Source organism: Thalassospira sp. MCCC 1A02491 (assembly GCF_001613785.1).
Taxonomy (GTDB): domain Bacteria; phylum Pseudomonadota; class Alphaproteobacteria; order Rhodospirillales; family Thalassospiraceae; genus Thalassospira; species Thalassospira povalilytica.
The window spans coordinates 1-115,343 of the sequence record NZ_LPVX01000005.1 but is presented as its reverse complement, the minus strand read 5'-3'; the positions used below and the strand labels follow the sequence as shown (position 1 = coordinate 115,343).

Here is a 115,343-nt window from a genome sequence, read left to right as displayed (position 1 = left end):
AAATCGCAAACAGCACCGCGATCACAAGGCTTCCGGTCTGAGCACCAATGCCAAACGCGCCGATGATGCTGAAAAGATACAGCGGATTGCGACATATCGAATAAGGGCCGGTTGTCACCAGCTCGGTCTTTTTGCGTCCACCAATATAAAGCGAACACCACCCCCGCCCGAAAATACAGATCGCAATGGCCGCAAGGCCGATGGCCTCGACCCCGTCATGGGCGGGACTGTCCACCGGAAGGACAGACCGGCTGAGCAACACAAGCAGCAAAAGCCCGCCAATCCCGACCCGGATCACTTTTTTGCGCCGGCGCTGAAGACGTTGCAAATCGGCGTCCCCGGCGGATCGGTTTGTCATTTCGCGGTGATGGGCATCGCAGCGGGCAATGGGTGGTAACGGCAATGGCGTTTGGCACGACAAGGCTTGTGCGCATGCGTCGGTTGTGACCGGGGAAAATGACGGCGGGTAAAATGATGCCGGGGACATTTGCGGGCTCCTGTAAATTTGTGACACAGAATCCCTATCCCCTGCCCGGTCCATCTGGCGTCCGGTGCTGCGTATCCGGTCGTTCGGATGCCGGTTCGGTCGCAGGCAATGGCGTTGACTGCGGATTTCCCCGCCAACATCACCGCCGCCTTTTTTGGGGCGGACAGCGTTATCCGGCGGTGTTGTTCAAAACGGCATCGCGCACCGCACTTGGCGTTTCGCCGGTAAATTTCCGGAATGCCAGATTAAAGGTCGATTTGGAATTGAACCCGACGCTCAGCGCGATATCAAGGATCGTTCTTTCCGGTTCCAGCACAAGCACTGCACGGGCTTCTTCGATCCGGGTCTGATTGACGAAATCAAAGAAATTCTGCCCCAGATGCCGGTTCAGAACATAGGAAAGCTGATTGGGTGACACCCCGACCGCACGGGCAAGCTTTGGCAAGGATACCAGCGGATCAAGCAACAATTCCCGCCGTGCCCGGATATCGGCCAGCTTGGCAAGTGCGCGTTCCACCCCGTCATCATCAAGCAGCGACCGTGCGGCGTCCAAAGGTGTCGGCCGGACGTCAGATGCCGTCGCACGTTCCGGTCCACCAGTCAGGCCACCATTCAGGCCACCATTCAGGCCACCATGCAGGCCAGCATCCGGGCTGTCACGCACCTCATCCCCGGCGTCATCGCCCTGATTATCATCCGGGTTTGGCGATGCGGCTTGTGCCCGGCCGGTGGTTGCGGGGATTGCTGGTGTGGTTGCGCGTGCAGATGCGGTTTTGCCTGCGTCACCATCGGGCCAGTCGGCCATGACAAACAGCGCCGGTCTGGTGGCAATCACATAGGTCATGGCAAACAGAACCAGCACAAAGGCAAGGCCGGTCCCGGTCATTGCCATGGGTTCAGGAATGTAAAACGCGATGATGCGGCTCAACAGGACGGTCACGAAAATCAGGCAAACACCGCCCAGAATGACGGCAATCCAGCGCCGCATGGCCCGGCGGTCTGCGCCAAGCTGTTGCTGGGTCTGACGGAAATAGGTTTCTGACAACCGCCACAGGCGATGGATATAAAACGCCGCCTGCACAAAAATCGCCAACCAGCACACCGCCTTGACCGTTTCAACAATCACCGACTGTTCGTTTGTCGCCGGAACCGCCCCGAAACCATCAATGGTGAACAGCCAGGCCAGCAGATTGAAAATCACCGCGGCCGGAACAAAATGCACCCACGCACGACGATCCGGCGTTCCGGACAGTTCCCGGAAATAAAGATAGATCGCCGGACCAATCACGAAATTGGATGGAAAGAAAAACAGAACAATCAGGTCCTGCACCTGATCGGATCCGAATGTGTCGCCAACATCGGCCAGAAGATTGAGCATCAGGCAACACAGAAACAGCATCATCCACCGGTTGGCGGCAAGTGCGCGCACGCCTTCGGATCTGAGCAAAAGGCACAAAAACCCGCCCTGCAACAGCCCGACCACGGCAATTGTCACATCAAGATAATCCAGCACCCCGTTGCTCATGATTTGCCAACTGCACCTTGTGCTGTGCCCCCGTTGCCAGGATTGGGGCCGGAACCGGGATTGGCAAGCACGGCCGCCTTTTGGGCCAGTGACGCGGCAATCTTGGTCGCGGCTGGCTGATCAGCCGGTTGATCGAGGGGCTGATCCGCGGGAGACGCAACAGCATTGTCGCGCCCGGCTTCGCGAAATGCACTTGGCGTTTCGCCGGTGATTTTCTTGAAGGCCAGATTAAAGGTCGATTTCGAATTGAACCCGACACTCAGCGCGATATCAAGAATGGTGCGATCCGGTTCGAGCAACAAAACAGACCGCGCTTCGGCGATGCGCGCCGCATTGACGAAATCAAAGAAGCTTTGCCCGATATGATGGTTCAGAACATAGGACAGCTGATTTGGGGTCACCCCGACCGCACGCGCAAGCTTTGGCAGGGAAACCAGCGGATCAAGCAATATGTCACCGCGATTTTGAATGTCCGTTAACTGGGCAATGGCGCGTGTCAGCCCCTCCTCATCAAGAAGCGGACGCACTGGGCTTGTGACCGGGTTGGTGACCGGGCCATCGGTTTTTCGGGCGGTCTGCCCCTGTTCCGATGCAGGTGCCGATGGCGATACCTGTGTCGATGCCAGAACCGGATTGGGATGGTTTGATCGCAAGAAGCGGTCCTGACGGATGATGACAGGTCCTTCATCGGCATCATCGATATCGGTATCGGATGGCCAGTCGGCCATCACAAACAGCGCCGGTCTTGTGGCGATTTCATATGTCATGGCAAACAGAACCGCGACAAAGGCCATTTCAGTGCCGAACATTTCGGTACTGCGCGGCAGATAAAGCCCCACAATCTTGCCAATCGCGACCGTGACAAAAACAAGCGTCAATCCGCCAAGAATAACCCCGATCCAGCGCCGCATCAGATCACGGTCAGCCCCGAGCTGTTCCTGGGTTTGCTGGAAATAGCGGCATGCGACACGCCACAGCAGCGCAATATAAAGTGATATCTGGACAAAAATCGCCGTCCAGCAGAACACGGCAATCAGTTGCCGCACCGTATAGCCACCATCAAGGGCAATGGTCCGCCCGCCATCATGGGTGATGATCCAGGCAATCAGGTTGAACACCACCATCGGCAAAATCGCATGGATCCATGGCCGCCGCGATGGCTTGCCCGAAATTTCGCGGAAATAAAGATAGATCGCCGGGGCGATGACAAAATTGATCGGACCGAAAAACAGTTCAAGCGCCCGATCCACATCGGGGGAGACAAAATGTTCGATAACGTCTTCGATCAGGTTGCAGGCAATCGCAAAGATGAAAATCATCATCCAGCGGTTCGCCCCGAAGGCACGCGCACCTTCCGAACGCAGAATAAGACACAGGAAAACTGCCTGTATCAATCCAACGACGGCCACGGTGATACTTATATATTCCGTCCAACCGGTCATTCCGGTGTGCTCCTGATCTTTACTGCGGTCTGCTGTTATTCGGGTTTGGCGCAAGCTTACCGCACAAACCGACTATATCGTTTCAATAGACACAATCGGACACAAAAGGCGTCCGACTATGCACAGACGGACGCATCGCACACCGCTTTGCGTCACATTCCCGAACAGACACCGACCCGATGCGGCTGGTTGATGCGCGATCCTGTTATGTAACAGATCGCCCGCACCAATCGTCCAGGTAGAGTCCGTGTCATAAAAATTTCTATCATATTCGATTGACTGTATCGAACTGATATATGATAGTCCGACATATATCGGACTGATATAACGATTTTGGCACCTTCCCCCGCCATGTCGTGATCAGTCCGGGGGAAGAAACAAGGACACAGAACAGAAGATGGACGTACGCACACTCTGTCTGGGCGCCCTGATGGGTGGCGAGGCAACGGGATATGAAATTCGCAAGATGTTCGAGGATGGCACTTTCAGCCATTTTCAAATCGCATCCCTTGGCTCGATCTATCCGGCCCTGACCAAACTGACGCAGGATGGCCTGGTTACGTTTGTCGAACATGAACAGGAAAACCGCCCGGACAAGAAGGTCTATCAACTGACCCAGGAAGGCCGACGGACATTCCTGCGCACCCTGTTGCAAACACGCCCGGCCGAGGATCGCTATCGTTCGGACATTCTGTTCATGCTGACCTTTGCCGAAGAAATGCCGATCGAATTGACCGAAGCCCTGATTGATGAATTTGCGGCCCGTCATGAATTGATGAGCCACCAGATCGATCCGGACAACGAAGACAAGCAAGGAAGCCCGTCAACTTATGGCCGTGATGAAAATGGCAATCCCAAGCCGGGATGCTGTTTTGTTGCCGGACTGGGACAGGCGATGTGCGACGCGACGTTGAAATTCATCCGGGAAAACAAACAGGGCCTGCTTGATGAATTGCGAAACTTCAAGGCGCGGAAACCCTGATCGCCATATGTGATCGGGAAACAGCCTGACCTGCTGCGAATTGACGCAAAAAGACGTGCCTGCCAAGTGCCAAGGACGCATTCCGTCACCGGAATATTTGAGGGAACAAGAACATGAACGCTTCACGCCTGATCGCAATTTTACTGGTCTTGGGGACCGTTATTTGGATCGGCAGCGCCTATCTCGGTGAAGATTCCGCAGAGGCCGCAAACCCGTCCGAACAACACGCGACCGAGGAAACCGCAAAACCGCGTGCCTCTGTCCGCACCATTACCAGCATGGCGGTCGATCATGTCGATTATCTGCGCATTTCCGGGCGGACCGAAGCGGTCATTTCCGTTGATATCCGCGCAGAAACCGAAGCCCGCGTGATCGAAATCGGCGCCACCAAAGGCCAGGCTGTCAAAAAGGGCGACCTGATTGCAAAACTTGCCGTTGATGACCGGCTGGCACGGGTCGAAAAGGCGCGCGCCCTTGTCGCCCAGCGCGAACTTGAACATTCGGCGGCCAAAAGTCTGGCCGAAAAGAACTATCGCTCCAAAACCGGTGTTGCCCAGACTTTGGCATTGCTTGAAGAAGCCAAGGCCGATCTGACCATTGCACGGACCGAGCTGAACAATACCGAAATCCGCGCGCCATTTGACGGTATCGTCGAAACGCGCCCGGCCGAGGTCGGCGATCTTTTGTCGATTGGCGATGCGGTTGCGACCCTGATCCAGACAGACCCGATGCTGGTGGTTGCACAGGTTCCCGAACATTCGATCGGTGCCATCGAACTGGGCCAGCTTGCCAGTGTGACGCTTTATGACGGCACCCGTCATGATGGCATTGTGCGCTATACCGCGCGGGTTTCTGACAACAATACCCGCACATTCCGGGTCGAAGTCGAAATCGACAATCGCGATCAGCATATCCCTGACGGCATGACGGCCGAACTGCAAATCCCGGTCGGCACCAAACGCGCCCATCAGGTTTTGCCATCGGTTCTGACCCTTAATGATGCCGGTGAACTTGGTGTGCGGGCCGTGACCGACGGCAACAAGGTCGTCTTCCTGCCCGCAGAATTGCAGGGCGGATCGCGTGACCGCGTCTGGATCGGCGGCCTGCCCCAGGAGTTCGAGCTGATCGTGGTTGGCCATGACTGGGTCAAGGAAGGTGCGATTGTCGATGTCGTGCATCTGGAAACCGATGAAAACGGTCTTCCGATTGCACCGGCACCGGCGGCGGCATCCGCGACCGGAAATGCCGATACCGCCACGACACTTTCGGAACGGACCGCGCAATAAGCGCGTGCATGAGGAGATAGAAAATGTCCCTGATTGATCACGCGTTAAACAGGTCGCGAACCGTCATCCTTGTTCTGATCCTGCTGCTGGCGGCGGGCTGGGTTGGCTATAACACCATCCCGAAAGAAGCCGATCCGGACGTCCAGATCCCGGTTCTTTATGTCACCATGCATCATGACGGCGTTTCGCCCGAAGATGCCGAACGGCTGTTGCTGCGCCCGATGGAGCAGGAATTGCGTTCGATCGAAGGTGTCAAGGAAATGAGTTCCCAGTCCTATCAGGACGGGGCATCGGTGACGCTTGAATTCTATTCCGATGTTGAAATCGACGAGGCATTGGCAGATGTCCGCGAACGGGTCGATATCGCCAAATCCGAACTGCCAGAAGATACCGACGATCCCGAAGTTCACGAAGTGAACCTGTCGCTGTTCCCGGTTCTAGTCGTGACCCTTTCGGGGGATGTGCCCGAACGTGCGCTTCTGCGCATAGCCCGTGACCTTAAGGATTCAATCGAAGGCATCCCGGCGGTTCTCGAAGCCAATCTTGCCGGTGACCGCGAAGAACTTGTCGAATTTGTCATCGACCCGATGAAGGTCGAGGCCTATCGCCTGAACGGCATCGATATCGTATCGCTGGTGCGCAATTCCAACGCGCTTGTTGCCGCCGGTGCGGTCGATACCGGCACCGGACGGTTCAACATCAAGGTGCCCGGCCTGTTTGAAAGCGTGTCCGACATTCTTGACATGCCGCTGATTGTTGACGGGGATTCCGTCATCCGGTTCCGCGATATCGGCGATGTGCGCCGGACCTTCAAGGATGCCGAAAGCTTTGCCCGTCTGAATGGCGAACCGGCAATCGCGATCGAGGTTTCCAAACGTGTCGGTGAAAACATCATCGAGGTCATCGATGCGATCAAGACCACCACAGCCGAGGCACAGCAAGCCTTTCCGCCCAACCTAACGGTCAGCTATTCACAGGACAAGTCATCTGACATCCGCACCATGCTGACCGATCTTCAGAACAGTGTGATCCTGGCGATCCTGCTGGTGATGGTGGTGGTGATCTGGTCGCTGGGCTGGCGGTCGGGACTTCTGGTCGGGCTGGCCATTCCGGGGTCATTCCTGACGGCGATCCTGATCCTTTGGGCGCTGGGCATGACGGTCAATATCGTCGTTCTGTTCAGCCTGATCCTTGCGGTCGGGATGCTGGTGGATGGCGCCATTGTTGTCACCGAATATGCCGATCGCAAAATGATTGACGGCCTGCATCGCAAGGAAGCCTATCCGCTTGCGGCAAAACGCATGGCATTGCCGATCATTGCATCGACCGCCACCACGCTTGCCGCCTTCCTGCCGCTGGCATTCTGGCCCGATATCGTTGGCGAATTCATGAAATTCCTGCCGATTACGGTTCTGTTTACCCTGTCGGCATCGCTTGTCATGGCGCTGATCTTTGTCCCGACGGTCGGGGCATGGTTTGGCAAACCGGGCAGTGAAAGCAATGAAAGCCTAGAAGCCATTGCTGCCGACCATGCCGATGACATTCACAAGGTCAAGGGCGGCACCGGGCTTTATGTCCGGATGCTCAGGACATCGCTTCGCTTCTATTGGCTGGTGGTGCCTGCGGCCTTTGTCATTCTGATCGTCGTCTGGGGTGCGTTTGGCGTGCTGGGCAAGGGTGTTGAATTCTTCCCGGCGGTTGAACCGGAAGTCGCCGTTGTCCAGGTCCGTGCGCGCGGCAACCTGTCCTATTATGAACAGGATGCGTTGCTCAAGGAAGTCGAGGACCGCATTCTTGACCTTGATGCCCGTCACGAAGGCGAACACTGGTTTGATACGGTCTATGCCCGGTCGGGCAAGAATGCCGGTGGTAATGAGGCGTCCGAAGATGTGATCGGTGTCGTGCAGCTTGAATATGCCGACTGGCAGAACCGCCCCAAGGCAACCGAGATCGAAAAACGCATTCTGGCCGAAACGGCCGATCTTGCCGGGATTCATGTCGAAGTCCGCGCCCAGGAAGCAGGTCCGCCCCAGGGCAAGGACATCCAGATACAGCTGCGTTCCTTCTATCCCGAACTTCTGGATGAAACCGCGACCATGCTGGTCAACGGTTTGCAGGAAATGGGCGGCATGTATAACTTCGAAGACGGCAAATCGCCCCCGGGCATTGACTGGGAATATACGGTTGACCGTGCCCAGGCGCTTAAATTCGGGGCCGATATCAACCAGATCGGCAATGTCGTCAAACTGGTGACCAACGGCATCAATTTCTCGACCTATCGTCCGGACGATTCAACCGAGGAAATCGATATTGTCGGGCGCTATCCCGCGCAGTACCGATCGCTTGATGAACTTGAAAACCTTCAGATCGTGACCGACAAGGGTTTGGTGCCGCTGTCGAACTTCATCACACGTACTCCCAAACCCAAAACCGGGACCCTGACCCGTGTGGACAGCCGCCGTGCATTGACCGTCAAGGCCGACGTTCAGGACGGGGTGCTGGTTGATACCAAACTGGGCGAGGTCAAGGAATGGATGAAGACGCTTGATATCGATCCGCGGATTTCGGTCGAATTCAAGGGACAGGACGAAGAACAGAAAAAGTCTGCGGACTTCCTGATGAATGCCTTTACGGTCGCGCTGTTCATCATGTTCATCATTCTGGTAACGCAGTTCAACAGCATCTCGAGCTCGCTTCTGATCATGATCGCGATCATCATGTCGACGGCGGGTGTGTTCCTGGGGCTTATGATCACCGGGCAGGCCTTCTCGATCGTGATGAACGGGATTGGCGTCGTCGCACTGGCCGGGATTGTTGTGAACAACAATATCGTTCTGATCGATACCTTTGACCGGCTTAAACACACCGCCGGAAGCATCGAGGCCGCCATCCTGCAAACCGGTGCACAGCGTTTGCGCCCGGTGATGCTGACCACGGTGACCACCATTCTTGGTCTGGTGCCGATGGTGCTTCAGATCAATATCGACTTTGCCGCCCGCGATGTTTCAATCGGCGCACCGTCAACCCAGTGGTGGGTACAGCTTTCGACCTCGATTGCATTCGGTCTGGCCTTTGCCACGGCCCTGACCCTGATCTTTACGCCCTGCGCATTGATGATGCGTCACAAGCTTGGCGGCAAGTTCCGCCATCTTGGCCCGTGGGTGAAATCGGTCAGTGCGACCTGGCTTGGTCGTGGTCCCAAAAATCAGTCCGGCCCGACGGCCTGATCAGCATAGCCGCGCGACTTTTTCCCCCGACCCCGCCGCGCGGTTACACCGGCCCCCTTCCCCGGGGGCCGGTGATTTATTTGGTGACTTATTTTGGTGATTTATTTTCCGGCCAAGAAAACAGGGACCCTAACCATTTGCCTTCAAGACAATATATCGAAATATACGTATAAACGAATTCACACGTGCAATCAGGGTTCTGCCTTCGACAAAAGGCGTAGACAGGCCGTTATTGCAATGCAATGCCGGGCAAAGCTAATACACACTTTGCTAAGGAAGTTGCGTGTATCGTTAAACAAAATACAAAAAAGAATTCGTAATCGGGAACAGGGGATTGCAATGGCGAGGGGTAAACTCGGCCCGACCAGCTTGTGCCTGCTGGCTGGAGCATGGCTGTGCATATTGCTGGCATCCGGTGATGTTCGGGCGCAAAACAGTCCGACATTCACATGGGCTGTGCCGCCCTTTGCCCCGGCCTTTATCACAGATCAGGACGAACTGACCGGATACGCCGCCGATACCCAGAACTGGTTTGCCCAGCGTCTTCCGCACTATCATCACGAAATCCTGCAAGTACCGCTTGCACGGTTGCTGGCCGAAATGAAAAGCGGCGATGGCGAATTGCGCTGTTCGGCGACCCTGATCCCCACCCCGGAACGCCGCGAATATATTACCTTTGCCAAGACGATCCTTTTGCATCTGCCGATTTCGGTTGTCATCCGGGTCGAAGACCAGGACCTGTTTGCGCCCTATCTTGATGATGCCGGCCATGTCGAACTGTCGCGTCTTGTATCGGATCAGCATCTTACGACGGCCATCCGCATCGGCCGGGCCTATGGCACCCAGGTCGACAAACAATTGATGGCCCATCGCAATGATGTCCATGTCATGCAGGTCGCCGATGACACCAAATTCCTGCGCATGCTCGAACTTCATCGCATTGATTGGACGCTGTATTTCCCGTCCGAGGCCGAATTTTACCGCCGCGACCAGACCCCGGACCTAAAAATCAAGGCGCTTCCGATTGCCGGCAGCACCACCTTGCTCGAAGCGACCATCGGCTGTGCCAACACCCCGGCCGGGCGCAAAGCCATTGCCGAAATCAACAGAATTATCGATGACCACCCGTCCATGCCCTGGACCGATTTCTATGCCGAATGGCTAAGCCCGCAGGACCGCGACTGGTTCAAGGCCGCACGCGACCAGTTCATCAATCCCAACCAGTTCGAAGCCCGGCTGCAATATCATCACCGGCCGGAAAAATAGAATTTTACCAATAAATATTTGCATTTAGCGCCCCGAATTCCCTTATAAGTAAGCAGTTGAATTTCCTGCTTGAACGGGGAGAAATGATAATGCGCCCCATCGGGAACCGTCATGTGCGCCGGGTTGCGCGATCCAGTTTTGCTGTGCTGTTTTTGGCAATCTGCCTGACCTTGGTCGGGGCGGGAATGACCGCTCATGCCCAGACCAAACAACCCGTCACCTGGGCGCTGACACCCCTGCCGCCCGCGATGCTTGAAAAGGACGGGGCGATTGTCGGTTACGGGGTGGACATTCTGGACTGGTTTGCTGCCCGCCTTCCCGACTATCAGCATCAAAAGGAAATCATTCCCCTGCCCCGGCTGGTCAAAACCATTACCGGGCCGGGCACCTATTGCAATATCGGTATGAACCCGACCGAAGAACGCAAAAAGTTCCTGCATTTCAGCGAAGCGGTACTGCCGCATCTTCCAGTCAGCCTGATCACAAACCCGCACCGCGAAGAACAGATCAAGCCGTTTCTCAATCCGGACGGGGAAATCGATCTTGAACGCATGATCACGTTTGGCAAGCTTAATGGTGCCTTGCGCTCGCAGCGTTCCTACGGGGCAACGATTGACGCGATCCTGCGGCGAAACATCAACAATCCGGGCCTAAGCTTTATTGGCAATGACGCCAATTTCTTGCAACTTATTGCGCTTGGCCGGCTGGACTGGACGCTGTATCTGCCCGCCGAAGCAGAATATTACCGCCGCACCAAACTGCCCGGTGAAATCTTTTCAAGCTGGCATATCGCGGGCAATGACCATCTGATGCCGGCATCGATTGCATGCAGCAAAACCGTGGTCGGTGATGCGATTGTTGCCGCGATCAATACCCTGGTCAAAGACAATCCCGACATGCCCTGGACCCGGTTTTATGCCTCGTCGCTGTCCGAACAGGACCAGATCCGCTATCAGCAGAAACTGCGCAACTATCAACGCGCACCCGGTTCAAGCCTGTCACAGGTGATTGATCAGTAAGGCGGATGACGCCTTTGCGTCCCGATACGTTTCCGCCTTCCCACAGTCAGCACAACCTTCCCAGCCGTCACAAACAAAAAAAGCCGACAAGACTGTCGGCTTTTTGCGGATCAATTCGGATCAGTTCTGATGGACGCGATTAAGCCCCTCGTCGGGATCGTCATCGGGTTCGCCATCGTCATCTTCTTCGTCCGGGGTATCCTGTTCCTGCTGATGTTCGACACCCATGCGGCGATAGGAACGATAGGATAGCGGGAAGGTGATGAAATAGATCGCGGCAATCGCCGAAAGCGTCAGCCACGGCGAGGACACCAGAAACGCCACCGACGCCCCGAAGGCCAGCATCAACGGCAATACCCATGCGCGCGGGACCTTGACCTTCTTGAAGCTGAAGGTCGGCAGGCGCGACACCATCAGACCGGCAATCAGAACACCATAAGGTGCAACGATATAGGGGCTGTCAAAGATGCCTTCGCCAAACTGGAAGGTCAGGACAATCGGCCACATGGCAAGGGCGGCTGCCGCCGGGGCCGGAACCCCGGTAAAGAAGCGATAAGCCCAGGTCGGCAGTTCCGGTTCACCCAGCATCTGGGTGTTAAACCGTGCCAGACGCAGCATCATGCAAACCGCAAACAGCAGCGACAAAGCCCAGCCGATGCCACCGAATTCATGGAGCGACCAGAAATACAGCATCATCGCCGGTGCAACGCCAAAGCAGACAAAGTCCGACAGGCTGTCGAGTTCGCCGCCAAAGCGGCTTGACGCGTTAAGCATCCGGGCCAGACGGCCATCAAGGCCGTCAATGATCCCGGCAATCAGAATGGCGGCAACCGCGGCTTCCCACCGATCCTGCATCGCAAAGCGGATCGAGGTCAAACCGGCACACATACCCATGATCGTCGCCACATTGGGCACCAGCCGCGTAAGCGACATCGCCTTGAAACGACGCGGACGACGGGTCGGTTCGATGCCGCCAGCCATTAGCGGATCTCCCCGACGGCGGCTTCCTTGCCCTTGACCGAAACATCGGCAAGAACAGTTTCACCGGCAATCGTGGTCTGACCGACAATCACGTTCGGCGACACACCTTCGGGCAGATAGACATCAACGCGCGAGCCAAAGCGGATCAGGCCGAAACGCTCGCCAGCCTTAAGCTGGGATCCGGTACCGACATCACACAGAATACGACGCGCGACCAGACCTGCGATCTGGACAACACCGAATTCGCGGCCTTCCTTGTCACGGACAAGCAGGATCTGGCGTTCGTTGTTTTCCGATGCCTTGTCGAGTTCGGCATTGACGAATTTGCCCGGAACATAGGCCTCGCCAACGACTTCGCCATTCACCGGGCAACGGTTCACATGGACATTGAAAACGTTCATGAAGATCGAAACGCGGGTGCGCGGGGTCTTGTCGTCAAGTTCCAGTTCCTTGGGCAACGGCGCCTGCGAAATCATGCAGACACGCCCGTCTGCCGGCGAAATCACCAGATTTTCGTCGGTCGGGGTGATGCGGTCCGGATCACGGAAGAAATAGGCACACCACAGCGTCAGGATCACGCCGATCCAGCCCAATGGTTCCGCAATCAGGAACAAGCCCACAGTAATTGCCGCGAAAATCGCAACGAATTTCCAGCCTTCAGGATTGATCGGTACAAGAACGGATTTCAAAGTCTTAATTCCCTGGTTGCCATGGATCGGGCATATCAAATCGATACCATCGGTATCATGCGGGCGCGTTCTTAGCATCTAGTGATGACAAAGGGCAACGCAACCCGACAAAACTGTTCGCCAAAAAATCGAAAGGCGCAAAACACACTTATCATGTGTTTTGCGCCTCGAAAAGAAAAGCGATGCTTACTGAGCTTTTTCTTCGTTGGGCAGGGCGAAAATCTGGCCCGGATAGATCAGGTCAGGATCGCGGATCTGCTTGCGGTTCTGGTGATAGATCACCCAGTATTTCAAACCGTCACCATAGGTGCGCCGTGCAATGCGCCACAGGCTGTTGCCCGGCTGAACGACATAGCGTGATCCCGGCTCAAGAATTTCATCAGGACGTGCACGTTCAAACGGAATTTCAACACGCGCGGTCACCTTGCCGGTATCATCAAGCTGATCGGCACGCATGGTGTAATTGCCCGGTTCGATCGGCTCGCCAATGGTCAGCGCCCAGTTACCGTTTTCATCGGCGGGGGCGGTCCCGACATGCTGGTTATCAAGATAGACCTGAACGCTGTGGTTTATGTCAGCCTTGCCCGACATGGCAACGCGGCCCTGTTCGTCATAATCGACAACATCAATCGACAGGCGCGGCATGCCCGGTTCGTCAGAGCCGACATCTTCGCTTTTGGCATCGACGGGTTCTTCAAGCTTGGCCGGACCCTGAAGTACGGTTGCGGCACCGTCGCCTTCGGATGGAACCTTAAGGGCGATGATCGGTGCGCTTTCTTCCTTGGTTTCCGCCGTTTCAGCGTTACCTTCCGATCCGCCGTCCGCCGTTGCGGCATCGGGTTTGGCATCGGGGATCAGCACCACGACCTTGTCGTCGGCCTTGGCAACCGTGCCGCTGGCATCTTCGGATTCAAGGGAAAGTTCGCGGTCGCCACTTGCCAGCGGCTTGCCCGGCAGAACGACCCATTCGCCACGCTCGTCAGCTGTTGCTTCGCCGATGACTTCTTCGCCTTCGCGGATGCGGACCTTGCTGTTGGGGGCGGCACGACCGGCGATCACGGCATTGCCATCCGGACCGATGCGCACAACATCAAAACTTGGATTGGTGATTTCCGGTGCCGAAGATTCCGGCGATGCTGCCGGTTCCGGAGCCTTGACCTCAGAGGTATCTGTGGTCGTAACCGCGGGCGCCTGTGTGACCGGCGCAGTGTCTTCATCTGCACTTTGGGTCAACATGTAATTCAGCGCAATCGCCGCAATGATCAGTACAACGCCGACAATGACGAGGATATAGGGTCGTTTCACCGGAAATATCCTTGAACGATGTTTATGTTATCAGGGTTTTACCCCCATGGTCGCGGCCAAATCGTTGGAATTGCTTGCCATATTCCCCTCAAACAACCCCTTTGGACGCGTTAATTAGAAACTTGTACTACTTTCAGATCACAGTTTCCATAACGTAACGAACAAACGATATCGCGCAACCGTTAGGTAAAGATGAATAGAATCAGTCTGTTTGCTTAAATAACAGAATGCTTAATCAGTCAAATCGCCACAGCAATCATCAATCGCCGGTCACGCGCCACCGCCCGGATCCGGATTACAGGCTGCTGGCCATCTGGGCTGCGACATAGGCAACCAGTGCCGTCATGATCAGGGGCAGAACCAGCACCCCGAACCGGATCACGCTGCGCACCAGCACGGCCTGTGCCGGATTGGCATCAGGCACCAGCGCGCCAAGCCGGGCTGCACCGCGCCCGGCCGACACCACCAGCAACAACACCGCAAAGGCAAAGCATGATGCCGGCATCAGGATCATCATCGCCGCCGCACTGGCCATCAGGGCCCCGACAACGCCCAGCCACACCGTCGCACGATATTGCGGGGCGGCCTTTTCCGACACCAGCGCAACCACCAGTGCGATCCACAAGGCGGCCTGAAACACCACATGCTGGCCAAGGCCGAATTCATGGGCAATGATCCCCTGCCCCAATGCCAGCGTCATAAGCATCGCAACCGGGCCGGGCTTGGCATCGCCCGCGGGATCCGCACCGGCATCCTGGGTCGATGATTTGGTATTTCGGGTTTTGGCCGTCTTGGATTTTTTGCCCTTTGCCGGTTTGTCGGAAGGGTCGTCATCCTGATCAAAGTCCGGGCGTGTCACCCACAGGAAACAGCCGCCAATTATCAGAAAGGCCAACCATGCCAGGATCTTGATCCCGCCCGGATGATAGGAAAGCCCGCTGATCGGGGCAGCAAGCACCAGCCATGCCCCCAACAACAGCAATACCGCCGAAACCACCAGACATACCCGTTCGGACAATCGCGAAAAATCAAGGATCGCGCCACAGACACCGCCCAGAACCAGCATCAGCAACGCCGCCCCGACACCCCCGCGCGCAGTATCGGGAAGCCCGATTGCGGCTGGCACGGCAACCGCAACCGCCGGAATAATCGCGCCCAGAACAAGACGGCGCGCCACCGCCCGTTCAAGGCCAAGCCACAGCGCAAGCATCAGAACCGCGGCAATAATGCCCGATACCAGAATGGCAAGTAATAAGGGATTGTCGACAAACACGGTGGGCGATCCTGCCTTCTTTTCGTTGGTTGGTTATCTGTTGCTTTTGCCGGGCACGATGATGTGCACAGCATTACCCATCCCACAATCAGGTTCATAACTTGTTAACTCTCGTGCGAATTCCGCACAGAACAAGCAGCGCGCGCGATCAGCTCGTTACGCTGGATGGTTTCGCCCGATCGCCGGGTCGTTTCACCAGATTGCCGGATGGCCGGGCCGTTGTGACAAACAAAAGCAACGGAAATACGGCGCAATAGCGTCATTGAAATTTAAATTGCTGTCATGCGGAAATTCCTGACCTCTTGGCGATTTGATCGGCTATGTTCAAATTCCGTACGGGGCGACAGCACCAAAATCGCCCCGCTACCTGCGAAACAAGAAACAAAAGGCAGGTCGCCATGACTAAAGTAAAATCAATCTGTGTATTCTGCGGCGCTTCGAACGGGAAAAATCCCCAGCATATGGAAAATGCCATCACCTTTGGCAAAATGATGGCTGAACGGGGCATCGCGCTGGTTTATGGCGGGGGCCGTATCGGCCTTATGGGGGCTGTTGCCGACGGCGTCATGAAAAATGGCGGCGAAGTGATCGGGATCATCCCCGAACATCTGCATGATATCGAAGTCGGTCATACCGGGCTTTCGGAACTGATTGTCTGCAAATCCATGCATCAGCGCAAAGTTGAAATGTTCCGTCGTTCCGATGCCTTCGTGACGCTGGCCGGTGGTCTTGGCAGCCTTGATGAAGCATTCGAAGCCATGACCCTGCGTCAGCTTGGCATTCATGACAAACCGATGGTGTTCCTGAATGCACTTGGGTATTGGGACAAGTGCTTTGACATGATTGACGGCATCATTGACGAAGGCTTTGCCCGCGAAAGCCACAAGAATCTTTATACCGTCGCCAACACGCTTGATGAAATCTTTGAACAGCTTTCGGCCGAACCGGCACCGAAATTCGACCCGCGCGAAAAGCTTTTCTGATCCGGTCATGCCAATGGGCCGGTTGCGGTCCATTGGCAATATCCGTGATATTACAAGAACAAGCCGTAAAATCTCGATTTAGTCAAATTTCAACTAACTTGTTGATATTAAATAATTTTCTGAATATTGATGTAAATCACCACACGCCGACGTAGAATTTGATCTTGTACTTTCTCCACCAATTGGGAGAGAGAACATGAGACCGCATCAATTTCTCGCGACGATCCTGATATCTGGCGGCACACTGGTTGGCATCAGCAATGCCGCATTTGCCGTTGATCCCGCCCAGCTCCGCGAAAGTGCCAAAGACTATTTCGAAGTCATTCCATCGATGGTTCCCGCCATCGCCGGAAATGCCGTGACCCGTGAAAAAGTCGATCTGGGCAAGAAGCTGTTTTTTGATCCGCGCCTGTCGGCCAGCGCAATCATTTCGTGCAATACCTGTCACAATCTTGGCATGGGCGGCGATGACAATCTTGAAACATCGATCGGGCATGGCTGGCAGAAAGGCCCGCGCAACGCCCCGACGGTTTACAACGCCGTCTTTAACGAAGCCCAGTTCTGGGACGGTCGTGCCGAAGACCTCAAAGCACAGGCCAAGGGCCCGGTTCAGGCCGGGGTCGAAATGGCCAGCACACCCGAGCGGGTTGTGACGGTTCTGAATTCGATGCCCGAATATGTCGCACAATTCAATGCCGCCTTCCCCGGACAGAACGACCCGGTCACCTTTGACAATATGGCAATGGCGATCGAAGCATTCGAGGCAACCCTGATCACCCCGGCATCACGGTTTGACCAGTTCCTTGAAGGCAATGACACCATAATGACCGAAACCGAACTGGCCGGGCTTGAACTGTTCATCGATACCGGCTGCGCATCCTGTCACAACGGGGTGAATGTCGGCGGCACCGGTTATTATCCGTTCGGCGTTGTCGAACAGCCCGGGGCCGAAATCCTGCCGCCCGATGACAAGGGACGGTTTGCAGTTACCCAGACGGCGACCGATGACTATGTCTTCCGGGCCGGGCCGCTGCGCAACATTGCCCTGACCGCCCCCTATTTCCATTCCGGCAAGGTCTGGAACCTTGAACAGGCGGTCGCAATCATGAGTTCGTCCCAGCTGGGCACGGAACTGAATGATGCCGAAGTTCAGGCCATTACCGCCTTCCTGCACACCCTGACCGGGGAAACGCCAAGCGTTGAATATCCGGTTTTGCCGGTCAGCAGCCCGACAACCCCGAAACCCGCAGCGATGATCGCGAACTGATCATCACGTCCCCCAGAGCCCGGATCGGTTGTCATCCGATCCGGCAACCTCAAGGCCGCCCGCAGCAAGGCGGCCTTTTTTTATGTTCACCCGCACAATCGGCGGGCGCATTCGCACAACAGGCATTAAAAATCCGCATAATTCCGCCAATTCAACGGGTTCTGGCAACATTCATATGAATGTCATGCTTCTGAAATCTTAGTGACAACGAAGCCGCGTATGATCGTTTTCATGTTCAAAGCAACAAATTGAACGATCAAATGAATATTTCTGCACGACAACGCGACATCATCGACATTCTGCGCCGTGACAGCTTTGCCTCGATCGACAAGCTGGCGGCCCACTTTGACGTCACGCCGCAAACGGTCCGCCGCGACGTCAATATGCTGAGCGATGCCAATCTGGTGCGCCGCCGCCATGGCGGTGTTGAATATGCCGGGGAACCGGGCATGAACCTGTCCTATGACAGTCGCCAGGTCACCAATATCGCCGCCAAGCACGCCATATCGCTTCATGTCGCCAATATGATCCCGGACGGGGCATCGATCCTGATCGGGATTGGCAGCACGCTGGAACTCGTCGCGCTGAACCTTGTTGAACATCGTCATCTGACGGTGATTACCAACAATCTCAATGCGGCCATGGCCCTTGGCAACAATACCGGCAACCGGATCGTCATTCCCGGCGGGACGCTGCGCCTGCCTGATCGTGACGTCATCAGCCCCGATGCCGAAACGATGTTCAACAATTACAAGGTCGATTACGGCCTGTTCGGGGTTGGCGGCATCGAACCCGATGGCACGCTGACCGACTTTGACCATCGCGAAGTGTCGTTGCGTCAGGCCATTGCCGGCAATTGCCGCAATTCCATCCTTGTTGCCGATCAATCGAAATTCGGCCGCCCGGCCCCGGCCAAGGGCGGACATATCACCGACCCGGACGTGATTGTTGTCGATGGCATTCCCGGCGGGGTGTTCGACCCGCTGTTCAACCGTCAGGACGTCCGCGCCCGTCTGCAAATTGCAAAAAGCGAAACTTCAAAATGACTGCCCAAACGCCTTTCATCCAGATCAGGTCCGTCTCGCGCGTTTTTAACGGCGGCAACGGGGTCCATGATCTGTCCATCGACATTCCGCGCGGCAGTTTTGTCGTGTTGCTGGGGCCGTCGGGCTGCGGCAAATCAACGACACTTCGTCTGATTGCCGGTCTTGAAACCGCAGATCACGGCACAATCGCCATTGATGGCAGGGATGTCACAAACGTTCCGCCGTCAAAACGCGGCCTGTCGATGGTGTTTCAATCCTATGCGCTGTTCCCGCATCTGAGCGTTGCCGAAAACATCATCTTTGGCCTTAAGGTGCGCAAAACCGGCAAGGACGAAATCAAGTCCCGCCTGACCGAGGCGCTTAATGTCACCGGGCTTGAAGGATATGAAGACCGCAAACCGGCCGAACTTTCCGGCGGCCAGCGCCAGCGCGTTGCCCTTGCACGCGCCATTGTTGCCGGGCATCCGCTGTGTCTGATGGATGAACCGTTATCAAACCTTGATGCCAAATTGCGCCATTCGGTGCGCAAGGATATCCGCGATCTGCAACAGCGCCTTGGCATTACGGTTGTCTATGTCACCCATGACCAGACCGAAGCCATGAGCATGGCCGATATCGTCATCCTGATGAAGGATGGCCGTATCGAACAGGCGGGCAATCCGGCCGATCTTTATCTGCAACCGGCCACGGCCTTTGCCGCCGGTTTTGTCGGAAGCCCGCCCATGGCGTTGCTTCCGGCCTCTGCACTTCCCGATGCGGTTATTCCGCCAAAAACCGATGCCGGGCGCCTGACATTTGGCATCCGCCCCGAAGACCTGGTTCTGAGCACAGACACCAGCACGAAGGCGTGGGGCATTTCCGCCACGGTGACCGGCAGTGAATTTCTGGGCGCAGAGACATTTGTCTATGTCGCGATCCCCGGAACATCCGGGGCCACCGCCCGCCTGCCCGGTCAGGTCCATATCGCACCGGGCACACAGGTTTCGCTCAGTTGGGCTGGCGCTGCGGCCCACTGGTTTGGCGAAGACGGTCAACGTCTTGCACCGACGGCGACCCGCGAAACAGCGCGCGAACCAAATACCTCCTTCGACACTGACACTGCAATTCCGAGTTTGTAACAGGGAAAACAAATCCATGCGGAACATCGTAACCAGTGCCGCCTTTGCGGCCGGACTGATGGCAACGGCGGTATCACCGGCCTTTGCCGCAACCGAACTGACCATGTATTACCCGATCGCGGTTGGCGGCCCGCTGACCGACGTCATTGACGGCATGATCGAAGGTTTTGAATCCGAAAACCCCGATGTCAAAGTCAATGCCATCTATGCCGGCAACTATGACGATACCCGTCTGCGCGCGGTTTCCGCCCTTAAAAGCGGCGATCCGGCACAGCTTTCGGTCATGTTCTCGATCGATGTCTATGACCTGATCGAACAGGACCTGATTGTACCGTTTGATGATGTTGTCAAAACCGCCGAAGACAAGGAATGGCTCAACTCGTTCTATCCGGCACTGATGGCCAATGGTGAAGTCGATGGCAAAACCTGGGGCATCCCGTTCCAGCGTTCAACCATTGTCATGTACTATAACAAGGACATGTTCCGCGAAGCCGGTCTTGATCCCGAACACGCACCGGCCACCTGGGAAGAACTGGTGTCGGCTGGCAAGGCCCTTTCAAAGGACGGCAAATGGGGCCTCATGGTGCCGTCGACCGGTTATCCGTACTGGATGTTCCAGTGCTTTGCCATCCAGAATGGCAAGGAACTGATGAGCAAGGATGGCACGGAAACCTATTTCGATGACCCGGCCGTGATCGAGGCGCTTGAATTCTGGCGTGGTCTTGCCACCAAAGAAAAGATCATGCCCGAAGGCACGATTGAATGGGGTACGCTTCGTCAGGCCTTTGTTCAGGGCCAGACCGCGATGATGTGGCATTCGACCGGCAACCTGTCGGCTGTCAAACGCGAAGCCAAATTTGATTTCGGCGTTGCGATGCTTCCGAAACACAAACAGCCGGGTTCTCCGACCGGTGGCGGTAACTTCTATCTGTTCAAAAACTCGACCGATGCACAGAAAGAAGCATCCCTTGCGCTGATCAAATACATGACCGCGCCGGAACGTGCGGCGGAATGGTCGATTGCCACGGGCTATGTCGGTGTCACGCCGGACGCCTATGAAACCGATGCCCTGAAATCCTATGCGGCCGAATTCCCGCAGGCCGTTGTTGCCCGTGATCAGCTTGAAGTCGCGATCCCGGAATTCTCGACCTATGACACGGCACGCGTCCGCGAAGGACTGAACAATGCCATTCAGGCGGCTCTGACCGGTGAAAAATCACCGAAAGAAGCCCTTGAAGGTGCACAGGCCGAAGCAAACCGTCTTCTTCGGGCGTTCCACTAACCCGATCTGCACGCCGAAGCGGGCCCCCAATGCCTGCTTCGGCACTTTTGTTTGTGATTTTGCTTAATCCATTTTGACGGACGTGCCGACCATGAATGACATGGCAAGACTTCAAAAACAAAGGCTTGCGCTTTATGGCTGGATGCTTGCGGCACCGGCGCTGGCATTGATGAGCCTGTTTGCCTTTTACCCGGCCATTGCAACATTCTGGCACAGCCTGTTTACCCGGGGCACGACGCGCCGCCCGTCGGTTTTTGCCGGGTTTGAAAACTATCAAGACCTGTTTGCCGATCCGACATTCGCGACCGTGGTGTGGAACAATCTGATCTATGCCGGGGTGACCATTCCGGTCTCGATCATTTTTGCGCTGATCATGGCGCTGTGGGCCAATGCCTATATTCCCGCCCGATCATTCGTGCGCAGTGCCTATTTCACCCCGACCATCCTGCCGATGATTGCGGCCGCCAATTTGTGGCTGTTTTTCTATACGCCCGATCTTGGGGTTATTGATCAGATCACCGGATTTTTCGGGGCGTCGCCGACCAACTGGCTGGGGCAGCCCGACACCGCCCTTGCCGCGGTGATTGTGGTGACGATCTGGAAAGAGGCCGGGTTTTTCATGATCTTTTACCTGGCAGCCCTTCAGACCATTCCGCCTGATTTGCGTGAAGCCGCCCGAATCGAAGGGGCTGGTCGCTGGACCTATACACGCCGTGTGCTTTTACCGCTTTTGATGCCGACCACGATCTTTGTGTTCGTCAATGCGATGATCAATTCGGTCAAACTGATCGACCATCTGTTCATCCTGACCAAGGGCGGGCCGAACAATGCGTCCAAACTGATCCTGTACTGGATCTGGGAAATGGCATTTGCCTATTTCGACAGCCCGCACGCGGCTGCCATGACCATCCTTGTTCTTCTGGCACTTGGCCTTGTTGCCGTTGCGCAGTTCCGACTGGTTGAAAAACGGACCCATTACCGATGAATACTGCATTTGCTTCGCATCCTGCCAAACGCGCCCTGCCCGATTTTGACAAGGTTCTTGATGCCCTTGGCGCCTGGGTTCTGGCGATTGTCTGGATTTCGCCGCTTCTGTTTGCGACATGGGCAGCCTTGCAGCCATCGGGCACCGCACTTGGTCTGGATTTTTCCAATCCGCTGACATTCGAGAACTTTACCTATGTCTGGAATGCGGTGCCGTGGATTGGCTATTTCACCAATACGGTCATTCTGGTCACTTTGATCCTTGCCGGGCAGCTGGTGCTTTGCACGCTGGCGGGATTTGCCTTTGCGCGCTTTGAATTCAAGGGCCGCGATACGATCTTTATCCTCATTCTGCTGCAACTTTTCATCCTGCCCGAAGTCCTGATTGTCGAAAACTATGCCATTGTTTCCAAGCTTGGCCTGTTTGACACCGCCCTTGGCATCGGGTTGCCTTATATGGCCAGTGCCTTTGGCATCTTCCTGTTACGTCAGGCCTTCAAATCCGTGCCGGTCGAACTTGAAGAAGCGGCAAGGATCGAAGGATGCAGCTGGATGGGGGTTTTGTGGAAGGTCTATGTCCCTGCGGCCAAGCCGGTCTATCTGGCCTATGCGCTGGTATCCATCGCCACACACTGGAACAATTTCCTGTGGCCGCTGATTGTCACCAATTCGCCAGATACCCGTCCACTGACCGTCGGCCTGTCGCTGTTTGGCGCACCGGAAACCGGGGTCGATATTTCGGTGATCAGTGCGGCGACCATCATGACCATCGCGCCGCTTTTGATCGCATTCCTGATTTTCCAGCGCCAGTTCATTCAGGCCTTCCTGCGTGCGGGCATCCGGTAAGGGGGCCAGTTCCCCGACCCCGTCAAACAAACAGGACACCACACCCCGTCGCGTCCCCAAGCCGCGGCGGGGTTTGCTTTGATCGCGGCATCGTTTTGCGCCACAGGATTCTGGCCGGACTTCTGCTCAGGCTTCTGGTCGGACTAAATTTCCGTCGTCAAAAACGTGCAATTCATGCATCATGATCCCCGCCATCATAATTTTTAAGAATTCTTCATATGCCTGTCCTGTTCCTGCTGTTTGGCACCACATTCATCTGGGCCATGCTTCTGGTATGCAACCGCATTGCGCTTACCAGTTTTGATATTGATCCCTATGCCATGACTTGCTGGCAGCTGGTGTTTGGCGGGATCGCGCTTGTGCTTCTGGCACCGGGGCGCAGCATCCCGTGGCGGCAATTCACCCTGCCGATCAACTGGGCATATGGATTTCTGCGTGTCATGACCGGGGTTACCTGGACGGCGTCGCTTTTATATATCAGCGCACCGGAAAGCGGCATTTTGTCCCAGACCGGCATGCCGTTGGCCGCCCTTGCCGCGACCTTTGTTCTGGGCCGGGCGCCCGGGCGATATGAATGGTTTGGTCATGCGATCCTGATTTGCGGGGCGCTTTGGCTGGCCTGGCATCTGCCGGGCGGGTTTGGCAATCCTGCGGTATTGCTGATGCTGGCATCCGAGATCACAGCGATTTCATCATCGGTTCTGGCCGAACTTCATCCCGACAACCAGATCAAGGATACCTGGGCGCATCTGCGTTTTACCGGGGTGCTGTTGCTGATTACTGCATCGATCTTTCTGATTGTGCCGCCCCTGATCGCCCTGATCAGTCCGGTGCCGATCCCCTATATTTCGACCAGCGGATTGTTTGGCACCGAAACGCTGATTGCCGGACTTCTGATCGGGATCCTGTTTCGCGGACCGGCGATGGTGCTGTCGCTGCGATCGATCAAAACCGCCGGCATTGAAAAATACATCCTGTCGACCAGCGTTCTGCCCTTTGTGCTGCTTGGTCTTGAAATGGTCGCGGCACAGTTCGGGCTTACCCCGATGCCGACCCATGACAGTGTGTTCTGGATCTCTTCCCTTTTGGTGATGATCGGGATTATTCAGATAACAGTATCGAAACATCGTCATGCGGCCAAACGCAGGGCACAGGACCGGATCGCAGCGACGGCCGCAACACCGGAAAATGCAGGCTAGCCCCAAAAGGCCGGGGCCCGATCCCTTTGCATTTTTGGCGCATTTTTTGGCACGGTTTTTGGCGCAGTTTTGACCTGTTGCTTTTTGTGTTGTTGATCCCTGCAAGATGCGTATCGCCTTGTCCCAGGGTGGCACCAAACGACTTCCCCGGTCGTTACGTGCCAATCGCATCTTGTCCCTTTCGGAGTCTCCCCCGAAAGGTCGAAACGCCCGGGTCCCCACCCGGGTGTTTCCATTTCCAGAACAAAAATGCCGGTCCCCGGGGGACGGGGACCGGCCAGGCCGCACTCGAGCGGGAAAAGCTCGCGGGGTCGGGGGAATGCTTGTGCGGCCTGATTTCGGCTTTTTGGATCCTTTGTGATCAGTGTGCGCCACCACCGCCACCCGCAGTTGCCCGCGGCGGACGGGCAAGAGGCAACAGCAAAAAGGCAATAAAGAAGGTAGCCGCCATCGCAAGATAGACATCGTTAAACGAAATGATCGATGCTTCGCGGGTCACCAGATTGACGATGAATTTCATTGCAGCGGCCTTGGGATCGGCGATGCCCATTTCCGAATAACGCGCCATCATGGTGGCCAGATATTCCTTGAAGGCGGTGCTGGCCGGATTGATATGTTCGGACAAGAGCGAGAAATGATAATCAATGCGCTTATCAAGCAGCGTATTGATCGCCGCCATCCCGATTGCCCCGCCAAGATTGCGCATCAGGTTATAAAGCCCGCTGGCATTTTTGATCTTTTCGGGCGGCAAGGTCCCAAGGGCCAGATTGGTCACCGGCAACATGCAGAACATCAAAGCAGCACCACGCACGATTTGCGGCAGGATCAGTTCGTTGAACGACACTTCGCTGTTATTGAAACCATGCATGGCAAGACCGGTGGCAAACAGACCAAGCCCGATGCCAAGAACCACCCGCGGCGGATATTTGGCCGTCATTTTCCCGGCGACCGGTGCCGACAGGAACTGCGCAATCCCGGTCACCGCCATGATCATGCCGATTTCAAGACTGTCATAACCGCGCACACGGCTTAACATCAGCGGCATGATATAGACACTGCCATAAAGCCCGACGCCGAGTGTAAAGCTGAACACGCAGCCCATGGTAAAATTGCGATCGGCAAAGGATTTCAGATCAACAATCGGCTTGTCATAGGTAAACATCCGCCAGAAGAAATAGATGCCGGCAATCACGCATACGATGGTGCCATAGATGATCGCGGTTTCATCAAACCAGTCATCTTTCGGGCCTTCATCCAGAACATATTCCAGACTGCCCAAAAACACCGCCATCGCCAGAAGCCCCCAAAGATCAAACCCCTTGAGAAGCGATGGGTCCCCCCGGTCAACGCGCAACGTCATCGCCACCACAGCGGCAATCGCAAGGCCCGGCAACACATTGATCAGAAACAGCCAGTGCCATGAAAGCGACTGGGTCAAAAACCCGCCAAGGGTCGGACCGATGGTCGGCGCCATGGTGGCAATCAGCCCGATCATCACCGATGCGGTGTTCCGCTTTTCAGGCGGGAAAATGATATAGGTCGTAGCAAACACGGTCGGGATCATCGCCCCGCCAAGGAACCCCTGGGCTGCGCGAAACCAGATCATGCTTTCAATCGACCAGGCAAAGGCCGAGGCCACCGACATCACCGTGAACCCGATGGCCGAAATCACAAACAGCCAGCGCGTCGACATCAGCCGCGACAAGAACCCCGAAAGCGGGATCATCACGACTTCGGCAATCAGATAGCTTGTCTGAACCCAGCCGATTTCATCGGGGCTTGCCGACAGGCCGGCCTGAATGTTTTCAAGCGAACTTGCCACGATCTGGATATCAAGGATCGCCAGAAACATACCGACAACCATTGCCACCCAGCCAATCAGCTTGGCCCGGTCGACATGACCGGTATGATCGCCCGCCTGGGGCATGGCCGACGGGTTACCGGTATTGGTGGCACTGCTCATCAGTTAAGCTCCGATACTTCCGTTGCCGGAAGCACATTCTGCGCAAGACCACTGCCCGCCACATGCTGCGACCCGTCAGGATCGCGGGTATCGACATCGACCACCACCGAAAGACCGGGGCGCAGGGCGGCCGCCCATTTGCTGTCATCAAGCGAAATACGGATCGGCACACGCTGGGTGATCTTGGTGAAGTTACCCGTGGCATTTTCCGGGGGCAGCAGGCTGAATTGCGCGCCGGTTGCCGGGGCAAAGCTTTCGACCGTGCCGGTGATATCGGCATTGGGGAAGGCATCAACCGATACCTTGACCTTCTGGCCATGGGCCATGTGTTCGATCTGGGTTTCCTTGAAATTGGCGACCACATAGACACCGGGCAGCGGCACCAGAACCAGAAGCTGTTCACCCGGCTGCACCAGCGCGCCGGTCTGAACCGACCGGTTGCCGACAACCCCGTTAAACGGTGCATAGATTTTGGTATCTTCAAGGGCCTGCATCGCGACATCGCGGGCGGCCTTGGCCTGGGTTACCGCGCGTTCGGCCTCGATCTTTTGTGCGCGCAGCACACCAAGCCGGCCTTTTTCAACCGACAGGGTCGCATTGGCAGCAGCAACCTGTGCCTGTGCCTTTTGGCGGTCGGCCTTGGCATAGTCGAATTTCTGACGGCTGGCGGCACCCTTTTGCACAAGATCCTTGTAGCGTTCGTAATCTTCTGTCGTGCGGTCGAGTTCGACCTGGGCAATGCGCAGATTGGCCTCGGCCTGCGAGATTGCGGCTTCCTGCAAGGCGATCTGTTCATCCATGGTCGTAACCGCGGACTGACGGGCTTCAAGCGTTGCGGTCGCCTGTGCAACTTCAAGCCGGTAATCTTCGTCCTTGATGGTCAGCAACAGGTCGCCCTTGCGCACCGGCTGGTTTTCGGCAACCGCCAACTCACCGACATAGCCCGATACTTTTGGGGAAATGGCGACTTCATCGGCCTGCAAATAGGCATTGTCGGTACCTTCGAAGTACTGACCCTCGGTCACCCAATAGAACCCGTAATATCCACCGCCACCGATAATCGCCGCTGCGATCAGGGGCAGAATGATTTTCTTCACACTCATCGTCTTGGTAAATCCTTTTGGTATTGATCAGTACCATTTGTGTCTTTATGGTACCAATCAGTACCAACCGTCAAGTGCCGAATTGGAACAAACGTTTGTCTGAAGCCAAAAAGATCGATCCCAGAACGCTCAAACGCCGCGAAGCCATGATCGAGGCCGCGCGGGAATTGTTTTGCGAACATGGGCTTGCGGGGACGACACTGGAAATGATCACGGCCGAGGCCGGCGGGTCTCGTCGCACGATCTATGAGCTGTTTGGCAACAAGGACGGTGTGTTTGAAGCGGTCATTCGCGATTGCACGGGGCGAGTCACATCGATCATGGCGGATCTGGAACTGTCGCAATTACCGCTTCGCCAGGCATTGATCCATTTTGGCGAAACATTGATGACGCTTCTGACCACGCCCGACACCATCCGGTATATGCGGCTGTTTTTATCGGAAGTTCCGCGTTTCCCGCATCTGGGCAAGGTGTTTTATGAAAGCGGCCTGATGACCGGTCGGCGGATCATCACATCCTTTTTCGAACGCCAGATGGCCGAAGGCAATTTTCCGAAAAACGATCCGAAACAGGCGGCTGTGTTCTTTACCAGTCTGCTCAAGGCGGATTACGATTTCCGGCAGATGACCTATGTCGGCTGGGAACCGCAGGCCAAGGATTTGCACGCCCATGTGATTGCCGCAGTTGACATGTTCCTGCGCGGTTACGGGCTTGATCCCCAAAAAATGGAATAACCCCAATTGCGGGTTTGACATTCGGGCCAAGACATCCGGCAACATGGCCCCCCGACCCTGTTTTGCCATCTGTTGTGTGCCCTTTTTATGATTGCGCCTGGCTGATTGTTCTTTGCTAGATGTCCGGCTCAGAACAAGGTCAGCAAGCGATAGGCAATCGGACCCAGCATGGTGATAACCCCAACCCACATCAGGGCAACGCCCCAATTCTGATTGCGGTTGTTAAAGCCGAACCCCAACAGACAAAAGCCGATCACACATACGACAAGAATGATGATGTTTTCGGTCGTCATGATCATGTCTATCCCCTTTTTTTCTGATGTGACGATATCGGAGTCTTGGTCTGTTTCCCGTCACGCCATCACTTTAGACCTGTTTAAAGGACAGCTTCCTTGATCCTGATCACAGGGGGCGTGAAAATGATTGCACGACACATTTTCAAATCCCCCGGACCGGTTTTTGAAAAAGAACCGCGTAAATCACGGACAAACTTACCCTTTTTCACACGTTCAAAGCGCGCAAAACCGGCGCTTCCGCACGCAGAAAGCGGCGATTTCATCAAAGAAAGTAATGATGTTGCGTCGCCCTCTTTGATTTTCTGGTGGCTTCCTGTATGTTGCGGGCTCCCGACGCGGCCAGGGCGCTCCCTCGCGCGCCGGAAGACAAAGATTAACCATCTTGAATGGCAGCCGCGCTGCAAGTCGGCAGCGGCCAGCAAGGGAGTATTCTATGAGCAAGATTCAAGTTAAGAATCCGATCGTCGAACTTGACGGCGATGAAATGACCCGGATCATCTGGGACTTCATTAAAAACAAACTGATTCTGCCTTATCTCGACGTTGACCTGAAATACTACGATCTTTCGGTTCAGAAACGTGACGAGACCGACGACCAGATCACCATTGATGCGGCAAACGCCATCAAGGAACACCGCGTTGGCGTCAAATGCGCAACCATCACCCCCGATGAGCAGCGCGTCGAAGAATTCAGCCTGAAGAAAATGTGGAAGTCGCCGAACGGCACCATCCGCAACATCATCGGCGGTACCGTTTTCCGTCAGCCGATCATCTGCAACAACGTTCCGCGTCTGGTTCCGGGTTGGACCCAGCCGATCGTTATTGGCCGTCACGCATTCGGTGACCAGTACCGTGCGACCGACTTCAAGGTTCCGGGCGCAGGTAAACTGACCATCAAGTTCCAGCCGGCAGACGGCGGCGAAGCCATCGAACACGAAGTCTTCGACTTCCCGTCTTCGGGCGTTGCGATGTCGATGTATAACCTTGACGATTCCATCAAGGGCTTTGCACGTGCTTGCATGAACTATGGTCTGTCGCTCGGTTGGCCGGTTTACCTGTCGACCAAGAACACCATCATGAAAGCCTATGACGGCCGCTTCAAGGACCTGTTCGAAGAAGTCTTCCAGACCGAATTCAAAGACAAGTTCGAAGCAGCAGGCATCACCTACGAACACCGCCTGATCGACGACATGGTTGCATGTGCGATGAAATGGAACGGTGGTTTCGTTTGGGCTTGTAAGAACTATGACGGCGACGTTCAGTCCGACACCGTCGCACAGGGCTTTGGCTCGCTCGGTCTGATGACCTCTGTTCTGATGACCCCGGATGGGCAGACCGTCGAAGCAGAAGCTGCACACGGCACCGTGACCCGTCACTACCGTCAGCACCAGCAGGGCAAAGAAACCTCGACCAACCCGATTGCGTCGATCTTTGCCTGGACCCAGGGTCTTAAGTACCGTGGCGAGTTCGATGGTACCCCGGAAGTTGTCAAGTTTGCCGAAACCCTTGAAAAAGTTTGCGTCGACACCGTCGAAGCCGGCTTCATGACCAAGGATCTGGCATTGCTGATCGGCCCGAACCAGAAATGGCTGACCACCACCCAGTTCCTCGACAAACTGGACGAAGGTCTGAAAGCTGCAATGGCCTGATCCATCTGATCAGACTGGCAGTTTGCCAAAATAAAGAAGCCCCTGCCGGGAAACCGACAGGGGCTTTTTTTTCGACGGTTTTCCTGATTGGCAATGATGTCTGTTTGGTCCGAACAAAAAGGACCCCGTCGGCCGGGGGACCTGACGGGGTTTCCAGTTTTGCGACCCGGATACAGGCCGCGGCGGTCAAAGCAGGATCAGCTGCCTTGAATGGGATTGTTATGCGGCAGTTTCGCCGGTATCTCCGGTGTCACCGGTATCGCCCGTGTCACTGGTATCGCCTGTATCGCCCGTGTCTCCCGTATCCCCCGTATCCCCAGTATCGCCGGTGTCACCCGTATCACCAGTGTCCGGTTCGCCATCGTCTGGCGTATCACCATCATCACCAGCGTCGGGACGGGTCAGTTCTTTCCAGCCATGGGTAATGATTTCCTGTTCGACATCAGGATCAACGTCAGGGCCTGCCGGTGCGCCAAAGACACGCTGGATACCGGGAGGAAGCGCACCCGCAAGACCCGGTGCGTTGGTAATGCCACGTGGCATCGATTTTCCATTAAGCTCGGCTTCCTCGCCTTCTTCACCTTCGTCGGTTGTCGCAGCACTACGACCTAAACCATTGGACTGAAGCCCCAGGCTCTTTGCATTGGACCGTGCAGCGGCACTGTTGCCCGGACCATCCGCGCTATTGCTATTTCCGTTACCACCGCCATTACCATTGCCACCAGCATTGCCGCTGTTACCCGGACCATCGGGGCCGCCAGAACCGCTGTCGCCATTCGCGCCACCGCCGTTGCCGCCACCATTACCATTTCCGTTGCCGCCGCCATTGCCACCGGAATTACCGTTGCCATTGCCGCCACCGTTTCCGTTTCCACCGCCATTACCGTTACCGCCGCCATTGCCATTACCTTGCGCAAAGGCTGCGTTATCGGTCAGATCCATTTTCGAGAGATCAAAAGAGACCGGCGCGGCAATCAACGCAAAAGCGCCAAAACCAAGAATTCCGGCCGTCACAATCTGGGTGCGAAGTGATTTTTTCATTTCGGTCGTCATCTTCAGGCTCCTGTCCATTGTCCGGGATTTCGCATTGTTTGCAGGGACAACGCACCGGCTGAACAATTTCTTCCGCCCCCCGGCAAATAATTTCCAAATATTTTTTTTCATCTGTGACGGAAGAAATAGCCACATGCGGGCGTTATCTAGACAACAGGACCACAAATTCGGAAATGGGACTTTTGGTTTGGAGACTGCACTTCGCTCAGAATTGACCGGCCTACTCCCGCGTGCCATGCGATTTGCAAGGTCTCTGACTCGCGATACGGTGGCAGCAGAGGATCTGGTGCAAACCGCTTATATCAAGGCCGTCGAACGTATTGATCAGTTTGAGCCTGGCACCCGGCTTGACAGTTGGCTGTATCGCATCATCCAGACAAGCTGGATCGATGAGAAACGTCGCGACCAAAGACGCGGCAATGTTGTTTCGTTTGAAGATGCGCGTGACACCGTCATGCCCATGCAAAAACATGTCGGAACCGACCGGATCTTTTTGCAATCTGCCATGGCATCACTGGTCGAAGATCAGCGTGCGGCCATGACACTGGTCTTGATTGAAGGGTACAGCTATCGCGAAGCAGCTGACATTCTGGGCGTGCCCGATGGAACCGTGATGAGCCGCGTTGCACGGGCCCGCAAGACACTTGCCGCCCTGCATGACGATGATAGCAATTTGACAAATAATGACGGCATCCAAAGAGGTTCGCCATGACCACTGAACTTATGGAACAGGACTACATTCTGTTGTCAGCCTATATCGACGGCGAACTTGCACCGGCCGAGTGCCAAAAGCTTGAAAATCGGATCGCCAATTGCCCGGAGCTGAGCCGCCAGTTCAATATCATGGCCGGACAGGCAGTTGTTCTGCGCAACCAGTCCAATCGACTTCTTGATGATCACGTCTATCCGGAGCTGAGCAAAAGCATCCAGGATATCCTTGATCAGAAGCCAGTTGAAAAACGCGGCACAATGCATGACGCAGGCAATGTGCATCCGGGACCACGTGCCGCGAACAACAATAATGCAATCTGGACCGGTATCGGTGCGGCCGCCGCCGTCCTGATCGCATTCGTTGGTGGTAACTGGTTTAACGAAAATCTTGTCAATGACCCGCAGGCAAGCGGATCACAAAACGCGGCACAAATGACGGCCTTTTCCCCGATCGGCAATCCGGTTCTTGATCAGGAAATCAGCCTGACTTTGGAAAAGACACTCAGCGGTGAAATTCGCCATGTAGCACTGGATAGCGACCAGAAAGGCGGTTCCGAAACTTTGATCGAGCCCCTTCGAACCTTCAGACAAGGAGGCCGTTTCTGCCGCGAATACCAGGTCAGCTTCGCCGGTGACCAGATAACGGGCAGTGAAACAGCTTTCTACGGGCGGGCATGTCGTACCGGCGAAGGTCAATGGGAAACGGTTTATCGCCTGATCCCGGGCGTTGATTTGCCTGATCTGGAACCGCCCGCACCAGATCATAAATTGTAATTGCCCGGTTGGGACGAAGGCCGGGCTTCGTCCTTGTCTGTCATGCTCAACGACACAACAAAACACGACGCAAATATCGACCAAAAAGAATAAGCAGGATCAGGACTATGAAGATGCCGACACTTTCGCGTCACTTCGGGGCGCTTTCATGCGTTTTGGGCCTTTCATCATTGGGGGCCTGTCAGACCCTTGATGATTTTGGTGCCAAGCTGAATGAACTGAATGACGGCATGGGGCAATATGCCGAGAAGACGGTAAATACCGGTCCCGAACTGGCGCCCGCCACCCTCCCCGATTTCGGAATTGGTGATGCCTTTGTCTTTGACAGTGGTCGTGCCATCTATGTCGAAAAAATAAACGGCGATAACTTTGTCTGGAATGGTGGTGGCGACTATCGCTTTGAAACCAGTGCCGATTTTACCGGCCCCAATCTGGAATGGTCATATACCGACAAGGAAGACCGCAAACGGTCGGGTACCACAACCATCAAGGAGGGCTCGCAATCCCTGTGGCCACTTGAATATGACAGGATGGTTCGGGTTTCGACCAAGTCCGAAAACATCGATCCCGACACCGGCAAGGTCAACAGCTATGACCAGTGGCTGACCTGCAAGGTGCCCGCAACCGAACGGATCGAAGTCCCTGCCGGCACCTTTGACACCTATGTCATCGAATGTTCGCGCTATTATAAGCAGTGGTGGATGCAAACCACCAAATGGTGGTACGCGCCCGAGATCGGCTTTTATGTCAAACGTGATCGTTCCTGGAATTCGGGAACCGATCATAGCGAGGAACTTCTGACCTATGGCCCCGCACCAACAAAAATAGTGAAAAACGCACAGGAGCAGTTGGCCAAAACCGTTCAAACCGCACTTGAGAACAATAACTCGGGCGACGCAGAAAAAACGCATGCCGGATCAATCGAGATTGTGGTCACCCCCATCAAAACCGTTCAAACCGACAAAGGCATCTGGTGCAGAACGTATCGTCAAGAATTGACCGCCCGCAAACGTACCAGCCAACAGGTCAAATCGGCGTGCCGTACGGAAACGGGTTGGGTGATTGAAGATCAGGTTGCTGAAGTGAAGGCAACAGAGATGTGAAATCGACCGGTGCCTTGAACTGGATGCAAACCGGATCCGGCGCATTTTCGACTGCCCTGCCCGTCAGTATTCCGCCGTGGCCAGGATACTGTCCAGTTCGCCGCTTTGACGTAGTTGCAACAAGCCAACATTGAAATCGGCGATGATTTTTGCCGCATCTGCATTGTTTTTGCCGACAATGAAATGCAGCGGCATATCCGACAGGCCTTCTTCGATATGGCCGAAATCGTCAAAGGGCAGTCCGGCGGCCTGGATTGCGCCCAGGGCTTCGGGGATCGGGCTGATGACGCTGTCAACGCGCCCGGCATCAAGCAGTTTGAAACAGGTTTTCATATCGGGTGGCGACACGCGTTTTGCCTGTCCATTGCCAAAAAGCCGCCCGGCATAGCCAAGTTCGGCATAGCCCAGCGGCAGGCACAGGCTTTTGCCAAGAAGATCGACCTTGTCATCAAAACGTACCCCGTTGCGCGAATACCAGCCATAGGCCTTAAGGCTTGTGATCGGGTCGGAAAACAGCACCGATTTGGCGCGGGTACGGGTAAAGGCATAGGGGAATGTGCCGTCGACATTTCCCTCGACCGTCAATTCATATCCCTTAAGCCATGAACGCCAGATGATGGTGACGGTTTCATATCCGGCGCGTTCGAACACCGTGCGTACGATCTCGGTAACAATGCCGCCACCGGCAATATCGCGGTCGGTAAAGGGGGGAAAGGCATCGCCGGTGACAAAGCGCAACTCCCTGGCCTGGGCGGAGACAGCAAGGATGCTCCCCCACAGGATCAAAACCCATTTCAATGCGCGCCAGTGCGACCTGTTCATGCGGATCGCTATCCTTTTGTTGCGTTCCTTTTACAGGTTAGACAGCAGAGGCACGGTTTCAAGGCAACAGCCCCGCACCCGATGCTATCCTTTAGCCGCATGCAAAACGCCCTGATCACGAAAATCAGGGCGTTTTGCGTTGAATTCATCGGGGAAATTTATTCGATCACCGCACCATCACGATGCCGCCTTGCGCACGAAAGTGCCGCGCTGATAATCGTCAAAGGCCTGCATGAGTTCCTGTTTGCTGCTCATGACGAACGGGCCATAGCGGACCACCTGTTCATTGATCGGACGGGCTGCAATCACCAGCATACGCCCGCCGTCCGAGCCGCCCTTAAGGGTCACGCCATCACCATCGTCAAGAATGGCCAGATGATGGGTCGGCACATCCTTTCCGCCAACCACCGCATCGCCGATAAAGACATAAACCACCGCAGTGTGTCCTTTGGGCAGGGGCACGGTGACTTCGGCCCCGGCATCAAGTTTGGCATCCACAAAGACCGGATCGGTCGAAATGCCGTTGATCGGCCCGGTTGCCCCATGCATCGATCCCGCAAGCAAGCGCAATTGCGCCCCCGCCACCGGTTCGATTTCCGGTAATTCATCGGGCTCCATATTCTGATAGCGCGGATCAATCATCTTGTCCTTGGCCGGCAGATTGATCCAAAGCTGGAAGCCCTGCAAAAGACCATTTTCCTGTTCGGGTGTCTCGGAATGGACGATGCCGCTGCCAGCTGTCATCCATTGTCCGCCGCCCGACCGCAGGATGCCTTCATTGCCCATGCTGTCCTTGTGGCGCATGGCCCCTTCGACCATGTAGGTCACGGTTTCAAAGCCGCGATGGGGATGTTCGGGAAAGCCCGCGATATATTCATCGGGATTGTCGGTCGACAGGGAATCAAGCATCAGAAACGGATCAAGCATATCAAGCTGCGGCGTTCCGATTGACCGTTTCAGCGACACCCCCGCACCATCAGATGTATCCATGGCGCGCAAAACCCGTTTGACGGCGCGTGCATTTGCCACTGTGTCAGACATGTCAAATCTCCTGTGCGTGCCGGTGCAGCCACCGGGTGAATTTCATATCCATCACTGTCGCACAAAACTGTCGCCAAACAAGACGTAATCAGGCATCTGATTGTTTACCAAGCGGCAACAAAAAAATGGCAGCACCGGAAACCGGCACTGCCATTTGATCGTGATAAAGCCGAAAAATCAGCCCGCCAGTTTGGCGGCGAGTTCGGCAACGTGTTTGCCCTGGAACTTGGCAATATCAAGTTCGTTTTCAGACGGCTGACGCGATCCGTCCGCCCCGGCAAGCGTTGTTGCGCCATAGGGCGAACCACCGGTAATTTCGTCCATATTGGTCAGCCCCGAACAGCTATAGGGCACCCCGACAATCACCATGCCATGATGCAAAAGCGTCGTATGGGTCGAGGTGATGGTGGTTTCCTGACCGCCATGCTGGGTGCCGGTCGATGCAAACACCGAACCGATTTTGCCGATCAATGCACCCTTGGCCCAAAGACCACCGGTCTGATCAAGGAAATTGCGCATCTGGGCGGACATGTTGCCAAAGCGGGTCGGCACGCCAAAGATGATGGCATCATATTCCGGAAGATCGGAAACGGATGCGACCGGTGCCACCTGATCAAGTTTCGCGCCGGCGGCCTTGGCCGCATCTTCGGGCATGATTTCAGGAACGCGTTTGACATCGACCTGCGTTCCGGCAACGCCACGTGCGCCCTCTGCCACGGCATTTGCCATGGTTTCGATGTGACCATACATCGAATAATAAAGAACCAGTACCTTTGCCATTTCTGCCTCCTTGGTTGAATTTCATGAACAGCAATGATGACTTGCCTGTGCCTGTCTGATAACGCTCAGATTGGAAACAGACTGCTTCGAAAATCGAAAATATCGTGCGAACCGGCGCGTCGACCGGTCAGGATGCCGGATTGCGCGCCAGGAACTGGACAACCTGATCAGGGAAATCGGTGAAAATGCCATTGATCCCGGCATCATCAAAAATCGCGGTCAGGGCAATGTTCATATCCCCGGCCCATTTCGGCAGCTGATCGGCACGCAGGGTATAGGGATGAACAAGCAGTTGCGCGCGCTGGGCGGCAATCAGGGTCGGGGTCATGGTGGGTTTGCCATGTTCACCAAGGCCTGAAATCACCTGTGGCAACCACGGACCGATACCGTCGACCACCTTGGCCATTTCAACAATGCCTTCGCCCGATTTCAGATAGTCATAATCGGTTCCCGCCGGTGCGCCCCAGCGGTTCTCGCCCAGAAGCTGCACCAGCTTGCCCTGGTAATGCAGTTCGTTGCGAATGCGCTGGGTCTCGGCCCAGTCAAAACATTGCACGAACGAATTCGAATTCGGGTTGTTGTATCCCCATTTTTCAAGAACCGAGATCACGGTTTTGGCAATATCCTGACCTTCGCCACGATGGAATGCCGGGTCCTTGATTTCCGGGTAAATGCCGACATCGCGGCCGGTGGAATGATTGAGACCCTGGATAAGTTTGATTTCTTCTTCAAGGGTCGGGATTTCAAACATGGCGAAATCACCGGGGAAGCGGTTTTCATAGACCTGCTTGCCGCTATCGGCCTTGAACCGTTCGGTCACCGTCAGGGATTTGAGCTCCGCCAAGGTGAAATCAATCACGTAATAGCGCCCGTCATCCCGCTTGCGATCAGGGAATTTGCGGGCAACGTCGGTGGTTGTATCAAGATGGATATCATGCAGGACCACAGGGACCCCGTCCTTGGACAGCACCACATCCTGTTCGATGTAATCAGCCCCCATGCCATAGGCCAGCGCCTTGGCCGGAAGTGTATGTTCGGGCAAATAGCCCGATGCGCCGCGATGGGCGATCACGACCTGCTCTGCCTGGATATCCTGCGCCTGGGCCAGGCTCACAGAACCAGCCATCAACAGCCCGACGGCCAGAACACTCGACTTGATCAAATTTTTCACCGGCATCCCAGATTTCCTTTTTATCACGGCCCCTTTTTCGGGGTTTCTGGACTATAGGCGCGGTTTCACGGCTCAGAAATCCCTGTCGGGCATCCCGAGGCAATCTTCATGAAACTGTTACTCTATCCGGGTAACGCGAGCCTAGCGGTTAAGTTCCCCGGTCATCCGATCCAATCCATCAAGCGTCAGCGGGAACATCCGGCCTTCCATCAGTTTGTGCATGATCTGGATCGACTGATGATGACGCCACCAGTTTTCCGGTTGCGGGTTGATCCAGGCCGCATGGGTGAAATGTTCAAGCAGTCGTTGCATCCAGACCGCACCGGCTTCCTCGTTCCAGTGTTCTACCGCCCCGCCGGGATAGGTGATTTCATAGGGGCTCATGGTTGCATCCCCGACAATCACCAGCTTGTAATCCGCGCCATAGGTATTGATCACATCCCATGTCGAAACCTGCTCGTTCCAGCGCCGGGCATTATCCTTCCACAACCCTTCATAGGGGCAATTGTGGAAGTAATAATATTCAAGATGCTTGAACTCGGTTTTGACCGCGGAAAACAGTTCTTCGCAGACCTTGATATGATCATCCATTGATCCGCCAACATCAAACAACATCAGCACCTTGACCGCGTTATGACGTTCCGGACGCATTTGCACATCAAGCCATCCCTGACGTGCGGTTGATGTGATGGTGCCGGGCAGATCAAGCTCGTCCGCCGCGCCGGTCCGCGCCCATTTGCGCAAACGACGCAGGGCGACCTTGATATTGCGCGTGCCGATTTCGACACTGTCATCAAGGTTCCTGAATTCGCGCTTGTCCCAAACCTTGACCGCGCGCCGATGCCGGGATTTGTCCTGTCCGATCCGCACCCCTTCGGGGTTATAGCCATAGGCACCAAACGGCGATGTTCCGGCCGTGCCGATCCATTTATTGCCGCCCTGATGACGGCCCTTTTGTTCCTCAAGACGCTGTTTAAGCGTCTCCATCAGCTTTTCCCAGCCGCCAAGGGCTTCGATTTCGGCCTTTTCCTCGTCAGTCAGGAATTTCTCGGCCAGCTTGCGCAGCCATTCTTCGGGGATTTCGCTTTGGGCGACCTCGTCCATGCCCGCAGCCAGATCGGCAATGCCCTTGAAATGTTCGGAAAACACCCGGTCGAACTTATCAAGATGACGTTCATCCTTCACCAGCGCCGCGCGCGCCAGATAATAGAAATCCTCGACCGAATAGCCCGCCAGTCCCTTTTCCACCGCCTCAAGCAGCGTCAGATATTCGCGCAGCGACACAGGAATACGGACATCCTTGAGCTTATAGAAGAAGCCGGTGAACATTACTTACACCCCGATCCAACAGAGGCAAAAGGCGCGACTGAAACTTTTGCGATACAAAACATCAATCCATGCAACCCACTTCTGGACAAGTCAGTCCCCATCGGGCACTTTGCGTCCGCACATACCGGGCGTGATTGCCGCGGCTTATCAAAAACAAACGCACGAGCATTCTTTTCATGACTGATTTTCTGTATGGCTTTGTCGCCATTGCCATCATTGCCCGATTGGTTTCCTTGGCCATTTCCAAACGAAACGAAGCGCGTTTGCGCGCGGCCGGTGCCACCGAATATGATGTTGCCACCACACGTATTCTGACCATCGCCCATGTCGGTTTTTATGTTGCCTGCATTATCGAAAGCGAATTCAAAGCAGCCCCGATCAGCACCATGACCTATGCCGGTATCGCAATCTGGACGGTTTCGATCATCATGCTTGCAGGCGTGATTGCCACGCTGCGTGACCTTTGGACGGTCAAGCTTTTCATCTCGCCCAATCACGAGATCCGCACCAGCATCCTTTATAAAATCTGCAAGCATCCCAATTACTTCCTGAATATCGCCCCTGAGCTGATCGGCTTTGGCCTGGCCCTTCAGGCATGGGGAACACTCATTGTCGGTTTGCCGGTATACGCCGCCATCCTGTGGCGTCGTATTCAGGCGGAAGAAGCGGCAATGAAGGCAACCTTCCCGGCCTATTAAGGTCGGGAACCACCGCGCATCTAACGTCCTTCGCGGCGCGCCATGAAGGCCAGCCGTTCAAACAGATGCACGTCCTGCTCGTTTTTAAGCAACGCCCCATGCAATGGCGGCACGGCTGTTTTGGCATCCTTGGCGCGCAGGGCCTCGGGCGGAAGGTCCTCGGCCATCAGAAGTTTCAACCAGTCCAGAAGCTCGGACGTTGACGGCTTTTTCTTGAGCCCCGATACCTCGCGGATGTCATAGAAAAGGTTAAGCGCCTCGGCGACCAGACGTTTCTGGATGCCGGGATAATGAACCTCGATAATCTCGGCCATGGTATCGGCATCGGGGAAGCGGATGTAATGGAAGAAGCAACGCCGAAGGAACGCGTCTGGCAATTCCTTTTCATTGTTTGACGTGATGATCACGATCGGGCGATTGGTCGCCTTGACCGTTTGCTGGGTCTCGTAAACAAAGAATTCCATGCGATCGAGTTCCTGCAACAGATCGTTGGGAAACTCGATATCGGCCTTGTCGATCTCGTCAATCAGCAGAACCGGCGCTTCACCCTCGGCCTCGAATGCTTCCCACAGCTTGCCCTTGACGATGTAATTGGCAATGTCATGAACGCGTTCATCGCCCAACTGGCTGTCGCGCAGGCGCGAAACCGCATCATATTCATAAAGCCCCTGCTGGGCGCGGGTGGTGGATTTGATCGACCAGGTGATCAGCTTTTTGCCCAGTGATTTGGCAATTTCTTCAGCCAGCACCGTCTTGCCGGTACCGGGTTCACCCTTGACCAAAAGCGGACGCTGCAACGTGATCGCGGCATTGACCGCCACCATCAGATCTTCGGTTGCGACGTAATTTTCCGTACCCTGAAACTTCATTTTTGCCCTGCAACATAAGTTGACGTTTACGTTAACCTAGGGGGTTAAAGCGACTTGAGCAAGAGGGCAAAGATATGCGGGAACCCCAGAACCACAATCACCCGCTGCTGCGGTTAAGCGCCTGAGCGGGGCTTTCGCCGTACCAGTCACGATAGGATCGTGAGAAATTGCTGACATGGTTAAACCCGACAGCGGCTGCGACCTGTTTGACGTTGCTATCACCAGCTGCCAGAAGCTTCTTGGCCCGCTCCATACGTTTGGAACGGACGAAATCAGCGCATGTCTTGCCGGTTTCCAACTTGAACAAGCTGTTCAACCGGCTTTCGGTCATGCCTGCGGCAATTGCAAGTTGCGCAACGGAAAGCGGAGCTGCCAGATCATTGGTGATCTTTGAAATTGCCTCTTCCGTAACAGTCTGCTCAAGAACACTTGGTTCCGGCGTCTTTTCACTGCCTGCGCACAGCAGGCAATAGGCATCAATCATCTCAGCCAGAAACAGGGTCGATAAACCTTCAAGCTTGAACTTGCGGCCCAAACCGGTCATTTGCGCCGAGAACATTGCACTGACGATACTTCTGATCTTGTTGTTCAGGGCAAGTGGTCTGACATCAATTACATCGTGACTATCAGAAAGAAACGGCGTTAGGGCATCTGGCATCCCGTCACCAAATCGGAGACGCAATGCATCAAGGTCAATGGTCACCCCGGCATGGCGGATCAATTGCCCACCGGGTAGGAAATATCGGGTGCCGGGCGGGTCTACCCGCATCATCAATCCGGTTTCGGGTGACATGGTATGTTTCTGGCCATCCGGACATTCAAAATCGTGACGCCCCAGAATGTTAACCGACCCCGCCAACCATCCGGGTGGCAAAGCATTTTGCACATCAAATCTGGAATCATCGCGGACATTGAGCTCCGCACGGTGCAAACAAATGCCATTGCTAAAATCAATGCGTTCAAGACGCCCGCTGACACCGGGCAATTCGAACAAATCCCCGTCGGCAAGCCTTAGCTCACCAATATCTGCATCCGGTTCATGGCCCGATACAAAGCCAAAACCGTCTCCGGCCTGTTCGTCCATCCGTCCCATCCCCAACCTGTCCTTACCAAAATTGTCGCCAGATTACATACGTGCCAAACGATCATCTTGTTGATGTTGTTATCATTCCCGGACAGGGTTACTTGTGACTACTGTCACGTCAAGCATCAGCGTTCCATGTTCCTCGGACGACAATACACCTGTCTTCACCCTGCCCGTTTGGACAGTTTTTTATTTCTTTTCATGGCATTAGTATCTGGCAAAACAGGATCAGGGGACAACAAACGATGCAAACGAAATTACTGGCGATCGGGCTTGCGATGCTGCTTTCAGCCTGCCTTGCCACAGTCGACAACCAGTTCCAGAACGATTTTCCAGTCGGGAAAGTGGTGCAGGACAAAGTAACCATGCCACAAGGAGATGTGGTACTGCCGCCCGGTGACTGGACTGTTCTTGCCAACGAACTTTACCGCAACAACAACTACCATCCGTTCGGGAACATGGTTTTGGGCCGGATTGACGATCAGAAGTTTTTGCGCGGTTTTATCACCATCTCCAGCCCGCTCAGCGTTCCGATCAGATATTCGTTCTATTCTTCGTCCTTCTGCAATCCAAATGTGACTTTGCTGTATCACCAGACCAATGCCAATGTCGATTTGGGCAATCAGAGCTGCTTTAGCGTCAAAAAGAAAACCATCAGTGCCTTTGCCAATTTCGATGATTTTGTGAAAGTCGGCACAAGCAATCTTTACGCGATGGATGTTGATCGCCCCTATGACATGATCAGCGCCGAATTCCGCATCACACGGCGCAATAAATTCCTGGTTGTCGAGTATGGCTTTGACTACCGGCAGGACGCCGCCGAAATGGCACCTGGCTATGAAACAGGCGAAGAAATCTCGCTACCGCGTGCATTCTCTCCCAAAGAGAAAACCGAAAATGCTGAAGCTGTTATTCGTTGGGCACGGGCCAATGCCGAACGGATCGAAACGGAATTTCTCGACTAGGGTCAGGGGATAAAAACGAAAGCCGCTGCCTGTATTCACGTAACGCTTTTAACCCTGATCAATCCAGGCCACCACCGCGTGAAACCGGCACCACAACCGGCGCATTCTGACGGGCGACTTCGGCCCCAAGGCCATGTATCGGATTGCCAGCGCCATCAATCAGATCAGGTTAACCTCGGAGATGTTTGCGCGCAGGTGTGTGGCCGCGCGATGTGTGCGCACTCAAAAGCCCCGGGCGCGTAATCATCTTGCGGACACCGGCAACGTGTTTCACGCCGCCGGTGTCAAAGATGCGTCTGTATCAAACATACCGGTTTGAGATGCCCCGTCCCTAGAATGCAAGAGTGATATTGATCTCTGCGACTGTTTCGCGAGACGAAACAGCACTGGTGTGGGTCAGGTTAACTTCGGTGCTAAATGCTTCATCTTCGGCGGTGAAGGTAAAACCGGTCCCGAATGTCTGACCGCTGTCGGGGGTGAAGTTGCTGCGAACATAGGGCGAAACGACACCAAGTGAAGCGCCCTCGCTGCCATTGACTCTAAATGCATACGCGATCAGGCCACCAATGGTGTATTCGCTATAATCATCGGTGCCCAGTTGCTGTTCACCTTCGATAGAACCGGAAAGCCCGGTTGCACCGGATATGATGCGAAGCCCCCCGCCCAGATTGAATGCCGTCTTGTCACCGTTTGTTTCATCAGTCATGTCATAGACGAAATCTGTTTTGGCGAATGGCTGCAAGATTGTCTCGGCGGCATCAAAGCTATAGGCAGCCTCGATCCCCGGTTTAAGGCGGCGGGTGTTGGACACGGTTTTGCCGACCTGGGTGCTGTCACTTTCGGTATAGGCATCAACGGTTTTGCGCGCCGCCATGAAGCTGACATTGACGGTCACATCCAGTGGCAACGTTTCAGACGGACGCATGGCATATGCCCCGCTGAGCGACCCGAACCACATATCTGACTCTGTATCACCTGTGACCGAACTATCGCGGCTAAGGTCAATATCGCCAAGGCTGTAGCCAATAATGCTCGAAAGCGTCACGCCTGCGGCCGGCTGATAGACAATATAGGGCGAAAGCGTCCAGTTGGTTTCATCGTAATAACCGGAATTGTAGGTCGTGGTCAGGGCCGTTTGCGAATATCCCATCGAGATACCGCCGACCAGTTCCGGGCGCAAACGCACATCAAACCCCAGATTATAGCCCCACACATCCCCGTCATAGCGGCTATCGCCCGCGGCATTGTTCCGGTCATTGTTAACCGACGTGTAAGACCCCTGTCCCCAGACCGTATAACCCTGCTGTGCCAGCAGACCCAGGCTTTGCTCGATCCCGCGCAGCGGATCATCGCCCGCGTTTGCATCACCGGCCGCTGACAGCGTGGTTTGCGAGCTGTCAAATGAGGCCTGCATGGCCAATTCACGCAGCGAGGTGCCACGCGACTTCATGACCATCGCTGGCTTGGCCAGGGTCGTCGAACCGGTATGGCCCGAGAAACTGCTGGACGAAGGTTGATCACCGGTCGTCGGAGCAGGCACACCACCCGTATTGGGTGCTGCGACACCACCCGTGGTGGGGGCCCGCGAAATGGCAAGAACGCGTGCTTCGATATTCTTGCCAACAACCGCCGCCTGAGACCGCGATACAGAAGCCTGCAATTCGTGGGATATAGATTCGTTCGATGACGATGACGATGACGATGATGATGATTCGTCATCAGGAAGCGAAACACTGGCAGAGGTAATATCAACGTCAGTCCCGACAACCGTGAAGTTTACCGTCATTGTGGCGACAACACCGGCGGAAACATTGGCCTTGAGAGTGTTTGCATAGGTTCCAGGGGCCACAGACCCGTCATTACATGTCCCCCCGGCCGTCACCGTACCCAAATCACCGATGGTACATCCGAGATGATCTGTAAGCTGCGGTATCCCATCTAAACTGCTATCGCCAAAGAATTGGGCGTTATTGACTCCGCCAGATGTCACAAACAGAATATCACCTGTGTTCTGGGTTTGCGTATTATTGGCAATGGTGCACGTCTTGCCCGCAGCAGAATAAAGAACAGATGTTACGGTTGACGGGTTATCGGCAGCGGCACCGGTGCAAGTAACGGTTGCGGCATGAACGCTGCTTGGTGCCATGCCGAGGCCGGCAACAAGACAAAATATTGTCAGAACAAACAAATTCCGGACGAAATCCCCACCGCGACCGGACATGCTTTGCATGCATGATGCCGCTTTCACGCGACGCACAACATGCTCTTTTACAACTGCCAAAAGAGACATTGCATAAGTACCCCCTTGAATAATATCTATTTTTTAGGGGCAACTATTTATATTAGCAAGATAATTCACGATTTCGCGCAAAACATGCAAAAGAAATTGGCTGTGCTCCGAAGGCCGGGATAACGAATTGGTTTAGCGAAAATTTTCCGGTCAGGCGCGGATAACACCGAAATCGGTATGGAAATCTGCGCCCATCCGCCAATGCGATGCATTGGAGAAGGCAGATGATTTACCGGACAAACTTAATGGCAGGTCAGTCCGCACCAACAGATATCAGCGATGCCACAGGCAAATTTTGCTTTGCCACGCTTGCCATCAGGCCATCAACATCCATGTCCTCGTCTTTGACAAACTCGATGAACATCATGTTCACATTGTTAAAGACAAGCTCGCCCAGTGCGGTGCAATCGACATCCTTGCGGACAATACCGCGATCCTGCAACGACCGAAAAAGGTCGCAGACCTGTTTGGAAAGCCGGTGGTCAAGCGCGGTATAGCGTTTGGAAAACGGGGTTTCGGGCTGGGCAATTGAAAGCGACATCGCCGTTCGCCACATTTCCTTGGACAGATAGGTCAGGGAATGGTCGTAATATTTACCGATCAGATCAAACAGGGCCGATGCGACCTGATCATGCTTTTTGGCAATGATCCCCTCGCCTGCTGCCAGCACTTCCTCGACCTCCATCGAGACGGTGGCCATCAGCATGTCGCCCTTGTTTTTGTAATAGTTATAAAACGTTCCGACCGATACCCCGGCCATTTCGGCAATGTCTTCGATGCGGGCACTGTCATAGCCGACCTTGCGAAACAGCGTTGTCGCCGCCTCGAGAATACGGCGGTTCTTATCGGCTTTCTTCTGGGCGCGCAGACCTGACATGGTCACTCCGGAAAACTGAACGGGTTCAAAAATTACATTGACTCAAAAAATGAACGCGTTCAATATTTTTTCAACGGTGCCAGAATGAGTGCCGAGTTACCCAATAAAAGGGAGGCCTCAATATGAAATCAGGGAGAGCCTATGTTTCGTCACGTTTCCACGGGGAAAACCCGCAATAAGCTTTTGGGCGGTGCTGCGACCTTCTTGCTTGGTGCCATTGCCGTTGCAAACAGCGCACAGGCCACAGAAGAACTCAACGCGCTTGTCTGGTGCGATCATACCGACCCGGCCTTGATCGAACCGTTCGAAAAGAAATACGACGTCAAAGTCAATCTGAAGGAATATGAAGGCACGGGTGCGGGCCTTTCGATCATCGACCAGTCCCGTCCGGGGGACTGGGACGTGTTTGTGATTGACGGCGTTGATGTCCATCGTGCGGTTGAAATGGATCTTCTGGCCGAAATTCCGGCCGATGCCCTTCCGACTTCCGATCTTTTCCCGGAAGTCGTGATGGCGGAAAACAATGTGGTTGATGGCAAAACCTATGCGGTTACCGAAAAGTTCGGCTACAACACCATTTCGTTCGACAAGACCAAGGTTGATCCCAAGGACATGGAAGACATGTCGGTGATCTGGTCGGACAAATATGCCGGACGCATCGCGATTTATGACTATTACCTGCCTGTTATCGGCCTTGTCGGGCTGGGACTTGGCATTGATACGGCCGATCTTGGGGCGGACGATATGGACGCCATCAAGGAAAAGTTGTTTGCGATGAAAAAGGTCTCCAAACAGGTTGGCGAAGTGGTTTCCTCCCAAACGGCTTTGGCCACGGGTGAGGTCGATATCCTTGTTGGCGGCGGTGAATGGATCACGGCGGTTCTGTCCGAAGACAAACCGAACCTTGATTGGGTCATCCCGAAACAAGGCGGCCTGCGCTGGGCCCAGTCGATTGGCGTGATGAAGGAATCTGCCAAGCCCGACCTTGCGCTGAAATTCGTGCAATACATCCTGAGCCCCGAAGGTCAGGCGCGTCTTGCGACATCGTCCTGTTACTGGGGCATGCCCGCCAATTCCAAGGCCGGGGAAAACCTGTCCGATGCGCAAAAAGCAGCCCTTCGCTGGGATGATCAGCCCGAATATCTGAAAAACTCGCAGCTTTATCCGATCCCGGATGCCGATCTGGACGCCCAGATGCAGGATGCCTGGGTCGAGATGCTCCAGCAGTAAGCATCCCTTGCTTATTGCCACCCGCCATTGCCCCGCTTTTTGCGGGGCAATGGTTCTGCTAAGCTTGCCAAAACGGCGACCAACCTTCCACGACACCAAGACCGGTAACCGGGCAAAATGCCTGTGTTGCGACAAAGGACACCGTGATGGCCCAAGTCACCCTTGAAACACGCGAAAATCGCCGCGCATGGGGATTTGTCACCCCTGCACTTTTGTGGACGGTCGCGTTTTTCGTCATTCCGTTTGTTGTCATGGCCGCGATCAGCCTTGCCACCCGCAAGGGCCGCGACATCGTGATGGCCTGGAATCTGGATAATTACATTACGTTTTTTGAAAAGGCCCATCTGCTCAAGGGGCTTTTTGTCTCGCTGGAAATCACATTTACCGTCACCATCATTTCGGTGATTCTGGCCTATCCGCTGGCCTGGATCATTGCCGAGCGCGTCCCGCAAAAATGGCAGCGCATGGCATTGATTCTGGCGATCCTGCCATTCTGGACCAGCTATGTGGTGCGGTCATATTCCTGGCTTCTGGTTCTGGCCAAAAACGGCGTGATCAATAACGCGCTTTTGCATGTCGGTCTGATTGCCGAACCGCTTGAACTGGCGAGCACGCGCACCGCCACCGTGATCGGGTTCGTGCATTTCTTTGTCATGCTTCTGACCCTGACCATCTATGCCAATCTGGTACAAATGCCGCCCAACTATCGCCGGGCGGCGGCCGATCTGGGCGCCAACGGATTTCAGGTATTCTGGCATGTTGTCTTGCCGCTGACCTTGCCGGGCATCATGGTTGGCGCGTTTCTGACATTTGTGCTGTGTATCGGCGATTACATCACGCCCCAGATTTTGGGCGGCAATAATGAACTGGCCCTGCCACAGGTCATCATGTTGCAACTGGGCCGACGGGCCGATTTCCCGATGGCGGCAACGCTGTCGATCATTCTGATGGTGGTGGTGACGCTGGCCTATATTGCCTGTGCGCGCTGGCTCAAGATGGAGAGAACATAAAATGATCTCTTCACGCCTTTCCAAAATCGCTTCCTGGGCTTATCTGGCGGTTCTTTACGGCTTTATATTTTTGCCGGTCGCGGTCCTTGTGCTGTTTTCATTTCAGGACGGGCGCCTGCCCGTCCCGCCCTTTAACGGCGCGACCCTTAAATGGTATGGCGAGGTTTTTGCCGACAGTCGCCTGATGTCCGCCCTTGGCAATTCACTAATCGTGGCCATCGGGTCGTCACTTGTTGCCTGTGTGCTTGGTTTCTGTGCCGCTTACGGGCTGGCGCGCTTTGTTCTTCCGGCATCCCGGCTTCAGCGCGGGCTTCTGGTGGCGCCGATGACGGTCAGCTACCTGATCATCGCGCTTGGTTTGCTGTCGACCTTTAACTGGATGGGTGTTTCCCTGTCGCTTTGGACCGTTGGCATCGGGCATGTGGTAATCAATTTGCCGCTGTGCTTTGCCATCATTTATGCATCGATGGGCGATCATCAAAAAAACATCGAACGGGCCGCACGCGATCTTGGGGCGGCTGAATGGCAGGTGATGACACAGGTATCTGCCCCGATGTTGATGCCATCGATTTTGGCGGCATTTTTCCTGTCGGTCACGTTCAGCTGGGATGAATTTATCATCGCGTTTCTGCTGTCACGGTTTGACGTCACCCTGCCTGTCGAAATCTGGAGCATGCTGCGATCGGGCCTGAACCCGAAAACCAACGCGGTCGGAAGCGTTGTCTTCCTGGTATCGGCTGCGCTGCTGCTTATTCTTGAACTGATTGTCTTTAGAAGGACGGCAAAGAAATGACCGCCCCTGTTTCCATTCGCAATGCCACCAAAACCTTTGGCGATTTTACCGCACTTGATGATGTCAGCCTTGAAATCGCGGCGGGTGAATTCATCGTTCTTCTGGGCCCGTCGGGCTGTGGCAAGACCACCTTGCTGTCGCTTCTGGGCGGGTTTCTGTCACCAACCCGCGGGGTGATTGAAATTGACGGGCGCGATATGGGGTCCGTGGCACCATCCAAACGCCCGACCACCACGATGTTTCAGGATTACGCCCTGTTTCCGCATATGACCTTGCGCGACAATGTCGCCTTTGGTCTTAAGATGCGCAAGGTCGGCAAGGCCGAACGCCATGCCAGGGCCGAAGAACTTCTTGATATGGTCGGGCTTAAGGCGTCGGCATCCAAAAAGCCCCACGAGCTTTCCGGTGGGCAGCGCCAGCGCGTTGCCCTTGCCCGTGCGCTTGCGGTTGAGCCAGATGTGCTGTTGCTTGATGAACCGCTTGGCGCGCTTGATCTGAAACTGCGCCGCCAGATGCAGGATGAGCTGAAAGCCATCCAGAAACGCGTTGGCACCACCTTTGTTCATGTTACCCATGATCAGGAAGAAGCCATGGCAATTGCCGACCGCATTGTCGTGATGAATGCAGGCAGGATCGAAGATGTCGGTCGTCCCGAAGAAATCTATATGCGGCCCAAAACCGTGTTTTCGGCAAGCTTCATGGGCGAGGTCAATTTCATTCCCGGCACGGTTGACGCCAAAACCGATGACGGCATTCACGTCAATACGGTTCTGGGCGCGGTCAAACTGCCCGAAATGGCACTGGCCGATCCGGCCATTTCCGCCGGACAGAAAATCACCCTGGCCATTCGCCCCGAACATTTCCGTGCCAGTACCGGGGCCGGCCCGCGCATCACGCTTGGCGCGGCCAAGATCGAAGACGGGTCGTTTTTTGGCACCCATCACCGTGCGCATCTAAGTCCGGCTGATTATCCCAACATGACGATCACCGCCCATATGCCGCAATCGGCAACGATCGAGCCCGGCGCATGGATTGACCTGACGATTGATCCGTCATCGGTGGTAATTCTGCCCGGTCACGCCACCCCCGCCCAGCAGCAGGAGGCTGTGGCATCATGACCCTTGAACATGCCAAACCCGAAGACTGGTACAGCACCAAATCCGTTGGCGATGATGTCACCTATATCGGTGAACCGTTTATCGAGGAATTTTATCGCTGCAATATCTGGCACATTCGCGGGCGCGATGGCGACATGCTGGTTGATAGCGGCATGGGTGTGGTGTCATTGACCGACTGGGTGCCGCTGGTCACCGAACGCCCGGTTCAGGCGGTCGCCAGCCATACGCATTTTGACCATATCGGCTGCCATCACGAATTTGAAAACCGCATCTGCCATCGCTGCGAGGCAGACCTTCTTGCCGCACCGACGCGCCAAAACACCCTTGCCGATCCCTATGTCACGGACGAGATCTTTACCAAACTGCCACCGCTTCCCTATGCCTCGACCACCTATGCGGTCAAGGCCGCCCCGGCGACCCGGATTGTCGAAGATGGCGACGTGATTGATCTTGGCGACCGGCATTTCGAAGTCATCCACACACCGGGCCATTCGCCGGGCGGCATTGCCCTTTGGGAAGCATCGACCGGCATCCTGTTTTCGGGCGATATTGTTTATAATGGACCTTTGATCGAAGACACTTATCATGCGAATGCAAAGGATTATGTGCGATCGATGGAACGGCTTTATGACTTGCCGGTTCGTGTCGTCCATGGCGGACATTTTGCCAGTTACAGCGGCGAACGCCACCGCGAGATTATAAAAAGCTGGCTGAGGGAACGGACCTGAAGATACCGGTTTGATGCCGACCGCATCAGACCGCGCCAGATACACCCATACGATCAGGAAGGCTTCCTATGGAAAACGCAGGCAAATTTTACATCAATGGCAAATGGATTGATCCGATTTCGTCCGAGAAAATGGATGTGATCAACCCGGCCACCGAAGAAGTCATCACCCAAATCACGCTGGCCAGCGAAGAAGATGTCGATCTTGCGGTTGCTGCGGCCAAACGCGCCTTTGCAACCTATAGCCAGACCACCATTGAACAGCGCCTTGGCTGGCTTGAAAATCTGCTTGCGATCTATAAGCGCCGCTATTCCGAGGTCGCCGATACCATCACCGCCGAACTTGGCGCGCCCACAACCATGGCCCATGAACAGCAGGCCGCGGCCGGAACCGACCATCTTGCCGATTTCATTGATGTTTTGCGAAAACTCAAACTCGAAGAAACCCTGCATAACGGGGAAACGCTGTTGCGTGAGCCGATCGGGGTTTGCGGCCTGATCACGCCCTGGAACTGGCCGATCAACCAGATCGTTCTGAAAGTCATTCCTGCCCTTGCAACTGGCTGCACCTGTGTTCTCAAACCATCCGAGTTCACCCCGCTTAATGCAACGCTTTATGCCGAAATGATCCACGAGGCAGGCTTCCCCGCCGGGGCCTTCAACCTTGTGCAGGGCGCGGGTCCGGTTGCCGGTGCGACGCTTTCACGCCATCCCGATATCGCGATGATGTCCTTTACCGGATCGACCCGTGCGGGTAAGGCGATCACCAAGGATGCGGCCGAAAACGTCAAACGCGTTACCCTCGAACTGGGTGGCAAATCGCCAAACATCGTGTTTGACGATGTGGATGTCGAAGACCGCATCACGTTCAGCGTTCTTGATGTTTTCAACAATTCCGGCCAGACCTGCGATGCACCGACCCGGATGCTGGTTCAGCGATCGATTTATGACGAGGCCGTCAAGGTTGCCAAACGCGTCGGCGATGCCGCCAAGGTTGGCGATCCGCGGGTCAAAGGCGATCATATCGGCCCGCTGGTCAGCCACATCCAGTTTGACCGGGTGCAAACCCTTGTTCAGGCCGGCATTGACGAAGGTGCAACCCTTCTGGTTGGCGGGGTTGGCAAGCCCGACGGGGTGAATGAAGGCTATTTCGTCAAACCGACGATCTTTGCCGATGTGAACAATAACATGCGCATCGCCCGCGAAGAAATCTTTGGCCCGGTCGTCGCCATGATCCCGTTCGACACCGAGGAAGAAGCCATCAAAATCGCCAATGACACGCCCTATGGCCTGGCGGCCTATATCCAGACCCCCGATGATGCCAAGGCCGACCGCGTTGCCCGCAAACTGCGTGCGGGCATGATCCGCATCAACGGTGCCTTCCCCCGTCCGGGAAGCCCGTTTGGCGGTTATAAACAATCGGGCATCGGGCGCGAAGGCGGTCTGTTTGGTCTTGAAGATTTCATGGAAATCAAAATGCTGCATAAGCCGTGATCTGCACGGCACGCATTCCGGCACATTTCACATTGCACATTGCACATTGCACATTGCAGCGGGCCCCGGACAATTCCGGGGCCCTGTCTTTTTTGCAACCAGCAGGTGCCATCGCCGTAAAAAGTTCCCAAATGACATAATAGTGGCAATGCCCAGCCCGGCCATTATAATCCCATCGTAAATCGATAAGTCTGATGATCCGGGGAACGGATTTCGTATGGATTGGGAGACGAAAAATGAATGCCATGTCCTTTGCTGACATGGGGCTTGCTGCCTTGAAAAGGCGGCAATATAACGCCGCCATCAATATGCTTCGCCAGGCACTTGGCGAAGACATGGATAATCTTGAAGCACGGTTTGGTCTGGCCCGTGCCCTGCATGAAAAAGGTTCGATTACCGAAGCACTCGGTGAATATCGCACGGTGCTGCAATCTGATAGGGACAATGCCGATTGCCTCTATCACATTGCACGCGCCCTGCTTGAAAACGGTGATGCGCGTGACGCGCTTAATCATGTCGACATCGTTTTGCGCGCCAAACCGACCGACCCGGAACTTCTGACCCTGCGCGCGCAGGCATTGCTTGAACTTGATCAAAGTGACAATGCCCTTTCTGCCCTTCAGACCGCGGCACATCACAGTCCGGGATCGGAAACCATTCACCGGCTGATGGCGGCGTGCTATCGCGCCAGTGACGATCTTGAAGGGGAAAGACGCGCCGTTGAACAATTGCTGCGCATTGATCCATCGTCACTGACCGCGTCAAACGATCTTGGTGTGATCAATCTGCGCGAAGGTCACCTGATCGCAGGTTTTGAAACCTTTGAACAAATCCTGTCGCAAGATCCCGAACACCGCGAAGCGACCCTTAACCGCGCCATCACGCTCACCGTGATGGGCGGCATGGATCATGATGCGATCTGGGGGCGGGTCATGGAAATCTGTGGCGATATGGAAGATCTGGACGATATCCGCGCCCTTGCCGATCAGGTGGCAAAGCTGCCCGATAAAAACCGCCAGGAAAATGATACCGCCCAGGCATTGATCCGGCGTGCAGCACTGGCCCCGCATGATCCGACCGATATCTGATGGAAAACGCCCGCATTGATGTGCGGGCGTTTCATTTTTCGGATGTCTATTCGGCTGCGCCATCCGCACGGGCCGGGATCAGGGCGGATGATTTCACCCAGCCCAGAATGCCGATCACGCAAATCAATGCCGCAATCCCACCAACCATGAAGGGCGATGTATTATCCAGCCCGGCCAGAACCCCGCCGGTCAAAACTGCCGCGGCTTCGGCCAGAACATGCACGGATCGGTAAATGCCCAATGCCTGCCCCTGCTCGTGGGCACCGGCACCGTTTGAAATGAACAGGCTGGTGGTAACTTCGCACCATGCAATCCCGAAGGCGGCAATGCACATCGGCACAAACACCCAGACCAGCCCGTCAGGCAGGACAAAGGTAATCAAACCGATGGCCAGCAACATATGCCCAAGAGCCGCTACCCCGCGAAGGCCCATCGGGCGCTGCGCACGTTCCACGGTCAATCCGGCCAGAATAAGCGGGATCGAAATGATCGCCGAACACATGCCAAGGAAACTGCTGGTCACATCGCTGGTCTGTACCAGGTAAACCCCGAAGAAGCAGAAAAACAGATAGATCGCGAAATAGCTGGCAAATGAAACCGCGTAGCCCGGCAACAGCACAGGATCGGTCAAGGTCGCCCAGACAGTCCGCCCGGCAATCGCCTGATCATCCTTGGTCCGTCCGCGACGGCGGGCATATTCCGGAATATGCAGGACCACCGCAACGACCAGAAGGTTGAAGCCATACATGCCCGCGGCAAAGAAGAACGGCCAGGACACGTTAAAGGACGGATGAATGGACGGGTCAGAGAAAAAGCCCCCCATCAACGGCCCGACGATCCAGCCGACATTGATCGCCACCGTGATCAGGCCGAAATTGCGGACCTTGTTTGCCGGGGTACTGATATCCGATGCAATCGACTGGGCAATCGCCATATTGCCTTCGCACAGGCCTGATACAAACCGCCCGACCAAAACCAGCGGCAAATTGGCGCTCGCCACCCCGATGGCAACAACGATATAGCCGCTCGCCGCCCCGAACAGCGATGCCATCAAAACCGGTTTGCGGCCGACCCGGTCCGATAACCGGCCAAGCCATGGTGCACCGATAAACTGCCCGATGGGATAAAGCGCCATGGCAACACCCAACAGGATGGTGCGATATTGTTCGGGAATAGATGGATCAAGAAAACCAAGTTCAGGTTTCAGAAACATGGGTCCAAAGACCGGATAGGGCAAACTGAACCCGGCAAAGCCGAACAGAACGGTCAAAAAGACCGCCGACATTGCCTTGTTTTCTTGCAACATGGGGAACTCCGTGGGGCGCTGCGCTGGTAAGCGACGGTTGTTAGGGGCTATTGGTGGGCAAAAGGGCGATAGAAGTTATTTCAATTCATTGATCAAAACCGGGGGCATCGACATAGGTGGCGGCAAGGGCACGGACCTTGGCCCTGGCATCATCGACCTGCCACCCGGCCCCGATCATAAGATCGGCCAGACCGTCGCACAGGATACTGACCGCATTCTTGCGCAGTTCCTGTCCATAATGACGGTCGGTGATTTCAGATAGAACCAGCACATTGATCCCGTAACCAAGCCCCCAACTGCCAAGGTTAAGGTTGCGGCTGCGGCTGGTCATATCCGGGGCAATGCCAAGTTCATCCTCCCCCTCGGTCAGGAAGGTCTGAAACATCGTGGTGATGGCATTGATCTGATCAAGCTGGGCCTGATGGCGGGCCGGGGTTGCGCGTTTCCAGACCGACGGCGCAAGGGCAAGATATTCGGCCTCGAACAATTGCGGATGATCGATGGAAAAACCCAGATCCAGCAGATTGGCGATGATGTATTTTTCAATCGCGCTGCCATCATGATTGCGTGCGATATCAAACTTTTCGGCGCGTTTGGCACCGGCCATGACCGCAAGCCCGATCAGCAAATCTTCCTTGCTGGCGAAATGGCCATAAAGGGTACCGACCGAAATGTCACAGGCCCGCGCAATATCCGACATCTTGAGCTCGAAAAAGCCGACTTCTGAAATCAGTTTCCCGGCGGCATCAAGGATCATTTCTTCGCGTTGCTGGCGTTTTTCCATGCGGTTTTGCACAACCATGCCAATGCGGCCTTCTACCCGTTGGATCATTTTTGACGTAAAATCGAATTTGGTTCATTTTTCAAACACGGGCAATCGTGATTTTTGCATAGGTGTCATTCCCCCAAAAAGTCAGGAGACATTGACCGCAATAACCGGCAAAAATGATCTGCGCGATATCGACCCGGACCAGTACAACAGCAAACCGGGAACCGGCCACAGTTCCAGACGTTTATATGTTGATCGCTGTCCCGGTCCGGTTTTGCCGACGGGCGGCATTTGTCGCCCGGGCACGCATTCACAACAGGATCACGGCACATGTTTCACCGCTTTATCCGAATATGGGAATTTGTCGGCCACAGCCTGTGGTTCACTCCGTTGCTTTATGCGATTGGCGGTGCGGTGCTTTCACTGTTGGCCATCCGGTTGCCGGGCGAAGATATCATTGCAAGCCTGCCCGATTTCTGGCCGCGTTTTGAAACGGTTGAAACGGTCCAGGATCTGACATCGACGCTGCTGGCGACGCTTGTGACGATGACCACCTTTGCGCTGTCGGTCACCATGGTGGTGCTTACCCTTGCGGCCGGGTCGCTGGGGCCGCGCACCATTCGCAACTTCATGGGCGATCCCAAAACCCAAAATGCGTTGGGCAGTTTCGTCGGCACGATCCAGTTTCTGATTACAGGCCTGGTCCTGATGGGCGGGCAGACCGATGATGGCGCGGTCCCGCAGATCGCCGCCATGACCGGCATTGCGCTGTTTGTCGTCAGTCTGTTTGTGCTGATTTTGTTTGTCCATCATCTGGGACGTTCCATCGTTGCCGATCACGTGATCCAGAAGGTCGGCGCCAATCTTGAAGAAACGATTTCCTCGTCGCTTGAAACCCTGTCAGGGCCGATTGACAATGCCGCCGGGGAAAGCTGCACCCTGCCCGATGCGGGTGCCAACACCTCGGATCGCACGATTACGGCCGCAAAATCGGGCTATGTGCAGGGCATTGATTATGACGACCTGCTTGATGTTGCCATCAAGCACGATATTCGTGTCGCACTGACGGTCCGCGCCGGACAGCATGTGATTGCCGGTGATATTATCGGTGAAATCGGCAAGGATGAAAACAACGGCACCAAGCCGTCTGACACCGGGCCCTCTGACACCGGGCCTTCTGACACCCGATCAGATGCAATACATGACGCCATCGCCCAACAGATCATGATCGGCAGTCAGCGCACCGCCATGCTTGATATCGAATTTGCCCTGCGACAACTGGTCGAGGTTGCCTTGCGCGCCCTTTCCCCCGGGATCAATGATCCGTTCACCGCAATTGCCGTGATCCATCGGCTCGGTCGCGCCTTGCCACAGGCGATGGATTTCCATTATCCAATGGGACTGTGGCGCGATGATCAGGGAAAGGAACGCATCTGCGCCCATCTGTCGGATTTCGGTGGCATGATGAATGCGGCCTTCAACCAGATCCGCCAATCGGCCAGCGCCAAACCCGACGTCCTTTTGCCGATGGCAGAGGTCCTTGAAAGCCTCACCGGCCTTGCCAAACATCCAAAACATCTGGAAATCCTGCGCGAACATGCGCGCCTGATCGGTCGGGCCGCTGCGCGCGACATTGCGGACGCCACTGATCGGAAGGCCGTCGAACGCGCCGTTAACCGCGTCTTGCGCCAACAACAGGCCAAGGATGATTATTCGGTTTCCTGACGCATCCCGACCAACATGCTGTCAGCTCGGCACAGGACCACATTCCCGTATCTCCGAACACCCGAAACAAATCCGCAAAATCGGTCAGGTATTGGTCAGCGGAATTGTGCATGATGGCACAGGATCAAGCCCGTAATCAGCAATCGCAACCGTCAGGCCACGCCATCATGAATGTCCCGGCAAAATCAGACATCGCCCGCCGTTTTGAACGGGTCATTGCCCATATTGATACAAGTCTTGATACCTGTCTTGGTACCGGCCCTGATGCCAGTCCCGAAATTCGGGATGACAAGGCCCTGTCGCTTGAAACCCTGGCCGGCATTGCTGCCTTTTCGGTCTTTCATTTCCATCGGCAATTTGCGGCATTTTACGGCATGAATGTCGGGCAATATATTCGCCTGATCCGGATGCGCCGTGCCGCCCATATGCTGGCCTTTCGCCAAGATGTCCCGGTTTTGCAAATCGCCCTTGATGCCGGGTACGAGGGGCCGGAATCCTTTGCCCGCGCCTTTCGCCAGATCCACGGGATCGCACCGCGCGACTTTCGCAAATCCACCGATTGGGACAATTGGCAGGCCCCTTATGACGGGTTGCAGACAATCAGGAGAAACACGATGACCAGCCCCGATTACACTGCCGTTTCAATCATCGACTTCCCCGAAACACCCACCGCCTGTCTGGATCATGTCGGCCCGCCTGCACGCATCGGCGAGACCATTCAACGTTTTATTGCCTGGCGCAAAATCCATCATCTGCACCCGTCAAAACACGCGACATTCAATATTGTCTGGTGCAATCCCGATGATACGCCGCCCGATGATTTCCGTATGGGGCTTTGCGTTGCCACAACACGGCCCCTGACAGCCGAGGATGAAAAAGCCGGTCTTTATCCCCTGATGATCCCGGCCGGGCGATACGCGAAATTGCGTCATGTCGGAAGCGACCAGACACTTGGTGACAGCGCGCTTGCGCTCTATCGCGACTGGTTGCCACAAAGCGGCGAAACGCCCGGCGACTTCCCGCTTGTTTTCCAACGCGTCGCCTTTTTCCCCGACGTCCCGGACCATCAGGCCGTTACCGATATCCTGCTGCCGCTCGCATAGAACACCTGGCACGAAACGCACCGCATGGGACGTCACACATCGCACGTGACGCATGACGTTTAGCGTTTAGCGTATGGCACCGGATGCCTCGCGCAAGGCCGCACAATCATTTCGGCGAAAGTGGCGGCATCCGGCGTTCGACCGGCTTGGATTTGACAATGGCGGTGTTGGTTTCGGCCTTGTCGACAATCTGGTCAAGCAACCCGTCCAGTTCCTTCATCGACCGGATATAAAGCCGTGCGACAAAGCAATCATCGCCGGTTACCTTGTCACATTCGCCAAATTCGGGAATTTCGGAAATCAGTTGCTGCACGATATGCAATTTGCCGGGCAAGGGCCGAATGCGCACAATCGCCTGCAACGGATATCCCAGGGCTTCGGGGTCAACATCAATGGTGAAACCGCGAATGACCCCGCGTTCTTCAAGCCGCCGGACCCGCTCGGCAACACCGGGGGCGGAAAGTCCGACCTTGGCGGCCAGTTCCTTTTGCGAAATCCGGGCATCACGCATCAGGATTTTCAGAATCTTCTGATCGATCTCGTCCATGACTTTACAAATTCCACAAAATTGACGATCCGGCTTTGATTAAGAAGGCTACATGCCAAATTCACCTTTCACAAGCCATATAAAACCCGCCCAAAAAAGCCGAAAGTAATCCCATCAAATGACTTCCTGAACGGAGCTTTGCGATGAAAGAACAAGTCCGCGGCACGATCGAAATGACGGCTGCCATGACAATTTTGGGCACCATTGGCTGGTTTGTTGTGATGTCGGACCGCCCGGCCATGGATGTGGTTTTCTGGCGCTGCTTCTTTGGGGCGCTTTCGCTTTTGGTGATCTGTGCGACCATGGGGCTTTTGCGCGGGCTTTTGAATGTGCGCATGCTGGGCTGGGCCGCCCTTGGCGGGGTTGCCATCGTCACCAACTGGTACATGCTGTTTCAGTCCTATTCGATGGCCTCAATCTCGGTCTCGACCGCGGTTTATAACACCCAGCCCTTTATGCTGGTGTTGTTTGGTGCGGCCTTTTTCGGTGAGAAACTGACCATCAACAAATTCGCATGGCTTGGCATTGCCTTTGCCGGTCTGCTTTTGATCATTTCTGGTAAACCCCAGGGAGGCCTTGGCGGATCGGACTATGCCGCTGGCATTCTGATGGCGCTTGGGGCAGCGTTTTTCTGGGCGACAGCGGCGATCATCACCAAAAAGCTCAAAGGCACCCCGCCCCATCTGATCGCCCTTGTTCAGGTCTGTATCGGTATCGTGATGCTTGCGCCATTTGCCGATTTTGAAAACCTGCCAACCACGGCAATCAGTTGGGGTTGCCTGATCACGGTCGGGGTGGTCCATACCGGGATCATGTATGTGTTGATGTATGGCGCGGTTCAGAAATTGCCGACCCATCTGCAAGGGTCGCTCAGTTTCATCTATCCGGTGGTGGCGATCATTGTTGACCTGATCGCCTTTGGCTATCGCCCCGATATCGCTCAGATCATCGGTGCCATTGCCATCCTGATAGCAGCGGCAGGCATGAACCTTGGCTGGCAAATCATCCGCCCCCGCACACAACGCAATGTGGCGCCCTGACAATCCCCGATAATCCCTGCCCAAATCGCAATCATCAGACAAAACAAAAGGGCCCCGGTCGGGGCCCTTTTTATTCGTCATACTTTTGATCGCGGATCGCGTCAGCCGGCGATATGTGCCTCGATCGCGGCCAGTGCGGCATCGGCCTGCGACGGGTCGGAACCGCCGCCCTGCGCCATATCCGGACGGCCACCGCCGCCCTTGCCGCCGAGTTTCTCAACCCCGATACGGACAAGGTCAACCGCGCTGAATTTCGCGGTCAGGTCTTCGGTCAGGCCAACCACGACGGATGCCTTGCCACCATCGCCCGAAACAAGTGCAACAATGCCAGACCCCATCTGATCGCGCAGTTCGTCAACCATGCCTTTGAGTTCCTTGGCCGGAATGCCGTCAAGCGAACGTAGGGCCAGTTTGACGCCGTTGACTTCCTTGAAGGCATCACCGCCCGAAGCACCGCCGGAACCGGCAGTCGCAAGTTTCTTGCGCAGGTCGGAGACTTCGCGTTCCAGACGACGACGTTCTTCCTGAAGCGCCTTGACGCGCGCCGGGACATCTTCGGGGACGGCCTTAAGGTCGGCAGCAACCGTTGCCAGCACGTTTTCACGGGCCGCCATGTAATTGGCAGCATCGGCACCGGTCAGGGCTTCGATACGGCGAACCCCGCTTGAAACCGCACCTTCGGACACGATTTTAAACATGCCGATATCGCCGGTGCGTTTGACATGCGTACCACCGCAAAGCTCAAGCGAATAGGCATGTTCGTTGCTTTCGGGAAGGCCCATGGAAACAACGCGGACTTCATCGCCGTATTTTTCACCAAACAGCGCCATAGCACCCAGTTCAATCGCCTCGTCCGGGGTCATCAGACGGGTGGTGACTTCGCTGTTTTCACGGATCAGACGGTTGACGTCTGCTTCGATCAGGGCGGCTTCTTCGGCGGTTACGGCCTTGGGATGGGAAACGTCAAAGCGCAGGCGATCCTGTGCGACCAGCGAGCCCTTCTGGGTGACGTGATCGCCAAGATGCTTGCGCATCACCGCATGCAGAAGATGGGTTGCCGAGTGATTGGCACGCAAGCTTGAACGGCGGGCATGATCGACACGGAATTCAGCCGCATCGCCAACCGAAACGTCGCCTTCGACAACCTTGCCCAGATGCACATGCAGCGCGCCGAGCTTTTTCTGGGTGTCGGTGATTTCAATGATCGCACCCTTTTCGGTTTTGATCACACCGGCATCGCCCTGCTGACCACCGGACTCACCAAAGAAGGTGGTCTGGTTGGCAAGAACGGCAACCTCGTCACCCTTTGATACGGTTTTGACCTCGGCACCATCCTTGATCAGGGCGGTGATAACACCTTCGGCGGTTTCGGTTTCATAGCCAAGGAATTCTGTCGCGCCATCACGGTCATTGATGTCAAACCAGACTTCTTCGGTCGCTGCTTCGCCCGAACCCGACCATGCGGCACGTGCCTTGGCCTTCTGTTCTTCCATGGCGGAAGTGAAACCGTCTTCATCAATGCCGATTTTGCGTGCCTTGAGCGCATCGGCCGTCAGATCAAGCGGGAAGCCATATGTGTCATAAAGCTTGAAGGCAACCTCGCCCGAAAGGGTGGCGCCTTCATTCATGCCGTCGGTCGCGTCATCAAGCATCTTGAGACCGCGATCAAGCATGGTTTTAAAGCCCTGCTCTTCGAGCTTGAGCGTTTCTTCGATCAGCGCCTGGGCACGGACCAGTTCCGGGAACGCCCCACCCATTTTGCGCACCAGTGCCGGAACCAGTTTATACATGACCGGATCCTGGGTGCCTACCATGTGCAGGTGGCGCATTGCACGGCGCATGATACGACGCAGAACGTTACCGCGACCGGCATTGGACGGCAGAACACCATCGGCAATCAGGAAGCTGGTCGAACGCAGATGGTCGGCAACCACACGGTGCGACACATTATGCGGACCATCCGGATCGGTATTGGTGGCATCGGCCGATGCTTCGATCAGGGCGCGCATCAGATCGATGTCATAGTTGTCGTGCTTGCCCTGAAGGACAGCGGCAATACGTTCAAGGCCCATGCCGGTATCAATCGACGGCTTGGGCAGATCAATGCGATCGCCATTTGCCATCTGTTCATACTGCATGAAGACGAGGTTCCAGATTTCAATGAAACGGTCGCCGTCTTCGTCGGCACTGCCCGGAGGCCCACCCCAGATGTGATCGCCATGGTCAAAGAAGATTTCCGAGCACGGACCACACGGGCCGGTATCGCCCATCGACCAGAAGTTATCGGAGGTCGGAATACGGATGATGCGGTCATCAGACAGACCGCCAATCTTTTTCCAAAGACCATGGGCTTCGTCATCGGTGTGATAAACCGTGACCAGAAGCTTGTCTTTGGGAAGACCATATTCCTTGGTGATCAGGTTCCAGGCGAATTCAATCGCGTTTTCCTTGAAATAATCGCCAAACGAGAAGTTGCCGAGCATTTCAAAAAAGGTGTGATGGCGGGCGGTATGACCGACATTTTCAAGATCGTTATGTTTGCCTCCGGCACGCACGCATTTCTGCGAGGTGGTCGCGCGTGAATAATCGCGATGCTCTTGGCCGGTGAAAACGTTCTTGAACTGGACCATCCCGGCATTGGTAAACATCAGGGTGGGGTCATTGCGCGGCACCAGCGGGCTGGAGGAAACGACTTCGTGGCCGTTCTTGCGGAAGAACTCCAGAAACGTGGTGCGGATATCGTTAACGGTCTGCATATCTCTCCAACCCGGAAAACGCGGAACAAATTCATCCGCCATGTTGGCGGACGGACTGCCCTATTTAGCGGCTCGGCCCTGCCCTGTCCAGTCAGGCGAAGGGCTTGGGCGGCAAATGTATCAAGTTTTATGAATTGCGTGATTGCAACAAGGCAAAAATCGCCACGCGCTAGGCCCGGTCAATCATCAGGCGAAACCGGTTGCGGTTCATTGACGCGACAAAACCGATCTGCACAAACCCCAATCGGGACAATAGCTTGGCCGATGGATGATTGTCGGGATGGGCAAAGGCACCCAGCATACAGCAGGATGTTCGGGCCCGCGCAAAGGCGATGGCGGTTTCGGCAAGTTCACGGCCAAATCCGCGACCATGATGGTCGGGATGAAGGAAATAACCGATTTCCGGTCCCCAGTCGGGATCGAACGGGTCGATATAAAGTCCGCCCCAACCGATGATTCTGTCGGTTTCCCTGTGCCGCACGACCCAGGGGGCAAAGCCGTCCTGATTGCGACGTGCTTCAAAGGCCAGCAATCTGGTCTGGCAATCTTCAAGCGATTGATCGCAATGGGTAAAGCGCATTGCCGCAGCATCCCCCAGAAACACAAAAAGGTCGCCAATATCGGCGACCTTTACCGGGGCATAATATAACCGTTCGCTGGCAAGGGCGCTTGAACGGTTACTCATTCACGCTTTCCTGGATCTGCTGGCCCAGCTTTTCCATATCGCGGCCAAATCCTTCGGCGGTTTCGCAGGCCGACAACGCCATGCCAAAGCCAAGAACCATCGCAACTGCCAACAGACGTTTTGTGATCGTTACCATGTTTGTTGAATGCTCCAACGCTGTGCGGTTCGGATACCGCCTTTGAGTATATACGCCATTTTGGCGCGACCGGTTTTTGGTTGCAACCAATATCGCCATTACCCGGCCCCATCCAGACACAGCAAAAGGACGCCAATATGGCGCCCTTTTGTGTGCTCGTCGGTTCGGTTTTTTATCCCAACCCTTTTTGTCTTTCGTTGCCGGTTACATTGGCGGGCGGCGGCCACGCAATGCATTCACCAGAAGTGAAACGGCAAACAGCACGATGAAGACAAAGAACAGAATCTTCGCAATGCCAACGAAAGTCCCGGCCAAGCCGCCAAAACCCAATACGGCGGCAATCAGGGCAAGGATCAGACAGAATACGGCCCAACCAATCATGGGAATTCTCCTGCAGTTATTGGGTGCTTTGAGGGTAAAGCGACCTGTTTAATCAGCCCGGATCACGAAGCACTGTCCTGGATGGCTTCACCGGCATCTTCGACATCTTCGCCGAAACCTTCGGCGGTTTCGCAGGCCGCAAGGCCAAGACCAAGACCACCAATCATCAGAACGGCGAGAATTTTTTTCATCAGGTCTGACATGTTTGTTCTCCTGTTTGCTCGTGATGTGTTGCTCACAGGATATCAAACGGGGACAACTCAAAATTGTTCCGCCCCCATATCACTAAAGGCTGTTTTTCACCCCATTCGACACTATTTAATGATATATTTTTCATATAGTTATGCGAAATCGTGATCATTTTGGGGCACCGGAAAGAAACCCGTCAACCGGGCCGCTTTCCGGGGGATGATCCGTGATATCCGCCATCATATGCGCCAATCAGGATGGCGACGCGCCAAGGTCGAGAAACCGGCTGATTTCATCAATGATCTGTTGGTGGATATGGCCGCGATCGGTTCCCGCCGGGTCCGAACAGACCTGATCATCATCCATCCGCGCCAGAAGTTCGGCCGCACCGGGCACACATTCCGCCAGAAACGTCAAATGGTCAGCCGGGGCAAAAACCGCATAGGCCGGATGATCAAGCTTGCCCAACAGGTTGCTTCCGGTCGCCTCAAGATCAGCAGCCGGCCAGCCATGTTCTTTGCCAAGCCGGATGAACAGCACATCCTGATCGGTGTTTTTCAGGCTGTTGTCATCAACCGCATAGGTCATGCCAGGTTCGATCGCGACAAATCGCGAAATCCGGGGATCCTTGGCATCGATGGCAATGTCATCAGACAGTTGATCGAAATCGACCCCGCCACGTTTCAAAAAGGCGCAATCCTGCATCGCATCGCCATGCGTCTTGCAAAAATCACGATACAGGTCGCCATCAAATCGCACCCCCGCCAGATTAAGAACCGTTGTCCCACCCAACGAAAACCCGACCGTCGAAATCCGGTCCCGGTCGATATAGGGGGCAAAGTCCGGATCGGCGAGAACCTGATCAAGCAGGGCGGTGATATCGGCCGCACGCGGCGCCAGATGAATGGTGCGCCGGGGCGATGAATCCCCCGATGTCGTGCCGGGATGATTAACCGCCAGCACCATTGCCCCGCGAAGTGCCAGTTGCGATGACAGCCAGCCCAGCGCATCCATATTGCCGCCCGATCCGTGCGAGATCAGGATCAGCGGGTGTTTTCCCGGTGCAATCGCTGCCCCGATATAGGCATCCGTGCTTTGCCAGATTGCGCTTTTGGTGACCGGCGCACGATAGATATAAGTCCCCGCCGGATACCAGATGGACGCAGAAAGCGGCATGGATCTGTGTGATGCGGTGACATCGAACCGGTCATAGCCCGCCAGTTCCTGTGCCGCGGACGGGGTCGCCATGCAAGGAACGCTGGCAAGACCAAGTGAAAGAAGGGCCGCAGAAGTTACATGTTTCATGATTTCAATCCGTGTTTTAATCTTCACCGGGTTGAAATTGCTCCTGATTTCGGGGGCTGGCGTCCTTGAACCGGTTATAGGACGTGCAAAACCGGTTTTCGGACGTTTTATGATCGGATCGCCACAAGACATGATCGCACTTCCCGTACCCATGATCGTCGCCCTGTTGCTGGGTTATCTGTTTTTGCGGGCAATCCTGTTTGAAAAGACCAGCCGGTTGCTTGCCGCCTTGCTGCTGGCCTGCGCCTGTCAGAGTGTGACCGTGTCGCTGGTTCATTATTACGGGTTTGATGCCATCCGGTTGTTGCAGCCGGTCATGGCATCAATGATCCCGGCGCTGGCCTGGATGGCCTTTTTGCAAAGCAGTGTGCGGTCGCGCCTTGTCGCCACCGATCTTTGCCATTTTCTGGCCCCGGTGGTGATGGTGATCGTGATCCTTGCCATGCCGGTTCTGATTGATGCCCTGCTTGGCGGGCTTTTTGTCGGCTATGCGTCTGCCATCCTGATTGCCCTGCATCGTCAGGGCAATGATCTGGCCCATTCGCGTCTGGCATCGGGGCATGTACCGGCATTGATCTGGCGGGTGATTGCCATTGCACTGATTGTTTCGGCCTTTAGTGATCTTTTGATCGCGGCAGCCCTGCAATTCGGGGCAGAAGGCGCAACCGGTGTGATTTTAAGCATCTTTTCGTCGCTGGCAGTGCTGACCATCGGGTTTCTGGCGCTTTCGCCCGATCTTGCCATCGGATCGGGCGATGATGACAACGGGGGTGATGATATCGAACCGTCAAGCGCGCCTGACAAAACCGCGCCCGATACGCCCGATATCCCGGTCGATGAAATCATGGCGGCACTTGATCAGCTTATAAACGGTCAGAAACTGTTTCTTGATCCCGATCTGACGCTGGCGCGGATTGCGCGGCGGCTGGGCTATCCGTTGAAACAGGTATCCACAGCGATCAATCAAAGTACCGGGGAAAATGTGTCGCGCTATATCAACAGGTTCCGGATTGATCATGCCTGCGGGGAACTTGCGCGAGGGCAGAATGTCACAACCACCATGCTTTCAAGCGGCTTTAACACCAAATCGAATTTCAATCGCGAATTCCTGCGCATTACCGGCCAAACACCCAGCCAGTGGCAACAGCAGCAAATCCCGGCAGCGGCAACGACCGCAACGCGGCGCGGATCATAGCCCCGCCCGCCCCTAGTCCAGGACCGGGCGCATGAAGCTGCGTTCATAGGAAATGATGCTGCGATTGCGGATTTCCATATTCAGAACATCCTGACATTCGCGGTCACCAGCCATGCGATTGCGGTATTCTTCATACTCGGCAAGGCTTGGAAAACTGAACAGCGCATAGGCCACATTACTCGCCCCTTCATGGGGCAGGAAATAGCCGTGATGGGTCCCGCCCATACGATTGACAATCGGAATCCAGCGTTTGGCATATGCCTCGAACTCGGGAATTTTGTGACTGTCGATAATATATTTCAAATAGCAGGTAATCATGGCTGCACCTTTGAACGGGGTGAAGGATTTGATGGCCCAAACAAAAAAGACGGGCCGAAATCACGGCCCGTCTTTTTAAAATCATCGTGCAAAAACAGCGCGATCAATCATCATTGACCGGGTCATCTTCGCTCATATTCGTCATGCTTTCGGCGATCAGGCCGGCACTTTCGCGAATGCTGTTTTCGATTTCCTGGGTCATTTCCGGATTCTCGCGCAAGAAGTTCTTGGCGTTTTCACGGCCCTGACCGATCCGGGTCGAGTTATAGGAGAACCAGGAACCGGACTTTTCAACGATGCCTGCCTTGACACCAAGATCAAGGATTTCACCCATCTTGGAAACGCCTTCGCCATACATGATGTCAAATTCGACCTGTTTGAACGGCGGGGCCATCTTGTTTTTGACGACCTTGACGCGCGTCTGGTTGCCAACGACTTCGTCACGGTCCTTGATCTGGCCGATACGACGGATATCAAGACGAACAGACGCATAGAATTTAAGCGCGTTACCACCGGTGGTGGTTTCCGGGCTGCCGAACATCACGCCGATTTTCATACGAATCTGGTTGATGAAGATCACCATGCAGTTCGACCGCGACACCGAGCTGGTCAGTTTACGCAAGGCCTGGCTCATCAGGCGGGCCTGAAGACCGACATGGGTATCGCCCATTTCACCTTCGAGTTCGGCCCGCGGTACGAGGGCCGCGACCGAGTCAACGACCAGAACATCAATCGCACCGGAACGCACCAGCGTATCGGCGATTTCAAGTGCCTGTTCACCGGCATCGGGCTGTGAAATCAGAAGTTCATCGGTATTCACGCCAAGCTTGCGGGCATAGCCCGGGTCAAGCGCATGTTCGGCATCGACAAATGCACAGGTCCCGCCAAGTTTCTGTGCCTCGGCAATGGTGTGCAGGGCCAGGGTCGTTTTACCGGAACTTTCCGGGCCATAGATTTCGATGATACGGCCACGCGGAAGACCACCAATACCAAGTCCGATATCAAGACCGAGTGATCCGGTTGAAATGGCTGAAATGTCAACGGCGCTTTCCCGCTGACCCAGCTTCATAATCGAACCTTTGCCAAATGCCCGTTCGATCTGCCCAAGGGCGGCTTCGAGTGCCTTCTGCTTATCCATAGTATCCTTATCCACCAAATGCAGCGCGGTCTGAATCATTGCTCGAACTCTCTTATTCCACAGGGCCGGGTAGGATGCAACGCAGGCGGTTCCCCGGACCTAAATGCGGAACGCCACCGCTTGAAGAACCTGCTGCCCAGACAGACTAGTTTCCCTGTTCACGTCAGCAGCCGAATTGAGAACATAATGCGAACACTGTCATAAAATTTTGGATGTTGCAAGTTTGTTCTCATTCCCGGGAACAAAAATCGCGTTTTCAAACGACAACAGCCCGGCCCTGTCCGGACCGGGCTGCTCCATACCGAAAGGCAATTTTATCAGGTGGTAATTTTGAGATGTTCGTGGGTATGGGCCGCGCCGTGGTCTTCATCCCCGTGATGATGGGATTCAATGTGCAGTTCTCCCGGAACGGAATAAAGCTGCCCGTGGCGCACACCGGGCTGTGCCAGGACCTTGTCGGCAAAGGCGCGAATTTCGGCAAGCTTGCCACGCAGGGTCACGCTTTCAAGACAGGTGTCATGATCGATGTGGAAATGCACGGTCGACACCGTCAGATTGTGATGTTCATGCTGGGTGCTCATCAAACGCGAGGCCAGCATGCGTTCCTCATGGTCATAGACATAATTCAGAACGGCAATTCCCACCCCGTTGGGGTCTTCGTCAAGCTTGGCATTCTGAAGCTTTTCACGGATCAGATCACGGAATCCTTCGGACCGGTTGGTATAGCCCCGCCCTTCAAGGAAGGTGTCGAACGCTTCCATCAGATCATCTTCGATTGATACCGTCACGCGGGTCATATCAATTCCCTTTCAGAATCATCAGCTTGACTCGTATGAACAATTTTGAAAAGTTCATACCGCCATTTCATAGACCTAATTTCCCAAAGGATAGCAGATGTTTCAATCAAAGTTCGCACGTGCCCTGATAATTGGCGTAACCGGGTGCCTGATCAGCAGTGCGACAACCGCCCATGAATTCATCGCCAGCACCGCACAAAGCACCCTTGCGCCGGGCCAACCGGCAACGATATTCCTTGATTCGACCCATCAGTTCGGCGCACCTGAAGAAGCCGAAGCCATCGAAAATGTGCGCGCCCGCCTGATCACCGGTGCCGGGCAGACCGAACTTGATGTCACACCAAATCCGAACGCCCCGAACCTTGTTGCATCTGTTGACGATCATGCGCAAACCGGCTGGATTGGCGCCCACCGTTTGCCGGTTGTCTGGTCACAGACGCCCGATGGCTGGCAGGAAGGCGGGCTTGAACAGCATCCCGATGCCCTGACCGCTTCGCGTTACGAGAAATTCGCAAAACATCTGATCGGCCCGCAGGCAACTGATGACAATGCCGTGGTCACAACTCCGCTTGGTGATCGGCTTGAAATCGTTCCGCTTGGCGATCCGCGCCGGACCAAAATCGGCACGGACGCCGAATTCCGCATCCTGCTTGACGGGCAGCCTTTAACCACCACCGTTCTTGCGACCTATGCCGGGTTTACCCAAACCCCGTCTTCCTGGGCCTATTATACCGAAACCCTTGCCGATGACCGCGGCAGTGCCATTGCCAAGGTCCGCATTTCGGCACCCGGCCTGTGGGTCGTGCGGGTTGCAACCGATATCCCCGATACCGCAGACGGGGTACGGGTTCATAACCTTCGTGCGACGCTAAGCTTCCATGTGGACGGCTAGGAAAATGCATCTAGCGGGTATCAGCCGGGTGCCGGTTATCATGGTTCTTGTGGCGTTGTCGGTTCTGATCCTATCGGAACCGACAGATGCCCGCGCCCACGGGGCTGGCTGGCAGGCTGTTGGCAATGAGAATACGGTTCGATACCGGTTTGGCTATACCGACGGCAGTCCCATGGGATTTGCCGAAGTCATCGTCACCGCCCCTGATGGCAAGATCTGGCAAAAGGCGCGTACCGATCGCAGCGGCCATTTTGCCTTTGCCCCGGATCAGCCGGGCCGTGACATCACACAACCGCAAAACTGGAACATCCGGGTGGGTGATGGCATGGGGCATGTGGTGCAACTGACCCATCAGAGCAAACCCGACATAACGTCCGACCCACCAGACCCGACTGCCCCGACTACCCCCACCGCGCCAGTTGCCAACACAACAATGCGTGGCACGGCGGCAATATTTGATTTGCCGGTCTGGGCGGGGATGTTGTTCGGGTTAAGCTTGCTGGCGAACCTTTATGGCGGGTTGCTGTTGTGGGGACGCATGCGAAAGGCACATCAGTCCTAGTTGCCTAAATGCCTAAATGCCCTGATCTCTTGATCTCTAATGCAGGAACAGCAACGCCACCCCGGCAAAGGCAAGGCAGGTCCCGATAACGGCCTGCCAGCCCACCGACCGGCGCAGGATCGCGCCTTCATAGACAATCAGCAAAACCGGCGGCAAGGCCATCAGGGTCGATGCAATCCCGACATTGGCATTCTGAACCGCCAGCATGGAAAGCCAAACCCCGACCGCAGGCCCGATCAAAGCCCCCAGCAACAGCCACTTGCCGACATCCGGGGCAAGGCACGCAGTCACCGTGCGGCGCACCCGCCCGAAGACAAGGGCAATTCCCCACATGGCAATCACCGCAACAAGGGTACGGATCCAGGTCGCGGACAATGCGGAATAGCCATCAATCAGCGCATATTTCGCCGTGATCAGATTGGCGACCTGACCGATGGCGCCGCCCAGTCCGCACAGGATACCGATCACATAATTGCGCCCGACCAGCCCGACCGGACGGCCCTTTTTACCCAGAATGACAATCAGAACCCCGCCCACCCCACAGGCGATGCCCAGAATTTCAATCGGGCGAAGCGTTTCATCAAACAACACCCATGCCAGTACCGCCCCCATGATCGGCACTGTCGACATCAACAACATCGACAACCGTGCCCCGATCAGGACAAAGGCCTGAAACAGCATGGCATCACCAATCACCAGCCCGACAATCGACGACAGGCTAAGCCAGCCCAGCTGTTCCCAGGTAACTGATTCCGGCCACGGTGTTCCCAAAAGAAGCCAGTGCAGAACCGTCAGACAAAAAATCGAACAGGCCAGACGCCCGCGATTGACGGTCTGCGCGCCGGCCTTGCCGCCAATATTGGAAAAGATCATGCTTGATGTTGCCCAGCACAGGGCGGCGGTAAAGGCGGCGGCCTCACCAAACAGGGGGATCATGGGGCGCGTTTCCTGTCATTGTTGTTGTTCCGGCGATGTACCGGTTTGTGGCCATGGTGGCGTGGCCAATAAATCTATAAGCGCAAATTTTCAGGCGTTTGTAATCAGAATTATCTCCGGTCAGAATTCGAAAATTTGCAACTGCTTGCGATTTTTTGCCCGCACCGTATGTTCATGAAATTGCGTGCAAAAGGAAACCGGCATGACCAAGGCCCAGCAGACCGACAATAACGGCAAACCGTTCAAGGGAATTCGCCGCTATCTTCAGGATGGTGAAGTGGTGATCATGGATTTGCCGATTGCCCCGGTATCGGTGCTGGTGCCCGGCCTGATCAAGATTGTCTGGATCGCGGCCCTGATTTACGCATCCTATCACTGGCGCGAAATTTACAATTTCCTGATGCCGCAATTTCGAAATCTTTTGACCGGACCCGAAGCTTTTTCAGCCCTTGATGAAATCTGGGAACAGTATGAATTCGTGTTTTCATTTGCGCTGATCGGCTTGATCCTGGCGGCGATTTCGATCGTCTGGAGCCTTCTGCGCCGCGTACTTGGCGCATCGACACGCGCCGCAAAGGACAGTCTTCTTTTGCCGCTGACTGCGATCCGCGATCTGTTCTTTTTTGAACGCGTGATTACCAGCAACCGCATCATCACGCGCAGCGGCGTCCTGCGCAAGGATCAGGATGATCGCGGGTTCGAAGCCATCAAATCAACCCGCATCAGCAAAAGTGTCGTTGGCAATATCTTTGATTATGGCGACCTTCATATTACCGATCGCATCGGCCACAAATTCACCCTGCATCAGGTCAGCCAGCCCGAAGATGTCGCCAAGAAATTGTCGGACTTTTTCGGGCGCGTCTATGCCAACCGGGATACAAACACGCCGATCGACATCACCCATCTGGGATCGGATCAGGCCATTGAATCCCAGATCCAGACACCGGACAAGACAGACCTTTGATCCAGGAAGGTCTGATCACACGCAGGCTGTATGCCAAGTGCCAGGTGTCAGGTCCCTGGTGCTTTGTCCTTTCGGCGATAACCGATTTGGCAATGCAGGCCGTCGGCAGTTATTTCTGAACCCAGGTAATGGTTTTTGCCTGCTGGTTTGCGGCATCGGCCTGGGCCGAGGGCAGCAATTCAAATGACAACAGCAATGCCGTCACGAAAATAGCAACCACCATACAGGATCGCACGATCCCGGTTGATTTGCGTTTTACCATTCAACCCCCCAAGCCGATATCACGCCTGGTTCTTGGTGAACCTTGTGCCGATACCGGGCCTCGCCTGTTGTGCCGGTCACCTTGTCATGACCGGAATTTTTCATTGTTCATTTTAACGCACAGCCACCGTTTTTCCGTCTGCTGCGCTGATCAACTATAGATAAAAAGAAAAGACATATGCAAGAAATCTAAACAAACATTTTCGAATTTTTCGCACCCGTCACGCGCCGGGCGTCATGATGCCTTTTTCCGCCATTTCTTCAGGATATCGACATAGGCCTGATTGCCTTTTTCAATAAGTGGCAAATAGTCGGAAAATTCGGCACGCAGCCATGTATAGACTTCAAGTTCCATTACCGGGATCGACACAAAGCCATCGGGCAGACCGCCCGTCAGGATCAGTGAAAATTCATTGATCAACATGGCATCAAGCCGCCCCGCACGCATCAGTTCCTGCATCATTTCGGGACCGGCCGGACAGCGCATCACATTGGGGTAACCCGCCATCAGCTTTTCAGCCCAGCTTGAACCAAGCCAGATCCCCACCGCCTGATCGGTCAGATCATCAAGCGATTTGATATCGCCGTCGCGTACAACCAGCACGCCAGATACCGCCCCGACCGGAAGATCCCCACGGATCAGCGGGCGACCGACCTGTTCGGCAAAATCATCAAGACCGGCAAATACACCATCGACTTCACCATTGCGCATGGCAACCACGGAACGCGCATTGGGCATTGATACCGGAATAATACAAAGCCCGGCATCGGCCATGGCCCGGCGATAGGCTTCGACACCAACGGCATCACGGGTGACTTCGGGCATCGCCATGCGAAGACAGAATTCATCGGCCCGTGCACCGGATGACACCAACAAACTGCTCAGCCCGGCCAATCCGAAGCCTATGGCAAACAGACAGGCCCTGAACACCCTGAAATTCAGATCACGCGCCATTCATCCCCCCCACGGGTTTTCTTGTATTTTCGCAAATATGCCCGGCGTCAAACACCGGCACGCGGGCGGCATTTCTTGCATTCTGGTGATCCGGTCCGGTTGTTTCACATCACGCATGGCCCTGCCTATTCTTCTTCCTGCACGGCCTTGAGATAGGCCCGCGTTCCCTGATCGAATTTCGGGATATGTTCGGCGAATTCCGCACGCAGCCAGCTGTGAACCGTGATCGTTGCCACGGGTATGGCGTTATAGCCATCAGGCACCCCGCCAGCCCAGTTCAGGGAATAGCCATCAAGCAACATCGCATCGATCCGCCCTTCGCGAAGCATTTCCTTTAACATTTCCGCCCCGCGCGGCACCCGGACAATATTGGCATAGCCCGCAATCAGCTTTCTGGGCCAGGTCGCGCCAAGCGGCACGCCCAGAACTTCATTGTTCAAATCATCAAATCCGGTGACCGGGCCTTTGCGCACAATCAGAAGTCCCGGCAATTTTCCAAGGACGACCTCGCCCGGCACGACCGGGATATCAACAAGTTCGGGAAAATCATCCTGTCCGGCAAACACCCCGTCAATCTTACCCGCCCGCAAGGCCGCAACCGCCCGGATCTGTGGCAGTGATGCGGGTTCGACACACAGTCCGGCATCCGCCATCACGCGGCGATATTGCGCCATATTTTCCGGGCTGACATGAATTTCGGGCATTGCAATCCGAAGACAGGCATCCTTTGCCTGCACGGACGGGACCAAAAGAACGGACAGGATAAATCCGCGCAAAAGATGCGCGCACAAGCCCCAAGGTGGATGCGACCCATCGCAAATGACGACTGCCATAAATTCCCATTACGGCACCCGATACCGGTATGCCGCCCACTCCGCAATCGGTTTCCATTCCGGATGGAAACCTTGTTTGTCAGACCTTTGTGATCTGTTGTCTGAAACGATACTCAGGATTGCGCGGTTTGCCTATAGGCTTAAGGGAACTTTTGCATCCCGGACGTGCATTTCGCGCTTGACCGGAAACGAGGCCGGTCGCACCATCAGGCCTGCGGTCAGCCGGAATATCGGGCCCCGCGCCAGCTGCTACCTGCCACCACCCGATTTCCCGTCAACATCGCCTGCGCATCAACAAAGGATGCCCACGCCCCGTTTTAAGTGCATCACAAATGAAACCAGGGGATATCGCCCGCTATCTGTTCCTTGCCGTCGTGTGGGGACTTTCGTTTCTTGTCGTCGTAAAGGTTGTTGATGCCTTTGGCTGGGTCGGGGCGGTAACATTCCGCGCCCTGATTGCGGCCGGGTCGCTTTACCTGGTTGCGAGGCTTTGCCGCCGCAAACTTGATTTCAGTGCGGGCTGGCGGCCCTTTGCCATTGTCGGGGCGACCACCGTTGCCGGACAACTGATCGGGTTGTCCTATGCAGCACCACGCATCGGAACGGCGATGACGGCGATATTTGTCGCGGCTATTCCGCTTTTTTCCATGATCATCAGCCAGTTCTGGGGCATTGAACGCGCAAGCAAACAAGGCTTCGCCGGTCTGGCACTTGGCATTGGCGGGATTGTGCTTCTGGTCGGGTTTCCCGCGGTTGCCGTCACACCGGAATTTGTCCTTGGCTGCGTGGCATCGATCCTGTCGGCCCTGTGCGCGGCCTTTGGCAGCAATTATGCCAGCCGTCATTTGCGCCAAAGCGGCAACTGGGAAACCACAATCGGTGCGTTTCTGTTTGGCGGGATCGTGACCTTGCCGATGATCTTTGCTGTGCCGCTTGAACGCGTTCCGGTCGCCATGGACTATTTATATCTGGTCATTGCCGCCTGTTTGATGAGTGTTTGCACCTATATCGTCTATTTCCGGCTGGTGGCATCAATCGGTCCCACCCGCGCGATCAGTGTCGAATTTCTGGTTACCGTGATTGCGGTGCTGATCGGTGCGACAGCATTGGGCGAAAGGCTTTCGGCCATGCAGCTTGTCGGCGGGATTACGATCATGGCGGGATGTGCGCTTGTTCTCAATCTTGTGCCGGCCTGGATGCGGCCGCGGCAAAGCGTTCCTGAAATCCCCTGAGCCAACGCAAAGACAGCAGCCGGGGAACAAGCTACCCTGTCGGAAGTTACACATTGTAGTCTTCTTTGATCACGGAAAGCATTGCATGCCCTTTGACCTTGGTCAGCAGTCGCTCGGCGTTATTGTCGCGACCTTTACGGTCTGCACATTGATCATCATTTTTGCCGGTACCAGACTGGCCAGCATTGCCGTCAAACTGGCTGAACGCACCGGCATGGGACAAATCATCGCCGGCGCCCTGTTTGTCGGCATGTCCACCAGCCTGCCGGGCAGTGTGTTATCTGTGACCACCGCCTGGCAGGGACATACCGATCTTGCCATTGGCAATGCACTTGGCGGGATTGCTGCCCAGACGACGTTTCTGGCGATTGCCGATCTGTTTTATCGCAAAGGCAATCTTGAACATGCCGCGGCCAGCGCCACCGGCCTTGCCCAGACCACCCTTTTGCTCAGCATGCTGTCCTTGCCGCTTTTGGCCTATGCCGGGCCGGACTGGATGATTTTTCACATTCACCCGGCATCCATCCTGCTTCTGGTGATCTATCCGCTTGGCCTTAATCTTTTGTCGGCGATCCGTGATGAACCGATGTGGCTTCCCAAGAAAACCGATCTGACCGAAGAAGACGCCAAACATGACACCGCCGATACCCACCCCGAAAGCACCGCGCGCCTGTGGGGCGAATTCCTTGCCTTTGCACTTGTGACAGCCGTTGCCGGCCACATTATCGGTCAGGCCGGGCTTGCGATTGTTGCCGTGACAGATATCAGCGAAACCGCTGTTGGCACCTTCCTGACCGCGATTTCAACGTCCTTCCCGGAATTTGTCTCTGCAATTGCCGCGGTTCGCATGGGGGCGGTCAATCTGGCGGTTGGGGACATTATCGGCGGCAACGCCTTTGACGTGCTGTTTCTGGCGGCATCAGACATCGCCTATCGCGAAGGATCAATCTATGCGGCCTTTAGCCAACAGCACGTCTTTACCATCGCACTGGTCATATTGATGAGCGGCGTGTTGCTGTTGGGGATGCTCAACCGCGAACGGCGCGGCATTGCCAATATCGGCTGGGAAAGCTTTGTGGTACTGGCCCTTTACGGGGCGTCGGCATTTTATCTTGCGGGATGAATCCGGTCACCCAGCGACAATAATGCCGCCTGGTCGGCCAAAACCTTACAGGACTTCCTTGACCTTGGTCGCCAGATCCTTGAGCGAGAACGGCTTGGGCAGGAAGTGAACACCGTTTTCTTCGTCCAGTTCATCGCGATAGGTATCTTCGGCGTAACCGGAAATGAAGATGACTTTGAGTTCGGGTTTCTTTTCGCGCAGCATGCGGACAAGTGTCGGGCCATCGATGCCCGGCATCACGACATCGGAAATCACCAGATCAATCGTCTTGTCGGTATTATTCAGGACCTCAAGCGCGTTGTCGCCGTTATTGGCTTCAAGCACGTCATAGCCCTTGCTGCGCAGGGCGCGCGCGCCAAATGTGCGCACGGCATCCTCATCCTCGACCAGAAGGATCGCACCGGTTCCGGTCAGATCGCGTGACGGGGCTTCTTCGGTGACGGCCTGGGTTTCGGCAAGTTCCTGTTCGGTTGCCTCATAGCGCGGCAGATAGATGGTAAAGGTCGTGCCTTTGCCTTCTTCGCTGTTGACCGCGATAAAGCCGCCGGTCTGCTTGACGATGCCATAAACCGTCGAAAGACCAAGACCCGTTCCCTCGCCGCGTTGCTTGGTCGAGAAGAAGGGTTCGAAAATCCGCGTCAGATTGTCCTTGGGGATACCGATGCCGGTATCGGTGACCTTGATGCCGATATAATCGCCCGGCGGGATGATTTCGGTGCCGGTTGCGGTCGGTTCATCAACAATTTCGCTGCTGGTCTGAACCGTCAAAGTCCCGCCTTCGCCGGCCATGGCATCGCGCGCATTGACGACAAGGTTAATGATCACCTGATCCAGCTGGCCCGGATCGACCTTGACCAGACCGATATCGCGCCCGTGACTGACCTTGAGATCGATCTTCTCGCCGATCAGGCGGCGCAGCAGGTTCGACATTTCAGCCAGTGCATCGGTGATATTGATGATTTTCGGCTGAAGGGTCTGACGACGCGAGAACGCCAAAAGCTGCCGGACAAGGTTGGCAGCACGATTGGCATTCTGTTTGATCTGCATGATGTCGGCAAAGCTCGGATCACCCGGCCCGTGGCGCGACAACAACAGATCACAGAACCCGATCATCGCCGTCAGAAGGTTGTTGAAATCATGCGCCACCCCGCCGGCAAGCTGACCGACAGCCTGCATTTTCTGGGACTGGGCAAATTGTTCCTCAAGATTCTTCTGTTCGGTCGTATCAAGGAAGTTCAGAAGCAACGCCCCTGCTTCGCCCGAACGACCCGCAACCCGTTGCAGATAAATCTGGGCCGCAACGCCGCGCGCGCCCGCAAGACGGGCTTCGATCTGACCGCCCTTGCCCATGCCCATCACGGCCTTGGACAGATAACGCGCCACTTCGTCGCGGTCTTCGGGAACAATCAGTTCAAGGATCGAACGCCCGACCACATTGGCATGGTTCTGCCCGGCGGTTTCGATAAAGGCGCGGTTGGCATCGGTAACCGTGCCCGACATGTCGGCCAGAACAATCGAAAGCGGGCTTTCATCAAAGAACCAGCGCACCCGGCGTTCGGTTTCGGCCAGCGCATGTTCCCATTCATGGGCGGGCATCGGATCAGGGAAGATCACGGCCTGACTGCGGACCGGGCCAGTGCCCGGCGCATTGATCGAATGGGTGACAAAGCACCGGATCGGTTCGCCCCCGGCAACCTTGAATTTGACCTCGCCATTGATGCCGTCACCAACGATAAGGTCGGCCAGTTCCACGGTGCCGTTATTGAAGTCTTCGGGTTCACCGCCAAGCCAGCTTGCCAGACGACGGTTGAGATAAAGAATACGGCCTTCTTCATCAAGGCCACAGACCCCGACCGGCAGCCGTTCGATCATCTGATCGGCATGTTCAAAGCCACCAGCGGCCGCCGAGACCGGAAGATTGGCAACAAGGTCCGGTGCAACCGGTGCCGAAAGCGCGAATGCAGACGGGCTTTCGCCCGATGGCAACAACATCGATGCATCGGCATCCGCCATTACGGACGGATCGACACCGTCAACAGTCCACAACATCTGACCGGCACGTGCATTGGCCTCGGCCACGGAAATGCGCAAACAGGTTGCCCGGGATGATGTTTTATCATCCGAACCCGCGTCATCACCGGGGGCGGGATTTTCGGCCCCGTCGGTTGCCGGGGCTTGCGTTTCACCATCGGGCTGGCTTGCAAATTTTTCGGAACGCGACAGATCGACAAACATCTGCCCGCCTTCGCCGCGCATCGCACGGGTGCGCAATTCGGCCAGTTCGTCACTGCCAATGCCAAGGAAGGACAGGCGCGCTTCAAGCGCGGACAACATGTCCGATCCCGGTTCGATACCAAGTTTTCGTGAAAAGGCCGGGTTGGCATAGATCGTCCGGCCATAGGCATCAATCAGCGCAACGCCGATATCGGATTTGCCAAGACCGGCGATCAGCGGTCCAAGTTCGGAATGCCCGCCATTGCGCCAGCGCGCCGACAGTGAAAGGGCAGCGACGGCAATAATTGCCACACCGGTGACCATTGCACCGATGATCCACATTAAACGCGCATCAAGGCCCGCCTTTGCCAGAACATCCATCAGGACAAAGACAAACGCAACGAATGCGACACTTACAGCAAGGATGAGCCCCCGAAACAGCACGCGACCGCCTTTAACGACAATAACTTATCAATATAGTTTATACTTTTAGCTGGTTATCACGCGACTGGCTACCGACAAGTTTTGTCCCCCGCATCGGGCGGGTTTTGTACCGGGTCGACCATAAAAGACACCCTGTGCGGACTGCCATCGGCAAAAAGGCAGGAACCGTTTCCGGCCCTGCCTTTTGTTCAGATTGTTCGGCAAACAGGCTGTTTCAAGCCCGGCCAGATCATGCGCCTAGCGGGCCAGCCGTTTGATCTGTGCCTCGTCAAGTGTGGTGCCATCGAATTCAACGCTGACATTGCCATCCCCGACATTTCGCACAATTGCCCGAACCGGCCCCGGAATCCCGGGAAGATCAAGTTCGATCCTGCTGCTTTTGGCGAAGTTTTCATCGGTATGGAGCAACGCCCCCTTTTCCGAGACGTTTTCAAGACGCACACGGCAAGAATTGCTGCCTTGGCGTACCGCGACCTCGATCGCGGTGCGATGGCGTTTTGACCGGCGGCGATCAACATCGGATGTCGATGTACGAACGACTTCGACCAGAACAAGCCGCAAGTCACGCACAGCCCCAGCAACCTGATCGGCAAGTGTTCCGACCTCGGCGGCCATTCGGCCGGTTTCCGATGCCTCGCTTGAAACTTCACTGATGCGCAGGGAAACTTCGCGCGACGCGGCGGCCGTTTCACTAACATTTCGGGCAATTTCGCCCGTAGCGGCACTTTGTTCTTCGACCGCGGCTGCGATTGCTGTCGATACTTCGTCCATTTCGTGGATTTTTTCGGCAATCGTTGCCACCGCATGCACCGCAGAATCGGTAACTGACTGAATTTCCGCGATCTGACGGGTGATCTCATCGGTTGACCGGCTGGTCTGGGTCGCCAGGTTTTTGACTTCCTGGGCCACCACGGCAAAGCCCTTGCCCGCATCTCCGGCGCGCGCAGCCTCGATCGTAGCATTAAGAGCCAGCAGGTTGGTCTGTTCGGCGATTCCGGAAATAAGTTCGACCACCTCGCCAATGCCACGGACGCTTTCGGCCAGTTGGGAAACCGTGCTTTCGGTTGATCGGCTTGCCTCGACGGCGTCTTCGCTGACACGGTTGGCGCGCGCGATCTGGCTGTTGATTTCACCCAGCGACGAATTAAGCTCCTCGCCCGCGCCAGCGACAGCTTCGACCGTTGCCAGTGCCTGGGTTGAGGCCGACGCCACGGTTTCAGAATTGCCCTGCACCAGATCGGCAGATGTCGACATGCGCTGTGCCGCATCGGCCAGTTCGTTGGTCTGCCCCGAAATGGTATCGACAACGCGACGGGTTTCGCTTTCGACGCGTTCAGCCATCTGCATCAGGGATTTCTGACGCTGTTTTTCGGCTTCTTTCCGGTCGGCTTCCTGCTGTTCGCGCATCTTGATGTTATTCACGCCGGTCTCGCGGAAGATGTGCATCACCCGCACAAGATCGCCGATTTCATCACCGCGGTCGGATTTCTGAAGTTTCAGGTCGTAATTGCCATCGGCAAGCTTGGCCAGAATGCCGACACTTTCGGCGACCGGCTTGGAAATCCGGCGATGCATTACCCAGGCAATCAGCGCACAGATCACGATCGATGCAATCGTCACCCCGGTCGTCAGCCAGAAGATCGACTGAACGCTTTCATCCAGGGCCACCAGCTTGTCGACCAGTTCGGTCTCGACCGAAATCGCATAGGCATCGGTGTTTTCGACTGCCACTTCCAGGGCTGCGGCAAGTTTTGCCGCTTCGGCGTCGAAATTCGCCATCATCTTGTTGCCGACTTCCGGGCCACCATCAATGTAGCCCTGCGCCATTTTCTTGCCTGCGGCGTAATATGCCGGGAAGGCGGCATCAACGGCCTTAAGCGAACTCAGAAGTTCGGACTGCCCCAGTTTGCCGGCAAGCGACTTTGCGGTTGCAAGGTTTTCAGTCAATCCCTTTGCCGCGGCCTCGGCTTCGTCAAAGCCGTCATTCAGCCCATCAAGTCCGCGTGTGGCCGAAATATCGGTCAGCCATTGCTGAACCTGGATCACATTATAACGCGCACCTTCGATGCTTTTGATCAGGCGCGGAATATCGGTACTGGCGACAACCCCGATTTCGGCGGCTTCGTGCGTTGCCTTGCTGCCATCCGAGTTCACCACCCCTATACCGACAGCGACCACGATCAGCATGACCACAATGATCGCGTTCGACAGGGCAATTTGCCCGGCAATCCTTAATTTCATGAAATAATCCCCGTAAATCCCATTGCTGCCCCCACACAGAAGGACAGCACCCCTCGCCATTCGTATAGTATCTGTACGAAGCAAAGGGAACTCTATTTTTCAAACTACACCGCTGATCTGCCAACCGGGTTGATCTGGATCGTCGCGGACTGGAATTTCAAACGGCTTTTCTAGGGGAAAAAGATGACAGGCAGCTGAAAGAAACCGGCAGCACGCCGGTCGGCCGGATGGTCTTAGCCCAGCTTCTTGCCTTTTTGGCGGAACACGAACGAAATGATTTCGGCCACCGCCTTGTAATGTTCAGGCGGGATTTCCTGATCGACCTCGACGGTAGCAAACAGGGCACGCGCGACCGGCGGGTTTTCCATGATGGTGATGTTGTGTTCTTCGGCAACCTCGCGGATTTTAAGCGCGATATTGTCCTGGCCCTTGGCGACACAGACCGGGGCGGCCATCGCACCAACATCATATTGAAGTGCCACCGCATAGTGCGTCGGGTTGGTGATCACGACGTCAGCCTTGGGAACGTTTGACATCATGCGCTGCTGGGCGCGCTCCATCCTGATCTGGCGGACCTTTGCCTTGATTTCCGGGCTGCCTTCGGTCTGTTTGTATTCGTCCTTGATCTCCTGCTTGGACATTTTCATCTGTTTGTTGAACTCGTATCGCTGATAGGCGAAATCGAGCCCGGCAATCACCGCCGTCAGTGAAATCGTCGCGATCAGCAGGATCACGATCATGTCGTAAAGTCGTTCAAGGGTCAGACCCAGCGACATTTGGGGATAGAGCTCGATATCAAGCATTTCGGGCATGATGACCAGTGCCAGAACCACCCCGACCAGAACGATCTTGCTGACATTCTTGGCAAATTCGACCAGCGTCTTGAGAGAAAACTGGTTTTTCAACCCGTTCAGGGGATTGAGCTTGTCGGGTTTGGGTTCGATACGTTCAACCGCAACAACGATGCCGTTTTGCACCAGATGCCCGGCCGCGGCAAAAAACACCAGCAACACAAACGGAATGCCCAGCACCCAGAGCATACCGATAATGATATCCTTGAACAAAAGAGGCAGCCCGGCATCGGACACATCATACATGTGCGGATGTTCGATAAAACCGACGGCAAGATCACGGACGCTTTCGGCCATGGTCGGGCCCATCATCACCGTGACAAGACCACCACCAAACAACAGCATGAAGTTGCCGACTTCCTTGGAAACCGGCACCTGACCCTTTTTTCGGGCATCCTCAAGCTTTTTACTTGTGGGGTCTTCTGTCTTTTGGCTGTCGTCTTCTTCTGCCATTGGCTAACCCGTGCTTGGCGGACAGTTGCGCTTTGCTGCGCGGCACCGCCCTAGGGATTGAGAAACGCCTCAAGCCCGTTCTCGAAATAACCGAGATAGACCATCATCATGGATGGCAGGGCCAAGGTCAACAGAAGCAAGGCCAGCGCGATCTGAATCGGCATGGCCACAAAGAATACCGGCAATTGCGGCATCAGCTTGTTCAGCAAGCCGAGCGCAATCTGCAAGCAGATCGCCACAATCAGAAACGGCGCGGATAACTGGGCGGCGATGATGAAACTGTCATTGAGTGCATTGGCGAAAAATTCGCTCATATCCCCGACCGGCAGCACCCCGCCCGGCGGAAACAGTGAATAGCTTTCAAAAACCGCCTGGATCATCAGATGATCCATCCCGGTCGCAAACAGCAAAACCAGCCCGACCTGCATCAGGAAATTGCCGGTTACCGCACTTTGCGCCCCCGATAATGGATCGGCGGTAAAGGCGTTTGCCATTGATGACAAATAGGCAATGATCGACCCGGCAGTCTGAAGCCCGGCCATCATGACCTGACCAAACAGGCCAAAGAACAAGCCCACCGTAACCTCATAGCCGATAAACAGCAAAAGCGACGGCGCATCGGCCGGTTGCGGCGGGAAAAGCGGCCCTGCCAGCGGCGAGATGACCACCGCAACCCAAAAGGCAAAAATCAGCCGTGCGCGCGCCGGAACCGTGCGTGCCCCGATGCCCGGCATAAAGGCAAAGGCAGCCCCGACCCTGGCAAATGCCATCAGGACAACATAGACATTAAGAGTAAGAAGCTCCTGAAGATCCATATGTCTTCGACCGCCTTACATCAACGCGTCAGCCCGGCGTTTCGCCGCTAATTGGGCAGGCCAATGAAATGGTCCACCATACGCCCCATGAATTCGGTCATTTCCGTAATCATCCAGGGCAGCAACACCAGAAGTGCAATGAAAATCACAAGGATTTTCGGAACGAAGGTCAGGGTCATTTCCTGAATCTGTGTCAGGGCCTGAAACAGCGCGATGATCAGACCAACCCCAAGCGCAATCAACATCAGCGGTGTGGTCACCTTCAGCAGCGTCCATACTGCATCATAGGCCACATCCATGATTTCAGCTTGATCCATTGGTCTTCCCGCCTTCACATTCACGCAGTACCTTGAAGTACCACTGTTATTCATACAGGATTTGGCAAGGCCATTGCCATGATTTCCTGATCGGCAAACCGGTATCGGCAAACAAAAAACCGCACGAATGACGTGCGGTTTCGTTATCAGGCCGGGATCACAGGGATCAGACCGGCATGTTCAGGATGCTCTGATATGCTTCTACAGCCTTGTCACGGACCGAGACCACCGTGCGCAGGGTGACTTCGGCGGCCGAAACGGCGGTCACCACTTCATGAAGTTCCGCATCCCCGGTAATGGCCTTCTGGGTCATCTGTTCGCTATTGACCATGGTTGCGTGGGCATCATGTGCCGCACCGCGCACCATGTCGGCAAAACTTTCCCCCGGGTTCACCTTCGTGCCGGTGCCGGTTACGGTTTCCGCAACGGTATTGGTCTTGCCCGCAGCCGCATTGCGGTAGGCAGAAATGGCATCGTTGAAGCTGGAGACCATGGGTATCAATCCTTAAACTTCTTCAGTCCTGCTTGATATCGCGTGCTTACTGCAGAATATCAAGGGTCTTGAGCAACATGCTGCGCGATGACTGGATCACATTGAGGTTGGCCTCATAAGACCGCTGGGCTTCGCGCATATCCATCATTTCGACAAGCGTTTCAACATTCGGGGTCTGAACATAGCCCTGATCGTTGGCTGCCGGATGGCTTGGTTCGTATTTCATACCAAAATCGGAACGGTCTGGCATTACCTTATTGACCTTGACCATTTCAACACCGACTTCGCGGTCCATGACATTCTTGAACGTCAGAAGCTTGCGGCGGTACGGGTCCTGGCCCGGCGCGGTCGGAAGGCTGTCGGCGTTGGCAACGTTTTCCGCAGCAATGCGCAGACGGGTACCCTGGGCACGCATGCCAGCAGCAGAGATTTTGAAAGCCTTGTAAAGTTCCATGTTTCTAACTCTCTATGCTTGGATTACACGCGGCCAAGGGCCGAAATGAACATTGATTTCTGTTTGGCATACAGACGAGTCATGGTCTGATAATCGACCTGGTTCTCGTTCATCTTGACCATCTGTTCTTCAAGGATGACGGCGTTTTTGCCCGGTGCGACTTCGTAGTTCTTGCGCACTTCCTCGTCCTTGAAGTTCTGCGGTTTGTTCAGACCCTGGCTGTGGCCCGGCGTGGTCGCCTGCATGGCCAGAATGAACTGGCGGTCACGGCCGATATTGTCCGGATCGAATTTCTTGAGATCATTGGCGCGGTAGTTCGGCGTATCGGAGTTGGCGATATTCTGCGCAATGACTTCCTGGCGCTGGGTGAGCCAGTCCATCTTTTCCTTGAGATTGGCGAACATGCCAAGTTTGCCGATATCCATTTCCTGCTCCTTGTCTGCGCTTTCGAGTATTGATCGCGCGGGTAAAGCCGACGTTAACGCCATCGCCCTGATCGGGGCCGGATCGCCCGGACGGTTGATTTTGCCGCCCCTGATGATCCTGCCAAATGAAATGCATGAAGCGTGCCAAAGAATGAAAGAGCTTTGAAATCCCCCGGATTGCGGGCAATTGACGGCGGGTACTAGACCCCGCGTTTGAAAGCAGGCATATTGTGACCGATCTGGCAAATTGAGGTTGCCATCTATCGAAACCGGGACACTGTATGCTCTATCTCACACGAAAAGTCGGCGACTCCGTTGTCATTGACGACAATATCGAAGTCACCGTCGTTGAGGTCCGTGGCAAGACCGTCAAGCTTGGCTTTACTTTCCCCGAAGATGTTCAGGTTCTTCGACGCGAACTTTATGACCGTATTCAGGAAGAAAACCGTTCGGCTGCGGTCAGCGAAGACATCATCCGCCATCTCGGAGGATCAAACAGTCCTGCCAAGGGCAGCAGCGACAAGGAATCAGATACCGACGAGAATGTTGGTAACAGCTGATTAATCCACGCAATGCCGGGATGTCCGGCGCGCAAGACAAACATATCGCCTGATTTCAGGCACCGTCATCTTCCAGGCAGGTAGCCCGGATATTGACCTTCATCTCGCTCTCATTTGGCATTTATCACTGATTTTGTTGTGGCTGGCGATCTGCTGTGCCGACAACGATTTGTTGACCATCTTTGATCTATGGTCGACGCTTGATCATGACAGCCAGGCACCTGTGTCCTGAATTGAAGGGCCTTATGAGCGGGAAAAAGCCCACCTATGACATTACCGATACACCGGCAAGCAAGACGGAAAATCTTGCCGCACCGGGCGAGCACGGCCAGAAGGCCGTCGCACTTCGGTATGCCCATGGGCGTGACAATGCCCCCATATTAAGTGCCAAGGGCGAAGGCAGCGTTGCGGAACAGATTTTGCAAGTCGCCTTTGCCAACGGGATCAAGGTCCGCAAGGATACGGATCTGACGGAAATTCTGATGGCCGTGGATGTCGACAGCGAAATCCCGCTGGAGGCCTTTGCCGCGGTCGCGGAAATTCTGAACTATATTTACCGGATCAACCGCATTTACGGTGGTTCGTCACGCAGCCAGACCGAGCCGAAAGACGAGGTCGCGGCAACGACATCATTTGATCGCAACGGGGAAGGCCAATCATGAGCCCTGAACAATTCAAGCCCGATCAGTTCAAGAAAGATCTCAAGCGCGTTCTGTCCCTGATCCGGACCGGGCAGCGTTATCTGGAAGACGGCAAGGTTGTCGAACTTTCGGCCCTTGAACACCGGATTGCCGATCTGTGTGATCAGGCCCGCGCGATGGGAACCGAGCAACGCCGTGAAATTGCCCCGTTGCTGGCGGCTCTGACCGATGAACTGGGCCAGCTCGAAAGCAACATGCAGCAGGAATATTCCGATATTCAACGTCAGCTGCGCGGCATCAGCAATACCGCACAGGCAACAAATGCCTATGCACAGGCTGCACGCACGAAATAACCGCTATCAGGCCGGGAAAAGTCCGCCAAAGGACTGATTTCAAACGGCCCGGCCAAGCCATTTGTGCCGATGGCAACTTGCCTGCGTGCAAGGGGCACGGTAAACAGAATGATCAAAGGCAGCCAATGGTCATGATTGGCCCGGCTGTCGGGCCTGATGGCCTTTACAGGGTGTTGACGGGGAAAGATACCTAATGGAATTAAGCGCCTATTACCGGTTTGTTGCCGCCCTGGTGTTTGTGCTGGGGATCATCGGTATATTCGCGCTGGTGGCGCGGCGCATCATCCCCGGTGCGCGTAACATCAACCGGCGCGGGGCAAAGCGCCGGCTTTCGGTGGTCGAAGTTGTTCCCGTTGATACCAAAAGACGACTGGTTCTGTTGCGGCGTGATGACACCGAACATCTGGTGATGCTTGGTCCGCAGGGCGATACTGTGATTGAACGCAATATCGGCACACATTTTGTCGATCTGATTGATAGCGACATAGCCCCCGATCACACCACCGACAGCAACAGCACACAGGATTCCGATCCCAACGACAGGAAAAACCCTGCATGAGCCGCACCGAGCAACATTCCCCGTCACCCCCCGCCCCGCGTCCGGCCAAAACCGGATGGCGCGCGCCGCGCTGGTTGACGTTATGTGCGATCTGGTCACTGATCCCCATGATCGCATTGCTTGCCGGTGGCGACACGGTTCAGGCCCAGACATTCAATTTTGATCTGGGCGATGGACCGGGGGTTACATCCTCCGGGCGCTTGATCCAGCTGATCGGCCTGATCACGGTTCTGAGCATCGCCCCGGCCATCCTGATGATGGTGACGTCCTTTACCCGTATCATCGTGGTCCTGAGTTTGCTCAGAACGGCATTGGGTATTCAGCAATCCCCGCCCAACCAGGTTCTGATCAGTCTGGCGATGTTTTTGACCCTGTTCATCATGATGCCGACCCTTGAACGCGTCTGGGACGAGGGGCTGGAACCGATGATCAATGGCAATATTGACGAATTCGAAGGGTTCGAACGTTCTGTCAAACCGGTTCATGATTTCATGATGACCCAGGTCCGCGAACGCGATCTTCAGCTGTTTGTCAATCTGGCCGGGGTTGAAGTTACGACACCCGAAACCATTCCGTTGCGGTCGCTGATCCCGGCCTTCATGATCAGTGAATTGCGTCGCGCCTTTGAAATCGGCTTCCTTTTATTCATTCCGTTCCTGATCATCGACATGGTGGTGGCCAGTATCCTGATGTCGATGGGCATGATGATGTTGCCCCCGGTCATCATTTCCCTGCCCTTCAAGCTGATTTTCTTTGTGATGGTTGATGGCTGGTATCTGATTGCCGGATCACTGGTCGAAAGTTTCGGCCGTTAGCGGGCGCATAGCCCCTGCCAACCACAGACAAGACAAGACACCGGAATTATAAAAGCCGCCAAGCACAAGCTGGCGGCTTTTTTGCGGGCTTTGCCCATTGGTTCCCTAGACTCAGGCACTCCGGCTTTTGCCAGATGGGGGTGCACACAATGGCAATGTGCGAAACCTGTCAGGACCGCCGTTTTGCAGCCTTGAACACATCCTGTTCAAGCGGCTTCAGGCCAAAGCTGCCCCGGCGCGGCCCCGGGTTGTCGGCAACAAACTTTTCGGCGATCTGGCGTTCGCGTTCGGTCATGCGGGCATGGATCGCCCCCATTTCACGCTGGGCCTGACTGCCTTCGGTCGGTGAGGACATGCGCAGCCAGTAATACGCCAGAATATTATCCTGCTCGACACCGCTTCCGATCGCATAAAGCCGACCAAGTGCGGCCTGACCATTCGACGATCCCTTACGCGCGGCACGTTCATACCAGCTTGCAGATCGCGCCATATCAACCGGCACACCAAGGCCATGTTCATACATGACCCCGATCAGGTGATAGCCGCCCGGATGGCCAAGTTCTGCAAGATCCATGGCAAGATCAAGCGCACTGGCATAATCGGGTTCGCGATGCGGCACCCCAAAGATCAGGATTTGCGTCATCTGATATTTCGCAGATGCATCGCCCTGATCACAGGCATTCATCAACATCGTCCAGCCCCGGTTGAACAGTTTCAGTTCCGGGGAATGACAGAAATACATCGCAAGATTGGCCTGCGCATAGGCATCGCCTTCGCTTGCGGCCAGTTCAAACCAGCTGATGCTTTCGGCAATATTGCGTTCCGCACCAAGCCCGACCCCCAGCGCATAGCCAAGGGCGGATGCGGCTTCGATGCTGCCGGCACGGGCGGCACGCATGTTGAATTCAAATGACTTGGCCGGATCACGGTTCACACCGCGCCCTTCAAGATAAAGATAGGCAAGAACACTGGCCGCGGACGGATCGTTCAGATCGCTTGCGCGCTCGAAATATTCGATGGCCTTTTCATCATCCTGGGCAACGCCCCAGCCATTGAGATAGCAAACACCAAGATTATAAAGGGCTGCAACCGATCCGTATTCGATAGCTTCTTCGAACCAGTGCGCGGCGGTCTCGGCATTTTCCTGAACACCAAGGCCTTTGGCATAGAGATAGCCAAGATTGTTGGCCGAAATCGGTTCGCCCGATGATGCTTCTTCGTGGAACCAATAAGCCGCTTCGCGGTACCATTGCTGGCCTTCGCCAAGGTCTTCGGAAACCCCGAGTCCCTTGCTGCGCATATAGCCATAGCAAACGGCGGCAAACGCACGGCTTTGACGGTGAATCTGGTCAAGAATACGACGGGTCGCGGACTCGTCACGCGGCATGCCATCGCCCTGAAAATGCTTTTGGGCAAGCGAAAGCTGCGCGAAAATGTCCTTTTCGACATTCGCCTCATCGTAATAGACCATTTTAAGAGCACGATCCATCACAGCACGACACTCGCAATCACACGTTCAAACCAGCAGAAAACGGGCGCAAACTCCACAGTTTGGCGAAGCTCACCCACGTTACAGATTTATCGAACGTTAATTTATAGCACTAAGCTGCGACTTTTCCAACTGATCGCGATAGGTCGCAAGGAAGCCCTGGAAGTTTTCGACCTCATCCACCTTGTCGGCAAGGGTGCGATAGTCAATCAACCCCTGCGTTGGTGATGACGTAATCAGGTTGAATGCTTCGGCAAACGGGCTTTGTGCCATGCCTTCGCCATAGCGGCGTTTAAGCATGTTAAGCGTGCGTTCCTGCCCTGCCATGGCAAGGTTGACCGCCCAGTTCAAAAGATAGCGCGCCCGTTCATCATTGATTTCGCCGGTCGGGCTTTTTTCATCATCACCAACCAGACGCTGGAAGGTTTCGGCCGCCGACATATAGTCGCGGGTCTGGCGGTAATAATCGACGCGGAGCAATTCCGCATTCTTGGAAAAATCACCGTCAAGCGATGCGATGGCCTCTGCCCCGCGATCGGTATCAAGCAAGGCACGCGCCTTAAGATGGCGGCGCTGGGTTGCCAGTTCTTCGGATATCGCCGGATCGTCGGTGTTATCAATGACGCGAATGGTTTCTTCGGGTTTGCTGTCAAGCAGATAGACAAGACCAAGGCGTGCACCCACGCGGGCCTTTTCCACCCCCTGAAGGCGGAAATCGACCTGATGTTCCAGAAGGCTTTCGGCGCGCTCAAACAGTTCGACATCCACCATGCGATCGGCAAGACGCCGGATCAGTTCATCGCCCTTGTCGCCAGCCGGGGTCAGTTCGCGGAACTCGTCATACAGGGCAACCGCCTTGATCGCCGAGATATTGTTGATGTCCTCGCCAAGGTACAGATTTTCAAACGTCTTGTGCATCAGGTCGGTGGCCTCGGCCGCGACCGGCTTGTTCGGGAAGAAGATCGCCACCTGACGAAGCGTATTCAGCCCGTCGCGGAAATCCTTGTTCTCGATCTGAAGTTCACCAATCCGTTTGAGCAACGCCATCTCGAACCCGTCACCACGCCATGCAAAACGCAGTTGCTGAAGCTGTTCAATCGCGTCTTCCACCGTCAGGCGCTGCAAGCGCATCAGCAATTCCGTGCGGTCAAAGATCGCATGGGCGCGGGCTTTGCGGTTGTCGCCTTCGGCCACCTGATCCCAAGTCGCGACCGCCTGTTCAAGTTCGCCGGCTTCTTCTTCGAAGAACCCCTTGAGATACTGCACATCCATGATTTTGGATTCTGACAGCCCGTCGGTCACCAGCATCTTTTCAATCAGATCCATACCCGCATCCGGGTTGCCGACAATAAGCGCCTGCTCGGTCGCAAGCGGTCCCAGCCGCGACAGCAATTCCGGCGGATAGAAATCAAGAATATGGAAACTTTCAAGCAGGTCCCGCGCCCCTTCGTTGGGACGACCAAGGGCCGCAAGGGTCACCGCCCGCCACAGCTTCATTTCCGGAATGGCACGCAGGCGCTCGTCCTCAAGCAACCGGGCCGCTTCGGCATAATCGCGATCCAGGAACTTGACCGCGGCCTTAAGGGCGCGGAACTGCAATTTCTGGGCAATCAGCGGATCGTCGCCTTCCATGGCCGATACAACCGCGTCGGCCTCGGGACCAAGGCCATTGGCCATGTAATACTGCGCCAGATCAAGCCGGGCCTTGTTGCGGTGTTCATCCCCGCTTTCTGCAATTTCACGGCGCAACTTGCGGATCGATTTATTGAAATTGTCAAGTCCGCCCCGGCGCCACGTATCCAGATCAAAGATCAGACCTTCGCGCCCGTCACCCGTGCTGGCGCGGACCCCGGTGGCCGATGCCAGCAACCGTGCGCCTTCGGGCGAAATGTTCAAACCATCGGCCGCGGTCACAATAACCGCCTGCCCATCGTCGCGATCGGCAACCTGGACACTTTCATTCATCGGCGCAACGACCACGCCCTGCACCGATGGCAGGACTTCGAATTCCGGATAGCGCAGGGCAACTTCAATGCCGTAACCTGATTGCGTGGTGGTCACGACCCGCAAGGTATCGCCGACTTCGGGATCATCGATCGGAATGATCGGCCCGACATCTTCAAGCGGCACAATCAGGCGCGCCCGGGTCTGGTCATCAAGTTCGATCGACGGGCCAAGTTTTTCAACCGGCTGCATGGTGCCCTGTTGCAGGGTCACGCGCCAGTCCCCGGTCGGGGTTCGTGTCGTATAAAGGCCAATCCCGTCAGGGATGGTCATGCGCAATACCGTGGCATAGGGGCTGTCGATCTGTTCGATCACGCCGATGATCTGGGCGGCTTCCTGACGGACGGTATCAAGATCAAGATTTGCCCGCACATCAAAGGCCATCCACAGGAACCCGGCGCGCGACCAGACAGCCGCCCCACCCTGCTGCCCGAACGGGAAGCCAAGGGTCATTTCCGTTGTCGTCTGCTCGACCGTTACCGACAGGTCGCCAATGCTTGCCTGTTGTTGTGGTTCGCCATTTGCGCCCGGGGTTGGCGTCTGTGCCGCATCGGCTGCCTGTGCCGCAGGCGTATCAGGCGTTTCGGCGGCGTCTGATGCGGCTGTGCCGGTCCCTGTCGCGTTCTCTGAGGCGGTTTGGGTGGCGGTTTGTGGTGCCGGTGCGTTTGGTGCGGCAGGGGCAGCTGGCGCATCCGTCCCGGTCGTGGCGTTATTGCCGCGCGTCTGGTTTGTCTGACGCGTCTGTGCCGTTTCTGCCGCCGGGGCGCGCTGCGCACCCATGATATCAACCACAACCTTGTTACCCGACCGGAAATGGCGCAGTGGGCGGGCCGGATTTGTTTCAATCACAACATCAAGCGGGTTGGTGGCCGCCTGACGGATGCGGACCCCTTCGGGCAGACGGCGTGACAAACCGGTCGCATCAATCCGTGCCGGGGCGTCAAAGGCAATGGTTTGCGCCCCCTGATCGCCATCAAGGGCGTAATCAGTCCGGTTCGGCCAGTCAAATACCAGCCGGTAAAATGTCGGATGGCGGCCGACCCGCACATCAAGAAGGTTCGCCGCCGCATCTGATGCCGCCGGTGCCGTATTTTCGGTCGCAACGGTTTCAACCGGGCTGACCGGGGCCGGTGTGATTTGCGGTGTTTGATCTGAAGCGGGCCGGGTTGGCGGTGTGGGGGCCGGAGCGGGAGCAGCCTGCGGCTTGTCAAGAATATCGAGCACGACGTTGCTGCCAACATTAAAGGCGCGCACTTCGTAATCGTCACTCAGCACAAAGGCGACGGTTCGGCCATCCGGATCAAAAAAGCCGTCCGAAACATATTTTGAAACCGGGTTCAAAACCCCGCGCAAGGATGCCACAAGCGGTTCGTCGAAACGCACGACAAGCTGGTTGCCGATGATTTCAGCGCTGTAATTGACCGGCTTGTTCCATTGCAGAACAATTCGTCCATAACCGCTATGCAGCCCGGAGCGGATGATAACAGGATCCACTACCTGGGCCATTGCAGGGCGCATTCCGCTAACGGGCAACAACATTGCCGTGGTGGTCGCGACTACAACCGCCAGCAGGACGCGCACGGCAAATTTTGCCATACTTACGTGCCTCCGATACCGCTTCCACCATGCGGCTCGATGACAATATCAACGCGTCGCGCCATCACAAAGCGCGCCTCTTCATCAAGCAGCTTCGGAAGCTGGTCGTACCTTGATGCCGCAAATCCGTAAATATTTATGTAATCTGTGTAGCCCGATCTTTTCAACTCGTTGGCGACTGCCCCAGCACGGGCCAGTGACAGTTCCCAGTTCGAGGCATATTGTCCCCGCCCACTCAGCGGTCTCGGATCGGTATGGCCCTGCACACCAATGCGGTTGCCGATATTGCGCAAAACACCACCAAGCACGAACAAGGCCTGTTTTGCCTTGGGGGTCATATCCGAACTGCCCGAAACAAAAAGAATATCCCCAGGAAGGGAAATGACCAGCTTGTCGGCATCGCGCGACATGCGCGCGTCGCCAAGTACCGGGTTGTCATCAATCGCGTCGTCAATCACCGCACTGAGATAATCAAGGTTCATCGCCGGTTTGCGATAAACACGCGGGATGTTCAGACTTGCCATCGGCTCGTCATTTTCTTCCTTGGGGGCGGGTTTGATGCTTTGCGACAGCGCATCAACAACCTCGTCCCAGCGGTCGATCTTGACCTTGGACATGGCAAACAGCATCACAAAGAATGTCAGCAGCAGCGAAATCAGATCCGCAAGGCTGAGCATCCAGACCGGTGGCCCGTTGGGTCCGGTATCCTTTTTGACTTCATCGCTCATCAGCCACCTCCTCCGGCCTGCGGTCCAAGCGGAATAGGCTGGTTCACGGCGGGCTGATTGTTGCCCGGCAGCGGAATGGCCATTTTCGGCGGGATCATCATCTGGCCCGGTGTACCGCTTGGCACACCGTTGCCTGCACCGTTTGACGAACCGTTGCCGTTGCCCGACCCGGCAGGCAGGTCCGAGCCATTGGCATTGGTGCGTTCAATCGGGGTTGGCGGCTCTTTCGGGCCGAAATTCCAGAAGAAACGGAATGTGACAATGAACGGGTCCGCCCCGGGATCAATGCCGACATAAAGATGATCTTCGGGCGCGCCGACATCAATCAGTTCGCGGGCAAACGATCCGGCGCGCGCGATCTGAAGATTGTTGTCGATTTCGATCACGCCCTTTGATTCGATCTGGCTGCCCATCACCATTTCCATCTCGTAGGAGGCATAGCCTTCGTCATCGGCCAGAACCGCGGCAAGCTGTTTCATAAAGCTTGCCTGACGTTCGCGGATCAGAATGGAATTGGGATCAAACAACTGATCGACATGCATGATGATTTCCATCAGTTTGCCGGGCTGAATGACTTCAACCCGGACAACCTTGATGGCAGTCTCAAACAATTGACCAAGCTTTTCCTGCACATCCTCGGCGGCAACAACCGGACCTTCGATCGAGGTCACGGTTTGCAGGCTGGTGGTTGGTGGCAGGATGGCCGCAAAGGCAGAGGAAAGGCTTTCCTGCACCTCGCGGGTTTTGACCTCTTCAAAGGTCGAAATGGTATTGAGCAGAATGAAGAAGGCAAGCAGCAAAAGATAGAGAGCCAGAAACAGCGCCACCGCCCCGTTCGCAGGGGGGGATGGTGGTGTTGGTCCGTCGTCCTCTATCTCCGCCATGTCAACGCCACTTAATTGAACATCGCGTCGATGTCAGCCTGCGAAACGCCTTTGCCCTCAAGCTGCGGCCCGTTGAGCAATGCTTCTTCGCCTTCCGGTTCTTTTTTCTGCTTTGGATTGGCGGCGGCATATTTGGCAATTTCGTCGCCAAATGCGGTCACCAGACCCTCAACCCGTTCTTCGATGGATTTCAGCGCCTTGATCACCTTGGTCGTGCGCTGACCTGTGATGTCCTGGAAGTTACAGGCTTCATAGACACGCATTGTCGCATCGGTAACGACTTTGGCCTGTTCGGGCGGCAAGGTCGTGGCGAATTCTTCCAGCGCATCCATGGCGTCAAGGATTTCATGCGTGGCGCCGGCCGTCGCATCCACGATGGCATCAAGCTCATCGGTGGCGTTCGGGATATATTCGGCCTTGATGTCATCGGGACGAAGCGATGCGATTTCGGACTTCATCTTGCGGATGATGCCCGACAATTCATCAAGTTCACCAAACAGACGTTTCTGATCGTCGGACGGCGCATCCCCCATAAAGCGGGACAGCTGATCCATCAAATCAGACAGTTGCTCGACCTTCAGATCGTCACCATCAAGGCGCGCACGAAGATCGTTAAGCAACTTCCGGAGTTCGTCCTTGGACGCTTTGGACATAGCGGTATCGCGGGACACAGGCCCCGCGCTCCTGATCAGAAATCGCCAATAACCGTTTTCATTTTGCCTTTCAACGTTTCAGCGTTGAACGGCTTCACGATGTAATTGGAGACACCGGCCTTTTTCGCCATAACGACGTTTTCGGTCTTGGCTTCGGCGGTAATCATGATGAAGGGCATATCCTTCAACTTGGCATCGGCACGGACTTCCTTCAACAGCTGAAGGCCAGTCATCGGCTCCATGTTCCAGTCGGAAATCACAAGACTGAACGGAGCTTCACGCAGCTTACGAAGCGCCATGCTACCATCGGTCGCTTCTTCAATATTCGTAAAGTTGAGCTGCCGCAGAAGGTTACGGATGATACGCAACATCGTTTTGTAATCATCCACAATCAGGATCGGCATATTCGGATCGACGGCCATTCACAACTCCATCAGCTATCTGATCTCCCACCCTTGCCGCATATTCCTACGAATACAGACAAGGCCCCTAATAATCGTGATGTACATATTTAATATTGGTTAATCAAGGTTTTTAACCAGAGATCAAATCATCTCATCACATTGACTATTCTCGAAATTTTGGCTGGTTCTTCACTTGAAACAGGCGAAGATCCACCCCAACGTCTTCTCGTTTGCCCTATTGCAATGGCAGCATATTGATATCTTGCTTATATGCCAGTTCGGCTGTCAATGCCCGCGCGCGTTCCGGCGTCATCTGCGACAAAACCGCCGCAGTATTGGCTTCGCGCATGCCAAGGGCAACCTGCAACAGGATATCCATATCCAGATCGTTCCAGATCCTGGCCGCGTCTTTGGGCTTCATCTTTTCATAGACGCTGATCAGTTTCTTGATCCGATCATCTTCCTGGGCTTCCTTGGTTTCGACCAGTCCTTCGATGGCCGTTTTCAAGGATTTCATTTCTTCGATCTTGGCATCAATCCGGGCTTCGGCGGCGGCAATCAGGCTTTCGCGTTCATCAAGACGCTGTTCCTTGCGGTCAAGCTCGCCACGACGCACCGACAGATTCTGAAGCAGATCAATCTCTTCCTGGGTGAACAGGGTCGGGTCACCGCCAAGGGTCGGCGCGATATCGTTCGGGCCGCCTTCACCTTCAAGCGGGGTTCCTTCCATCGTCAGTCCGGCCGGATCATCCAGCCCCGGACCCGCAGCAGACACATCTGCCCCCTGGCCTTCCGGAGTTGCACCCGGGGTCGGTGCCGGTGCCTGGGCCTGTGCCATCTGGACCATGCTGACACCAGCAGGCTGGGACTCAGAAGTTGTCGCAACTTCCCCGCCGCCGGAAAACAGGTTTACCACCCGCATTGACAACACCATCAGCCCAACCAGGACAACCAATGGCAAGATACGCACACCAGACATCTATTCACCTAAGCAATGCGGCACCTTGTGCCCATGCTCCTTCACGCTCGAACTATCTTTATTCTGTCAGAATGACCGATCACTCTTTAGATATAAAGAAATGTCATGATCTCAAGACCGGAACCGCAATCCCGGCCAAATTCCGTCTCTTATCGAACCGAGCGCAAGGCTGCGAGAAGCTCGCGCTCGGCCTCTGAACGACCGGCATCCTCGTCCTGATCATACAGATCAGACCCGCCATTGCCGTCGCCATAACTTCCCGAACCATTGCCAGCCGATGCCGGACGCGATCCGTCATCACGATCGGCCATGGCATTGCCGCTGCGTTCAAATTCGCCAACCATGCGCGCAGCCAGTTCCTCGGCGCGCGTTTCAACACCGACACGATCACGATCATCAATCACATCAGGACGATCCGCACCACCGCCGATCATGCCCCCAAGTCCGGCACCGCCAGACTTGCCGGCACGCGCGCCATCAGATGCACCAGCCCCCGCACCGGCAGAAGCCGCCGCCCCCGAAACGCCGGACCGGCGAACCGCGTTGGCGTCACTGGCAGCCTTTTCAAGGCGGTTGGCAATGCTTTCGCCGCGGTCGACCATAAAGCTCAGATCTTCGTTCAGGCCGCTGGCCTTTTCGATATTTTCGCGCAGTTTTTCGCCAGACTGTTCCGCCATGTCCTTAAGGGCGGTGATCGAGCTTTCAGCCCGTTCATTGGCCGCGTTAAAGGCGGTCAGGAAATTCTGCATGTCTTCACGGCTGCGGCGGAAGGCCGCGAGCTTGCGGTTCAAAATGATCGCATAGACGATCGTCACCACCAGCAGGACGATCATCAAAAGATCCAGGTAGAACGCGAAGTCCATCACTTGTCTTCCTCGGTTATGCGCGCACGATCACGCACCTGAATGGCGATACGATCACCTTTACGTCCCATCATGCCCTTGAACAGAGGGACATCGCCACACCGAACCTCAACCGGCGAGGTCGGACTGGTATTAAGAACCAGACGGTTGCCAACTTCAAGATTGAGCACATCCCCAAGTGACATCACCTGTTCGTCCAGCACTGCTAACAGGTTAACATGGGTCTGCCACAGTTCGTTTGCGAGGTGGTTTTCCCAAATTGAGTCACGGCCGAACTTTTCACCCATGAACATCTGAAGCAGAAGTTCACGAACCGGTTCGAGCGTTGCATACGGGATCAGCAGTTCAAGCCGCCCGCCACGGTCTTCCATATCGATGCGCAACTTGGCCACGATGGCGGCGTTGGCATGACGGGCAATGGTGGCAAAACGCGGGTTGGTTTCAAGTCGTTCAAACCGGAAGGTCACCGGGCTCAGCGGATCGAACGCAGCCGAAAGGTCCCCAAGGACCACATGGATCATCCGTTCGACAAGGTTGCGTTCAATCGTGGTATAGGGGCGGCCTTCAATACGCATTGCCGCCGTACCGCGACGCCCGCCCAGCAGCACGTCCACGATCGAATAGATCAGGGCCGAGTCAACCGTCAGAAGCCCGTAGTTGTCCCATTCTTCCGCCTTGAACACGCCAAGCATCGCAGGCAGCGGGATCGAGTTCAGATAATCACCGAAACGCAGCGACAGGATGTTATCAAGCGACACTTCGACGTTGTCGGATGTGAAGTTACGAAGCGATGTCGACATCATACGCACAAGGCGGTCAAAGACGACTTCGAGCATCGGCAGACGTTCATAGGCCACCATCGACGAGTTGATGATCGCCTGGATGCCCGACTGGTCACCCGCACCAGAACCATCGTCAAAACCAAGCAGGCTGTCGATTTCGTCCTGGTTCAGAACACGCGCAGAACCGCCGCCCATTTCGGCGGCCATGTCATCGCCGCCGCCGTCGTCTTCATCGTCATCGCCGAGCATGGATTCCCATTCGGCGGCCATATCCTCGCCGCCGTCGTCTCCACCCTCGTCATCTCCACCCGCCATGGCTTCCCATTCAGCGGCGAGTGCATCATCATCTTCTTCATCAGCCATCAGCGATTGCTTCCTGATTTTGGCATTCGCGCCGGTACAGGCTTATTGTACCAGCATTTCCTTAAACAGAACGTCGTTAATTTTTGCAGGCTTTGCCGCCGCACTGACCCGGATCAGCAATTCTTCACGCAACCGGAACATGCCTTCGGAGCCCGACAGATCTTCGGGCCGCAATTCCCGAAGATAGACCTGAAAATTGTCAACAATGCGCGGCATCATCTGTTCGACCTGCGGCAGCATTGCCTGATCGGCAACTTCAAGGCTGACACGAATTTTCAGATAGCTTTGCTTGCCTGCGCCAGTATTGAGGTTGACCAGAATTTCCGGCAAATCCACAAAGCCGACATTCTCGGGAACGCCCGGTGCTTCTTCGATGGAATCTTCGGAAATCACCTCTTCGGTCTGCGCACCGTCACCGCCGGTCAGCATATCAATCACCGGCTGCAGCAGCCCGGTAAAATAGGCCGCCGCTGCACCACCAAGAAGCAGCAACACAAGCAGGATCACCACAACAAGCATCTTCTTGCTGCGGCCACCACCACCTTCATCCATATCGATTTCGTCGACGTCGTCGCCCATAGCTTCGCAAATTCCTGCGCTTGAAGTTATGCCGTTATATCCAGCAAACACTGTGCCGGAATACCAGCCATAACGCTATCACGTTAAAAATCCGTTTCGTTTCCCATAGCTTAGACCACGAGTTGCACCATTGTTCGGCCCCGTGGTTCGGCTTTGTCATTTCGCCTGTCAAAGCCGTCATCAGGTGAAATTTGCCGGTCGGTCACTGCCATCGCCAAAAGGTCAAGCATAGCGACCAACAATTCCATGCCATCCCGACCGGGAGCCCGATGACCTGATGCGACCATAGGACTGTCAATCGACCACGATGCCGTAAGGGACGATGCCATAATCACACCTGCGTTCGATCACCCAACGCGACACCCGGCCCATCTGACCGCGCAGTCTTAAGGCGCCATTTGGCCACACCATCTGGCCGCTACCCGCAATATGGGCATGCGTTCCTGCTGATTTGAGCAGGCCCGGACAAACAAATCCCCGATCCCGTTCCTGCCCCTTTCCGGGCGACATCCGGGCGACACCGGAAAGAACTGCCGCGCGGCCACCCGGAAAACTTTGTCCTGCTTGTCGTCCTGATCACGGCAGTTTCTGCCAGACATGGTGAAATCCACCCCGGCAACAAATGCCGAAGTCAAATTTAATTGTTTATTTTCATATATTTAACAACTCTGGCACGGCTTTCGCATTTGTGTTGGGCAAATCACTGCCCCCAAATGGGATACTGACTATGGAAAACGTTTCATATATCGCGCTGTCTCGTCAGAAGACACTTCGCAGCATGATGAACAACATTTCGCAGAACCTGGCGAACATGAACACGACCGGGTACAAAGAAGAGCGCATGATGTTCACCGACTGGATTGCGAAAAACAAAGACGCTCCGTTCCGCGGCGAACGTGAAATTTCCCTTGTTCAGGACATTTCCCAATATCGTAATACAACGGTCGGCAATATTGAACATACCAACCGCCCGCTTGATGTCGCACTCAGCCAGCCGGACATGTTCTTTGCCGTCGAAACCCCGTCGGGCGTTCAATACACGCGCAACGGCAATTTCACGCTGGATCCGGGCGGGCAGCTGATCACCAATGATGGCTATCCTGTTCTGAGCGATGCCGGTCAGCCGCTTTTCTTCAATCAGGCGGATGGCCAGATTGAAATCAAGGGCGATGGCACCGTTTCGACCGATATCGGCCAGATCGGCAAATTGCAGGTCGTATCGGTTGATAACGTCCAGCGCATGATTGTGACGGGGAATACATTATATCGCGCACCAAGTCTGCAAGCCGGTGACCCGCAGGAAGTAACCATTCAGCAAGTCGACAATGCCGGAATTGTTCAGGGCGCACTTGAAAAATCAAACGTCAATCCGATCAGCGCCATGACGCAGATGATCGACGTTTTGCGGACCTATCAGTCTGTTACCCGCTCTCTTGAAAGCGAGAACGAGCGCATGCGTAACATGATCAGCAAACTCGGGGATGTTCGCGCCTGATCCGGTCGCTGAACCCCTTTTACGGAAATTAAGCGCACAAACAGCGCAAGCCAAGGAGAAGACAGATGCGGTCACTTGATATCGGTGCTTTGGGGATGCAGGCCCAGTCCACCAACGTGGACGTCACATCGCACAACATCGCCAACATGACCACCACCGGCTATAAACGCCAGCGCGCCGAATTCCAGGACTTGCTGTATCAGGATCTGCGCCGTGCCGGTTCACCGTCATCTGATACCGGCACCATTGTGCCCACCGGCGTCCAGGTCGGTCTGGGTGTCAAGACCGCGGCAATCGGCCGCTATATGGGTCAGGGTACTTTGACCCTGACGGAAAACGAACTTGATATCGCCATTCAGGGCCGCGGATATCTTCAGATCGACCTGCCAAGTGGTGAAACCGCCTATACCCGTGACGGTACGCTGAAACTTGATGCCAATGGTGCGCTGGTTACCAAGGATGGCTATGCGGTTCAGCCCGGCATCACCGTGCCCAGCAACGCGACATCCGTGACCATCAATACCAACGGCGAAGTCTATGCCGAGATCGATGGTCAGGTCGCGCTTTCCAATCTGGGCCAGATCCAGCTTGCAACCTTTATCAACCCGGCCGGTCTTGATGCGCTGGGTGACAACCTTTTCCTTGAAACCGAGGCATCGGGTCAGGCCAATACCGGCGCACCGGGTGATGTCGGATATGGTACGGTCCAGCAGGGATATCTTGAATCATCGAACGTCAACGTGGTTCAGGAAATCACCAACCTGATCAAGGCACAGCGTGCCTATGAAATGAATTCCAAATCCATTTCCACGACCGACGAAATGATGAGCGCAGTCAGTAACCTGCGTTAATTTCGCGATATCGGTAATGCAGTTTGTGTGCGCAAGTCGCGGTCTGATCCATCGCGTACTTGCGCAAACTGTATTTACGCCACGTATACTGTTCCATGCTATAGTGGCCCGATCCGATGCCATCCGATGCAATGGCAACCGTTATGTTTGCAAGCCCCGGGTACGTTGCCCGGCAACGCCCCGAATACGGCAACAAAACCGGGTTTTCAAACATAATGGCTGTCTGCAAAGCCGGTCGGATCGGTACGGGTTGACTGGTCGCAATATCCCGAAAGATCATATCTTTTTTGCGGTTTTGCTTTTTAAGTCAGCGCAAACCTGATTGACTGTCACACGAAAACAAACAGGCCCTGACCCTAGGCGCATGAAAATAAAGAAAATAATCCTCTCGCTCGCGATTATGTCGCTTATTGTTCCGGTCGGGACGGCCTTTGCGCAATCCTCGAACGGTGGCAATTCGCGCAATAACAGCCAGCAACTCGAAGCCAACATCCTTCTGAAACCAGATGCGCTGGTCGAAGGACAGTATGTGACGCTGGGGGATTTGTTTACCGGCATTGATCCGCAACAGGCCGATATCGCCGTTGCCCATGCGCCGCAACCGGGCAAGCAGGTTGTTCTTGATTACCGCTGGCTTTATGGCATCGCCCAGCGCCACAATATCAACTGGCGTCCGCGCACCACCGCCGATCAGGTTCTGGTAACACGCGCAAGCCAGATCATCACCATTGATGAAATCCGCGATGCGGTTGAAATCGCCCTGGTTGACCATGGCATCCAGCGTCCATTCACCGTTGACCTGTCGAGCGAGAATTTCCAGATCCATCTGCCGGTTGATGCGCTGAACAATGTTGATGTGACCGCACTTGAAGTCAATTCGCGCACCCAGCGTTTTGTCGCCAGCGTCACGGCGGCCGCGCAAACAGCCCAGCAACGCACATATCGCATCAGCGGCAAATATTACCCGCTGTCATCCGTGCCGGTTCTGGTCGAACCGGTGTCACGCGGCCAGATCATTCGCCCTGACCAGGTCGAATATCGTGATTTCCGATCCGAACGCGTTCCGTCCGGGGCGATCCGCGATATCAATGATGTGATCGGCAAGGAAGTTGTGCGGGCCGGCACACCGAACGAGCCGCTTTTGTTCCGCGATCTGACCAATCCGATCCTGGTGCGCCGCGGTGCATTGGTGACCATCCGGCTGGTCACGGCAAACATGTCACTGACCGCTCGCGGCAAGGCGCTTGAAAACGGGTCAAAAGGGGACGTGATCCGCGTGGTCAATCAATCAAGCAACAAAACCATCCAGGTTGAAGTTGTTGCCGAAAACGAAGTCCGCGCCCTGCCCGCCATGTCGCAATAGGGCGCACCTACTCCGCACTCCCCGTACCGTCGTCTCCTGCCCCGTTGTCCCTGCACCACCCGGCAAGCTTTTCCCAGATCAGGGCATGCGAACTGGCATGATCCTTGCGTAAATAGGCGCAGGAACCCAGGAGGACCCCATGCCTAGTAAAACCACACAGAATTCTTGGCGGCGCCTTGCGCTTGTCACCGGCCTGATCGGCGCAACAGCGCTGCTTTCGGGCTGCAATGCGATGAAACGTCTTTCGGAAGTCGGCGAACCGCCGAAACTGTCCTCGATCGACAATCCGACCCAGTCGGAAAGCTATCGCCCGGTCAGCCTGCCGATGCCTGCACCGCAACTTGCCGAAAGCAACCCGAACTCGCTGTGGCGGGCCGGGGCACGGTCATTCTTCAAGGATCAGCGCGCCAATCAGGTTGGCGACATCCTGACCGTTGTTGTCGACATGTCTGACAGTGCGGCACTGGCCAACACCACAACCCGGTCGCGCACCAACAGCGAAGACCTGGCAGTCCCGAACCTGTTCGGGCTTGAGTCCGAATTCACCAAAGTTCTGCCCGAGACGATCGATCCGAGCAACATGTTCAATATGGATAGCAACACGTCCAACCGTGGCACCGGGTCGCTTGACCGAACCGAAGCCATCGATCTTCGCGTTGCAGCCATCGTGATCCAGATCCTGCCTAACGGAAACTATGTCATCCACGGGCGTCAGGAAATCCGGGTAAACAGCGAAGTCCGCGAAGTCCAGATTGCCGGGGTCATCCGCGCTGCCGATATCAGTTCGGCCAACGAAGTCAATTATGACAAGATCGCCGAAGCCCGCATTTCATACGGCGGACGCGGCACCATTTCTGATGTCCAGCAGCCGCGCTATGGCAGCGAAGTGCTTGATATCATTCTGCCGTTCTAAGGCAGCGTCTATGATCCCTGTCTGATCCGCATTCCCGGGTTCCTGTCAGGCAGGATACAAAAGACGACCACGACATCCGAAAAGACCGCCCTTTGCCGGCGGTCTTTTTTTGCGTCCGGTTCAAAAACGGGAAAAGCCCGGCCAAAGGGCCGGGCTTTTGAATTTGGTTATCCCTAACCAGTAATCTCCCACAAGACCATGATGTTACATGGTAAGGGCCGACTTTGCGGCTCCTGATCTTTTGGTCACCCGGCGCGATCAGTCGTCGCGACGCGTGCGCTCCATCCGTTCGTGGCGTTCCTGGGCTTCAATGCTCAGGGTTGCAATTGGACGAGCTTCAAGTCTTTTCAAGCTGATCGGCTCGTCGGTTTCTTCACAGTAACCATATGACCCGTCTTCAATTCGACGCAAAGCAGCATCAATTTTTGAAATAAGCTTGCGCGCCCTGTCACGAGTGCGAAGCTCAAGCGCCCTGTCCGTTTCAGCCGACGCACGGTCGGTCAGGTCAGGTTCTTGCAGCCCGCCATCTTGCAGGTTCGCTAATGTTTCCGAAGATTCGTGCAGAAGTTCTGCCCGCCAGGTCAGAAGTTTCTGCCGGAAATATTCCCGCTGGCGCGGGTTCATGAACTCTTCGTCCTCAGCAGGACGATAGTCAGGTGGTAGTGTGATAGTCATGTATGCCCTCTATACAGGACTCATCGATCGCGCGGCAATATAGAGGGAGCCAGCGGGTGGTGCAAGCCGATTGAACAAATAAATCGTAAATTGCCACCAAACGGGCAGAAAACTGCGATTTTCAGCTGAAAAATACTGTAAATTAAACAGTCAGATCAGGCCTGAAACCTCAAGTTTTGCAAGTTCGACCCGTGCCCGCAGGTCAATCTCATCGAGAACCGCGGAAAGTTCAGGATCATCAATCATTTCGCGCTGTTGATCCATCAGACCGACAAGTTGCTTGAGACGCGGACCAGAAAGCGCCCCGCTTAGCAAACCGTCCCGAACAGCTTCAAGCTGTTCCAGCAGACTTTTGGCACGCAGCACGGCGGCCTTGCGCGGGGAGTCCAATGCATCCCCGCTTTGCTGAAGTGCAAGCAGGGCATCAAGGGCGCTGACACTGCCCGTACTGTGGACACCGACAGAACCGCCGGCATCGCCCGACGAGTCAAGCGAACGCATGGTATCGGCAAAACCGCTGCCGCCAGATGACCCTGACGCCTTTTTGCGTGATGTTCCGCTCGTCCCGGTTGCTTTGGATCCGCTAACCTTCATGACCCGTATCCGTCTCGTTGTGGTAAGATCATATTCATTATCGCAAACAGGCACCCGGTTTCTGCCATGTCGGCATTGCGCGCCCTGTTCGCCAGACTGAACATAACCGTTTACCGTTCAGTTCACTGGAAAAGTGGAGTCTCCCTCAATCGCGGGACGCGCGCAACGGGAAAAAAATGCCGGGTTGGACGAAACAATCGCCCCGGCGCACGCCCATATCTGCATATGGACATGTTTTGCCGCCATTTTCTGCGGGCTTGGTCCGATAGCGCGCGGAAAGCCTCACTTGGCATGATTTTCGCAAAACAGCTGACATACGCGGTTCACATCTTCAATCGCACCATTTGCCGGATGCAGTTGCATCCCACGTCAAAGCGGAATTGAGAATATGATCACAGGTCTTGGCAAAACAGCACGCAAAGCGACAATGGTCGTCGCACTTGGCTTGTTCGCCGTCTTGCAGTTTGGCACTGCACCGGCGCAGGCCCAGTCACGTATCAAGGATATCGCCGATTTCGAAGGCGTACGTGACAACATGCTGGTTGGTTACGGTCTTGTGGTTGGCCTGAACGGCACCGGTGATGATCTTGGCGATGCCGACTTCACCCGTCAGAGCCTTGTGGCCATGCTTGAACGTCTTGGCATCAATGTGCGCGATCAGATCGACGACCTTGATTCTGACAATATCGCTGCTGTTATGGTGACCTCGACCCTGCCGCCATTTTCCCGTCAGGGTTCGCGCATCGACGTCAATATCAGTGCAATCGGTACGGCTGAAAGCCTTCAGGGCGGTACACTTCTTGTGACCCCGATGGTGGGTGCGGATGGCGAAGTTTACGCCGTTGCCCAGGGCAATCTGGCGGTTGGCGGCTTTTCGGCCGGCGGCAATGCCGAAACGGTTGTCAAAGGTGTTCCGACCTCGGCCCGCATTGCCAATGGCGGAATTGTTGAACGCGAAATCGATTTCAACCTGAATTCCATGCAGGACATGTCTGTTGTCTTGCGCAACCCTGATTTTACCACTGCGCGCCGCGTATCGGATGCAATTAATGCCTATCTGGGCGAAGTCGCCGCCCGCCCGAGCGATCCGGGCACCGTGCGACTGAGCATCCCGGAACGCTATAATCAGAATGTGGTTTCGCTGCTGACCGATATCGAACAGCTGCGTGTTGAACCTGACCAGATTGCCCGCGTGGTGATTGACGAAAATACCGGCACCATTGTCATGGGTGAAAATGTCCGGATCAACCGCGTTGCCATTGCCCAAGGCAATCTGACCATCCGGGTCACCGAAACCCAACAGGTTTCCCAGCCGTCGCCCTTCTCGCAGACCGGCACCACCCAGACGGTTGATCGCACCAATGTTGCGGTTGACGAAGGCGAAGACAATCAGCTTGGCATCATGGATGGCGGTGTCAGCCTTCAGGAACTGGTCAATGGTCTTAACAGCCTTGGCGTCGGGCCGCGCGACATGATCACCATCTTGCAGGCGATCAAGACGTCGGGCGCCCTTCAGGCCGAAATCGAGGTGATGTGATGATGACCGACGGCGCAACTGCCCTGATGGCGCAGGCCCAGGCCAGCGCACAATACGGCACCCAGAACAATATGGCCGCGCGGATGAATTCGCTTACGGATGGTCACATCAAGACCGAAGCCGAAGCCCGCAAAGCCGGTGAAGAATTTGAATCCATGTTCCTCGGCCAAATGCTGAGCCACATGTTTTCCGGGATCGAAACCAACGAAATGTTTGGTGGTGGTCACGGCGAAACGATGATGCGCTCCATGCTGGTTGATGAATATGCCAAAGAAATGACCCGCGCAGGTGGCATCGGAATTGCAGATGCTGTCACACGCGAGATCCTCAAAATCCAGGAGGGGTAAAAAATGACCACTCAAGAGTTGGTTACAGAACTGAAAAGCGTCACCTATGACCTCATGTCCCTGCTGGAACGTGAAACCACGGGGCTGCGGACGCTGTCACGCGGCGAATATGAGCAGTTCCTGTCGGAAAAATCTGCCCTGTCGATGCAGTATGAGCAGCTGGTCGTGAAATTGCGCGGCCGCGGTGAAGAACTTCGTGCCATGCCCGAAGAAGACCGCGCTGAACTGCGTGAACTCCAGGCCGAGTTCCAGGAAGCCGCCCGTCGCAACATGACGGCACTCCAGGCAGCAAAGGCGACCAATGAACGTGTCGTTCAGGCCATTGTCCGCGCTGTAAATGACAAGGCCAAGGAAGACTGCACCACCTATAACCGGTCGGCGAAGACCAGCAAGGCATCGCTTGGCGGTTACGGGCGTACATTGAACAAATCCGGCGGCGCATACAGCGTCAATGAAACGCTCTAAGTGTAAAGGCGCGTATCATGTCACTGACCCAGGCACTCAATACTGCGATTTCCGGCCTCAACACGGCCCAGGCACGCATAGCCATCACGTCTTCGAACATTTCGAACGTGAATACCGAAGGCTATTCCAAAAAGATTGCCGGGCAGGAAACCCTGACACTCGATGGCACGGGTGCCGGGTCCCAGATCGCCGACATCTATCGCAACGTCAATGAAGGCCTTCTGCGCGAAGTTCGCGGTGAACTGGGCAAAGCCGGTCGCGAAGAAGCGCGCTACGAGTTTTTCCAGCGTGTCCAGACGCTGTTTGGCACGGTTCAGTCTGATGCAGCGATCAGTCAGCGCATCAACGATCTTGCAGACGCGTTTGAACAGCTTGGCGTCACCCCGGACCAGAATTCACCCCGGATCGAGGCCATCGAGAGCGCCATTCAGGTTGTTGAATCCTTCGAGAAGCTGTCAAGCCAGCTTCAGGATATGCGCGATGACATCGACGACCAGATCACGGACGAGGTCAATTCCGCCAATACGCTGCTCAGCCAGATTGCCGATCTGAATACCGGCATCATCCGCCTCAAGAACCTTGGCCAGCCGACCACCGAGCTTGAAGACCAGCGCGACCAGAAACTCAACGCGCTATCCAAGATCATTGATATCACCACGTTTAGCCGCAGCGACGGTTCGATGGTGATTTATTCGGCTGCGGGTGCAAATACCCTGCTTGATCGCACGCCCAACAAACTGACCTTTACCCAAACGGCCGGCTTCGAACCTGGAACCGGTGGTTCCGGTATCACCCTAAACGGTGAAGACATCACGGACACCCTGCGTACCGGTACGCTGAAGGGCCTGTTTGAAATGCGTGATGCTGAAATCCCGGCCATCAACGATCAGGTGAACGAACTTGCCGGCGAATTGCGTGATGCCCTGAATGAAGAGCATAACAAAGGCACCGCATTCCCGCCCCCAGCCAACCTTTCCGGTAACCGTATCGTCGCAGCCAGTGATCCGCTGACTGCAACCGGCGCGTTTCGCGTGGCGGCACTGGACGCCGACGGGCAACTTGTCGCAAGTGACAGCTGGGCCGATATCGCATTGCCGACGACCCCGGCGACAGTTCAGGGCATTGTTGATGCCATTAACAACTCTGATGCAGGCAGCTATCTGACGGCGTCACTGATTGACAACAAGCTTGTCATCGAAGGCACAGATGGCAACCGTGTTGCCATCAACGAAATGGACAGTCAGATCACCACCGGTGACGGTCGCAAACAGGGCATGTCGCACTATTTCGGCCTGAACGACTTTATCGCGACCGTCAAGCAGTCGGACACCATTACGACGTCCGCACAACGCAGTTCGACCGACGCGCTGAATATTACGGCCAATTCCTTTACGATCTCGGCAGGGTCCGGCGTGCTGGTTGGCGGGGTCACCGTCAATTACACGGCAACAGATTCCCTTGAAGACATCCGTGACAATATCCGTACGGCCCTGCAGGGGGCCGGCATGACCGTCGCGGATTCAGAGTCTACAGCCTTTATCGTCGAGGATGGTGATCGCTATCGTCTTGTCATTGAATATAACGCCAACTTGACGGTTACCGATTCCGGTGCTCTGTCAAGCAAGCTTGGCCTGACAGAGGACCAGCCGAACCTTTCCGGGAATATGAGCGTTTCCTCGGCCATTCAGAACGACCCGTCACGTATTGTGCGCGGTCAGATGAATGCCGACACCTATGAAACCACGACCGCAGTGGTCAATCCCGACAATGCCATTCCCAACCTAGGTCCGCTGGTGCCGCCGCCCCTGAACTATACCCTTACGGTCAGTGGCGAGTTCACCGATGTCAACATCACCTATGACAGCACATCTTCGCTTCAGGATATCGCCGATGCGATCAATAACAGCGCGACCCTGACCGATAACAACATTACCGCCGAAGTCGTGTTTGACAGCCAGATCGGTGGCTACAAGCTTAGCGTCACCGATGCCGATGGCGATGCATTCTATTTCACCGACAGCGGCCTGCCGAATGCGGACGCCCTGACCACGGTGCTTGGGCTTGGCATTCAGTTCGGTGTCCATGAAGGCGACAACAGCGCGGCCCTTTCGCTAAGCCACACCTTTGAACGCACCGATATCGATTTCGAAGCAACCGACGGTCTGTCTGGTGAGCGCACGTCGCTGACCGATTATGCAGCCGGCATCGTTGCAACCGCTGCGACCAAGACCAAGGTGGCTGCAAGCTCCTATGAATTCCAGTCCGGACTGGTCACGGATCTGAGCACCCGCATCCAAAACGAAGCAGGCGTCAACCTTGATGAAGAGATGTCAGACCTCATCATCTTCCAGCGCGCCTATACAGCATCAGCCCAGGTGATCTCTACGGTTGATGAAATGTTTGATGCATTGCTCAATGCAGTTTAAACTGCGGCTTATGAAGTGAGGATATCATGGTATCTCGTGTCGCAACCTATACAAACCATACCTTGTTGTCGGATCTGGCCATCCGGAACGCGGCCAAGGTAACGGATTTGCAGAACCAGGCATCGAGCGGTTATAAATCGCGCGACTATGCCGGTATTGCCGACAGTGCGCAGCGCCTGCTCAATCTTGAGGGCGAATATACCCGTACCGAGCAGTATCTGCGCAACACGACACAGGCCAAGCTGCGTTTGCAAAGCATGGAAACGGCTGTTGACAGCATGCTGGAAATTGCAACCCAGATGAAGACACTGCTTATTCAGGCAAGTTCGGCCCAGCAGGCCGACGACGTCAACATCATGGACGAGGCCGAACAGGCCTTGCAGCAGATCGCCAACCTGCTCAACACCAATCTTGACGGGCGCTATTTGTTTGCCGGTGGCCGTTCCGAAGACCCGGCTGTCGATATCGACAAGATCGGCGCGCCCGACAACTATATGAGCAACCTTGACGTCGCGCTGACCGGCACGACGACCCTTGCCGCACTTGGCGTTACCACCGGACAGCTTCAGATCGTCAGTACCGATGTTGATGGCAACAGTGTAACAACCAACGTCAACTATAACGCTGCGACCGATGACATTGACGATATTCTCGATGCCATCAACAGTGTCACTACCAATGGCGCGATTGCATCGCTGCGCGGTTTTGGCGGTGAAGGCAATCCGTTGCTCAATATCGAAAATGTCGGCAACGGAACAATCACGATCACCGAAAGCGGTGCGGGTGATTTCCTGACCAAACTGGGGATGGAAAAGATCCCGAACCCGCGTCCGGATGCCGATTATTATGATGGCGACAAGCAAATCCTCGAAGTGCGTGTCGATGAACAATACAACGTCTCTTATGGCATTCTGGCCGACAATCCGGCATTCCAGAAACTGATTCAGGGGCTTGGCATTGCAGCCGGCACCGAAGATCAGGATGCAATGACGGTTGCGATCGGCTTTATCAACGAAGCCATCAACGATCTGCCTAATGTTCAGGGCCAGATCGGGCTTGATATCGCCAATGTCGAACGGTTTGAAACACGCCATCAGGACTTCAAGGTTTTTGCTGCCCAGGCGATCAGTGACATTGAAACTGTTGACGTGCCGCTGACCCTTGCCGAACTGTCGCAGTATGAAACTGCCCTGCAGGCAAGCTTTATTGCCATTTCGCGGGCGTCAGATTTATCTTTGGCTAACTATTTGCGTTGATTATTCAACGGGTCAGACCTCATTAACATGAATGTGATGACAACCGCTATTTTCGAAAACATGGCACTGCTTCACGACATCCGGGCGATCATTCCGGGTTCACGGATGGTGGCAAAGGTTTCGAAAAGTGCGGTTGTTCTTTGAGATGACGGGGAATTCGGGGGAACATTCAATTGCAAGTTTTTGAAAGAATGCGATCTTTCTGATATCTTGCCTGAAGCATCTTTTGAATTCTGATCTGCCATTGCAAGCATGTTAATGGGGGCTGGGCCTCGATATTTAATTGCTTCTTTAACTGTTTTGTCCGCTTAATAGCGCATAACGTGCAAGCAGACAGAACTTTTCGACCGCCGGAGTATAACGGGAATGGATACCGAAAACGTCGCCGAAAACGGAACACCTGAATCCGTCACAGTGGAAACACGCTTTGGCGATATCGAATTCAGTTGGGACAAGGGCATTTATATGCCGGTTGGCCTTCTTGGCTTTCCTGAACATCATGTCTTCGGTCTGGCGAATATCCCGAACACGTCGCTTGATCAGTTCAAACTGTATCAAAGCCTGACGGACGCCAATCTGTCCTTCATCGTCGCACCCTATAATATGGAAAGCGGCGTCTACGCAGAAAAAGACCTTACGAATGCGCAAAAAAGCCTGGCGATTGACAGCGCGGACATGGCCATTCTGATGGTTGTGACGATCCGCAGCGCACCGGGCGGCCAGGGCATCACGATGTCAACCAACCTGCGCGCCCCCATTCTTGTCGATACCGGCCGTCAGGTCGCCTGGCAGCATATTCTGCCGAACGAGAAATACTCCGTGCAGCATGACCTGTAATTTTTGCCTAGCATAACTGGCACGCGCATTGCTTTGATGTTCCACAAGGCAATGTAGCCGAGAGATCGAATGGCCGGGCCATTCAGTCTTATCCGTGTAGGAGGAAAAAAATGGCTCTCAATATTATTTCCAACTATGCAGCGAACGTCGCCCATCGCAACTTGACCAATTCGGACACGATGGCGACACGGTCGCTTGCAAAGCTTTCTTCTGGTACCCGTGTTGTTTCCGCACGTGACGATGCAGCGTCGATGGCGATTGGCGCCCGACTGAATGCAACGACACAGGCGCTTAAAACGGCAACGGTTAACGTCGGCCAGGCCAACTCGATGCTGCAGATTGCAGATGGTGGCATGGCAACCATCGACAACATCCTTGTGCGTATGAAAACGCTGGCCGTTCAGGCATCGTCCGGCAACCTGTCGGACACCGAACGCGGCTTCCTGAACGACGAATTTGTTCAGCTGCGCGAGGAAATCGACCGTATCGCCTCCTCCACCAACTTCAACGGCATTCAGTTGCTCGGTGATGGTGGTGACGTTGCGCTTGAATACGGCGACCTTGCCGCAGGTCAGGGTGGCGAAGCGCTTGTTCCGGTGAACGGCTTCGACAACTTTGCCATCACCGACAACAACTACTGGGCAACGGACGCCAACTCAGGCGGCGTGACCGATAACAGCTTCACTGTGAACATCAATTACGGCGCCGGCGACCAGGTCATCATGACCGTCACCAGCACCATTGATGGCGCCGCTGACCGCACCCAGTCGATCGATATCACTGATTACCGCACGGGTGGAACGACCGCGATCGGTGCCGGTGACAATGCGACACTGAACTTCGATGAACTCGGCCTGACCTTTACGGTCAACACCAACTTCTCGGCTTCGGTCGCTGCAATCCGCGCTGACAACACCGGCGCATCCGACTTTGGTACCGACACGGACTTCAATGGCTCCGGTCTTGACTCTGCTGCTGGCAACGTCGTCACCATGGCGGCCGACAACGGCCAGCAATTGCAACAAACCGTCGACTTCCAGGTTGGCGCTGGCAATACGGCAAATGATCGTCTGGCAATTTCGTTTACCGCGGTCGACTCTGAGACTCTTGGATCCGGTTCCGCCGGCACACAGGACTCTATTGCAGATCTTACCGACAACGCGATCGATACTGCTGCAAATGCACAAAGTGCTGTTGAAGTTATCGGACGCGCAATTGACGACCTGCAACGCGCGCGCGCCAATATCGGCACCTATCAGAACCGTCTGGACTTTGCTGGTCAGAACCTTGCATCCACGCAGGAAAATACTGAATCGGCACGCTCCACCCTGCTGGACCTTGATGTGGCCGCGGAAATGACCGCCTTCACCTCCAAGCAGATCCTGGTTCAGTCCGGTGTGGCCATGCTCGCACAGGCAAACCAGATGCCGCAGAACCTGCTGCGTCTGCTTCAGGGATAACATCGTACTTAGTCTTAATCGACCTTACAAAGGGGGCGGTCATAACCGCCCCCTTTTTCATTTTCATGACTAATGATCAAAAGTACCCATTAATGGTTGCTTAAGTTTTTCATAGACAACACATCAACCTTAAGTATAGCATGATAAAGCTAGGCTTTGCTTAGTGCAGTCAGGATGACTGTGCAGGCTGCAATTGCAGCACTGGCGCTTGCCAGACTCTTTTGGTGGACATGTCCACCAGAGCTATCCATGTAGGAGTTACAATATGGCTCTCAATATCATTTCGAACTACGCTGCGAACGTTGCGCACCGTAACCTTTCCGCATCTGACGAGATGGCGACCCGTTCGCTGTCCAAACTGTCTTCTGGTACCCGTGTTGTTTCCGCACGTGACGATGCCGCTTCCATGGCCATCGGCGCACGTCTGAACGCAACCACCCAGGCACTCAAAACGGCAACGGTTAACGTTGGTCAGGCCAACTCGATGCTCCAGATCGCCGATGGCGGCATGGCAACCATCGATGACATCCTCGTTCGTATGAAAACCCTGGCTGTTCAGTCTTCTTCTGGCAACCTGTCCGATACCGAACGCGGCTTCCTGAACGACGAATTCACCGAACTGCGTGACGAGATTGATCGTATTGCCTCCTCAACTAACTTCAACGGCATTCAGTTGCTGGGCAATGGTGGTGACGTGGCAATCGAATTCGGCGATCTTGCTGCTGGTCAGGGCGGTGCAGCACTTGTTCCTGCTGCCGGTTTTGACAACTTTGCCATTACCGACAACAACTATTGGGCTACCGACACCAATACCAACCTCAATGACAGCAACTTTGAAGTAAACATCAACCAGCTTGGTACCCAGGTCATCATGACCGTTACCACGACCATTGATGGTGCTGCTGACCGCACACAGTCGATTGATGTGTCTGACTTTGCTGCCACAGGTGGTACCACCGCAATTGGTGCCGGCGAAAGCGCGACGCTAAACTTCGACGAACTTGGCTTGACCTTCTCGGTCAACACCAACTTCTCGGCTTCCATCGATCACGTTGCTGCGGGTGCAGCTGGTGCCAACGACTTTGGTACCGATGCAACATTCGGTGCGGCTGGCACGATTGACTCCACGGCCAACGTTGTTCGCATGGCTGCTGACAATGGTCAGACGCTTGCAAACAGCATCGAGTTCCAGGTTGGCGGCGGCAACACCGCAAATGACCGTCTGTCGATCAACCTGACTTCGGTTGACTCAGAAGCCCTTGGTGATGGCGGTGCAGGCCAGGAAACGCTTGCTGATCTGGGAACAAACGCCATTGATACGGCGGCTGGTGCTCAGAACGCAGTCGAAGTTGTGACCCGTGCAATTGATGACTTGCAGCGCGCACGTGCTGCGGTTGGTACTTCCCAGAACCGTCTGGACTTTGCCGGTCAGAACCTTGCTTCCACGCAGGAAAACACTGAATCAGCGCGTTCCACCTTGCTGGACCTTGATGTCGCGGCCGAAATGACCGCCTTCACCTCCAAGCAGATTCTGGTTCAGTCTGGTGTTGCCATGCTCGCGCAGGCTAACCAGATGCCGCAGAACCTTCTGCGTCTGCTCCAGTAATCCTGGCGGCATAAAATACTTCGAAAGGCGGCCTTCGGGCCGCCTTTTTTGTTTCCCCAACCACAGCGGCGAAATCGAGTCGAATATTCTCCTTTTGAGTGTTATTTTTTTACGCCTTTTGCGCGTATCAAACGTCAAGATACAATTAAATTTTTCTTACTAAGCCGTTGATATTTCGATATTAGCCTGTTCTAAAGAATCTTCTGGACAGGAAGCCCATCCTAACGTATATTTCTCCTACTCAATTGGGTCTTGACGATCAGGAAGATCACGAAACCCGCTTTCGGTATGACACCGAAAACAGATGGTGGCCAAGCCGCCACGAGCTATCCATGTAGGAGAGATAAAATGGCTCTTAATATTATTTCTAACTATGCCGCTAACGTAGCACACCGTAACCTTTCGGCTTCTGACGAAATGGCGACCCGTTCGC

The 115,343-nt window shown here is 55.3% G+C and carries 110 protein-coding genes (1 of these 110 running past the window's edge); 53 read left to right on the top strand and 57 right to left on the bottom strand.

The window, feature by feature from the left end:
• The 3 genes from AUQ42_RS03275 to AUQ42_RS03265 all read right to left on the bottom strand — a co-directional run.
• Positions 1 to 328, bottom strand: partial view of an isoprenylcysteine carboxylmethyltransferase family protein gene (locus AUQ42_RS03275; protein WP_231856668.1) — the 5' portion only. Its footprint begins 275 nt before the window's first position; only the first 328 of its 603 coding nucleotides appear in the window; the start codon lies at positions 326 to 328; the stop codon falls past the left edge of the window.
• A gap of 328 nt (positions 329 to 656) precedes the next feature.
• Complete coding sequence (locus AUQ42_RS15970; protein ID WP_068517534.1) at positions 657 to 2,012, bottom strand: AraC family transcriptional regulator; 1,356 nt, start codon at positions 2,010 to 2,012, stop codon at positions 657 to 659.
• A complete protein-coding gene (locus AUQ42_RS03265) occupies positions 2,009 to 3,454 on the bottom strand; it encodes an AraC family transcriptional regulator (RefSeq protein WP_082817703.1) in 1,446 nt (481 codons plus the stop codon). The genes AUQ42_RS15970 and AUQ42_RS03265 overlap by 4 nt, the downstream gene beginning before the upstream one ends.
• A gap of 397 nt (positions 3,455 to 3,851) precedes the next feature.
• Between AUQ42_RS03265 and AUQ42_RS03260 the strand changes: the two genes are divergently transcribed.
• The 5 genes from AUQ42_RS03260 (at position 3,852) to AUQ42_RS03240 (ending at position 11,234) form a co-directional block, all read left to right on the top strand.
• Positions 3,852 to 4,436 (top strand): PadR family transcriptional regulator, encoded by a 585-nt coding sequence (locus AUQ42_RS03260; RefSeq protein WP_068517533.1) that lies wholly within the window; start codon positions 3,852 to 3,854, stop codon positions 4,434 to 4,436.
• Positions 4,437 to 4,549: 113 nt separating this feature from the next.
• Entirely contained in the window at positions 4,550 to 5,722 is a 1,173-nt protein-coding gene (locus AUQ42_RS03255) for an efflux RND transporter periplasmic adaptor subunit (protein ID WP_068517532.1), read from the top strand.
• A gap of 23 nt (positions 5,723 to 5,745) precedes the next feature.
• Positions 5,746 to 8,949 carry an efflux RND transporter permease subunit gene (locus tag AUQ42_RS03250; RefSeq protein ID WP_068517531.1) on the top strand — a complete coding sequence of 1,068 codons (3,204 nt, stop codon included), beginning with the start codon at positions 5,746 to 5,748 and terminating at the stop codon, positions 8,947 to 8,949.
• A gap of 339 nt (positions 8,950 to 9,288) precedes the next feature.
• The gene (locus AUQ42_RS03245) at positions 9,289 to 10,215 is read left to right on the top strand and encodes a TIGR02285 family protein (RefSeq protein WP_082817702.1); all 927 of its coding nucleotides are present in this window, start codon (positions 9,289 to 9,291) and stop codon (positions 10,213 to 10,215) included.
• 89 nt (positions 10,216 to 10,304) lie between these two features.
• Positions 10,305 to 11,234 carry a hypothetical protein gene (locus tag AUQ42_RS03240; RefSeq protein WP_068517529.1) on the top strand — a complete coding sequence of 310 codons (930 nt, stop codon included), beginning with the start codon at positions 10,305 to 10,307 and terminating at the stop codon, positions 11,232 to 11,234.
• Between the two features lie 120 nt (positions 11,235 to 11,354).
• On the opposite strand, the gene pssA is transcribed toward AUQ42_RS03240, so the two are convergent.
• From pssA to AUQ42_RS03220, 4 genes are all read right to left on the bottom strand, one after another.
• Positions 11,355 to 12,215 (bottom strand): CDP-diacylglycerol--serine O-phosphatidyltransferase, encoded by an 861-nt coding sequence (pssA, locus tag AUQ42_RS03235; RefSeq protein WP_068517528.1) that lies wholly within the window; start codon positions 12,213 to 12,215, stop codon positions 11,355 to 11,357.
• On the bottom strand, positions 12,215 to 12,913 hold the full coding sequence (locus AUQ42_RS03230; protein ID WP_068517643.1) for a phosphatidylserine decarboxylase: 699 nt from the start codon (positions 12,911 to 12,913) through the stop codon (positions 12,215 to 12,217). The genes pssA and AUQ42_RS03230 overlap by 1 nt, the downstream gene beginning before the upstream one ends.
• Positions 12,914 to 13,090: 177 nt before the next feature.
• Complete coding sequence (locus AUQ42_RS03225; protein WP_068517527.1) at positions 13,091 to 14,209, bottom strand: Ig-like domain-containing protein; 1,119 nt, start codon at positions 14,207 to 14,209, stop codon at positions 13,091 to 13,093.
• 295 nt (positions 14,210 to 14,504) lie between these two features.
• Positions 14,505 to 15,482 carry a hypothetical protein gene (locus tag AUQ42_RS03220; RefSeq protein ID WP_068517526.1) on the bottom strand — a complete coding sequence of 326 codons (978 nt, stop codon included), beginning with the start codon at positions 15,480 to 15,482 and terminating at the stop codon, positions 14,505 to 14,507.
• Positions 15,483 to 15,880: 398 nt separating this feature from the next.
• Here AUQ42_RS03220 and AUQ42_RS03215 point away from each other — a divergent pair, with 398 nt between their 5' ends.
• The 8 genes from AUQ42_RS03215 to AUQ42_RS03180 all read left to right on the top strand — a co-directional run bounded on the left by AUQ42_RS03215 (position 15,881) and on the right by AUQ42_RS03180 (position 24,207).
• On the top strand, positions 15,881 to 16,465 hold the full coding sequence (locus AUQ42_RS03215; protein ID WP_068517525.1) for a TIGR00730 family Rossman fold protein: 585 nt from the start codon (positions 15,881 to 15,883) through the stop codon (positions 16,463 to 16,465).
• 196 nt (positions 16,466 to 16,661) lie between these two features.
• On the top strand, positions 16,662 to 17,732 hold the full coding sequence (locus AUQ42_RS03210; RefSeq protein WP_068517524.1) for a cytochrome-c peroxidase: 1,071 nt from the start codon (positions 16,662 to 16,664) through the stop codon (positions 17,730 to 17,732).
• A 260-nt stretch (positions 17,733 to 17,992) separates the two neighbouring features.
• Positions 17,993 to 18,778, top strand: a complete 786-nt coding sequence (locus AUQ42_RS03205; protein ID WP_068517523.1) for a DeoR/GlpR family DNA-binding transcription regulator — start codon at positions 17,993 to 17,995, stop codon at positions 18,776 to 18,778.
• The gene (locus AUQ42_RS03200; RefSeq protein ID WP_068517522.1) at positions 18,775 to 19,896 is read left to right on the top strand and encodes an ABC transporter ATP-binding protein; all 1,122 of its coding nucleotides are present in this window, start codon (positions 18,775 to 18,777) and stop codon (positions 19,894 to 19,896) included. Before AUQ42_RS03205 ends, AUQ42_RS03200 begins: the two co-directional genes overlap by 4 nt.
• Before the next feature lie 16 nt (positions 19,897 to 19,912).
• Positions 19,913 to 21,178, top strand: a complete 1,266-nt coding sequence (locus tag AUQ42_RS03195) for an ABC transporter substrate-binding protein (protein WP_068517521.1) — start codon at positions 19,913 to 19,915, stop codon at positions 21,176 to 21,178.
• A 91-nt stretch (positions 21,179 to 21,269) separates the two neighbouring features.
• The gene (locus tag AUQ42_RS03190; RefSeq protein WP_068517520.1) at positions 21,270 to 22,163 is read left to right on the top strand and encodes a carbohydrate ABC transporter permease; all 894 of its coding nucleotides are present in this window, start codon (positions 21,270 to 21,272) and stop codon (positions 22,161 to 22,163) included.
• Positions 22,160 to 23,008, top strand: coding sequence for a carbohydrate ABC transporter permease (locus tag AUQ42_RS03185; protein WP_068517519.1), 849 nt, complete (start codon positions 22,160 to 22,162; stop codon positions 23,006 to 23,008). The genes AUQ42_RS03190 and AUQ42_RS03185 overlap by 4 nt, the downstream gene beginning before the upstream one ends.
• Positions 23,009 to 23,226: 218 nt before the next feature.
• Complete coding sequence (locus AUQ42_RS03180; RefSeq protein WP_068517518.1) at positions 23,227 to 24,207, top strand: EamA family transporter; 981 nt, start codon at positions 23,227 to 23,229, stop codon at positions 24,205 to 24,207.
• Positions 24,208 to 24,568: 361 nt separating this feature from the next.
• Here AUQ42_RS03180 and AUQ42_RS03175 read toward each other — a convergent pair whose 3' ends face one another.
• Complete coding sequence (locus AUQ42_RS03175) at positions 24,569 to 26,170, bottom strand: DHA2 family efflux MFS transporter permease subunit (RefSeq protein WP_068517517.1); 1,602 nt, start codon at positions 26,168 to 26,170, stop codon at positions 24,569 to 24,571.
• Positions 26,170 to 27,273 carry an HlyD family secretion protein gene (locus AUQ42_RS03170; protein WP_068517516.1) on the bottom strand — a complete coding sequence of 368 codons (1,104 nt, stop codon included), beginning with the start codon at positions 27,271 to 27,273 and terminating at the stop codon, positions 26,170 to 26,172. The genes AUQ42_RS03175 and AUQ42_RS03170 overlap by 1 nt, the downstream gene beginning before the upstream one ends.
• A gap of 95 nt (positions 27,274 to 27,368) precedes the next feature.
• Here AUQ42_RS03170 and AUQ42_RS03165 point away from each other — a divergent pair, with 95 nt between their 5' ends.
• Positions 27,369 to 28,007 carry a TetR/AcrR family transcriptional regulator gene (locus AUQ42_RS03165; RefSeq protein ID WP_068517641.1) on the top strand — a complete coding sequence of 213 codons (639 nt, stop codon included), beginning with the start codon at positions 27,369 to 27,371 and terminating at the stop codon, positions 28,005 to 28,007.
• 128 nt (positions 28,008 to 28,135) lie between these two features.
• Here AUQ42_RS03165 and AUQ42_RS15740 read toward each other — a convergent pair whose 3' ends face one another.
• Both AUQ42_RS15740 and AUQ42_RS15735 read right to left on the bottom strand, forming a co-directional pair.
• Complete coding sequence (locus AUQ42_RS15740; protein ID WP_156480813.1) at positions 28,136 to 28,306, bottom strand: hypothetical protein; 171 nt, start codon at positions 28,304 to 28,306, stop codon at positions 28,136 to 28,138.
• A gap of 77 nt (positions 28,307 to 28,383) precedes the next feature.
• The gene (locus AUQ42_RS15735; RefSeq protein WP_156480812.1) at positions 28,384 to 28,725 is read right to left on the bottom strand and encodes a hypothetical protein; all 342 of its coding nucleotides are present in this window, start codon (positions 28,723 to 28,725) and stop codon (positions 28,384 to 28,386) included.
• Positions 28,726 to 28,736: 11 nt separating this feature from the next.
• Here AUQ42_RS15735 and AUQ42_RS03155 point away from each other — a divergent pair, with 11 nt between their 5' ends.
• Entirely contained in the window at positions 28,737 to 29,951 is a 1,215-nt protein-coding gene (locus AUQ42_RS03155) for an NADP-dependent isocitrate dehydrogenase (protein WP_068517514.1), read from the top strand.
• 219 nt (positions 29,952 to 30,170) lie between these two features.
• Here AUQ42_RS03155 and AUQ42_RS15855 read toward each other — a convergent pair whose 3' ends face one another.
• On the bottom strand, positions 30,171 to 31,004 hold the full coding sequence (locus AUQ42_RS15855) for a hypothetical protein (RefSeq protein ID WP_068517513.1): 834 nt from the start codon (positions 31,002 to 31,004) through the stop codon (positions 30,171 to 30,173).
• A gap of 133 nt (positions 31,005 to 31,137) precedes the next feature.
• Between AUQ42_RS15855 and AUQ42_RS03145 the strand changes: the two genes are divergently transcribed.
• From AUQ42_RS03145 to AUQ42_RS03135, 3 genes are all read left to right on the top strand, one after another.
• Positions 31,138 to 31,716, top strand: coding sequence for a sigma-70 family RNA polymerase sigma factor (locus AUQ42_RS03145; protein ID WP_082817701.1), 579 nt, complete (start codon positions 31,138 to 31,140; stop codon positions 31,714 to 31,716).
• Positions 31,713 to 32,489, top strand: coding sequence for a hypothetical protein (locus tag AUQ42_RS03140; RefSeq protein ID WP_068517511.1), 777 nt, complete (start codon positions 31,713 to 31,715; stop codon positions 32,487 to 32,489). The genes AUQ42_RS03145 and AUQ42_RS03140 overlap by 4 nt, the downstream gene beginning before the upstream one ends.
• A gap of 107 nt (positions 32,490 to 32,596) precedes the next feature.
• A complete protein-coding gene (locus AUQ42_RS03135; protein WP_068517510.1) occupies positions 32,597 to 33,592 on the top strand; it encodes a hypothetical protein in 996 nt (331 codons plus the stop codon).
• Between the two features lie 63 nt (positions 33,593 to 33,655).
• Here AUQ42_RS03135 and AUQ42_RS03130 read toward each other — a convergent pair whose 3' ends face one another.
• The 5 genes from AUQ42_RS03130 to AUQ42_RS03110 form a co-directional block, all read right to left on the bottom strand.
• Entirely contained in the window at positions 33,656 to 34,414 is a 759-nt protein-coding gene (locus AUQ42_RS03130; RefSeq protein ID WP_068517509.1) for an ABC transporter substrate-binding protein, read from the bottom strand.
• A 177-nt stretch (positions 34,415 to 34,591) separates the two neighbouring features.
• Complete coding sequence (locus AUQ42_RS03125) at positions 34,592 to 35,455, bottom strand: pirin family protein (RefSeq protein WP_068517508.1); 864 nt, start codon at positions 35,453 to 35,455, stop codon at positions 34,592 to 34,594.
• 177 nt (positions 35,456 to 35,632) lie between these two features.
• Positions 35,633 to 36,235 (bottom strand): NAD(P)H:quinone oxidoreductase, encoded by a 603-nt coding sequence (gene wrbA, locus AUQ42_RS03120; RefSeq protein WP_068517507.1) that lies wholly within the window; start codon positions 36,233 to 36,235, stop codon positions 35,633 to 35,635.
• A gap of 127 nt (positions 36,236 to 36,362) precedes the next feature.
• On the bottom strand, positions 36,363 to 37,412 hold the full coding sequence (gene glpQ, locus AUQ42_RS03115) for a glycerophosphodiester phosphodiesterase (protein WP_068517506.1): 1,050 nt from the start codon (positions 37,410 to 37,412) through the stop codon (positions 36,363 to 36,365).
• Between the two features lie 135 nt (positions 37,413 to 37,547).
• A complete protein-coding gene (locus AUQ42_RS03110; protein ID WP_068517505.1) occupies positions 37,548 to 38,735 on the bottom strand; it encodes a VWA domain-containing protein in 1,188 nt (395 codons plus the stop codon).
• A gap of 176 nt (positions 38,736 to 38,911) precedes the next feature.
• On the opposite strand from AUQ42_RS03110, the gene AUQ42_RS03105 reads away from it, so the two are divergent.
• On the top strand, positions 38,912 to 39,433 hold the full coding sequence (locus tag AUQ42_RS03105) for an isoprenylcysteine carboxylmethyltransferase family protein (RefSeq protein ID WP_156480811.1): 522 nt from the start codon (positions 38,912 to 38,914) through the stop codon (positions 39,431 to 39,433).
• A 20-nt stretch (positions 39,434 to 39,453) separates the two neighbouring features.
• On the opposite strand, the gene AUQ42_RS03100 is transcribed toward AUQ42_RS03105, so the two are convergent.
• Positions 39,454 to 40,302: a MoxR family ATPase gene (locus AUQ42_RS03100; RefSeq protein ID WP_068517503.1), complete on the bottom strand. Its 849-nt coding sequence runs from the start codon at positions 40,300 to 40,302 to the stop codon at positions 39,454 to 39,456.
• A gap of 97 nt (positions 40,303 to 40,399) precedes the next feature.
• Positions 40,400 to 41,386 (bottom strand): helix-turn-helix transcriptional regulator, encoded by a 987-nt coding sequence (locus tag AUQ42_RS03095; RefSeq protein ID WP_068517502.1) that lies wholly within the window; start codon positions 41,384 to 41,386, stop codon positions 40,400 to 40,402.
• Positions 41,387 to 41,631: 245 nt separating this feature from the next.
• Between AUQ42_RS03095 and AUQ42_RS03090 the strand changes: the two genes are divergently transcribed.
• Positions 41,632 to 42,351, top strand: a complete 720-nt coding sequence (locus AUQ42_RS03090) for a hypothetical protein (protein WP_068517501.1) — start codon at positions 41,632 to 41,634, stop codon at positions 42,349 to 42,351.
• A gap of 331 nt (positions 42,352 to 42,682) precedes the next feature.
• On the opposite strand, the gene AUQ42_RS03085 is transcribed toward AUQ42_RS03090, so the two are convergent.
• Both AUQ42_RS03085 and AUQ42_RS03080 read right to left on the bottom strand, forming a co-directional pair.
• Positions 42,683 to 44,497, bottom strand: coding sequence for an autotransporter outer membrane beta-barrel domain-containing protein (locus AUQ42_RS03085; RefSeq protein ID WP_197460765.1), 1,815 nt, complete (start codon positions 44,495 to 44,497; stop codon positions 42,683 to 42,685).
• Between the two features lie 397 nt (positions 44,498 to 44,894).
• Positions 44,895 to 45,518 carry a TetR/AcrR family transcriptional regulator gene (locus AUQ42_RS03080; RefSeq protein ID WP_068517499.1) on the bottom strand — a complete coding sequence of 208 codons (624 nt, stop codon included), beginning with the start codon at positions 45,516 to 45,518 and terminating at the stop codon, positions 44,895 to 44,897.
• A gap of 141 nt (positions 45,519 to 45,659) precedes the next feature.
• Here AUQ42_RS03080 and AUQ42_RS03075 point away from each other — a divergent pair, with 141 nt between their 5' ends.
• The 7 genes from AUQ42_RS03075 to AUQ42_RS03045 all read left to right on the top strand — a co-directional run bounded on the left by AUQ42_RS03075 (position 45,660) and on the right by AUQ42_RS03045 (position 52,978).
• Entirely contained in the window at positions 45,660 to 46,748 is a 1,089-nt protein-coding gene (locus AUQ42_RS03075) for a PotD/PotF family extracellular solute-binding protein (protein WP_068517498.1), read from the top strand.
• Between the two features lie 146 nt (positions 46,749 to 46,894).
• On the top strand, positions 46,895 to 47,758 hold the full coding sequence (locus tag AUQ42_RS03070; RefSeq protein WP_068517497.1) for an ABC transporter permease: 864 nt from the start codon (positions 46,895 to 46,897) through the stop codon (positions 47,756 to 47,758).
• A 1-nt stretch (position 47,759) separates the two neighbouring features.
• On the top strand, positions 47,760 to 48,551 hold the full coding sequence (locus tag AUQ42_RS03065) for an ABC transporter permease (protein ID WP_068517496.1): 792 nt from the start codon (positions 47,760 to 47,762) through the stop codon (positions 48,549 to 48,551).
• Entirely contained in the window at positions 48,548 to 49,669 is a 1,122-nt protein-coding gene (locus AUQ42_RS16095) for an ABC transporter ATP-binding protein (RefSeq protein WP_068517495.1), read from the top strand. Before AUQ42_RS03065 ends, AUQ42_RS16095 begins: the two co-directional genes overlap by 4 nt.
• A complete protein-coding gene (locus tag AUQ42_RS03055; RefSeq protein ID WP_068517494.1) occupies positions 49,666 to 50,397 on the top strand; it encodes an MBL fold metallo-hydrolase in 732 nt (243 codons plus the stop codon). The genes AUQ42_RS16095 and AUQ42_RS03055 overlap by 4 nt, the downstream gene beginning before the upstream one ends.
• A 68-nt stretch (positions 50,398 to 50,465) precedes the next feature.
• Positions 50,466 to 51,890 (top strand): aldehyde dehydrogenase family protein, encoded by a 1,425-nt coding sequence (locus tag AUQ42_RS03050; protein WP_068517493.1) that lies wholly within the window; start codon positions 50,466 to 50,468, stop codon positions 51,888 to 51,890.
• Between the two features lie 236 nt (positions 51,891 to 52,126).
• A complete protein-coding gene (locus AUQ42_RS03045) occupies positions 52,127 to 52,978 on the top strand; it encodes a lipopolysaccharide assembly protein LapB (RefSeq protein WP_068517492.1) in 852 nt (283 codons plus the stop codon).
• 46 nt (positions 52,979 to 53,024) lie between these two features.
• On the opposite strand, the gene AUQ42_RS03040 is transcribed toward AUQ42_RS03045, so the two are convergent.
• Both AUQ42_RS03040 and AUQ42_RS03035 read right to left on the bottom strand, forming a co-directional pair.
• Positions 53,025 to 54,284: an MFS transporter gene (locus AUQ42_RS03040; RefSeq protein WP_068517491.1), complete on the bottom strand. Its 1,260-nt coding sequence runs from the start codon at positions 54,282 to 54,284 to the stop codon at positions 53,025 to 53,027.
• Between the two features lie 85 nt (positions 54,285 to 54,369).
• The gene (locus AUQ42_RS03035; protein ID WP_068517490.1) at positions 54,370 to 55,116 is read right to left on the bottom strand and encodes a TetR/AcrR family transcriptional regulator; all 747 of its coding nucleotides are present in this window, start codon (positions 55,114 to 55,116) and stop codon (positions 54,370 to 54,372) included.
• Between the two features lie 267 nt (positions 55,117 to 55,383).
• Between AUQ42_RS03035 and AUQ42_RS03030 the strand changes: the two genes are divergently transcribed.
• Both AUQ42_RS03030 and AUQ42_RS03025 read left to right on the top strand, forming a co-directional pair.
• A complete protein-coding gene (locus AUQ42_RS03030) occupies positions 55,384 to 56,778 on the top strand; it encodes a DUF2254 domain-containing protein (protein WP_068517489.1) in 1,395 nt (464 codons plus the stop codon).
• 113 nt (positions 56,779 to 56,891) lie between these two features.
• Positions 56,892 to 57,881, top strand: coding sequence for a GyrI-like domain-containing protein (locus AUQ42_RS03025; RefSeq protein WP_231856665.1), 990 nt, complete (start codon positions 56,892 to 56,894; stop codon positions 57,879 to 57,881).
• Between the two features lie 106 nt (positions 57,882 to 57,987).
• Here AUQ42_RS03025 and AUQ42_RS03020 read toward each other — a convergent pair whose 3' ends face one another.
• Positions 57,988 to 58,428, bottom strand: a complete 441-nt coding sequence (locus AUQ42_RS03020) for an Lrp/AsnC family transcriptional regulator (RefSeq protein WP_068517488.1) — start codon at positions 58,426 to 58,428, stop codon at positions 57,988 to 57,990.
• A 143-nt stretch (positions 58,429 to 58,571) separates the two neighbouring features.
• On the opposite strand from AUQ42_RS03020, the gene AUQ42_RS03015 reads away from it, so the two are divergent.
• Positions 58,572 to 59,468 carry a DMT family transporter gene (locus AUQ42_RS03015; protein ID WP_068517487.1) on the top strand — a complete coding sequence of 299 codons (897 nt, stop codon included), beginning with the start codon at positions 58,572 to 58,574 and terminating at the stop codon, positions 59,466 to 59,468.
• Between the two features lie 101 nt (positions 59,469 to 59,569).
• On the opposite strand, the gene alaS is transcribed toward AUQ42_RS03015, so the two are convergent.
• From alaS to AUQ42_RS02990, 6 genes are all read right to left on the bottom strand, one after another.
• A complete protein-coding gene (gene alaS, locus AUQ42_RS03010; protein WP_068517486.1) occupies positions 59,570 to 62,224 on the bottom strand; it encodes an alanine--tRNA ligase in 2,655 nt (884 codons plus the stop codon).
• Between the two features lie 169 nt (positions 62,225 to 62,393).
• On the bottom strand, positions 62,394 to 62,909 hold the full coding sequence (locus AUQ42_RS03005; RefSeq protein ID WP_068517485.1) for a GNAT family N-acetyltransferase: 516 nt from the start codon (positions 62,907 to 62,909) through the stop codon (positions 62,394 to 62,396).
• Positions 62,902 to 63,045 (bottom strand): entericidin A/B family lipoprotein, encoded by a 144-nt coding sequence (locus AUQ42_RS03000; protein WP_068517484.1) that lies wholly within the window; start codon positions 63,043 to 63,045, stop codon positions 62,902 to 62,904. Before AUQ42_RS03000 ends, AUQ42_RS03005 begins: the two co-directional genes overlap by 8 nt.
• A 204-nt stretch (positions 63,046 to 63,249) precedes the next feature.
• Positions 63,250 to 63,426 (bottom strand): DUF1328 domain-containing protein, encoded by a 177-nt coding sequence (locus AUQ42_RS15600; protein ID WP_082817698.1) that lies wholly within the window; start codon positions 63,424 to 63,426, stop codon positions 63,250 to 63,252.
• Positions 63,427 to 63,488: 62 nt separating this feature from the next.
• Positions 63,489 to 63,629 carry an entericidin A/B family lipoprotein gene (locus AUQ42_RS02995; RefSeq protein ID WP_068517483.1) on the bottom strand — a complete coding sequence of 47 codons (141 nt, stop codon included), beginning with the start codon at positions 63,627 to 63,629 and terminating at the stop codon, positions 63,489 to 63,491.
• 238 nt (positions 63,630 to 63,867) lie between these two features.
• A complete protein-coding gene (locus tag AUQ42_RS02990) occupies positions 63,868 to 64,920 on the bottom strand; it encodes a hypothetical protein (protein ID WP_068517482.1) in 1,053 nt (350 codons plus the stop codon).
• A gap of 130 nt (positions 64,921 to 65,050) precedes the next feature.
• On the opposite strand from AUQ42_RS02990, the gene AUQ42_RS02985 reads away from it, so the two are divergent.
• Positions 65,051 to 66,115 (top strand): AraC family transcriptional regulator, encoded by a 1,065-nt coding sequence (locus tag AUQ42_RS02985; RefSeq protein ID WP_082817712.1) that lies wholly within the window; start codon positions 65,051 to 65,053, stop codon positions 66,113 to 66,115.
• Positions 66,116 to 66,127: 12 nt separating this feature from the next.
• Here AUQ42_RS02985 and AUQ42_RS02980 read toward each other — a convergent pair whose 3' ends face one another.
• The 3 genes from AUQ42_RS02980 to nikR all read right to left on the bottom strand — a co-directional run bounded on the left by AUQ42_RS02980 (position 66,128) and on the right by nikR (position 68,368).
• Positions 66,128 to 66,433, bottom strand: coding sequence for an NIPSNAP family protein (locus AUQ42_RS02980; RefSeq protein ID WP_068517481.1), 306 nt, complete (start codon positions 66,431 to 66,433; stop codon positions 66,128 to 66,130).
• Between the two features lie 103 nt (positions 66,434 to 66,536).
• Positions 66,537 to 67,610 (bottom strand): recombinase RecA, encoded by a 1,074-nt coding sequence (gene recA, locus AUQ42_RS02975; RefSeq protein ID WP_068517480.1) that lies wholly within the window; start codon positions 67,608 to 67,610, stop codon positions 66,537 to 66,539.
• Positions 67,611 to 67,888: 278 nt separating this feature from the next.
• On the bottom strand, positions 67,889 to 68,368 hold the full coding sequence (nikR, locus tag AUQ42_RS02970) for a nickel-responsive transcriptional regulator NikR (protein ID WP_068517479.1): 480 nt from the start codon (positions 68,366 to 68,368) through the stop codon (positions 67,889 to 67,891).
• A gap of 97 nt (positions 68,369 to 68,465) precedes the next feature.
• Between nikR and AUQ42_RS02965 the strand changes: the two genes are divergently transcribed.
• Complete coding sequence (locus AUQ42_RS02965; RefSeq protein WP_068517478.1) at positions 68,466 to 69,260, top strand: DUF4198 domain-containing protein; 795 nt, start codon at positions 68,466 to 68,468, stop codon at positions 69,258 to 69,260.
• A 4-nt stretch (positions 69,261 to 69,264) separates the two neighbouring features.
• Complete coding sequence (locus AUQ42_RS02960) at positions 69,265 to 69,822, top strand: carboxypeptidase-like regulatory domain-containing protein (RefSeq protein ID WP_156480810.1); 558 nt, start codon at positions 69,265 to 69,267, stop codon at positions 69,820 to 69,822.
• 36 nt (positions 69,823 to 69,858) lie between these two features.
• On the opposite strand, the gene AUQ42_RS02955 is transcribed toward AUQ42_RS02960, so the two are convergent.
• Positions 69,859 to 70,758, bottom strand: coding sequence for a DMT family transporter (locus tag AUQ42_RS02955; RefSeq protein WP_068517476.1), 900 nt, complete (start codon positions 70,756 to 70,758; stop codon positions 69,859 to 69,861).
• Between the two features lie 202 nt (positions 70,759 to 70,960).
• On the opposite strand from AUQ42_RS02955, the gene AUQ42_RS02950 reads away from it, so the two are divergent.
• Positions 70,961 to 71,722 carry a PH domain-containing protein gene (locus AUQ42_RS02950; RefSeq protein WP_156480809.1) on the top strand — a complete coding sequence of 254 codons (762 nt, stop codon included), beginning with the start codon at positions 70,961 to 70,963 and terminating at the stop codon, positions 71,720 to 71,722.
• A 109-nt stretch (positions 71,723 to 71,831) separates the two neighbouring features.
• Here the strand turns inward: AUQ42_RS02950 and AUQ42_RS15725 are convergent, their stop codons facing one another.
• From AUQ42_RS15725 to AUQ42_RS02940, 3 genes are all read right to left on the bottom strand, one after another.
• Positions 71,832 to 71,984, bottom strand: coding sequence for a hypothetical protein (locus AUQ42_RS15725; protein ID WP_156480808.1), 153 nt, complete (start codon positions 71,982 to 71,984; stop codon positions 71,832 to 71,834).
• Between the two features lie 234 nt (positions 71,985 to 72,218).
• Complete coding sequence (locus AUQ42_RS02945; protein WP_068517474.1) at positions 72,219 to 72,938, bottom strand: hypothetical protein; 720 nt, start codon at positions 72,936 to 72,938, stop codon at positions 72,219 to 72,221.
• Positions 72,939 to 73,063: 125 nt separating this feature from the next.
• Positions 73,064 to 73,771, bottom strand: a complete 708-nt coding sequence (locus AUQ42_RS02940) for an ABC transporter substrate-binding protein (RefSeq protein ID WP_068517473.1) — start codon at positions 73,769 to 73,771, stop codon at positions 73,064 to 73,066.
• A 332-nt stretch (positions 73,772 to 74,103) separates the two neighbouring features.
• Between AUQ42_RS02940 and AUQ42_RS02935 the strand changes: the two genes are divergently transcribed.
• Both AUQ42_RS02935 and AUQ42_RS02930 read left to right on the top strand, forming a co-directional pair.
• Entirely contained in the window at positions 74,104 to 75,003 is a 900-nt protein-coding gene (locus AUQ42_RS02935; RefSeq protein WP_068517472.1) for a DMT family transporter, read from the top strand.
• A gap of 85 nt (positions 75,004 to 75,088) precedes the next feature.
• Entirely contained in the window at positions 75,089 to 76,126 is a 1,038-nt protein-coding gene (locus AUQ42_RS02930; RefSeq protein WP_068517471.1) for a sodium:calcium antiporter, read from the top strand.
• A 45-nt stretch (positions 76,127 to 76,171) separates the two neighbouring features.
• Here the strand turns inward: AUQ42_RS02930 and AUQ42_RS02925 are convergent, their stop codons facing one another.
• The 8 genes from AUQ42_RS02925 to AUQ42_RS02890 all read right to left on the bottom strand — a co-directional run bounded on the left by AUQ42_RS02925 (position 76,172) and on the right by AUQ42_RS02890 (position 84,833).
• Positions 76,172 to 78,784, bottom strand: coding sequence for a PAS domain-containing sensor histidine kinase (locus tag AUQ42_RS02925; protein WP_068517470.1), 2,613 nt, complete (start codon positions 78,782 to 78,784; stop codon positions 76,172 to 76,174).
• A 237-nt stretch (positions 78,785 to 79,021) separates the two neighbouring features.
• Complete coding sequence (locus tag AUQ42_RS02920; protein ID WP_068517469.1) at positions 79,022 to 81,025, bottom strand: methyl-accepting chemotaxis protein; 2,004 nt, start codon at positions 81,023 to 81,025, stop codon at positions 79,022 to 79,024.
• A gap of 233 nt (positions 81,026 to 81,258) precedes the next feature.
• Positions 81,259 to 82,329: a flagellar biosynthesis protein FlhB gene (flhB, locus tag AUQ42_RS02915; protein ID WP_068517468.1), complete on the bottom strand. Its 1,071-nt coding sequence runs from the start codon at positions 82,327 to 82,329 to the stop codon at positions 81,259 to 81,261.
• A 50-nt stretch (positions 82,330 to 82,379) separates the two neighbouring features.
• The gene (gene fliR, locus AUQ42_RS02910) at positions 82,380 to 83,144 is read right to left on the bottom strand and encodes a flagellar biosynthetic protein FliR (RefSeq protein ID WP_068517467.1); all 765 of its coding nucleotides are present in this window, start codon (positions 83,142 to 83,144) and stop codon (positions 82,380 to 82,382) included.
• A gap of 47 nt (positions 83,145 to 83,191) precedes the next feature.
• Positions 83,192 to 83,461, bottom strand: a complete 270-nt coding sequence (fliQ, locus tag AUQ42_RS02905) for a flagellar biosynthesis protein FliQ (RefSeq protein ID WP_068517466.1) — start codon at positions 83,459 to 83,461, stop codon at positions 83,192 to 83,194.
• A gap of 166 nt (positions 83,462 to 83,627) precedes the next feature.
• Positions 83,628 to 83,954: a flagellar hook-basal body complex protein FliE gene (gene fliE / locus AUQ42_RS02900; protein ID WP_068517465.1), complete on the bottom strand. Its 327-nt coding sequence runs from the start codon at positions 83,952 to 83,954 to the stop codon at positions 83,628 to 83,630.
• Between the two features lie 46 nt (positions 83,955 to 84,000).
• Positions 84,001 to 84,408 carry a flagellar basal body rod protein FlgC gene (flgC, locus tag AUQ42_RS02895; RefSeq protein WP_044829525.1) on the bottom strand — a complete coding sequence of 136 codons (408 nt, stop codon included), beginning with the start codon at positions 84,406 to 84,408 and terminating at the stop codon, positions 84,001 to 84,003.
• Positions 84,409 to 84,431: 23 nt separating this feature from the next.
• Positions 84,432 to 84,833, bottom strand: coding sequence for a flagellar basal body protein (locus AUQ42_RS02890; protein ID WP_068517464.1), 402 nt, complete (start codon positions 84,831 to 84,833; stop codon positions 84,432 to 84,434).
• Between the two features lie 281 nt (positions 84,834 to 85,114).
• Between AUQ42_RS02890 and csrA the strand changes: the two genes are divergently transcribed.
• From csrA to fliP, 5 genes are all read left to right on the top strand, one after another.
• On the top strand, positions 85,115 to 85,393 hold the full coding sequence (gene csrA, locus AUQ42_RS02885) for a carbon storage regulator CsrA (RefSeq protein WP_068517463.1): 279 nt from the start codon (positions 85,115 to 85,117) through the stop codon (positions 85,391 to 85,393).
• 245 nt (positions 85,394 to 85,638) lie between these two features.
• Positions 85,639 to 86,055, top strand: a complete 417-nt coding sequence (locus AUQ42_RS02880; RefSeq protein ID WP_068517462.1) for an EscU/YscU/HrcU family type III secretion system export apparatus switch protein — start codon at positions 85,639 to 85,641, stop codon at positions 86,053 to 86,055.
• Complete coding sequence (locus AUQ42_RS02875; protein ID WP_068517461.1) at positions 86,052 to 86,387, top strand: hypothetical protein; 336 nt, start codon at positions 86,052 to 86,054, stop codon at positions 86,385 to 86,387. The genes AUQ42_RS02880 and AUQ42_RS02875 overlap by 4 nt, the downstream gene beginning before the upstream one ends.
• A 193-nt stretch (positions 86,388 to 86,580) precedes the next feature.
• Complete coding sequence (locus AUQ42_RS02870; RefSeq protein ID WP_068517460.1) at positions 86,581 to 86,946, top strand: flagellar biosynthetic protein FliO; 366 nt, start codon at positions 86,581 to 86,583, stop codon at positions 86,944 to 86,946.
• A 107-nt stretch (positions 86,947 to 87,053) separates the two neighbouring features.
• On the top strand, positions 87,054 to 87,761 hold the full coding sequence (gene fliP, locus AUQ42_RS02865) for a flagellar type III secretion system pore protein FliP (protein ID WP_068517636.1): 708 nt from the start codon (positions 87,054 to 87,056) through the stop codon (positions 87,759 to 87,761).
• A gap of 169 nt (positions 87,762 to 87,930) precedes the next feature.
• Here the strand turns inward: fliP and AUQ42_RS02860 are convergent, their stop codons facing one another.
• The 10 genes from AUQ42_RS02860 to AUQ42_RS02815 all read right to left on the bottom strand — a co-directional run bounded on the left by AUQ42_RS02860 (position 87,931) and on the right by AUQ42_RS02815 (position 99,085).
• Positions 87,931 to 89,250, bottom strand: a complete 1,320-nt coding sequence (locus tag AUQ42_RS02860) for an SEL1-like repeat protein (RefSeq protein ID WP_068517459.1) — start codon at positions 89,248 to 89,250, stop codon at positions 87,931 to 87,933.
• A 99-nt stretch (positions 89,251 to 89,349) separates the two neighbouring features.
• Positions 89,350 to 92,850 (bottom strand): lipopolysaccharide assembly protein LapB, encoded by a 3,501-nt coding sequence (locus AUQ42_RS02855; RefSeq protein ID WP_068517458.1) that lies wholly within the window; start codon positions 92,848 to 92,850, stop codon positions 89,350 to 89,352.
• Between the two features lie 2 nt (positions 92,851 to 92,852).
• Positions 92,853 to 93,578, bottom strand: a complete 726-nt coding sequence (locus tag AUQ42_RS02850) for a flagellar motor protein MotB (protein WP_068517457.1) — start codon at positions 93,576 to 93,578, stop codon at positions 92,853 to 92,855.
• Complete coding sequence (locus AUQ42_RS02845; protein ID WP_082817696.1) at positions 93,578 to 94,462, bottom strand: flagellar motor protein MotB; 885 nt, start codon at positions 94,460 to 94,462, stop codon at positions 93,578 to 93,580. Before AUQ42_RS02845 ends, AUQ42_RS02850 begins: the two co-directional genes overlap by 1 nt.
• A gap of 11 nt (positions 94,463 to 94,473) precedes the next feature.
• On the bottom strand, positions 94,474 to 95,115 hold the full coding sequence (locus tag AUQ42_RS02840; RefSeq protein WP_068517456.1) for a protein phosphatase CheZ: 642 nt from the start codon (positions 95,113 to 95,115) through the stop codon (positions 94,474 to 94,476).
• Between the two features lie 35 nt (positions 95,116 to 95,150).
• Positions 95,151 to 95,537, bottom strand: a complete 387-nt coding sequence (locus AUQ42_RS02835) for a response regulator (RefSeq protein ID WP_008890394.1) — start codon at positions 95,535 to 95,537, stop codon at positions 95,151 to 95,153.
• A 217-nt stretch (positions 95,538 to 95,754) separates the two neighbouring features.
• The gene (locus tag AUQ42_RS02830) at positions 95,755 to 96,498 is read right to left on the bottom strand and encodes a MotE family protein (protein WP_068517455.1); all 744 of its coding nucleotides are present in this window, start codon (positions 96,496 to 96,498) and stop codon (positions 95,755 to 95,757) included.
• A gap of 149 nt (positions 96,499 to 96,647) precedes the next feature.
• Positions 96,648 to 97,361: a DUF6468 domain-containing protein gene (locus AUQ42_RS02825; RefSeq protein ID WP_068517454.1), complete on the bottom strand. Its 714-nt coding sequence runs from the start codon at positions 97,359 to 97,361 to the stop codon at positions 96,648 to 96,650.
• The gene (gene fliM / locus AUQ42_RS02820; protein ID WP_068517453.1) at positions 97,361 to 98,506 is read right to left on the bottom strand and encodes a flagellar motor switch protein FliM; all 1,146 of its coding nucleotides are present in this window, start codon (positions 98,504 to 98,506) and stop codon (positions 97,361 to 97,363) included. The genes AUQ42_RS02825 and fliM overlap by 1 nt, the downstream gene beginning before the upstream one ends.
• A 42-nt stretch (positions 98,507 to 98,548) precedes the next feature.
• On the bottom strand, positions 98,549 to 99,085 hold the full coding sequence (locus AUQ42_RS02815; RefSeq protein WP_068517452.1) for a flagellar basal body-associated FliL family protein: 537 nt from the start codon (positions 99,083 to 99,085) through the stop codon (positions 98,549 to 98,551).
• 727 nt (positions 99,086 to 99,812) lie between these two features.
• Here AUQ42_RS02815 and flgF point away from each other — a divergent pair.
• The 4 genes from flgF to flgH all read left to right on the top strand — a co-directional run bounded on the left by flgF (position 99,813) and on the right by flgH (position 103,707).
• The gene (gene flgF / locus AUQ42_RS02805) at positions 99,813 to 100,580 is read left to right on the top strand and encodes a flagellar basal-body rod protein FlgF (protein ID WP_068517450.1); all 768 of its coding nucleotides are present in this window, start codon (positions 99,813 to 99,815) and stop codon (positions 100,578 to 100,580) included.
• Positions 100,581 to 100,645: 65 nt separating this feature from the next.
• On the top strand, positions 100,646 to 101,431 hold the full coding sequence (gene flgG, locus AUQ42_RS02800; protein ID WP_068517449.1) for a flagellar basal-body rod protein FlgG: 786 nt from the start codon (positions 100,646 to 100,648) through the stop codon (positions 101,429 to 101,431).
• A 400-nt stretch (positions 101,432 to 101,831) separates the two neighbouring features.
• Complete coding sequence (gene flgA, locus AUQ42_RS02790) at positions 101,832 to 102,794, top strand: flagellar basal body P-ring formation chaperone FlgA (RefSeq protein WP_068517447.1); 963 nt, start codon at positions 101,832 to 101,834, stop codon at positions 102,792 to 102,794.
• Between the two features lie 139 nt (positions 102,795 to 102,933).
• The gene (gene flgH / locus AUQ42_RS02785; RefSeq protein WP_068517446.1) at positions 102,934 to 103,707 is read left to right on the top strand and encodes a flagellar basal body L-ring protein FlgH; all 774 of its coding nucleotides are present in this window, start codon (positions 102,934 to 102,936) and stop codon (positions 103,705 to 103,707) included.
• A gap of 258 nt (positions 103,708 to 103,965) precedes the next feature.
• On the opposite strand, the gene dksA is transcribed toward flgH, so the two are convergent.
• On the bottom strand, positions 103,966 to 104,382 hold the full coding sequence (gene dksA, locus AUQ42_RS02780; protein ID WP_008890403.1) for an RNA polymerase-binding protein DksA: 417 nt from the start codon (positions 104,380 to 104,382) through the stop codon (positions 103,966 to 103,968).
• Between the two features lie 150 nt (positions 104,383 to 104,532).
• Positions 104,533 to 104,976, bottom strand: a complete 444-nt coding sequence (locus AUQ42_RS02775) for a flagellar assembly protein FliX (RefSeq protein WP_068517445.1) — start codon at positions 104,974 to 104,976, stop codon at positions 104,533 to 104,535.
• 388 nt (positions 104,977 to 105,364) lie between these two features.
• Between AUQ42_RS02775 and AUQ42_RS02770 the strand changes: the two genes are divergently transcribed.
• The 8 genes from AUQ42_RS02770 to AUQ42_RS02735 all read left to right on the top strand — a co-directional run bounded on the left by AUQ42_RS02770 (position 105,365) and on the right by AUQ42_RS02735 (position 114,910).
• Entirely contained in the window at positions 105,365 to 106,513 is a 1,149-nt protein-coding gene (locus AUQ42_RS02770; protein WP_068517444.1) for a flagellar basal body P-ring protein FlgI, read from the top strand.
• A gap of 2 nt (positions 106,514 to 106,515) precedes the next feature.
• Positions 106,516 to 106,860, top strand: a complete 345-nt coding sequence (locus AUQ42_RS02765; protein WP_231856664.1) for a rod-binding protein — start codon at positions 106,516 to 106,518, stop codon at positions 106,858 to 106,860.
• A gap of 3 nt (positions 106,861 to 106,863) precedes the next feature.
• Entirely contained in the window at positions 106,864 to 107,325 is a 462-nt protein-coding gene (locus AUQ42_RS02760) for a hypothetical protein (protein ID WP_156480807.1), read from the top strand.
• 17 nt (positions 107,326 to 107,342) lie between these two features.
• Positions 107,343 to 109,751: a flagellar hook-associated protein FlgK gene (gene flgK / locus AUQ42_RS02755; RefSeq protein ID WP_068517442.1), complete on the top strand. Its 2,409-nt coding sequence runs from the start codon at positions 107,343 to 107,345 to the stop codon at positions 109,749 to 109,751.
• Positions 109,752 to 109,777: 26 nt separating this feature from the next.
• Positions 109,778 to 111,007 carry a flagellin gene (locus tag AUQ42_RS02750; RefSeq protein WP_068517441.1) on the top strand — a complete coding sequence of 410 codons (1,230 nt, stop codon included), beginning with the start codon at positions 109,778 to 109,780 and terminating at the stop codon, positions 111,005 to 111,007.
• A 366-nt stretch (positions 111,008 to 111,373) separates the two neighbouring features.
• On the top strand, positions 111,374 to 111,844 hold the full coding sequence (gene fliW / locus AUQ42_RS02745) for a flagellar assembly protein FliW (RefSeq protein WP_068517440.1): 471 nt from the start codon (positions 111,374 to 111,376) through the stop codon (positions 111,842 to 111,844).
• 110 nt (positions 111,845 to 111,954) lie between these two features.
• The gene (locus tag AUQ42_RS02740; RefSeq protein ID WP_068517439.1) at positions 111,955 to 113,304 is read left to right on the top strand and encodes a flagellin; all 1,350 of its coding nucleotides are present in this window, start codon (positions 111,955 to 111,957) and stop codon (positions 113,302 to 113,304) included.
• A 265-nt stretch (positions 113,305 to 113,569) separates the two neighbouring features.
• Positions 113,570 to 114,910, top strand: a complete 1,341-nt coding sequence (locus AUQ42_RS02735) for a flagellin (RefSeq protein ID WP_068517438.1) — start codon at positions 113,570 to 113,572, stop codon at positions 114,908 to 114,910.
• Positions 114,911 to 115,343 lie beyond the last annotated feature (433 nt).

Coding starts and splice junctions, on each gene's coding strand:
- csrA (WP_068517463.1), top strand. CDS start 85,115: ATGCTCTATCTCACACGAAAAGTCGGCGACTCCGTTGTCATTGACGAC.
- AUQ42_RS03045 (WP_068517492.1), top strand. CDS start 52,127: ATGAATGCCATGTCCTTTGCTGACATGGGGCTTGCTGCCTTGAAAAGG.
- AUQ42_RS15855 (WP_068517513.1), bottom strand. CDS start 31,004: ATGACGACCGAAATGAAAAAATCACTTCGCACCCAGATTGTGACGGCC.
- AUQ42_RS03005 (WP_068517485.1), bottom strand. CDS start 62,909: ATGAGTAACCGTTCAAGCGCCCTTGCCAGCGAACGGTTATATTATGCC.
- AUQ42_RS03245 (WP_082817702.1), top strand. CDS start 9,289: ATGGCGAGGGGTAAACTCGGCCCGACCAGCTTGTGCCTGCTGGCTGGA.
- AUQ42_RS03035 (WP_068517490.1), bottom strand. CDS start 55,116: ATGATCCAACGGGTAGAAGGCCGCATTGGCATGGTTGTGCAAAACCGC.
- fliW (WP_068517440.1), top strand. CDS start 111,374: ATGGATACCGAAAACGTCGCCGAAAACGGAACACCTGAATCCGTCACA.
- AUQ42_RS02930 (WP_068517471.1), top strand. CDS start 75,089: ATGCCCTTTGACCTTGGTCAGCAGTCGCTCGGCGTTATTGTCGCGACC.
- AUQ42_RS03055 (WP_068517494.1), top strand. CDS start 49,666: ATGACCCTTGAACATGCCAAACCCGAAGACTGGTACAGCACCAAATCC.
- AUQ42_RS02815 (WP_068517452.1), bottom strand. CDS start 99,085: ATGGGCGACGACGTCGACGAAATCGATATGGATGAAGGTGGTGGTGGC.
- AUQ42_RS02980 (WP_068517481.1), bottom strand. CDS start 66,433: ATGATTACCTGCTATTTGAAATATATTATCGACAGTCACAAAATTCCC.
- AUQ42_RS15725 (WP_156480808.1), bottom strand. CDS start 71,984: ATGGTAAAACGCAAATCAACCGGGATCGTGCGATCCTGTATGGTGGTT.
- AUQ42_RS03025 (WP_231856665.1), top strand. CDS start 56,892: ATGGCACAGGATCAAGCCCGTAATCAGCAATCGCAACCGTCAGGCCAC.
- AUQ42_RS03180 (WP_068517518.1), top strand. CDS start 23,227: ATGCCTGTCCTGTTCCTGCTGTTTGGCACCACATTCATCTGGGCCATG.
- nikR (WP_068517479.1), bottom strand. CDS start 68,368: ATGACCCGCGTGACGGTATCAATCGAAGATGATCTGATGGAAGCGTTC.
- AUQ42_RS02955 (WP_068517476.1), bottom strand. CDS start 70,758: ATGATCCCCCTGTTTGGTGAGGCCGCCGCCTTTACCGCCGCCCTGTGC.
- AUQ42_RS03075 (WP_068517498.1), top strand. CDS start 45,660: ATGTTTCGTCACGTTTCCACGGGGAAAACCCGCAATAAGCTTTTGGGC.
- wrbA (WP_068517507.1), bottom strand. CDS start 36,235: ATGGCAAAGGTACTGGTTCTTTATTATTCGATGTATGGTCACATCGAA.
- fliM (WP_068517453.1), bottom strand. CDS start 98,506: ATGGCTGATGAAGAAGATGATGATGCACTCGCCGCTGAATGGGAAGCC.
- AUQ42_RS02935 (WP_068517472.1), top strand. CDS start 74,104: ATGAAACCAGGGGATATCGCCCGCTATCTGTTCCTTGCCGTCGTGTGG.
- AUQ42_RS02870 (WP_068517460.1), top strand. CDS start 86,581: ATGGAATTAAGCGCCTATTACCGGTTTGTTGCCGCCCTGGTGTTTGTG.
- flgA (WP_068517447.1), top strand. CDS start 101,832: ATGTCGCTTATTGTTCCGGTCGGGACGGCCTTTGCGCAATCCTCGAAC.
- dksA (WP_008890403.1), bottom strand. CDS start 104,382: ATGACTATCACACTACCACCTGACTATCGTCCTGCTGAGGACGAAGAG.
- fliP (WP_068517636.1), top strand. CDS start 87,054: ATGATCGCATTGCTTGCCGGTGGCGACACGGTTCAGGCCCAGACATTC.
- AUQ42_RS02875 (WP_068517461.1), top strand. CDS start 86,052: ATGAGCCCTGAACAATTCAAGCCCGATCAGTTCAAGAAAGATCTCAAG.
- AUQ42_RS03215 (WP_068517525.1), top strand. CDS start 15,881: ATGACTAAAGTAAAATCAATCTGTGTATTCTGCGGCGCTTCGAACGGG.
- AUQ42_RS03085 (WP_197460765.1), bottom strand. CDS start 44,497: ATGGCACCAAGCAGCGTTCATGCCGCAACCGTTACTTGCACCGGTGCC.
- AUQ42_RS03205 (WP_068517523.1), top strand. CDS start 17,993: ATGAATATTTCTGCACGACAACGCGACATCATCGACATTCTGCGCCGT.
- flhB (WP_068517468.1), bottom strand. CDS start 82,329: ATGGCAGAAGAAGACGACAGCCAAAAGACAGAAGACCCCACAAGTAAA.
- glpQ (WP_068517506.1), bottom strand. CDS start 37,412: ATGCCGGTGAAAAATTTGATCAAGTCGAGTGTTCTGGCCGTCGGGCTG.
- AUQ42_RS02775 (WP_068517445.1), bottom strand. CDS start 104,976: ATGAAGGTTAGCGGATCCAAAGCAACCGGGACGAGCGGAACATCACGC.
- AUQ42_RS02770 (WP_068517444.1), top strand. CDS start 105,365: ATGATCACAGGTCTTGGCAAAACAGCACGCAAAGCGACAATGGTCGTC.
- AUQ42_RS03140 (WP_068517511.1), top strand. CDS start 31,713: ATGACCACTGAACTTATGGAACAGGACTACATTCTGTTGTCAGCCTAT.
- AUQ42_RS03190 (WP_068517520.1), top strand. CDS start 21,270: ATGAATGACATGGCAAGACTTCAAAAACAAAGGCTTGCGCTTTATGGC.
- AUQ42_RS15740 (WP_156480813.1), bottom strand. CDS start 28,306: ATGATCATGACGACCGAAAACATCATCATTCTTGTCGTATGTGTGATC.
- AUQ42_RS03125 (WP_068517508.1), bottom strand. CDS start 35,455: ATGTCTGACACAGTGGCAAATGCACGCGCCGTCAAACGGGTTTTGCGC.
- alaS (WP_068517486.1), bottom strand. CDS start 62,224: ATGCAGACCGTTAACGATATCCGCACCACGTTTCTGGAGTTCTTCCGC.
- AUQ42_RS03155 (WP_068517514.1), top strand. CDS start 28,737: ATGAGCAAGATTCAAGTTAAGAATCCGATCGTCGAACTTGACGGCGAT.
- AUQ42_RS15600 (WP_082817698.1), bottom strand. CDS start 63,426: ATGATTGGTTGGGCCGTATTCTGTCTGATCCTTGCCCTGATTGCCGCC.
- AUQ42_RS02860 (WP_068517459.1), bottom strand. CDS start 89,250: ATGGATCGTGCTCTTAAAATGGTCTATTACGATGAGGCGAATGTCGAA.
- AUQ42_RS02940 (WP_068517473.1), bottom strand. CDS start 73,771: ATGGCAGTCGTCATTTGCGATGGGTCGCATCCACCTTGGGGCTTGTGC.
- pssA (WP_068517528.1), bottom strand. CDS start 12,215: ATGGCTGGCGGCATCGAACCGACCCGTCGTCCGCGTCGTTTCAAGGCG.
- AUQ42_RS03020 (WP_068517488.1), bottom strand. CDS start 58,428: ATGGACGAGATCGATCAGAAGATTCTGAAAATCCTGATGCGTGATGCC.
- AUQ42_RS03050 (WP_068517493.1), top strand. CDS start 50,466: ATGGAAAACGCAGGCAAATTTTACATCAATGGCAAATGGATTGATCCG.
- AUQ42_RS02850 (WP_068517457.1), bottom strand. CDS start 93,578: ATGAGCGATGAAGTCAAAAAGGATACCGGACCCAACGGGCCACCGGTC.
- AUQ42_RS03070 (WP_068517497.1), top strand. CDS start 46,895: ATGGCCCAAGTCACCCTTGAAACACGCGAAAATCGCCGCGCATGGGGA.
- AUQ42_RS02890 (WP_068517464.1), bottom strand. CDS start 84,833: ATGGATATCGGCAAACTTGGCATGTTCGCCAATCTCAAGGAAAAGATG.
- AUQ42_RS02990 (WP_068517482.1), bottom strand. CDS start 64,920: ATGAAACATGTAACTTCTGCGGCCCTTCTTTCACTTGGTCTTGCCAGC.
- AUQ42_RS03080 (WP_068517499.1), bottom strand. CDS start 45,518: ATGTCAGGTCTGCGCGCCCAGAAGAAAGCCGATAAGAACCGCCGTATT.
- AUQ42_RS03130 (WP_068517509.1), bottom strand. CDS start 34,414: ATGAACAGGTCGCACTGGCGCGCATTGAAATGGGTTTTGATCCTGTGG.
- AUQ42_RS03030 (WP_068517489.1), top strand. CDS start 55,384: ATGTTTCACCGCTTTATCCGAATATGGGAATTTGTCGGCCACAGCCTG.
- AUQ42_RS03170 (WP_068517516.1), bottom strand. CDS start 27,273: ATGAGTGTGAAGAAAATCATTCTGCCCCTGATCGCAGCGGCGATTATC.
- AUQ42_RS03065 (WP_068517496.1), top strand. CDS start 47,760: ATGATCTCTTCACGCCTTTCCAAAATCGCTTCCTGGGCTTATCTGGCG.
- AUQ42_RS03210 (WP_068517524.1), top strand. CDS start 16,662: ATGAGACCGCATCAATTTCTCGCGACGATCCTGATATCTGGCGGCACA.
- recA (WP_068517480.1), bottom strand. CDS start 67,610: ATGATTCAGACCGCGCTGCATTTGGTGGATAAGGATACTATGGATAAG.
- AUQ42_RS15970 (WP_068517534.1), bottom strand. CDS start 2,012: ATGAGCAACGGGGTGCTGGATTATCTTGATGTGACAATTGCCGTGGTC.
- AUQ42_RS03255 (WP_068517532.1), top strand. CDS start 4,550: ATGAACGCTTCACGCCTGATCGCAATTTTACTGGTCTTGGGGACCGTT.
- flgK (WP_068517442.1), top strand. CDS start 107,343: ATGTCACTGACCCAGGCACTCAATACTGCGATTTCCGGCCTCAACACG.
- AUQ42_RS03100 (WP_068517503.1), bottom strand. CDS start 40,302: ATGAAGTTTCAGGGTACGGAAAATTACGTCGCAACCGAAGATCTGATG.
- AUQ42_RS03260 (WP_068517533.1), top strand. CDS start 3,852: ATGGACGTACGCACACTCTGTCTGGGCGCCCTGATGGGTGGCGAGGCA.
- AUQ42_RS02765 (WP_231856664.1), top strand. CDS start 106,516: ATGACCGACGGCGCAACTGCCCTGATGGCGCAGGCCCAGGCCAGCGCA.
- AUQ42_RS03135 (WP_068517510.1), top strand. CDS start 32,597: ATGAAGATGCCGACACTTTCGCGTCACTTCGGGGCGCTTTCATGCGTT.
- AUQ42_RS02995 (WP_068517483.1), bottom strand. CDS start 63,629: ATGTCAGACCTGATGAAAAAAATTCTCGCCGTTCTGATGATTGGTGGT.
- AUQ42_RS03175 (WP_068517517.1), bottom strand. CDS start 26,170: ATGAGCAGTGCCACCAATACCGGTAACCCGTCGGCCATGCCCCAGGCG.
- AUQ42_RS03015 (WP_068517487.1), top strand. CDS start 58,572: ATGAAAGAACAAGTCCGCGGCACGATCGAAATGACGGCTGCCATGACA.
- AUQ42_RS03195 (WP_068517521.1), top strand. CDS start 19,913: ATGCGGAACATCGTAACCAGTGCCGCCTTTGCGGCCGGACTGATGGCA.
- AUQ42_RS02835 (WP_008890394.1), bottom strand. CDS start 95,537: ATGGCCGTCGATCCGAATATGCCGATCCTGATTGTGGATGATTACAAA.
- AUQ42_RS03185 (WP_068517519.1), top strand. CDS start 22,160: ATGAATACTGCATTTGCTTCGCATCCTGCCAAACGCGCCCTGCCCGAT.
- AUQ42_RS03240 (WP_068517529.1), top strand. CDS start 10,305: ATGCGCCCCATCGGGAACCGTCATGTGCGCCGGGTTGCGCGATCCAGT.
- AUQ42_RS02750 (WP_068517441.1), top strand. CDS start 109,778: ATGGTATCTCGTGTCGCAACCTATACAAACCATACCTTGTTGTCGGAT.
- AUQ42_RS03095 (WP_068517502.1), bottom strand. CDS start 41,386: ATGGACGAACAGGCCGGAGACGGTTTTGGCTTTGTATCGGGCCATGAA.
- AUQ42_RS03090 (WP_068517501.1), top strand. CDS start 41,632: ATGCAAACGAAATTACTGGCGATCGGGCTTGCGATGCTGCTTTCAGCC.
- AUQ42_RS02920 (WP_068517469.1), bottom strand. CDS start 81,025: ATGAAATTAAGGATTGCCGGGCAAATTGCCCTGTCGAACGCGATCATT.
- AUQ42_RS02735 (WP_068517438.1), top strand. CDS start 113,570: ATGGCTCTCAATATCATTTCGAACTACGCTGCGAACGTTGCGCACCGT.
- AUQ42_RS03145 (WP_082817701.1), top strand. CDS start 31,138: ATGCGGGCGTTATCTAGACAACAGGACCACAAATTCGGAAATGGGACT.
- AUQ42_RS02985 (WP_082817712.1), top strand. CDS start 65,051: ATGATCGCACTTCCCGTACCCATGATCGTCGCCCTGTTGCTGGGTTAT.
- AUQ42_RS03265 (WP_082817703.1), bottom strand. CDS start 3,454: ATGACCGGTTGGACGGAATATATAAGTATCACCGTGGCCGTCGTTGGA.
- fliQ (WP_068517466.1), bottom strand. CDS start 83,461: ATGGATCAAGCTGAAATCATGGATGTGGCCTATGATGCAGTATGGACG.
- AUQ42_RS03105 (WP_156480811.1), top strand. CDS start 38,912: ATGACTGATTTTCTGTATGGCTTTGTCGCCATTGCCATCATTGCCCGA.
- AUQ42_RS03250 (WP_068517531.1), top strand. CDS start 5,746: ATGTCCCTGATTGATCACGCGTTAAACAGGTCGCGAACCGTCATCCTT.
- fliE (WP_068517465.1), bottom strand. CDS start 83,954: ATGGTCTCCAGCTTCAACGATGCCATTTCTGCCTACCGCAATGCGGCT.
- AUQ42_RS02760 (WP_156480807.1), top strand. CDS start 106,864: ATGACCACTCAAGAGTTGGTTACAGAACTGAAAAGCGTCACCTATGAC.
- AUQ42_RS16095 (WP_068517495.1), top strand. CDS start 48,548: ATGACCGCCCCTGTTTCCATTCGCAATGCCACCAAAACCTTTGGCGAT.
- AUQ42_RS02830 (WP_068517455.1), bottom strand. CDS start 96,498: ATGTCTGGTGTGCGTATCTTGCCATTGGTTGTCCTGGTTGGGCTGATG.
- AUQ42_RS02960 (WP_156480810.1), top strand. CDS start 69,265: ATGCATCTAGCGGGTATCAGCCGGGTGCCGGTTATCATGGTTCTTGTG.
- flgG (WP_068517449.1), top strand. CDS start 100,646: ATGCGGTCACTTGATATCGGTGCTTTGGGGATGCAGGCCCAGTCCACC.
- AUQ42_RS02740 (WP_068517439.1), top strand. CDS start 111,955: ATGGCTCTCAATATTATTTCCAACTATGCAGCGAACGTCGCCCATCGC.
- AUQ42_RS02965 (WP_068517478.1), top strand. CDS start 68,466: ATGTTTCAATCAAAGTTCGCACGTGCCCTGATAATTGGCGTAACCGGG.
- AUQ42_RS02840 (WP_068517456.1), bottom strand. CDS start 95,115: ATGTCCAAAGCGTCCAAGGACGAACTCCGGAAGTTGCTTAACGATCTT.
- AUQ42_RS02880 (WP_068517462.1), top strand. CDS start 85,639: ATGAGCGGGAAAAAGCCCACCTATGACATTACCGATACACCGGCAAGC.
- flgF (WP_068517450.1), top strand. CDS start 99,813: ATGGAAAACGTTTCATATATCGCGCTGTCTCGTCAGAAGACACTTCGC.
- AUQ42_RS02945 (WP_068517474.1), bottom strand. CDS start 72,938: ATGGCGCGTGATCTGAATTTCAGGGTGTTCAGGGCCTGTCTGTTTGCC.
- AUQ42_RS02950 (WP_156480809.1), top strand. CDS start 70,961: ATGACCAAGGCCCAGCAGACCGACAATAACGGCAAACCGTTCAAGGGA.
- AUQ42_RS03110 (WP_068517505.1), bottom strand. CDS start 38,735: ATGTTCACCGGCTTCTTCTATAAGCTCAAGGATGTCCGTATTCCTGTG.
- AUQ42_RS03000 (WP_068517484.1), bottom strand. CDS start 63,045: ATGGTAACGATCACAAAACGTCTGTTGGCAGTTGCGATGGTTCTTGGC.
- AUQ42_RS03040 (WP_068517491.1), bottom strand. CDS start 54,284: ATGTTGCAAGAAAACAAGGCAATGTCGGCGGTCTTTTTGACCGTTCTG.
- AUQ42_RS02855 (WP_068517458.1), bottom strand. CDS start 92,850: ATGGCAAAATTTGCCGTGCGCGTCCTGCTGGCGGTTGTAGTCGCGACC.
- AUQ42_RS02845 (WP_082817696.1), bottom strand. CDS start 94,462: ATGGCGGAGATAGAGGACGACGGACCAACACCACCATCCCCCCCTGCG.
- flgH (WP_068517446.1), top strand. CDS start 102,934: ATGCCTAGTAAAACCACACAGAATTCTTGGCGGCGCCTTGCGCTTGTC.
- flgC (WP_044829525.1), bottom strand. CDS start 84,408: ATGGAACTTTACAAGGCTTTCAAAATCTCTGCTGCTGGCATGCGTGCC.
- fliR (WP_068517467.1), bottom strand. CDS start 83,144: ATGGATCTTCAGGAGCTTCTTACTCTTAATGTCTATGTTGTCCTGATG.
- AUQ42_RS02825 (WP_068517454.1), bottom strand. CDS start 97,361: ATGGACTTCGCGTTCTACCTGGATCTTTTGATGATCGTCCTGCTGGTG.
- AUQ42_RS03200 (WP_068517522.1), top strand. CDS start 18,775: ATGACTGCCCAAACGCCTTTCATCCAGATCAGGTCCGTCTCGCGCGTT.